Source organism: Paenibacillus sp. FSL L8-0644, assembly GCF_038008165.1.
Taxonomy (GTDB): Bacteria; Bacillota; Bacilli; order Paenibacillales; family Paenibacillaceae; genus Paenibacillus; species Paenibacillus polymyxa_D.
In genome coordinates this window covers 3126716-3242058 of the sequence record NZ_JBBOYN010000001.1, presented here as the reverse complement: position 1 = coordinate 3242058, position 115343 = coordinate 3126716, and the positions used below count along the sequence as shown (strand labels likewise).

125 protein-coding genes, 1 riboswitch and 1 other annotated feature (2 of these 127 running past the window's edge) are annotated in these 115343 nt (G+C 46.5%); of the genes, 114 read left to right on the top strand and 11 right to left on the bottom strand.

The annotated features are described in order from the left end of the window. A protein-coding gene (locus tag NSS94_RS14660) for a thymidine kinase (protein ID WP_029517279.1) crosses the window boundary here: on the bottom strand, positions 1–67 show its 5' end (the start). It extends 530 nt beyond the left edge of the window; the window shows 67 of its 597 coding nt (coding positions 1–67); it begins with the start codon at positions 65–67; the stop codon falls past the left edge of the window. Positions 68–275: 208 nt separating this feature from the next. On the opposite strand from NSS94_RS14660, the gene NSS94_RS14655 reads away from it, so the two are divergent. From NSS94_RS14655 to lipB, 6 genes are all read left to right on the top strand, one after another. Further along, positions 276–509 (top strand): hypothetical protein, encoded by a 234-nt coding sequence (locus NSS94_RS14655; RefSeq protein WP_013310799.1) that lies wholly within the window; start codon positions 276–278, stop codon positions 507–509. A 126-nt stretch (positions 510–635) separates the two neighbouring features. Then, entirely contained in the window at positions 636–2057 is a 1422-nt protein-coding gene (gene lpdA, locus NSS94_RS14650) for a dihydrolipoyl dehydrogenase (protein ID WP_069012719.1), read from the top strand. A 140-nt stretch (positions 2058–2197) separates the two neighbouring features. Then, a complete protein-coding gene (locus NSS94_RS14645; RefSeq protein WP_029517281.1) occupies positions 2198–3226 on the top strand; it encodes a thiamine pyrophosphate-dependent dehydrogenase E1 component subunit alpha in 1029 nt (342 codons plus the stop codon). A 2-nt stretch (positions 3227–3228) separates the two neighbouring features. Further along, positions 3229–4215, top strand: coding sequence for an alpha-ketoacid dehydrogenase subunit beta (locus tag NSS94_RS14640; protein WP_029517282.1), 987 nt, complete (start codon positions 3229–3231; stop codon positions 4213–4215). An 88-nt stretch (positions 4216–4303) separates the two neighbouring features. Next, a complete protein-coding gene (locus NSS94_RS14635) occupies positions 4304–5695 on the top strand; it encodes a dihydrolipoamide acetyltransferase family protein (RefSeq protein ID WP_341039551.1) in 1392 nt (463 codons plus the stop codon). A gap of 45 nt (positions 5696–5740) precedes the next feature. Then, positions 5741–6439 carry a lipoyl(octanoyl) transferase LipB gene (gene lipB, locus NSS94_RS14630; protein WP_029517284.1) on the top strand — a complete coding sequence of 233 codons (699 nt, stop codon included), beginning with the start codon at positions 5741–5743 and terminating at the stop codon, positions 6437–6439. A gap of 120 nt (positions 6440–6559) precedes the next feature. On the opposite strand, the gene prli42 is transcribed toward lipB, so the two are convergent. Next, positions 6560–6664, bottom strand: a complete 105-nt coding sequence (gene prli42 / locus NSS94_RS14625) for a stressosome-associated protein Prli42 (protein WP_023989226.1) — start codon at positions 6662–6664, stop codon at positions 6560–6562. An 85-nt stretch (positions 6665–6749) separates the two neighbouring features. Here prli42 and NSS94_RS14620 point away from each other — a divergent pair, with 85 nt between their 5' ends. After that, positions 6750–7883, top strand: coding sequence for a tripeptidase T (locus tag NSS94_RS14620; RefSeq protein ID WP_341039550.1), 1134 nt, complete (start codon positions 6750–6752; stop codon positions 7881–7883). A 71-nt stretch (positions 7884–7954) separates the two neighbouring features. On the opposite strand, the gene mciZ is transcribed toward NSS94_RS14620, so the two are convergent. Continuing rightward, positions 7955–8098 (bottom strand): Z-ring formation inhibitor MciZ, encoded by a 144-nt coding sequence (gene mciZ, locus NSS94_RS14615; protein ID WP_080658620.1) that lies wholly within the window; start codon positions 8096–8098, stop codon positions 7955–7957. A 125-nt stretch (positions 8099–8223) separates the two neighbouring features. On the opposite strand from mciZ, the gene NSS94_RS14610 reads away from it, so the two are divergent. From NSS94_RS14610 to NSS94_RS14580, 7 genes are all read left to right on the top strand, one after another. Next, positions 8224–8835 (top strand): NUDIX domain-containing protein, encoded by a 612-nt coding sequence (locus tag NSS94_RS14610; protein ID WP_029517286.1) that lies wholly within the window; start codon positions 8224–8226, stop codon positions 8833–8835. Between the two features lie 4 nt (positions 8836–8839). Continuing rightward, positions 8840–10036 carry an endonuclease Q family protein gene (locus NSS94_RS14605; protein WP_029517287.1) on the top strand — a complete coding sequence of 399 codons (1197 nt, stop codon included), beginning with the start codon at positions 8840–8842 and terminating at the stop codon, positions 10034–10036. A 188-nt stretch (positions 10037–10224) separates the two neighbouring features. Beyond that, complete coding sequence (gene spoIIM / locus NSS94_RS14600; protein WP_029517288.1) at positions 10225–10878, top strand: stage II sporulation protein M; 654 nt, start codon at positions 10225–10227, stop codon at positions 10876–10878. A 99-nt stretch (positions 10879–10977) separates the two neighbouring features. Continuing rightward, entirely contained in the window at positions 10978–11475 is a 498-nt protein-coding gene (gene fur / locus NSS94_RS14595) for a ferric iron uptake transcriptional regulator (protein WP_013310789.1), read from the top strand. Between the two features lie 166 nt (positions 11476–11641). Further along, the gene (locus NSS94_RS14590; protein WP_341039548.1) at positions 11642–11884 is read left to right on the top strand and encodes a YqzK family protein; all 243 of its coding nucleotides are present in this window, start codon (positions 11642–11644) and stop codon (positions 11882–11884) included. A gap of 108 nt (positions 11885–11992) precedes the next feature. Beyond that, positions 11993–12937 carry a site-specific tyrosine recombinase XerD gene (gene xerD / locus NSS94_RS14585; protein ID WP_029517290.1) on the top strand — a complete coding sequence of 315 codons (945 nt, stop codon included), beginning with the start codon at positions 11993–11995 and terminating at the stop codon, positions 12935–12937. A gap of 72 nt (positions 12938–13009) precedes the next feature. After that, on the top strand, positions 13010–13834 hold the full coding sequence (locus tag NSS94_RS14580; protein ID WP_013310786.1) for a purine-nucleoside phosphorylase: 825 nt from the start codon (positions 13010–13012) through the stop codon (positions 13832–13834). Positions 13835–13958: 124 nt separating this feature from the next. On the opposite strand, the gene NSS94_RS14575 is transcribed toward NSS94_RS14580, so the two are convergent. After that, positions 13959–15170, bottom strand: coding sequence for an O-antigen ligase family protein (locus NSS94_RS14575; protein ID WP_341039546.1), 1212 nt, complete (start codon positions 15168–15170; stop codon positions 13959–13961). A 203-nt stretch (positions 15171–15373) separates the two neighbouring features. Between NSS94_RS14575 and NSS94_RS14570 the strand changes: the two genes are divergently transcribed. The 20 genes from NSS94_RS14570 to ytfJ all read left to right on the top strand — a co-directional run bounded on the left by NSS94_RS14570 (position 15374) and on the right by ytfJ (position 34916). Then, entirely contained in the window at positions 15374–17020 is a 1647-nt protein-coding gene (locus NSS94_RS14570) for a glycosyl hydrolase family 28-related protein (RefSeq protein WP_029517292.1), read from the top strand. 214 nt (positions 17021–17234) lie between these two features. Beyond that, complete coding sequence (locus tag NSS94_RS14565) at positions 17235–18428, top strand: D-alanyl-D-alanine carboxypeptidase family protein (RefSeq protein WP_029517293.1); 1194 nt, start codon at positions 17235–17237, stop codon at positions 18426–18428. A 96-nt stretch (positions 18429–18524) separates the two neighbouring features. Continuing rightward, the gene (gene spoIIAA, locus NSS94_RS14560) at positions 18525–18878 is read left to right on the top strand and encodes an anti-sigma F factor antagonist (RefSeq protein WP_013310782.1); all 354 of its coding nucleotides are present in this window, start codon (positions 18525–18527) and stop codon (positions 18876–18878) included. Beyond that, the gene (spoIIAB, locus tag NSS94_RS14555) at positions 18875–19330 is read left to right on the top strand and encodes an anti-sigma F factor (protein WP_029517294.1); all 456 of its coding nucleotides are present in this window, start codon (positions 18875–18877) and stop codon (positions 19328–19330) included. The genes spoIIAA and spoIIAB overlap by 4 nt, the downstream gene beginning before the upstream one ends. A gap of 11 nt (positions 19331–19341) precedes the next feature. Continuing rightward, on the top strand, positions 19342–20097 hold the full coding sequence (sigF, locus tag NSS94_RS14550; RefSeq protein WP_023989213.1) for an RNA polymerase sporulation sigma factor SigF: 756 nt from the start codon (positions 19342–19344) through the stop codon (positions 20095–20097). Positions 20098–20273: 176 nt separating this feature from the next. Further along, entirely contained in the window at positions 20274–20927 is a 654-nt protein-coding gene (locus NSS94_RS14545; protein WP_341039544.1) for a stage V sporulation protein AA, read from the top strand. After that, positions 20924–21346, top strand: a complete 423-nt coding sequence (locus tag NSS94_RS14540) for a stage V sporulation protein AB (RefSeq protein WP_029517296.1) — start codon at positions 20924–20926, stop codon at positions 21344–21346. Before NSS94_RS14545 ends, NSS94_RS14540 begins: the two co-directional genes overlap by 4 nt. Before the next feature lie 26 nt (positions 21347–21372). After that, positions 21373–23067, top strand: coding sequence for a spore germination protein (locus NSS94_RS14535; RefSeq protein WP_029517297.1), 1695 nt, complete (start codon positions 21373–21375; stop codon positions 23065–23067). Between the two features lie 110 nt (positions 23068–23177). After that, positions 23178–24545, top strand: coding sequence for a diaminopimelate decarboxylase (gene lysA / locus NSS94_RS14530; protein ID WP_341039542.1), 1368 nt, complete (start codon positions 23178–23180; stop codon positions 24543–24545). Between the two features lie 162 nt (positions 24546–24707). Then, complete coding sequence (locus NSS94_RS14525) at positions 24708–25142, top strand: peptidylprolyl isomerase (RefSeq protein WP_013310775.1); 435 nt, start codon at positions 24708–24710, stop codon at positions 25140–25142. Positions 25143–25394: 252 nt separating this feature from the next. Then, positions 25395–26408, top strand: coding sequence for a 2-oxoacid:acceptor oxidoreductase family protein (locus tag NSS94_RS14520; RefSeq protein WP_029517299.1), 1014 nt, complete (start codon positions 25395–25397; stop codon positions 26406–26408). Next, positions 26408–28696: a thiamine pyrophosphate-dependent enzyme gene (locus tag NSS94_RS14515; protein ID WP_165147036.1), complete on the top strand. Its 2289-nt coding sequence runs from the start codon at positions 26408–26410 to the stop codon at positions 28694–28696. The genes NSS94_RS14520 and NSS94_RS14515 overlap by 1 nt, the downstream gene beginning before the upstream one ends. A gap of 219 nt (positions 28697–28915) precedes the next feature. Continuing rightward, entirely contained in the window at positions 28916–29380 is a 465-nt protein-coding gene (locus NSS94_RS14510; RefSeq protein ID WP_029517301.1) for an IDEAL domain-containing protein, read from the top strand. 71 nt (positions 29381–29451) lie between these two features. Then, positions 29452–29625: riboswitch (FMN riboswitch) on the top strand. A 331-nt stretch (positions 29626–29956) separates the two neighbouring features. Then, positions 29957–30622 carry a riboflavin synthase gene (gene ribE / locus NSS94_RS14505; RefSeq protein ID WP_341039540.1) on the top strand — a complete coding sequence of 222 codons (666 nt, stop codon included), beginning with the start codon at positions 29957–29959 and terminating at the stop codon, positions 30620–30622. A gap of 60 nt (positions 30623–30682) precedes the next feature. After that, positions 30683–31366, top strand: coding sequence for a 3,4-dihydroxy-2-butanone-4-phosphate synthase (gene ribB, locus NSS94_RS14500; protein ID WP_341039539.1), 684 nt, complete (start codon positions 30683–30685; stop codon positions 31364–31366). A gap of 30 nt (positions 31367–31396) precedes the next feature. Then, the gene (gene ribH, locus NSS94_RS14495) at positions 31397–31861 is read left to right on the top strand and encodes a 6,7-dimethyl-8-ribityllumazine synthase (protein ID WP_023989205.1); all 465 of its coding nucleotides are present in this window, start codon (positions 31397–31399) and stop codon (positions 31859–31861) included. 174 nt (positions 31862–32035) lie between these two features. Then, a complete protein-coding gene (locus NSS94_RS14490; protein WP_029517304.1) occupies positions 32036–32830 on the top strand; it encodes a segregation and condensation protein A in 795 nt (264 codons plus the stop codon). Then, complete coding sequence (scpB, locus tag NSS94_RS14485; RefSeq protein WP_029517305.1) at positions 32799–33410, top strand: SMC-Scp complex subunit ScpB; 612 nt, start codon at positions 32799–32801, stop codon at positions 33408–33410. Before NSS94_RS14490 ends, scpB begins: the two co-directional genes overlap by 32 nt. A gap of 168 nt (positions 33411–33578) precedes the next feature. Continuing rightward, positions 33579–34295, top strand: a complete 717-nt coding sequence (locus tag NSS94_RS14480) for a DUF2953 domain-containing protein (RefSeq protein ID WP_341039537.1) — start codon at positions 33579–33581, stop codon at positions 34293–34295. A 129-nt stretch (positions 34296–34424) separates the two neighbouring features. After that, positions 34425–34916 (top strand): GerW family sporulation protein, encoded by a 492-nt coding sequence (gene ytfJ / locus NSS94_RS14475; protein WP_029517307.1) that lies wholly within the window; start codon positions 34425–34427, stop codon positions 34914–34916. A gap of 91 nt (positions 34917–35007) precedes the next feature. Here the strand turns inward: ytfJ and NSS94_RS14470 are convergent, their stop codons facing one another. Beyond that, on the bottom strand, positions 35008–35730 hold the full coding sequence (locus NSS94_RS14470) for a protein-glutamine gamma-glutamyltransferase (protein ID WP_341039535.1): 723 nt from the start codon (positions 35728–35730) through the stop codon (positions 35008–35010). Positions 35731–35940: 210 nt separating this feature from the next. Here NSS94_RS14470 and NSS94_RS14465 point away from each other — a divergent pair, with 210 nt between their 5' ends. The 6 genes from NSS94_RS14465 (at position 35941) to NSS94_RS14440 (ending at position 41649) form a co-directional block, all read left to right on the top strand. Then, complete coding sequence (locus NSS94_RS14465) at positions 35941–37203, top strand: D-alanyl-D-alanine carboxypeptidase family protein (RefSeq protein WP_341039532.1); 1263 nt, start codon at positions 35941–35943, stop codon at positions 37201–37203. A 57-nt stretch (positions 37204–37260) separates the two neighbouring features. After that, on the top strand, positions 37261–38004 hold the full coding sequence (locus NSS94_RS14460) for a nucleoside recognition domain-containing protein (protein WP_069012707.1): 744 nt from the start codon (positions 37261–37263) through the stop codon (positions 38002–38004). Between the two features lie 7 nt (positions 38005–38011). Then, positions 38012–38542 carry a spore maturation protein gene (locus tag NSS94_RS14455; RefSeq protein ID WP_013310760.1) on the top strand — a complete coding sequence of 177 codons (531 nt, stop codon included), beginning with the start codon at positions 38012–38014 and terminating at the stop codon, positions 38540–38542. A gap of 78 nt (positions 38543–38620) precedes the next feature. Continuing rightward, a complete protein-coding gene (locus NSS94_RS14450) occupies positions 38621–39379 on the top strand; it encodes a pseudouridine synthase (RefSeq protein WP_023989197.1) in 759 nt (252 codons plus the stop codon). A gap of 109 nt (positions 39380–39488) precedes the next feature. Beyond that, positions 39489–40205 (top strand): response regulator transcription factor, encoded by a 717-nt coding sequence (locus NSS94_RS14445; RefSeq protein ID WP_029517311.1) that lies wholly within the window; start codon positions 39489–39491, stop codon positions 40203–40205. Position 40206: 1 nt separating this feature from the next. Further along, positions 40207–41649, top strand: coding sequence for an ATP-binding protein (locus NSS94_RS14440; RefSeq protein ID WP_069012706.1), 1443 nt, complete (start codon positions 40207–40209; stop codon positions 41647–41649). Positions 41650–41865: 216 nt separating this feature from the next. Here NSS94_RS14440 and serA read toward each other — a convergent pair whose 3' ends face one another. Next, the gene (gene serA, locus NSS94_RS14435; protein ID WP_039271025.1) at positions 41866–43458 is read right to left on the bottom strand and encodes a phosphoglycerate dehydrogenase; all 1593 of its coding nucleotides are present in this window, start codon (positions 43456–43458) and stop codon (positions 41866–41868) included. Positions 43459–43719: 261 nt separating this feature from the next. Further along, positions 43720–43969, bottom strand: a binding site (T-box leader). Between the two features lie 185 nt (positions 43970–44154). Here serA and NSS94_RS14430 point away from each other — a divergent pair. Both NSS94_RS14430 and NSS94_RS14425 read left to right on the top strand, forming a co-directional pair. Next, the gene (locus tag NSS94_RS14430) at positions 44155–44742 is read left to right on the top strand and encodes a type II CAAX endopeptidase family protein (protein WP_069012705.1); all 588 of its coding nucleotides are present in this window, start codon (positions 44155–44157) and stop codon (positions 44740–44742) included. Next, positions 44739–45080 (top strand): hypothetical protein, encoded by a 342-nt coding sequence (locus tag NSS94_RS14425; RefSeq protein ID WP_029517314.1) that lies wholly within the window; start codon positions 44739–44741, stop codon positions 45078–45080. Before NSS94_RS14430 ends, NSS94_RS14425 begins: the two co-directional genes overlap by 4 nt. Before the next feature lie 142 nt (positions 45081–45222). On the opposite strand, the gene NSS94_RS14420 is transcribed toward NSS94_RS14425, so the two are convergent. After that, positions 45223–46146: a polysaccharide deacetylase family protein gene (locus NSS94_RS14420; protein WP_069012704.1), complete on the bottom strand. Its 924-nt coding sequence runs from the start codon at positions 46144–46146 to the stop codon at positions 45223–45225. Between the two features lie 94 nt (positions 46147–46240). Here NSS94_RS14420 and NSS94_RS14415 point away from each other — a divergent pair, with 94 nt between their 5' ends. The 16 genes from NSS94_RS14415 (at position 46241) to spoIVA (ending at position 60143) form a co-directional block, all read left to right on the top strand. Further along, positions 46241–46618, top strand: coding sequence for a hypothetical protein (locus tag NSS94_RS14415; protein ID WP_029517316.1), 378 nt, complete (start codon positions 46241–46243; stop codon positions 46616–46618). A 198-nt stretch (positions 46619–46816) separates the two neighbouring features. Next, positions 46817–47431: a genetic competence negative regulator gene (locus tag NSS94_RS14410; RefSeq protein ID WP_013310751.1), complete on the top strand. Its 615-nt coding sequence runs from the start codon at positions 46817–46819 to the stop codon at positions 47429–47431. Between the two features lie 86 nt (positions 47432–47517). Then, a complete protein-coding gene (gene prsW / locus NSS94_RS14405; RefSeq protein ID WP_341039530.1) occupies positions 47518–48213 on the top strand; it encodes a glutamic-type intramembrane protease PrsW in 696 nt (231 codons plus the stop codon). Positions 48214–48476: 263 nt separating this feature from the next. Beyond that, positions 48477–49862, top strand: a complete 1386-nt coding sequence (ypeB, locus tag NSS94_RS14400; protein ID WP_340885743.1) for a germination protein YpeB — start codon at positions 48477–48479, stop codon at positions 49860–49862. 165 nt (positions 49863–50027) lie between these two features. Continuing rightward, positions 50028–50687 (top strand): flagellar brake protein, encoded by a 660-nt coding sequence (locus NSS94_RS14395; RefSeq protein ID WP_322251810.1) that lies wholly within the window; start codon positions 50028–50030, stop codon positions 50685–50687. A gap of 129 nt (positions 50688–50816) precedes the next feature. After that, entirely contained in the window at positions 50817–51524 is a 708-nt protein-coding gene (gene cmk / locus NSS94_RS14390; protein WP_322251811.1) for a (d)CMP kinase, read from the top strand. Further along, positions 51521–52114 carry a lysophospholipid acyltransferase family protein gene (locus NSS94_RS14385; protein ID WP_013310746.1) on the top strand — a complete coding sequence of 198 codons (594 nt, stop codon included), beginning with the start codon at positions 51521–51523 and terminating at the stop codon, positions 52112–52114. The genes cmk and NSS94_RS14385 overlap by 4 nt, the downstream gene beginning before the upstream one ends. A 120-nt stretch (positions 52115–52234) precedes the next feature. Beyond that, complete coding sequence (rpsA, locus tag NSS94_RS14380; RefSeq protein ID WP_029517322.1) at positions 52235–53461, top strand: 30S ribosomal protein S1; 1227 nt, start codon at positions 52235–52237, stop codon at positions 53459–53461. Positions 53462–53608: 147 nt separating this feature from the next. Further along, the gene (gene der / locus NSS94_RS14375) at positions 53609–54931 is read left to right on the top strand and encodes a ribosome biogenesis GTPase Der (RefSeq protein WP_013310744.1); all 1323 of its coding nucleotides are present in this window, start codon (positions 53609–53611) and stop codon (positions 54929–54931) included. Positions 54932–54942: 11 nt separating this feature from the next. Beyond that, a complete protein-coding gene (gene plsY / locus NSS94_RS14370; RefSeq protein WP_029517323.1) occupies positions 54943–55551 on the top strand; it encodes a glycerol-3-phosphate 1-O-acyltransferase PlsY in 609 nt (202 codons plus the stop codon). Continuing rightward, the gene (locus NSS94_RS14365) at positions 55544–56584 is read left to right on the top strand and encodes an NAD(P)H-dependent glycerol-3-phosphate dehydrogenase (RefSeq protein ID WP_029517324.1); all 1041 of its coding nucleotides are present in this window, start codon (positions 55544–55546) and stop codon (positions 56582–56584) included. Before plsY ends, NSS94_RS14365 begins: the two co-directional genes overlap by 8 nt. Before the next feature lie 166 nt (positions 56585–56750). Then, positions 56751–57026, top strand: a complete 276-nt coding sequence (locus NSS94_RS14360; protein WP_013310741.1) for a stage VI sporulation protein F — start codon at positions 56751–56753, stop codon at positions 57024–57026. Positions 57027–57203: 177 nt separating this feature from the next. After that, positions 57204–57854, top strand: a complete 651-nt coding sequence (locus tag NSS94_RS14355) for a hypothetical protein (protein ID WP_023989184.1) — start codon at positions 57204–57206, stop codon at positions 57852–57854. A 39-nt stretch (positions 57855–57893) separates the two neighbouring features. Next, complete coding sequence (locus NSS94_RS14350) at positions 57894–58244, top strand: 2Fe-2S iron-sulfur cluster-binding protein (RefSeq protein ID WP_069012701.1); 351 nt, start codon at positions 57894–57896, stop codon at positions 58242–58244. A 244-nt stretch (positions 58245–58488) separates the two neighbouring features. Further along, entirely contained in the window at positions 58489–58626 is a 138-nt protein-coding gene (locus NSS94_RS14345) for a hypothetical protein (protein WP_013371690.1), read from the top strand. Positions 58627–58664: 38 nt separating this feature from the next. Next, on the top strand, positions 58665–60143 hold the full coding sequence (gene spoIVA, locus NSS94_RS14340; RefSeq protein WP_023989182.1) for a stage IV sporulation protein A: 1479 nt from the start codon (positions 58665–58667) through the stop codon (positions 60141–60143). Positions 60144–60339: 196 nt separating this feature from the next. Here the strand turns inward: spoIVA and NSS94_RS14335 are convergent, their stop codons facing one another. Next, the gene (locus NSS94_RS14335; RefSeq protein ID WP_069012700.1) at positions 60340–61245 is read right to left on the bottom strand and encodes an MmyB family transcriptional regulator; all 906 of its coding nucleotides are present in this window, start codon (positions 61243–61245) and stop codon (positions 60340–60342) included. A gap of 131 nt (positions 61246–61376) precedes the next feature. On the opposite strand from NSS94_RS14335, the gene NSS94_RS14330 reads away from it, so the two are divergent. The 5 genes from NSS94_RS14330 to NSS94_RS14310 all read left to right on the top strand — a co-directional run bounded on the left by NSS94_RS14330 (position 61377) and on the right by NSS94_RS14310 (position 66752). Further along, positions 61377–62309: a zinc-binding dehydrogenase gene (locus tag NSS94_RS14330; protein ID WP_069012699.1), complete on the top strand. Its 933-nt coding sequence runs from the start codon at positions 61377–61379 to the stop codon at positions 62307–62309. Between the two features lie 240 nt (positions 62310–62549). Beyond that, positions 62550–63665, top strand: a complete 1116-nt coding sequence (locus NSS94_RS14325) for a sugar ABC transporter substrate-binding protein (RefSeq protein WP_340885733.1) — start codon at positions 62550–62552, stop codon at positions 63663–63665. A 66-nt stretch (positions 63666–63731) separates the two neighbouring features. Next, positions 63732–65249 carry a sugar ABC transporter ATP-binding protein gene (locus NSS94_RS14320; RefSeq protein WP_341039526.1) on the top strand — a complete coding sequence of 506 codons (1518 nt, stop codon included), beginning with the start codon at positions 63732–63734 and terminating at the stop codon, positions 65247–65249. Then, positions 65246–66232, top strand: coding sequence for an ABC transporter permease (locus tag NSS94_RS14315; RefSeq protein ID WP_069012697.1), 987 nt, complete (start codon positions 65246–65248; stop codon positions 66230–66232). The genes NSS94_RS14320 and NSS94_RS14315 overlap by 4 nt, the downstream gene beginning before the upstream one ends. A gap of 247 nt (positions 66233–66479) precedes the next feature. Further along, on the top strand, positions 66480–66752 hold the full coding sequence (locus NSS94_RS14310; protein ID WP_013310732.1) for an HU family DNA-binding protein: 273 nt from the start codon (positions 66480–66482) through the stop codon (positions 66750–66752). 71 nt (positions 66753–66823) lie between these two features. Here NSS94_RS14310 and NSS94_RS14305 read toward each other — a convergent pair whose 3' ends face one another. Continuing rightward, positions 66824–67099 carry a hypothetical protein gene (locus NSS94_RS14305; protein ID WP_069012696.1) on the bottom strand — a complete coding sequence of 92 codons (276 nt, stop codon included), beginning with the start codon at positions 67097–67099 and terminating at the stop codon, positions 66824–66826. A 54-nt stretch (positions 67100–67153) separates the two neighbouring features. Here NSS94_RS14305 and mtrB point away from each other — a divergent pair, with 54 nt between their 5' ends. The 22 genes from mtrB (at position 67154) to NSS94_RS14195 (ending at position 86375) form a co-directional block, all read left to right on the top strand. Continuing rightward, positions 67154–67384 (top strand): trp RNA-binding attenuation protein MtrB, encoded by a 231-nt coding sequence (mtrB, locus tag NSS94_RS14300; RefSeq protein ID WP_013310730.1) that lies wholly within the window; start codon positions 67154–67156, stop codon positions 67382–67384. Between the two features lie 98 nt (positions 67385–67482). Next, entirely contained in the window at positions 67483–68034 is a 552-nt protein-coding gene (locus tag NSS94_RS14295; RefSeq protein WP_029517330.1) for a hypothetical protein, read from the top strand. Positions 68035–68150: 116 nt separating this feature from the next. Further along, complete coding sequence (locus NSS94_RS14290) at positions 68151–69020, top strand: heptaprenyl diphosphate synthase component 1 (protein ID WP_029517331.1); 870 nt, start codon at positions 68151–68153, stop codon at positions 69018–69020. 9 nt (positions 69021–69029) lie between these two features. Then, positions 69030–69758, top strand: coding sequence for a demethylmenaquinone methyltransferase (locus NSS94_RS14285; RefSeq protein ID WP_029517332.1), 729 nt, complete (start codon positions 69030–69032; stop codon positions 69756–69758). Continuing rightward, on the top strand, positions 69751–70617 hold the full coding sequence (locus NSS94_RS14280) for a UbiA-like polyprenyltransferase (protein ID WP_341039524.1): 867 nt from the start codon (positions 69751–69753) through the stop codon (positions 70615–70617). Before NSS94_RS14285 ends, NSS94_RS14280 begins: the two co-directional genes overlap by 8 nt. Positions 70618–70622: 5 nt before the next feature. Then, positions 70623–71282 (top strand): UbiX family flavin prenyltransferase, encoded by a 660-nt coding sequence (locus NSS94_RS14275; protein ID WP_029517334.1) that lies wholly within the window; start codon positions 70623–70625, stop codon positions 71280–71282. Continuing rightward, entirely contained in the window at positions 71239–72105 is an 867-nt protein-coding gene (locus tag NSS94_RS14270; protein WP_029517335.1) for a menaquinone biosynthetic enzyme MqnA/MqnD family protein, read from the top strand. Before NSS94_RS14275 ends, NSS94_RS14270 begins: the two co-directional genes overlap by 44 nt. Beyond that, the gene (locus NSS94_RS14265; protein ID WP_029517336.1) at positions 72102–73076 is read left to right on the top strand and encodes a polyprenyl synthetase family protein; all 975 of its coding nucleotides are present in this window, start codon (positions 72102–72104) and stop codon (positions 73074–73076) included. The genes NSS94_RS14270 and NSS94_RS14265 overlap by 4 nt, the downstream gene beginning before the upstream one ends. A gap of 110 nt (positions 73077–73186) precedes the next feature. Next, positions 73187–73630, top strand: coding sequence for a nucleoside-diphosphate kinase (gene ndk, locus NSS94_RS14260; RefSeq protein WP_029517337.1), 444 nt, complete (start codon positions 73187–73189; stop codon positions 73628–73630). A 30-nt stretch (positions 73631–73660) separates the two neighbouring features. Then, positions 73661–74461, top strand: a complete 801-nt coding sequence (locus tag NSS94_RS14255) for a CheR family methyltransferase (protein ID WP_023989169.1) — start codon at positions 73661–73663, stop codon at positions 74459–74461. Positions 74462–74690: 229 nt separating this feature from the next. Further along, positions 74691–75860, top strand: a complete 1170-nt coding sequence (gene aroC, locus NSS94_RS14250; RefSeq protein ID WP_013310720.1) for a chorismate synthase — start codon at positions 74691–74693, stop codon at positions 75858–75860. A 1-nt stretch (position 75861) separates the two neighbouring features. Further along, complete coding sequence (gene aroB / locus NSS94_RS14245) at positions 75862–76956, top strand: 3-dehydroquinate synthase (RefSeq protein WP_318627154.1); 1095 nt, start codon at positions 75862–75864, stop codon at positions 76954–76956. Positions 76957–76958: 2 nt separating this feature from the next. After that, the gene (gene aroH / locus NSS94_RS14240) at positions 76959–77333 is read left to right on the top strand and encodes a chorismate mutase (protein WP_029517339.1); all 375 of its coding nucleotides are present in this window, start codon (positions 76959–76961) and stop codon (positions 77331–77333) included. 502 nt (positions 77334–77835) lie between these two features. Next, positions 77836–79386 (top strand): anthranilate synthase component I, encoded by a 1551-nt coding sequence (gene trpE / locus NSS94_RS14235; protein WP_029517340.1) that lies wholly within the window; start codon positions 77836–77838, stop codon positions 79384–79386. A gap of 34 nt (positions 79387–79420) precedes the next feature. Then, complete coding sequence (trpD, locus tag NSS94_RS14230) at positions 79421–80467, top strand: anthranilate phosphoribosyltransferase (protein WP_069012428.1); 1047 nt, start codon at positions 79421–79423, stop codon at positions 80465–80467. Continuing rightward, complete coding sequence (gene trpC / locus NSS94_RS14225) at positions 80457–81251, top strand: indole-3-glycerol phosphate synthase TrpC (protein ID WP_029517342.1); 795 nt, start codon at positions 80457–80459, stop codon at positions 81249–81251. The genes trpD and trpC overlap by 11 nt, the downstream gene beginning before the upstream one ends. Then, positions 81248–81919, top strand: a complete 672-nt coding sequence (locus NSS94_RS14220) for a phosphoribosylanthranilate isomerase (RefSeq protein ID WP_341039521.1) — start codon at positions 81248–81250, stop codon at positions 81917–81919. The genes trpC and NSS94_RS14220 overlap by 4 nt, the downstream gene beginning before the upstream one ends. Next, positions 81916–83112, top strand: coding sequence for a tryptophan synthase subunit beta (gene trpB / locus NSS94_RS14215; RefSeq protein WP_039271089.1), 1197 nt, complete (start codon positions 81916–81918; stop codon positions 83110–83112). Before NSS94_RS14220 ends, trpB begins: the two co-directional genes overlap by 4 nt. Next, positions 83109–83915 (top strand): tryptophan synthase subunit alpha, encoded by an 807-nt coding sequence (trpA, locus tag NSS94_RS14210; RefSeq protein ID WP_341039519.1) that lies wholly within the window; start codon positions 83109–83111, stop codon positions 83913–83915. The genes trpB and trpA overlap by 4 nt, the downstream gene beginning before the upstream one ends. 58 nt (positions 83916–83973) lie before the next feature. After that, entirely contained in the window at positions 83974–85077 is a 1104-nt protein-coding gene (hisC, locus tag NSS94_RS14205) for a histidinol-phosphate transaminase (protein WP_341039518.1), read from the top strand. Positions 85078–85103: 26 nt separating this feature from the next. Continuing rightward, positions 85104–86192, top strand: a complete 1089-nt coding sequence (locus NSS94_RS14200) for a prephenate dehydrogenase (protein WP_069012433.1) — start codon at positions 85104–85106, stop codon at positions 86190–86192. 18 nt (positions 86193–86210) lie between these two features. Beyond that, positions 86211–86375, top strand: a complete 165-nt coding sequence (locus NSS94_RS14195; protein ID WP_161626999.1) for a hypothetical protein — start codon at positions 86211–86213, stop codon at positions 86373–86375. Positions 86376–86480: 105 nt separating this feature from the next. Here the strand turns inward: NSS94_RS14195 and NSS94_RS14190 are convergent, their stop codons facing one another. Beyond that, positions 86481–87095, bottom strand: a complete 615-nt coding sequence (locus NSS94_RS14190; RefSeq protein ID WP_029517349.1) for a class I SAM-dependent methyltransferase — start codon at positions 87093–87095, stop codon at positions 86481–86483. A 682-nt stretch (positions 87096–87777) separates the two neighbouring features. Between NSS94_RS14190 and NSS94_RS14185 the strand changes: the two genes are divergently transcribed. The 8 genes from NSS94_RS14185 (at position 87778) to NSS94_RS14150 (ending at position 93540) form a co-directional block, all read left to right on the top strand. Beyond that, positions 87778–88374, top strand: a complete 597-nt coding sequence (locus NSS94_RS14185) for an RNA polymerase sigma factor (RefSeq protein WP_013310707.1) — start codon at positions 87778–87780, stop codon at positions 88372–88374. Then, positions 88371–88997 carry a hypothetical protein gene (locus NSS94_RS14180; protein ID WP_029517350.1) on the top strand — a complete coding sequence of 209 codons (627 nt, stop codon included), beginning with the start codon at positions 88371–88373 and terminating at the stop codon, positions 88995–88997. The genes NSS94_RS14185 and NSS94_RS14180 overlap by 4 nt, the downstream gene beginning before the upstream one ends. A gap of 70 nt (positions 88998–89067) precedes the next feature. Continuing rightward, on the top strand, positions 89068–89670 hold the full coding sequence (locus NSS94_RS14175) for a histidine phosphatase family protein (protein WP_029517351.1): 603 nt from the start codon (positions 89068–89070) through the stop codon (positions 89668–89670). 166 nt (positions 89671–89836) lie between these two features. Further along, entirely contained in the window at positions 89837–90946 is a 1110-nt protein-coding gene (locus tag NSS94_RS14170; RefSeq protein ID WP_069012435.1) for a hypothetical protein, read from the top strand. Between the two features lie 52 nt (positions 90947–90998). Then, positions 90999–91505, top strand: a complete 507-nt coding sequence (locus tag NSS94_RS14165; protein ID WP_069012436.1) for a gamma carbonic anhydrase family protein — start codon at positions 90999–91001, stop codon at positions 91503–91505. A gap of 22 nt (positions 91506–91527) precedes the next feature. Next, positions 91528–91707 carry an IDEAL domain-containing protein gene (locus NSS94_RS14160; RefSeq protein WP_013371655.1) on the top strand — a complete coding sequence of 60 codons (180 nt, stop codon included), beginning with the start codon at positions 91528–91530 and terminating at the stop codon, positions 91705–91707. A gap of 171 nt (positions 91708–91878) precedes the next feature. After that, entirely contained in the window at positions 91879–92523 is a 645-nt protein-coding gene (locus NSS94_RS14155) for a DUF1405 domain-containing protein (RefSeq protein ID WP_307346094.1), read from the top strand. Positions 92524–92694: 171 nt separating this feature from the next. Next, a complete protein-coding gene (locus NSS94_RS14150) occupies positions 92695–93540 on the top strand; it encodes a sporulation protein YpjB (protein WP_165146955.1) in 846 nt (281 codons plus the stop codon). A 76-nt stretch (positions 93541–93616) separates the two neighbouring features. Here NSS94_RS14150 and NSS94_RS14145 read toward each other — a convergent pair whose 3' ends face one another. Then, positions 93617–94486 carry a YitT family protein gene (locus NSS94_RS14145; RefSeq protein ID WP_029517356.1) on the bottom strand — a complete coding sequence of 290 codons (870 nt, stop codon included), beginning with the start codon at positions 94484–94486 and terminating at the stop codon, positions 93617–93619. Positions 94487–94699: 213 nt separating this feature from the next. On the opposite strand from NSS94_RS14145, the gene NSS94_RS14140 reads away from it, so the two are divergent. The 21 genes from NSS94_RS14140 to asnS all read left to right on the top strand — a co-directional run. Next, complete coding sequence (locus NSS94_RS14140) at positions 94700–95029, top strand: nucleotide pyrophosphohydrolase (protein ID WP_029517357.1); 330 nt, start codon at positions 94700–94702, stop codon at positions 95027–95029. Between the two features lie 50 nt (positions 95030–95079). Beyond that, the gene (locus NSS94_RS14135) at positions 95080–95598 is read left to right on the top strand and encodes a tetratricopeptide repeat protein (RefSeq protein ID WP_029517358.1); all 519 of its coding nucleotides are present in this window, start codon (positions 95080–95082) and stop codon (positions 95596–95598) included. Positions 95599–95629: 31 nt separating this feature from the next. Then, on the top strand, positions 95630–96433 hold the full coding sequence (gene dapB / locus NSS94_RS14130) for a 4-hydroxy-tetrahydrodipicolinate reductase (RefSeq protein ID WP_039271105.1): 804 nt from the start codon (positions 95630–95632) through the stop codon (positions 96431–96433). A gap of 56 nt (positions 96434–96489) precedes the next feature. After that, positions 96490–96924, top strand: a complete 435-nt coding sequence (gene mgsA / locus NSS94_RS14125) for a methylglyoxal synthase (protein ID WP_029517360.1) — start codon at positions 96490–96492, stop codon at positions 96922–96924. Then, complete coding sequence (gene bshB1 / locus NSS94_RS14120; RefSeq protein WP_341039512.1) at positions 96924–97616, top strand: bacillithiol biosynthesis deacetylase BshB1; 693 nt, start codon at positions 96924–96926, stop codon at positions 97614–97616. The genes mgsA and bshB1 overlap by 1 nt, the downstream gene beginning before the upstream one ends. An 84-nt stretch (positions 97617–97700) precedes the next feature. Beyond that, the gene (gene bshA, locus NSS94_RS14115; RefSeq protein ID WP_029517362.1) at positions 97701–98864 is read left to right on the top strand and encodes an N-acetyl-alpha-D-glucosaminyl L-malate synthase BshA; all 1164 of its coding nucleotides are present in this window, start codon (positions 97701–97703) and stop codon (positions 98862–98864) included. Between the two features lie 55 nt (positions 98865–98919). Continuing rightward, entirely contained in the window at positions 98920–100242 is a 1323-nt protein-coding gene (locus tag NSS94_RS14110) for a CCA tRNA nucleotidyltransferase (RefSeq protein ID WP_341039511.1), read from the top strand. Further along, entirely contained in the window at positions 100235–101209 is a 975-nt protein-coding gene (locus NSS94_RS14105) for a biotin--[acetyl-CoA-carboxylase] ligase (RefSeq protein WP_029517364.1), read from the top strand. Before NSS94_RS14110 ends, NSS94_RS14105 begins: the two co-directional genes overlap by 8 nt. A gap of 346 nt (positions 101210–101555) precedes the next feature. Further along, positions 101556–102464 (top strand): 3-methyl-2-oxobutanoate hydroxymethyltransferase, encoded by a 909-nt coding sequence (gene panB / locus NSS94_RS14100; protein WP_039271112.1) that lies wholly within the window; start codon positions 101556–101558, stop codon positions 102462–102464. Next, positions 102461–103399, top strand: coding sequence for a pantoate--beta-alanine ligase (panC, locus tag NSS94_RS14095; RefSeq protein WP_069011505.1), 939 nt, complete (start codon positions 102461–102463; stop codon positions 103397–103399). The genes panB and panC overlap by 4 nt, the downstream gene beginning before the upstream one ends. Continuing rightward, on the top strand, positions 103392–103775 hold the full coding sequence (gene panD / locus NSS94_RS14090) for an aspartate 1-decarboxylase (protein WP_013371641.1): 384 nt from the start codon (positions 103392–103394) through the stop codon (positions 103773–103775). The genes panC and panD overlap by 8 nt, the downstream gene beginning before the upstream one ends. An 82-nt stretch (positions 103776–103857) precedes the next feature. Next, positions 103858–104490 carry a tetratricopeptide repeat protein gene (locus NSS94_RS14085; RefSeq protein ID WP_209947376.1) on the top strand — a complete coding sequence of 211 codons (633 nt, stop codon included), beginning with the start codon at positions 103858–103860 and terminating at the stop codon, positions 104488–104490. Positions 104491–104647: 157 nt separating this feature from the next. After that, positions 104648–107515, top strand: coding sequence for an ATP-dependent DNA helicase DinG (gene dinG / locus NSS94_RS14080; RefSeq protein WP_318627170.1), 2868 nt, complete (start codon positions 104648–104650; stop codon positions 107513–107515). A 43-nt stretch (positions 107516–107558) separates the two neighbouring features. Next, positions 107559–108212 carry a redox-sensing transcriptional repressor Rex gene (locus NSS94_RS14075; protein WP_341039510.1) on the top strand — a complete coding sequence of 218 codons (654 nt, stop codon included), beginning with the start codon at positions 107559–107561 and terminating at the stop codon, positions 108210–108212. Beyond that, positions 108199–109500 carry an amidohydrolase gene (locus NSS94_RS14070; protein ID WP_341039508.1) on the top strand — a complete coding sequence of 434 codons (1302 nt, stop codon included), beginning with the start codon at positions 108199–108201 and terminating at the stop codon, positions 109498–109500. Before NSS94_RS14075 ends, NSS94_RS14070 begins: the two co-directional genes overlap by 14 nt. Before the next feature lie 37 nt (positions 109501–109537). Next, entirely contained in the window at positions 109538–110062 is a 525-nt protein-coding gene (locus tag NSS94_RS14065) for a cell wall elongation regulator TseB-like domain-containing protein (RefSeq protein WP_029517371.1), read from the top strand. 446 nt (positions 110063–110508) lie between these two features. Further along, positions 110509–111042: a hypothetical protein gene (locus NSS94_RS14060; RefSeq protein ID WP_341039505.1), complete on the top strand. Its 534-nt coding sequence runs from the start codon at positions 110509–110511 to the stop codon at positions 111040–111042. Beyond that, on the top strand, positions 111035–112537 hold the full coding sequence (locus tag NSS94_RS14055; protein ID WP_029517373.1) for an AAA family ATPase: 1503 nt from the start codon (positions 111035–111037) through the stop codon (positions 112535–112537). The genes NSS94_RS14060 and NSS94_RS14055 overlap by 8 nt, the downstream gene beginning before the upstream one ends. Before the next feature lie 136 nt (positions 112538–112673). Next, positions 112674–113546, top strand: a complete 873-nt coding sequence (locus NSS94_RS14050; protein WP_029517374.1) for a 3-hydroxyacyl-CoA dehydrogenase family protein — start codon at positions 112674–112676, stop codon at positions 113544–113546. Beyond that, entirely contained in the window at positions 113543–114739 is a 1197-nt protein-coding gene (locus NSS94_RS14045; protein WP_029517375.1) for an acetate/propionate family kinase, read from the top strand. Before NSS94_RS14050 ends, NSS94_RS14045 begins: the two co-directional genes overlap by 4 nt. A 132-nt stretch (positions 114740–114871) precedes the next feature. Next, positions 114872–115343 carry the 5' end (the start) of an asparagine--tRNA ligase gene (gene asnS, locus NSS94_RS14040; protein ID WP_029517376.1) on the top strand. 824 nt of this gene lie beyond the right edge of the window, so the window shows 472 of its 1296 coding nt (coding positions 1–472); it begins with the start codon at positions 114872–114874; the stop codon falls past the right edge of the window.

The following is a 115343-nucleotide window of genomic DNA, read 5'->3' as shown; positions in this document are numbered from 1 at the left end:
GAATCAATTCGCCGGATTTTTCACTGAACATGGGGCCTGTAATAATCGTAATTCGTCCTGTAGGCAAAGCGAATTCCCCTCTCTCTAACATGTACATAACACTGTTAATCTTCTTCTCCGAAAGAAAACGCCATTATAGATTACCATAACCAGCCGTATACAGACTAGAGAAAATATATTGATTTTCGACATGTTTTTGTATGTCCATTCCTAAAACGTAAATGTGGTCGTCATTGCTCTGCCGCCGCGGGCATGATATGGTGAAGCGTAGTGGAATGAAGGGAAGAGTGAAAGGCATGGACGAAAAAAATACGGATTATAGTGCCAAAAAAGGAGCATTACTGGAGCAAGGACTGATCAGCCCGCAAGCTCTAGAACTCATCACTGAGCTGGAGACAGAGCTGAACTTTCTGCGCAAGCAAAATGAATCATTTCGCAAGGCGCTGCGAGCCAAATCAGCACAAAGTCCAAGGATGTCTACCAAATTACGAGATGCGCTGTATGAATGATATGGAAAGAGATCTGGATTAAATGGTTAACTTTTTTGTAGCCTATGCCTAAACGCTATATTTTGTACAGTGAAATAAAGAGAGTACAATAAGCTATATATAATCAATTGTTAATGGAGGAGAAACATGACTATACATTGTGATGTCGCTATTTTGGGTGGAGGAACCGGGGGGTATGTAGCAGCTATTCGTGCCGCCCAGCTTGGCAAAGAAGTGGTTATCATCGAAAAGGACAAGCTTGGCGGAACCTGTCTGCACCGTGGTTGCATTCCGAGTAAGGCCTTGCTGCGCAGTGCGGAAGTATATGCGACAATTAAGGAAAGTGCACAATACGGTATTGAGACATCGGGAGCACAGCTTGTATTTCCCAAGGTTCAGGAGCGTAAGGAAGCCGTTGTGGAGCAGTTGCATCAGGGCGTTCAATTTTTGATGCGTAAAAATAAAATTACGGTGCTGAGCGGTAAGGGACGCGTGATTGGGCCGTCTATATTTTCTCCAAAAAGCGGGGCAGTTGCTGTGGAATTAGAAGATGGCGAGATGGAGACGATTGTTCCTGCACATCTCATTATTGCAACGGGATCACGCCCGCGTGTGCTGTCCGGGCTAGAGCCAGATGGCGAATTTATTCTGAGCAGTGACGAAGCGTTAACGATGGAGGAGCTACCCGCATCCCTGATTATCGTGGGCGGTGGTGTGATTGGCGTGGAGTGGGCTTCCATGCTAAATGATTTTGGCGTAGAGGTTACGGTGGTTGAAGCCGCGAATCGCCTCATCCCCACGGAAGACGAAGACGTTTCGCGTGAAATGCAGCGCTTGTTAACCAAGCGTGGTGTCAAGGTGCTGACGGGTTCACAAGTGCTGGCTAAAACATACGGCAAAGATGAGGAAGGCGTACAGATTGACGTGCAAAAAGGGGAAGAAACCGAAACCCTCAGCGCTTCCAAATTGCTCATTTCTGTAGGGCGTCAGGCCAATGTGGAAAATATCGGGCTGGAAAATACGGATATCCGCGTAGAGCATGGCTTTATCTCGGTTAATGAGCATTTGCAGACGAATGAGCCACATATTTACGCCATTGGAGATTGTATCGGCGGCTTACAACTGGCGCATGCGGCAAGCCATGAAGGTTTGCAGGCGGTTCATCATCTGGCGGGCGAAGAGTTTCACAGTGTACCTAACCATCTGATTCCGCGGTGTATTTATACACGGCCTGAAGCCGCGAGTGTCGGCTTAACGGAGCAAGAAGCCCGTGAGCGTGGACATCAGGTGAAGACAGGGAAATTTCCTTTTCAAGCTATCGGAAAATCGCTAGTATACGGCAGTCGGGACGGCTTCGTCAAAGTAGTGGCCGACGAGAAGACCCATGATATTCTCGGTGTACATATGATCGGTACGCATGTGACGGATCTGATCAGCGAGGCCGCTCTTGCGCAACTGCTGGATGCTACGCCGTGGGAAGTCGGACAGCTTATTCACCCGCATCCGACGTTGTCGGAGATTTTGGGAGAAGCGATGTTGGCCGTTGATGGACAGGCGATTGGCATATAGACCTTTCAAATAAATCGGTGCTTTTCTTTTTGGGCAGAAAAGGATTATAATGGGGTTAGCCAGAGTTTAGTACCAGGTTTTAAGACAAGATGGTACTAGGTACTGGAAGTAGGATGTTTGACACTTAAGGAGGTGCCTCAATGAGTTCTAAAGGCGCTGTAGACGCTGGCTTCAGACATGAGCAGCTGGGACTTACTCACGGACAAGTTATTGATATGTACAGATATATGTTGCTCGCAAGAAGATTTGACGAGCGCAACATGCTCCTGCAACGGGCAGGGAAAATTAATTTCCACGTTTCTGGCATTGGACAGGAGGCGGCACAAGTAGGTGCAGCTTTCGGCCTTGACCGGGAAAAGGACTATTTTCTTCCCTATTATCGGGATTATGGATTCGTGCTTGCGGTAGGAATGACGCCGCGCGAACTGATGCTGTCGGCATTTGCTAAGGCAGATGATCCCAATAGCGGTGGTCGCCAGATGCCAGGTCATTTTGGTAGTAAACGGCTACGTATTGTGACAGGCTCCAGCCCAGTAACGACACAGGTTCCGCATGCAGTGGGTGTAGCTTTGGCTGCCAAAATGCAGAAAAAGGATTTTGTATCATTTGTTACGTTTGGGGAAGGCTCCAGCAATCAGGGAGATTTTCACGAGGGCTGTAACTTTGCTGGTGTACAGAAGCTGCCAGTCATCATTATGTGCGAGAACAATCAATATGCGATATCGGTTCCGATTCATAAACAGTTGGCTGGCAAGGTAAGCGACCGTGCATTGGGATATGGATTCCCAGGGATTCGAGTCGATGGTAATGATGCGTTGGCCGTATATGCGGCGGTGAAAGAAGCACGGGAACGTGCTGTCCGTGGTGAAGGTCCTACGTTGATCGAAGCCATGATGTACCGTCTGTCTCCTCACTCCACCTCGGATAATGATCTGGCTTACCGAACCAAGGAGGAAGTGGATGAGAATTGGGCCAAGGATGGCGTAGCCCGTATGAAAAGCTACTTGATTGAATGCGGCATTTGGGATGAGGCCAAGGATGCGGATCTGTCGGCTGAGCTGCTGCTCGAAATCAAGGAAGCGATTGAATATGCAGATAATGCGCCTTTTCCAAAGCCCGAAGATACGCTGCTGCATGTGTATGCAGATAGCGATGGGGAGGGCCTGTAACGATGGCGATTATGGAATATATTGATGCGATTCGTCTTGCGATGAAAGAAGAGATGGAGCAGGATGAAACAGTTTTTGTATTAGGTGAGGATGTTGGGGTGAAGGGCGGTGTCTTTACAACGACAAAGGGACTGATGGACCAATTCGGTGAGCAACGTGTCATGGATACGCCATTGGCTGAGTCGGCTATTGCCGGGGTAGCGATTGGTGCAGCCATGTACGGAATGAAGCCGATTGCTGAAATGCAATATTCGGACTTCATGCTTCCGGCGACGAATCAGATTATTAGTGAAGCAGCTAAAATCCGCTACCGCTCTAACAACGATTGGAACTGTCCTGTTGTAATTCGCGCACCAATCGGTGGAGGGATCTTTGGCGGTTTGTATCACTCTCAGTGTCCAGAATCTATCTTTTTTGGTACGCCGGGTTTGAAAATTGTTGCTCCATTTACACCTTATGACGCAAAAGGATTGCTGAAAGCAGCCATTCGTGACCCTGATCCAGTGCTATTTTTTGAAAATAAAAAATCCTACAAGCTGATCAAGGGCGAAGTGCCTGAGGATGATTATATCGTTCCGATTGGCAAGGCTAATCTATTACGTGAGGGTGACGATATTACGGTCATCGGTTATAGCCAGCCTTTGCATTTTGTCATGCAGGCTGCTGAGGAATTGGAGAAGGAAGAGGGCATTACTGCACAGGTTGTGGATTTACGCACACTCCAACCGCTGGACCGCGAAGCCATTGTTGAGGCTGCACGACATACGGGTAAAGTATTAATCGTGCATGAGGACAACAAAACGGGCGGCATCGGTGCCGAGGTATCGGCTATTATTAATGAGGAATGTCTGTTCGAGCTGGATGCACCGATTGAGCGCCTATGTGCTCCTGATGTACCAGCTATGCCGATCAGTCCACCGATGGAGAAGTTTTATATGTTAAACAAGGATAAAGTGAAGGAAGCCATGCGCCGTCTTGCAATGTATTAATATAGGGCAGATTGGACGAAAGCATTCCAAAAGTGTAGCGGGGGTAGCGGTAAAACGCGCCCTCCTATGATGTTAAGGAGTTGAAAAAATGTCAGGCCAAACACAATGGAACGACGTGACCATGCCACAACTGGCAGAATCGCTCGTATCGGCGACAATTGCCAAATGGCTCAAACAACCTGGGGAAACGGTAGAGCAATTCGAGCCGATTTGCGAGGTTATTACAGATAAAGTGAATGCAGAAATCCCATCCACATTGGACGGCATTATGGGTGATCTGTTGGCAGAGGAAGGTCAGACAGTAGCGGTAGGCGAGTTAATTTGCCGTATTCAGACGAAGTCGGCTGCACCTGCAGTGGCATCAGGGGCGACACCTGTTGCACCAGCATCTCAAAGCACCGTACAAACACAAACTCAGCAGAGTGCTGGATCGGATCAGTCCATGAGAGGACGGTTTTCCCCAGCGGTGCAAACCCTGGCTGCTGAGCATAATGTGGACTTAAGCCAAGTACCAGGCACGGGCATGGGGGGACGAATTACCCGCAAAGACGTGCTGAATTATGTGCAGCAGGGCAGTTCCGCTGCCACTGGAGCATCTGGACAGCCGACTGTGACGGCAACAGGACAAGGCTCTCCTTTTGCAGGAAGACAGCAGTCTGCCCCTCAGTACAGTACACCGATTCAAAATATGGACCCTGCTATTCCGGTTCGTAACAGTGGGATTCATTTGACGGAGGCTCCAAAAGCTCCTGTGATCGAAGTTGAGGGTGGCAACAATAACAGATCCGAGTATTTTATTGATGTTACACCCATTCGCAGTGCAATTGCTCGCAATATGCGACAAAGCGTTTCGGAAATTCCACATGCATGGACGACGATTGAGGTGGATGTGACCAATCTGGTGATGCTCCGCAACAAGATTAAAAACGAATTTAAGCAAAAAGAAGGAATTAATATTACGTATCTGGCTTTCCTCATGAAAGCAGTCGTGAATGCAATCAAGGAATATCCGATTATGAATTCGGTCTGGGCAGTGGATAAAATTATCGTCAAAAGAGACATCAATATTTCGCTAGCCGTGGGTACAGAGGACTCCGTTCTTACCCCTGTTATTAAAAAAGCGGATCAGAAAAATATTGCTGGATTAGCTCGTGAAATTGACGATTTGGCACGTAAAACCCGGGAAGGCACGCTCAAATTGGACGACATGCAAGGCGGAACGTTCACTGTAAACAACACAGGCTCCTTTGGTTCCATTTTATCTTATCCGGTGATTAACTATCCGCAGGCTGCAATTCTTACCTTTGAATCCATTGTCAAAAGACCCGTGGTTATCGATGATATGATTGCAGTTCGCTCAATGGCTAATTTGTGCTTGTCGCTGGATCATCGTATTTTGGATGGAGTGATCTGTGGACGATTCTTGCAACGGGTTAAAGAAAATCTTGAAGGCTACACTTTGGATACGAAGCTGTACTAATCATCCGAACAGTTGAGGAAATGTACGGAGAGGAAGTGACAGGCCGTGAACAGACGACCGCTTGATGTAACCTATACGAATAGGATGGAATATGCCCATGCATGGGATGTCCAGAAGGAGATTGTGGGAAAGCTGGATGCGGGAGAGGCAAGAGAAACGCTTATGCTTCTCCAGCATCCACCGACCTACACGATTGGCTCTCAGCGGCATCCTGAGCATTTGCTCCTCACACCAGAGCAACTGAAGGAGCAGGGAATCAGCGTCTTTCAGATTGACCGTGGGGGAGACATTACATATCATGGGCCGGGGCAGCTTGTCGGATATCCTCTACTTATGCTCGGCAACCGGGAGGCGCTGAATCTGCATGGATACCTTCGAAGTCTGGAGGAAGTGATCATTCGGTTGTTGGCATCTTATGGGGTTGAGGGAAGTCGTAAGCCTGAATATACGGGGGTATGGATCGGGAATCTTAAAATTGCGGCCATTGGTGTCAAATTCAACAAGTGTAAGCACCGCCGGGGCTTCGTAACCAGCCATGGCTTTGCCTTTAACATCAAATCAGGGATACAGCATGAGGGCTTTGAGGGCATTGTCCCGTGCGGAATTCAGGAATACGGTGTGACATCATTGGAGGACTGCATACAGAAGCCTACGTCGGTGGAGCAGATTGCGAAGGAAATTGTACCGTACTTTGAACAGCAATTTTCATTTGCTGCGCAATGGCAAACGCATTCTTTCCAATAAAGGTAAGGCGGGCTATTGTGTATTTACACGGGAGCCCGCCTGTTTGCTTTACGTAACAGCTCGTCCACTCAAGGCTTCATAATGCCTTAGAGCAGCCGGATACCTTGAGCGGTATAGTTATTATAGTGGCATAATAAACGGCTCAATTACCATGAACAGTGTAGAACCAATCATAGCTGCGAGCATAATGTAGACGAAAAAACGAACCCATTTTTTGTTCGACATGTGTAACTCCTTTAGGATAGGTTTAAGTCATAGATAAGAACATCTATCCGTATTGTAGCGTAATCGGGAAAGAGAGGAAAGTTTAATGACAGTAAAAGTAGTAAAAGACCGAATCGTACAGGAATTTATGGAACTCGTACAGGTGGATAGCGAAACGAGAAATGAGCAGGAAATATCACGCGTCCTAAAAGAAAAGTTTAATGCTCTCGGGCTGGAAGTAATGGAAGACGATTCTCGTGAAAGAACTGGACATGGTTCAGGCAATCTGATCGTCACCTGGAAAGCGGAAGGTGTAGAGCAAGCACCCAAATTATTTTTTACCTGCCACATGGATACCGTTACTCCGGGTAAAGGCATTAAGCCGCAGTTGGGTGAGGATGGCTGGATTCGTAGTGACGGTTCAACGATTCTGGGGTCTGACGACAAGGCGGGAATTGCTGCTTTGTTCGAGGCGATTCGTGTCGTGCGTGAACAGAATATTCCCCATGGTCAAATCCAGTTCGTGATTACGGCTGGCGAGGAATCTGGTTTGATGGGGGCACGTGCGATGAAGCCAGACGTGCTAGATTCTGATTTCGGATATGCTTTGGATTCGAATGGTGAGGTCGGCTCTATTTGTATAGCTGCCCCCACGCAGGCACGTATTGAAATGAAGATTACTGGGAAGTCCGCTCATGCGGGGGTAAATCCCGAAGATGGCATTAGTGCCATTCAGGTCGCTTCTAAAGCAATTTCTAAAATGAAACTAGGACGGATTGATAAGGAAACGACCGCTAACATCGGCAGTTTTGAGGGCGGCGGCGCGACGAATGTGGTATGCGATTTTGTGTTGATCCGTGCAGAGGCACGTAGTATTGTGCAGGAAAAGGTTAATCATCAAATTCAGCATATGCGTGAATCGCTGGAAACCACCGCACGCGAATTTGGTGCACAGGGAGAGTTCCGCAGTGAAGTCATCTATCCGGCATTCAGCTTTACGGAGCATGATGAAGTTGTACAGGTTGCACAACGTGCAATTCAAGGACTGGGACTGGCAACGCCAACCTTTCATTCCGGTGGTGGCTCAGATGCAAATGTGTTCAACGGGCTTGGAATTCCGACGGTGAATTTGGCTGTGGGCTATCAGAACATCCATACAACAGAGGAAAAGATCAAGGCCGATGACCTGGTGAAGGTTGCTGAAGTTGTCGTAGCTCTGATTCAAGAAACCACAAAATAAACTTGTATCATACACTTGCAATATATTGAAAAAAGGTTCAGGTTAAAGACAGGAACAGTGTTCCTTCGTCTTTAGACCTGAACCTTTTTTGGAACAACTAGCGAAGCGATAGTGGCTGTAGGTCCGTGTTCCTTTTGCCATTGGCGCAAGAGTGCTTGAATCTGCCAAGCTTTACCAACGATATGGAGGGTGCTTTCAGTACGGTAGCTTTTCATTTCTGCATCTCCTCATGACAGGAAGTTTGTTATTCTACCACCAGCTTATGTACAAAGTGGACAAGTTAGACTAACTTTGGTGATAATTAATAAAGAAAGATAGATATGAAGGAGGAAACTTACTGATGAACGAGCAAACGAATGGACAATTGAACAATTCAACAAACGATGCACCTCGCAAGCCTTATTCGAATCCTGCGCTAGACGAAAAGACCGTGTCCACACAGCCTATCTTTGAGGGAAAGGTTATTACATTACAGGTGGACACGGTAGAGCTTCCCGACGGCTCCACTGGAAAGCGTGAGATCGTAAAGCATCCAGGTGCGGTGGCTGTTTTGGCTCTACATGAAGGGAAAATGCTGGTCGTGGACCAGTACAGACAGGCGATGGGGCGCTGTGAGGTGGAAATTCCTGCAGGTAAGCTGGAGCGGGGTGAAGACCCGATGGAAGCAGCGGGACGTGAGCTGAGAGAAGAGACAGGTTATACTGCCAAGTCGTTGAAGCTGCTGCATTCCTTTTATACCTCTCCTGGGTTTGCGGATGAAATCATTCATCTGTATGTGGCCGAAGAGCTGGAGTTAGGTGAGATGGAACCGGATGAGGATGAATTTCTGGAGCTGTTTGAGGTGACGCTGGAAGAAGCACAGACGCTCATTCGTGAAGGACGGATTAGTGATGCCAAAACGATTCTGGCCGTCTATGCATGGCAACTCCGCCAACTTACAGGGAGCTTCTAAGCGTATGGATGAAAATATAGTAGAACTTAACGACTACTTTGCAGACTTGCATATTCATATTGGCAGGACAGAGAAGGGAAATCCGGTCAAAATTAGTGGCAGTCGCGATCTGACCTTTGCCAACATAGCTAAGGAAGCCTCCGGTCGCAAAGGAATTGGGCTGATCGGTATCATTGACTGCCATGCACCTAATGTACAGGAGGATATTCGTACCTATTTACATACGGGTGAAATGAAGGAAATCAGCGGCGGCGGTATCGCATACCAGGATACGGTTATTCTCCTTGGCACGGAGCTGGAAATACGTGCTGAAGGTCGCCCTGAGGCGCACGTACTGGCCTACTTTCCAGATCTGGCGGCGATGGAGGATTTTACCCAATGGCTGGCCCGGCATATGAAAAATGTTAATCTCAGCTCACAACGAATCTATGCACCGCCACGCGAGTTGCAGCAGCAAATTTACGGACGTGGAGGCATTATGGTGCCAGCGCACGTGTTTACTCCTCATAAGGGCATATACGGCAGTTCAGCGGCCCGTATGGAGGAACTGCTGGATATGGAGCTCATTAGTGGGGTGGAGCTGGGACTGAGCGCAGATTCGTCTATGGCCGGTTTAATTTCGGAACTGGATCGCTTCAGCTTTCTCACGAATTCAGATGCCCATTCACTCGGGAAAATCGGACGAGAATACAATAAATTATCACTGGCGAAGCCGTGTTTTGATGAATTCAGAATGGCTTTGGAGCGGCGGGAAGGACGACGGGTGCGTGCCAACTACGGATTAAATCCAAAACTGGGCAAATACCATCGCTCTTACTGTCAAAGCTGCGGTACGATTATTGACGAGCAACAGATGGCGGATGAACGCTGTCCTGACTGTGGTCATACCAAGCTGGTGCGAGGAGTGCTGGATCGAATATGGAGCATTGCCGACCGTGAGCAACCCATGATTCCCTCCCATCGTCCGCCGTACATTTACCAGATTCCACTGGAATTTATTCCAGGTCTGGGCAAAGCCAAGCTGAACCAGCTATTGGCTGCATTTGGAACAGAAATGAATATTTTACATGAGGTTACACAGGAGGAGTTAGCAGCAGTCGTCGGAAAAGTGCTGGCAGAGCAAATTGTGCTTTCACGCGAGGGGCGACTGTCGCTTGTATCCGGTGGTGGTGGAACATACGGCAAAATAGCTAAGTCCTAGTAAAGTCTTGTCCCTCTAAAGGCATATCAGCGTCTGCTTGTTCATAACCATAAATTATCTATGCCGCTGGCTTGGCACATCATTCGTGATGTTTGATCCGCAGCGAAAGCTGCCCCATTTCTAGCCATCAGCCGTCGGATTACGGTTGTTTTTTGGACAAACAAGCAGATGAAAGGGGCAGGACGCCGATGCAATGGTTTCGTCATACGTTAAAGGATCAGACGCCATATTATGTGTTCTTGGCTGTGCTGTTTCTGGTGGGAGTCGTCTTTGGCGCACTTATGGTAAACGCACTCTCGCTGGAGCAGTTACAGGATTTGTCCCGTTACCTGAAGGATTTTTTTGTAACGGTCAATCAAAACGAACAGGGCTTCGCTGATTCGCAGGCGGCTTCGACCTTTTGGGATAGCGTATCTTTACATCTGAAATGGGTCGGCCTAATTTGGGTGTGTGGCCTTTCGGTTATTGGTCTACCGGGTATTCTTGTATTGAATTTCCTCAAGGGTGTGCTAATCGGATTTTCAGTAGGTTATCTGGTGGGGCAATATTCGTGGAAAGGACTGCTATTTTCTTTGGTTTCAGTTGCTCCCCATAACCTGCTCGTGATTCCGGTACTGCTCGTCTGCAGCGTGGCTGCGATGACTTTTTCCATCCATATGATCAAAACCAAAATACTCGCTACCCGGCCGTCAGACGGAATGCTGCGTCCGTTGCTGTCTTACGCAGGGTTGACTGCTGTGATGATCGTGCTTCTTATTGGTAGCGCGTCCTTTGAAACTTGGATCACCCCGGTTATGATGCAATGGGTCACTCCTATGCTGACAGCTTCCGTGTCATCTTGATCCGTTTCAAAATGTTTGACTTTATTTGTATAGACCCCCTATAATAATAGGAGTGAAAAAAGTGCAGTAGGCAGTAGCTTTGCAGGGGGAGGGAGACACATGGAAGCACGGATCGAAAAAATTAAGCAGCAGCTGCAATCCCAGGGCTACAAACTAACGCCTCAGCGGGAAGCCACCGTCAGAGTTTTACTTGAGAACGAAGATGATCATCTGAGTGCGGAAGATGTATTTATGCTCGTCAAAGAGAAAGCTCCCGAAATCGGTCTGGCAACCGTATACCGTACCCTAGAACTGCTAAGTGAACTGCATGTCGTGGAGAAAATTAATTTTGGTGATGGCGTTGCGCGTTATGATTTGCGCGGCGATACAACCAAACATCACCATCACCATTTGATATGTGTGCAGTGTGGCAGTGTAGATGAAATACTGGAAGATTGGCTTGGACCATTGGAGGAGCGCTTGGAACGGGAATATAACTTTACCGTAGTGGACCATCGTTTGGACTTCCACGGTATTTGTTATCGTTGTAAGGCGAAGAACGATACGACCGCTCAGAAATCTTTGGGCAAATCCAGAAAAAACAAATCTCAGGACTAAAAGCTGACTACCCAAGCTCTCACCGACGAAGATGCGTTCGGGAGAGCTTTTTTGGTTCGGAGCCTGTTGTTCGGGGTTAAGCGGTATAAAAAGGAATAGCTTGTCATACCCTTCCATAGAGAGTCCTAATTAGGACCATATTCTGGGGAAAAGGCGGCTGATCCACATGGTACTATCGTTGCGGAGCGGACTAAAATGGCTACGTTTGGTAATCTTGTTCGGGGCGCTGGCATGTATGTTCTTTTTTAGCCTCAGGCTGTTTACAGATTGGATAACACCTGTAGATCATTACCGAATACCGGAAGGACATGCAGTGAAGGTATTTGGCGGACAAAAAGTAAATGAAGGGTCCGAGCATCGAATAGCAGTGTTGGAACGTTTACGTTTCTTTTACTGGTATGGTGAATAGTCTAAGTAATCGGTCTTGATGAGCTTATGAAATGATGAAGGTAGCACACGAAGAAGCAGGCGCTGAGACTGAACCGCTGTATGCAGAACAAGGAGACTTTTGGAACTCATGAAAATGTACATTCAACCTTTCGTTCAATTTATGGAAGAGGAAAAGGGTTTGTCGCGCAGCACTTTGGAAGCGTATCAACGAGACGTACAGCAGTTTGTCGAGTTCGCAGAAAGCTGTGGTATTGAGCAGCCGGATAATGTCCAACGGTCACATCTGGTACTGTATTTGGGCCATTTGAAGGAACAGGGAAAGGCTGCGGCGACAATATCACGTAGCGTCGCCTCCATTCGCTCCTTTTTTCATTTTCTTATTCGGGAGGGAATTACGATCCATGATCCGTCTGTTCTGCTGGAGCTGCCCAAAGCGACTAAAAAGAAGCCCTCGGTGCTAACGCAGGATGAGATAGAGCGTTTGCTGGCCGCGCCAGATGTGACTGCCCCGCAAGGGGTGCGAGACAAGGCGATGCTGGAGTTGCTGTATGCGACGGGCATTCGCGTATCAGAGCTGATTGCCTTAAACGTGCGTGACGTGCGCACCGATTTGCGCTTTGTGCATTGTGGCGGCGAGGCAGGCAAGGAGCGTGTTGTACCGATCAGCCGTGAGGCATCACAGTGGGCACAAGCCTATATGGACGAGCAGCGTCTATTATTGCTGAGATCCGGGCAGGGTGAAGAAGCTCAGGTAGAGCAGGATGCCATGTTCCTGAACGTATCTGGACAGCGTCTCAGTAGACAGGGCTTCTGGAAAATGATTAAGAAGTACGGCCAGGAAGCAGGCATAAGCGAGGATATCACGCCCCACACGCTGCGGCATTCCTTTGCGGTACATATGCTGGAGGGCGGAGCGGACTTACGCTCTGTACAGGAAATGCTGGGTCATGCTGATCTGTCAACGACGCAGGTATATGCGCAGACGGCCAGACGGAATATGAAGGAAGTATATGAAAAGCATCACCCGCACGGCGGCAACCGCACTTCTCATGAAAGCAAAGATCGAACATAACGATACTTTGGTTTCATAGAAAATGTGATAATGACTATAACTTTACGATTGTACAAGTCAGGAGAGATATTAATGTCAACAGCCAACCAAGCTACAATTCAGGAAGCAGCAGATTATATCCGCGCCAAGAGCGGAATACGTCCAGAGATTGGCCTTATTCTGGGATCGGGTCTCGGTATTCTGGCCGATTTAATTCAGGATGGAATTAGTATTCCTTATCAGGATATTCCCCATTTTCCTGTATCGACGGTAGAAGGTCATGAGGGTGAACTACTGTTAGGCACGATTGAAGGTCGCGCTGTCGTCATGATGAAAGGGCGCTTCCATATGTATGAGGGCTATGGCCCGCAGCTGACGGCTTTCCCAGTTCGGGTGATGAAGCAATTGGGGATTCAAAGTCTGCTGGTGACGAATGCAGCAGGTGGTGTAAATACTTCCTACGAAGCAGGCGATCTGATGGTCATCTCGGATCATCTTAATCTGACAGGACAAAATCCGCTGATTGGACCAAACGATGCCGGTCTGGGCGTTCGTTTTCCAGATATGTCGGAGGCGTACAGCCGCCGTTTGCGTGAAATTGCCAAGCAAACGGCTAACCAACAGGGCTTCAGCCTGCAGGAAGGTGTATATGCTGGATTGCTGGGACCTAACTATGAAACGCCTGCTGAAATCGTCATGCTGCGTACACTGGGTGCAGATGCAGTGGGTATGTCGACCGTATCTGAGGTTATTGTAGCCCGTCATGCAGGAATTGAGGTACTGGGCTTCTCTTGTATCACAAATATGGCCGCAGGCATTCTGGATCAGCCTTTGTCCCATGGTGAAGTGATGGAGACGGCAGAGAAGGTACGTGAGCAATTTTTAAAACTTGTGCTAGCGATTATTCCACAAATGTAGATTGGGGATCATGTTCAACCGAAGTGGTGGACATATATCCCAAGAGCCCCATATCCAAACGCCTTTTGATGGCGTGGGTATGGGGTTCTTTTTTACATACAGCGGTTGATTTGAGTAACATCTCCTAATGGAGAGGCTGTGTGCTCAATGCAGTTGAATTCGCTTTTTCTGCTACAGCCAGTTTATGTCGTTCTTGCACCTTGATCACAATAACCATAAAAATAATCCAGTAAATGGATAGCGAGTTCAGGAAACGGCTGTCCGTTATATTGTTCAATATGATAAACAGGAAAAAAACAGCTGCCGTCAGCCATGTATACATATCTGCTTTGCCAATTCTAAATTTAAATAAAGTGGTTATGGCGAGTGTAATGGTTGCCAGTAGTCCTGTAAGGCCCACATCGATCCACAGATCTCGGAAACCGCTATGGCTGCTTGTCAGATCAAAACGAATTCCATTCGCATAGATACTGGGCCGGGCTGCCCAGTAGGAGCCATAACCATGTCCGAACCAGTAATGGCTCTGAATCGCACCAGCAATCCCCTGCCAGATTTCCGTTCTTCCAGTTAAGGTCGTTGTCTTTCCGAATTCCGACGCAATCGCATCTCCATAAGTAAAAGTGAACACCAAACCCAAAAGAACGAGCAAGCAGGAACAGCTAATGAAGAAACCACGCAACGCAATGCTTCGGATTCTCTTGAATAGCAATATAAACAATATAAATACGAAGAACGAAGATGTCAGCATCAAAGAGGTGGTAGATTGGCACTTGATGAGCAATAAGGCATTGAGTAAGATGAAGCCAATATGCAAAACTTTATGTTTACCCCTGAAAAAGTAAATGACATGTGAAACAAAACCTAACAGAGAGAGAGTTCCGAGTGTATTTTTATGACCAGAGATGCCCTTCCATAGCCCAGTATGTTCCACGCCACCATGAATAGCAAAGGAGGGAACGAGCAAAACGGCGAGTAAATTGAGTATGCTCAAAATACTTAACGTAACGACTAAGAGACGAATGCAGCCCTGTATTGTATAATGGGTGGCCAAATAGAGCCCAAAGGTAGAGAAGGCAAGAAATTTGAGAACCATCAGCAAGGAAGAGGTCTGCTCTTGTTCAGCCCACAAACAGGAGGCAGCGATGTACAGCATGAGTAAAGTCAGCAACGGATTGTCGGCTAAGGTTGCGATCAATGATCTGAGTGAAGGTAGTAGCATGATATAGCTGAACAACAAGATGAGCAGGGAAATCGTGATAACTCTGGGAGACAAACCCTGACAAGCATAGGGAATCGAAAAAGCCAGTAAACCAGCTACTGTAAGTATATGTTTCACGGTTCCACCGCCTAGATACGTTATGTATCTATAATATACAAAACGTATCTTCTTGTACAATAATAATAAAATATTTATTTTCATTTTTCCCACGCCTAGAGCAAGCCCTCTTGTGCATATACTCAGTCCATGCTAAGAAAATGAAGGATTCTTCGGCTGGTCAAAGAGGAACTTTTTACGTTTTTAAACATGGGGGTGTTCGGGTGGCGGATCATTTTTTTACAGACCGTTTGAAGTTGAATTTGAGTGGTACGGGCAAAGAGTTAACGCCGCAGCAATTAAATGAAAATTTTAAAACCATTGAAAAAGAATTCATTGAACGCAGTGTAAACGTAAGCTGGTTTGGAACTGCTGGTGATGGTATTCAGGATGATACGGCAGCTTTGCAGGAATTGATTAATAAGACCCCCGATTATTCTATTCTTCACATTCCCAGTGGACGATACAAAATAACCTCTACCCTACAGATTCGCAAGCAGGGTGTACGCATTTTTGGCATTCATAAGGGCAGATACCGACAAGGCAAAGGGGTTACGTCGATTGAATATTATGGTACGGGCCCTTGTTTTCAAATTGGAGATGAAAGTCTACCAACGTTTAGCGGATTTCAAAATGTGCAGTTTCATGACTTATCGATCCGGTACGAGGGGGCTGACAGAGCCACATTAAATAATCCGTTTTCGCAGTCGGTGAAGCGTGGATATTATGGTAAAGGTACTTTGGGTATTCAGGATTGGAAGGGCGGCGGAGTTGCCCTGGATAATGTCCTAATTGAGCATTTCGAAACGGCTTTTTGGGGCTACGAAAGTGATGTCAATTTATTTAAATGCACAGAGATTAATTACAATAAAACAGGGATTCACTTGCAGAACAGAAGTTCACAGTTTACTAGCATAGCGCTTTTTACATTGGGGAACGATACGGCATTGGATCTGAATAGCTCCAACGGGGCTAGATTTTTGGCTAGCCAGCACATTAAGGATGGAAGTTCCAATGATATTCCCATTCTCATTAATGATTTTATGAACGCTGAATTTATAGGCTGCTGGTTTGAGGGACTAAGCAGAGAGCATAAGATGACAGTACCTTCTTTTATTCAAATTGGTGCTACTAAAGAAACCAAAAATGTGGCATTGCGTGACTCCATTTTAGCGATAGCGGATAAATTCAATGATACCCAATCCGTATGTAACTATTTTGTAGATGTGGTCATTGGCAAAAAAGTTTTGGTGGACGAGGTGGGAGGGTATCCCCGTAATCTAAAAAAGCTTATTTCTTTCTCTGGTAGTTCTTCCACACAGCAGGTGACACTTCGCTCACATTTGGATTTTAACTATAACAATAATCGTTATGACGAGAATAATGGGACAGGGCAGGCTTTGCTGCTGGTCGAGAAATACTCGAACAACGGAATTGAGCATTTGGACGAAACCTTTGTTAAAGCCTACCTGGGAGCGAGACAAAATCTTCCGGCAGGTAGTTGGCAGAAGGTGAAGTTCAATCAAATCAACCAGGATGAGCTGATCGAATTCGATGCGGTGAATAGTCGATGGCGAGCCAAGCGAGCTGGGAAATACAGAATACAAGTCTACATTTCGACCGATCCCCAAGTTGATGGAAACCGTACACGGTTAGCACTTCACTTGAATGATGAGCAGCTTGCCGGGAGTTCCGCCTATGCTTATCTCGATGACAGGATAATTGGCGGACTGAACTATAGTGCATTGAGTGGAGCAATGGAACTTAGACTGGAAGCGAATTCTTTTATTGATATACGGGTGTTCAGTCAAAATGCAATGGATATTCTACCAGGTGGAGGTATCACATATCTCACCGTAAGCCGAATTTAAACAATTATTTCACAGACGATAGATGTTCTGTCATTTTAGATATTGGAAAATGCGCACCATGCTGACTCAGCTTGGTGCTATTTGATGTTTTTAGTCATATGGAATATTTTTCTTTCATTCTGACGACAATGGTTAGCAGCACAGCGAATAGGCCGGAGGAGTAAGTAAATAGGCTCCGGTGGTTTACGCCAATATGTTGAGGAGGGAACCGATTGTGAAGAAAAAAGTGGTGGCGTTCATCCTGGCTTGCCTGGTAGCCTTGACTGCCGTCCCTGTCGGCGGTTGGGCCGAAGAAAGCATACCTGATAGCAAAACCAAAGAGGGATCAGCGGCTGAGCTAGCTCCCCAGGCTCTCTCGGCGATCCTGATGGATGCAGATACGGGCACAGTCATCTATGAAAAAAACAGTCGTGAAAAGCTTCCTCCAGCGAGCATCACCAAGATTATGACGATGTTGCTAACAATGGAGGCCATTCAGGATGGCAAGCTTAAGCTGACCGATAAAGTTCGTGCCAGCGAATATGCATCTTCAATGGGGGGCTCGCAAATTTTCTTGGAGCCGGGAGAAGAAATGACGGTCGATGAGATGCTGAAGGGAATTGCGATGGCTTCAGGCAACGACGCCTCTGTGGCGATGGCTGAGAAACTTGCAGGGTCTGAGCAGGCATTTGTTGAGATGATGAACGCCAAGGTGCAGCAACTCGGGCTCAAGGATACGCATTTTGCCAATTGCAACGGTTTACCCGTAGAGAATCACTATTCTTCTGCGCATGATATTGCGGTTATGAGTCGGGAGTTGTTGAAATACCCGCAAATTACGAAATATACGGGAGCCTATCAGGACTATTTGCGTAAGTCCTCAGTCAAGCCCTTTTGGCTGGTGAATACGAATAAACTTGTCCGTTTCTATACTGGAGCAGACGGGCTGAAAACAGGCTATACGGCAGAAGCAAAGTTCTGTCTTTCCGCTACCGCGAAGCGTGATGGCTTGCGTGTCGTGGCTGTCGTGCTCGGGGAGCCAAATACGAAGATACGCAACAATGAAGTGTCTTCCATGTTCGACTATGCATTTTCTCAATATACAATGAAATCCATATACAAGCCGGGTGAATTGCTGGGCAGCGTAAAAGTTGAAAAAGGCGTGTTGCCAGAGCTGAAAATTCAGGCTGATCGTTCTTACAGTGTGCTGGTGAAAAAAGGTGGCAACAAACAAACGTTGCGTCATGAATTGCAACTGGCCCCAAGCCTCAAAGCTCCTGTCCGGGCTGGTGATCCAGTTGGTAAGCTGGTCGTCTATCAGGATGGACAACGGCTTAAGGAGTTTAATATCACTTCGCCTGTGGCTATCGAGAAGGCCGGATGGTGGAAATTGTTTAAACGTACCATGTCGAACCTATTTTCTTTGTAGATTTTACGGGGTTTTCTTCTAGTTTTGTCGGAGGGCAGGAATCGTCTGCGGCTACGTAGAAATCCTTGTCCAAGACCGGGAGGAGAGTGAGCAAGCATGAACCTGCAAATTGAAATGGAGCATCACCGGGGGGTACTGATTGTAAGGCTGTCTGGTGAGCTTGATCACCATACGTCGGACATGGTCCGTATGCAAATGGATGAGGCGATTCAGCGCCGGCAATGCGAGCATATTGTGCTCAGCCTGAAGAATCTTCAGTTTATGGATAGCTCCGGCCTTGGCGTTATCTTGGGACGGTACAAACTGATCAAGCAAAAGGGCGGAAAAATGGCAGTCTGTGATGTCAATCCGCCAGTACACCGACTGCTGGATATGTCAGGGCTGTTCAAAATCATGCCCATTTATGACAACGAGGGAAATGCGCTCACGGAACTGGAGGTAGTGTCATGAGAGAAGGCACGGGTAACAATTTCATGAGCTTGCAGTTTGCTGCAAAATCCGAGAATGAAGCATTTGCTCGTGTGGCTGTCGCGGCCTTTATTTCCAGGCTTGATCCCACAATGGATGAGCTAAGTGATTTGAAAACCGTGGTGTCTGAAGCGGTGACAAACAGTATCATTCACGGCTATGACAGCGACCCGTCAGGTGTCGTAACGATTAGAGTCGGGATTGAAGCGGACGTGATCACGTTGGTTGTTGAGGACGCAGGCCGAGGAATTGAGGATCTAGAACTCGCCAAGCAGCCTTTATATACGTCCAAACCTGAATTGGAACGCTCCGGCATGGGCTTTACAATTATGGAAAATTTCATGGATGAGTTTGAAGCAGTCAGTGAGCCGGGCGGAGGCACGTCGGTCCGGATGAAGAAAAGGATTGAATCCAAGAAAGCTTTATATAATTAGGAGTTGATCCTATGGAAGCAGGAGGAAAAAAAACTTCGCACAGCTATTTAGAGGATGCGGAAGTCAAGCGGCTTATTGCATTGAGTCAATCCGGTGATAATGAGGCTCGTGAGACACTGGTCAATAGTAATATCCGGCTCGTCTGGTCTGTCGTGCAGCGCTTTATGAACCGGGGGTATGAACCTGACGATCTTTTTCAAATTGGTTGCATTGGCTTGTTAAAATCGGTGGATAAATTCGATCTCAGCTACGAAGTCAAATTTTCAACATATGCAGTACCGATGATTATCGGTGAGATTCAACGGTTCTTGCGTGATGACGGTACACTCAAGGTTAGCCGTTCCTTGAAGGAAACGGCCAATAAGGTCCGCAAAATGAAGGACGAGCTATCCAAACGGCTCAACCGCCTGCCTACAGTCAAGGAAGTTGCTGATGAGCTGGGAGTGACGCCAGAGGACGTTGTTTTTGCGCAGGAGGCCAATAAGCCGCCTACTTCAATTCACGAAACGGTGTTCGAAAATGACGGTGATCCGATTACACTTATGGATCAGATTGCTGACGAATCCCAGGAAAGATGGTTTGACAAGCTGGCACTCAATGAGGCCATTGGCGGACTATCTGAGCGGGAGCGGTTGATTGTGTACCTGCGCTATTACCGGGATCAGACGCAATCAGAGGTTGCAAGTCGGCTTGGTATTTCTCAGGTGCAGGTATCACGGCTGGAAAAAAAGATTTTACAACTGATCCGCGATCAGATTGCCCAATAATAACAGTCAGGATCTTAGTGAAATCCTTATGCTTACGTATTTTTAAAGGGTATTCCAAAGCCATTTTAATGGTCAGGGGTACTCTTTTTTGCGTGGGATAAAAGACAATACACAGAATAGGTTTCCTTGCTTCGTTCCATACTAACTGATAATTACGAGGATAAGGAGGGGATCGGATGACTCATACTCCGGCTCCTACAGTAGCTCCTATTGTCTACTTGCGGCTCCGCAGCCGTGTCCGCATGATACAAGGACAGGATTTACATTTGGGTGATGTAGCCAATTTGCTGACTAATCCTGAATGGGAAAAGGAACTGCTTGGGCTTGTTCTCAAGCGGCCGCAGCACCAGGACGGTAATCTGATACTGATAGATATGCTGCAGATCATAGCAAAAATTAGAGATCATATTCCGGGGGTCGTAGTTGAATCTCTTGGGAAGCCGCATGTACTTGTCGAACTCGTGGAGAAACCCCGTAAGCCGTCCAAAATACTGTTTGTTTTGGTATGGGTGCTTCTGTTTTTTGGCTCTGCGCTGACAATTATGAATTTTCATGCCGACGTTAGCATGATGGAAGTACAGGTTCGGATTGTGGAGATGATTACGGGACATAAGGATGAGCATCCGTACCTGTTTCAAATTGCTTACTCAATCGGCATCGGCTTTGGCATGATCGTTTTTTTTAATCACTTGTTCAAGAAAAATTGGAACGAGGAGCCGACACCGCTGGAGGTGGAAATGTATCTGTACCAGGAAAATGTGGATCAGTATGTTGTGGCAGAGGAATATGAAAAGATGGCCCGTCTGCAGACAAAGGCTAAGAAACCATGATATTTGTACAGGCTGCACTTCAGATTATTTTAGGTATTGCTGGGGGCCTTGCGGTGGGTAGCGGTGTAATTGCTTTTTTTATTGTGCTGGATATCATGCCGCGATTAGCTCAACTCACCCGTACGTATAAAAAATCACGTGCATACGAAAAGGCAATGATTATAGGTTCAGTGCTGGGGACTGTGGTGGATTTTTGGAACATTTGCTTGCCACTACCGGGCATATTTACATGGATACCTGGGCTATTTTGCGGAGTGTTTATTGGTTTGCTCGCCGCGGCTTTAACGGAGGTATTAAATCTCCTGCCTATACTCGCCAAGCGACTCCACATGACCGTGTATATGCTCGGTCTGCTAATGGCAATGGTGCTTGGTAAGGTGACGGGTTCCTTATTTGACTGGTTTGTATACAACCGTTAACAACGAAAGCGAAGGGGACAAGGAATATGGATCACAGAGCGGATCAAGAGCATCGGGAGCAGCATCAAGAAGACGGGGTAATCGGAAGGGAATATCATACTGGCGAAGAAAAGTTGAGTCCATGGCAGGAAAAGCAGGCGCAGGAATCTGCACGTTTTAAACACAAAAAAGAGAGTGAGCGATCTGATAACGTAGAGGAGTCCGTTCGCTACTGGCAGGCCGAAGATAATATATCGCCGAGGATGAAGGATAACAAGAATACACTTGAAACAGTATTAGGTTTGGGGGAGACCTTTGATGTCGTATTCAGGGAAATGACACTGGGAGGGCGTCATACTGGATATCTGTTCCTGAATACCTTTGCGAAGGATCAAATTATGCTTGAAGTGCTAAAGCGGCTCACCTATCTGACGCCGGATAATCTCTCTTCCGATGGACTACAAGCGTATTTCGAAAACTTTATTCCACATATTCAGGTGGAGAAGACAGATAAGATGTCAGTCGTCATTAACAAGGTACTGACGGGGATGAGTGCCTTTTTCATGGAAGGTGAACGTTTTTCCCTTATTCTGGATACCCGTAATTATCCGGTGCGTAGTCCAGAGGAACCCTCTTTGGAGCGGGTTGTGCGCGGTGCCCGCGACGGGTTTACTGAAACAATGCTTACAAATGTAGGTCTGGTACGCCGGCGTTTGCGGGACCCAGGACTTAAATTTGAGGCTATGCAGGTCGGACGCCGAACTCGAACGGACGTATGCTTGGGCTATATTGACGATATTGTAGATAAGGTGATGGTGGATACTGTACGAGACAAAATTAAAAATGTTAATTTGGATGGTATTCCGCTGGCCGATAAGCAATTAGAGGAGACGATTATCAATAAAGGTTGGAATCCATATCCATTAGTACGATATTCGGAGCGACCAGATGTCGTGGCATCGCATATTATGGAAGGGAGACTCGTTATTTTCGTAGATACCTCACCCAGCGTGATGATCTTGCCTACCACTTTTTTTGACTTGTGTCAGCATGCAGAAGAAAATCGGCAAACCGCTTTTATGGGAAGTTATTTGCGGTGGGTACGTTTTTTAGGCATATTCGCCTCAATGTTTCTGCTTCCGATGTGGCTGCTAATGGTCATCAATCCCGAATTAAAACCAGCTTTTCTTGATTTTATTGGTCCTCAAAAGGAAGCACATCTTCCGCTGATTGCACAGTTTATCATCGTGGAACTAGGGGTCGATCTCATGCGAATGGCGGCTGTGCATACTCCGACACCACTGGCTTCCGCTATGGGCTTGATCGCAGCCATTCTGGTCGGTGATATAGCGGTTAAGACGGGACTTTTCGTGAATGAGGTCGTGCTGTATATGGCTGTCGCTGCCATAGGAATGTTCGCAACACCGAGCTACGAGCTGGGGCTGGCAAATAGACTGATTCGACTATTCCTGCTGGTTGCTGTTGCGATTTTTCACGTACCGGGCTTTGTCGTGGGTACGACACTGATCATTTTGATGCTGACGCTGCATCGGTCATATAATTCTTCGTATTTGTGGCCGTTCATTCCTTTTAATGCCAAAGCGTTAGCTTCCATCTTGTTCCGTATGCCTGTACTAGATGCGGCTAACCGCCCGTCATCTAACAAAACGAGGGACAATACGCGTATGCCCCATACGGATGCCGACACAGATTCGAACTCAGGCAATGGACAGGAGCATTAATATAAATGATCTGCATAAAAATCCATTGTTCTTGATGTTTTTTTTGCTATACTGGTGTAAACATTCGATGGAATATGACTAGCTTGTTCCAGAAAGAGAGGCGCCAGAACATGTATTTGCATGGAAGCAGTAAAATTAACAGCAATGGACATTTGGAGATCGGCGGTTGTGATACAACGCTTTTGAAAGAGCGTTTTGGCACGCCGCTATATATTGTTGACGAACAGTTAGTCCGCCGGCGTTGCCGGGAATTCATAGAAGCTTTTCGTGAAACTGGATTGAAGTTTCAAGTTGCTTATGCAAGCAAAGCGTTTTGTGTTATGGCGATGTGCGCTTTAGCTGCTGAAGAAGGGATGTCGCTTGACGTTGTTTCCAGTGGAGAATTATTTACTGCGCTACAAGCAGGGTTCCCGGCAGAACGAATCCATTTTCACGGCAATAACAAAACACCGGAAGAAATTGAAATGGCGTTAGATGCGCAAATTGGTTGCTTCGTCATCGATAGCGAAATGGAGTTGCATTTGTTGCAGGCCCTTGCCTCTGAGAAGGAACAGCAGGTGAATATCTTACTGCGGGTTACACCAGGGGTTGAGGCGCACACGCATGAATATATGGCCACAGGTCAAGAAGATTCGAAATTTGGCTTTGACATTGGGAACGGTACAGCACGCCAAGCAGTGGAACAGGCTATCAAGCTAGATCATCTTAACCTGCTGGGGGTACATTCTCATATCGGTTCGCAAATATTCGAAGTGAATGGCTTCCAAATGGCTGCTGAACGGGTTGCAGCTTTTTCCAGAGAAATTAAGGAACAGCTTCAGTTTTCTTTCAAAGTGATTAATCTGGGTGGGGGATTTGGCATTCGCTACACAGAAGAGGACACACCGCTGAAAGTTTCCACCTATGTGCAGGCTATCGGCGAAGCGGTGAAAACTTATTTTTCAGGACTTTACGATGAACTTCCAGAAATTTGGATTGAGCCGGGACGCAGTATTGTAGGCGATTCAGGCACGACCTTATATACGGTAGGAAGCATCAAGGATATTCCGCAAGTACGTAAATATGTTTCGGTAGATGGTGGGATGACAGATAATCCACGCCCTGCACTGTATCAGGCCAAGTATGAAGCGATGCTGGCTAATCGAGCGCAGGATACGAACGAAGAGACGGTGTCCATTGCGGGCAAATGCTGCGAAAGCGGCGATATGCTGATTTGGGATGTAGAGCTGCCTCGTATAAATAGCGGCGACTTGCTCGCTGTTGCCTCAACCGGAGCCTACAATTACTCGATGGCGAGTAATTATAACCGAATACGTCGACCTGCAGTTGTATTTGTCAACAACGGTGAAGCCGAGTTGGTGGTGCGTCGGGAAACCTACGAAGATATCGTACGCAACGATGTTGTGCCACAGCGCTTGGTTCGTGATCAAGCCAGTCCGGCGGTTCAGCCCAACGCCAAGATTACGGTTTCGTCCTGATTTTAACATTGTAAGATCAAGCAGGCCATTGAGTCGGTAATCATATACCGGGGTCAATGGCCCTTTTTTTTGGACAAGACTTTGCTAAGCGCGGCAATTCATAGTAAACTGGAACTTGATGTTATTTAGTTCTCAAAACAGGTTGAAAAGGAGATACAAACAATGAAAAAAGGTAGAATAGATCTTGAAAACGGCGGTATCGTCGAAATTGACTTTTTCCCAGAAGAAGCTCCAAACACCGTTGCTAACTTTGAAAAGCTGGCAAACAGCGGTTACTACAACGGTTTGAGCTTCCACCGTGTCATTCCTGGCTTTGTTGCTCAAGGTGGTTGTCCGATCGGTAACGGTACAGGCGGTCCTGGTTACACGATTGACTGTGAAACAGCTACGAATACAACAAAGCATGCCAAAGGCGTTCTGTCCATGGCTCATGCAGGTCGCAACACAGGTGGCAGCCAATTCTTTATCTGCTACGCTCCACAACCACATTTAGATGGAGTACATACTGTATTTGGTAAAGTAACCAAAGGTATGGAATTCATTGATGCTGTAAAGCAAGGCGACAAAATGAAAGAGGTTAAAGTATTTGACGTGTAATTTTACCGTTAATTACATGATCTTTTTTTAATAGCGTTGCACCTAAGCCGTTCTGTCTTTGGACAGGGCGGCTTTTGTTGTCTTTTGTTTGACGGTTTATTGATTTTCGCAATCACGTAGGCATTACAGTGCGTAAGATCACATTCGAAAAGTAAGTGTTGTGATAGCCTTTTCATAAGAATGCAATTTCCAATTTTTTTTATATGAGTATTCAAACTCGTTAAGGATTGGAAAAGAAGGGGGCTTATCACATTGTCTATTTTAACGAGCACAAATCGACTCGGATTTTTTGAAATCCGACTGGAATCCATTGGTGGACTCGGCGCTAATCTGGCTGGCAAAATGTTGGCCGAAACCGGGGTGCTTGGTTTGGGGCTGAATGCTTCAAATTTTTCGTCCTACGGTTCGGAAAAAAAGGGAACTCCGGTTAAAAGTTTCGTCCGTTTCTGTGAGCCAGAAGTCGATATTCGGGATCACAGTCCGATTGAGCAACCGCATGTGGTAGGCATTTTCCATGAAACGTTATACAAAACGGTAAATGTAATCAGCGGACTGCCAGCGGATGGGATTGTAGTGGTTAATTCCACGCGTCCAGCAGAAGAAATACGGGCTGATTTGGGACTGGTATCCGGAACATTAGCGGTGGTGGATGCGATGGGCATCGCACTGGAAGAGCGAACCAAACTAAATACGTCCATGCTCGGTGCCTTGTTCCGTGTCTGTGACTTCCTGGACCCGGAAGCGATGAGATCGGTTATACGCAGTACCTTTGAAAAGAAAAATCCACTGTTAGTGGAACCTAATCTGCGTACGTTTAACCGTGGTTATGATGAAATGGAACTGCACGTATATCCGGTTACTGATGACGCGCAGGATCGGGTTTTTGAACGTCCGCAGCCATTGCTGGGATACGAAACGCAATTACTGGGGGGCGTTATTGCAACTCAGGGAAACAGCATAACGAGAGATGTTAGTGGTTCACGTCAGGGGTATGTGCCTGAATATGAAGTTGATAAATGTACCCATTGTGCCAAGTGTGATTCGATTTGCCCGGATTATTGTTTTGTATGGGAAGAGCAAGCAGACAAACGCGGAAGAATGATGCCATTTTTGCAAGGGATTGATTACCAGTATTGCAAAGGATGTCTGAAATGTGTAGATATTTGCCCATCGGGGGCACTAAGCTCGCGTCGCGAGCAATGGGGATGGGCTGAACAGAATCGAGTTGCCCACCAATTTCCGGTATATGAAGGAGGGCGTGCGTAATGGCAAAACTGGAGGAAGAACTCAAACAGACAGGCGCCGCGCAAGTGACAACGTTCGAATCCGGTAATGAAATGGCAGCAACGGCGGCTGCGCAGATTAATTATCATATGATGGGATATTTCCCGATTACTCCATCTACCGAGGTAGCGCAGTATCTAGATCAGATGAGAACGAGAGGTCAGCATAATATTAAGCTGGTTGCAGCAGACGGAGAACACGGATCGGCAGGGATTTGTTATGGAGCTGCCGCAGCGGGAGCGAGGGTGGTGAACGCCACTAGTTCGCAAGGTTTCCTGTACATGCTGGAGCAGTTACCTGTTCAGTCAGGTACCCGTTTTCCTATGGTTATGAATCTGGTGACACGAGCTGTCAGTGGTCCCCTAGATATTCGCGGAGATCATTCGGATCTGTACTATGGTTTGAATACAGGCTGGGTCATTTTGACGGCAAGTACACCACAGGCTGTGTATGATATGAACATTATGGCACTAAAAATTGCAGAGCACAGCGATGTTCGGCTGCCTGTAATGGTCGCATATGACGGTTTTTATACGTCCCATCAAAAACGTAAAGTGCAATATTTTGCCGATGCTGAGACCGTGCGTGGTTTTGTAGGTCCTAACCCGAACTTAAATTATCCGAATATTACGGATTTTGATCATCCTGTTACTGTGGGCGCGCATATGAACGGCGATGACTTGACGAATAATCATGTTCAGCTGTCCGAAGCACTGAAGCTGTCAGAAGGAGTATATGAGCAGGTAGCAGCAGAATATGCCGCTTTATCCGGTCGGGAATACCCGATTTTAGATCTGTATCAAATGGAGGATGCTGAGGTTGCGGTATTTCTGTTGAATTCGGCGGCTGAATCGGCCAAGGATGTGGCGGATCAACTCCGCGCGCGCGGAATTAAAGCTGGTGTGATACGTCCGAACATCATCCGACCGTTCCCAGCCGCACAACTGCGGGAAGCATTACGCAATGTCAAGGCGTTGCTGGTAGGTGAACGTGCAGACTCGTATGGGGCGGACGGCGGTAATTTAACGCATGAAATTAAAGCGGCCTTGCAGGAGGACCCGCTGAATCGGACACTCGTGTTGAGCCGTATCTTTGGCTTGGGCGGCAAAGATTTTTATGCAGAAGATGCAGAGGCGTTCTTCCAGCTTGCAATCGAGGCGGCAGAGGCCGGACGAGTAGAGAAGCCCTTTGATTACTACGGAATTAATTCGGGTTCACCGGACAAGGTGATGCCGCAAGTTATGCAGCCGCCACGTGGTAATGATTACCGGACGGGTCTGATTCAGGTTACGCCGGACGAGGAGACCGGGAAGCTCAAGGTCAAGGTACCACCTTTGCGGTCGTTGACAACCAAACCACGGCGTCTTTCACCAGGCCACGGAGCTTGTCCAGGATGTGGGGCATTGTCTGCGCTGGAACTGTTTTTCAAAGGTATTGAAGGGGATATTGTCGTGCTGTTCCAGACAGGCTGCGTATATGTGACGACGACAGGGTATCCATATACATCACACAAACAACCGATGATCCACAATCTTTTTCAAAACGGGGCCGCTACCCTTTCAGGAGCGCTGGAAGCTTACATGGAAATGAAACGGCGTAATGAAATTGAGATGTCGGACGATCCGACCTTTATCATGATTAGTGGTGACGGTGGGATGGATATTGGTATGGGTTCTGCGATTGGTGCGGCTCTGCGTAATCATAAGCTAATCATGCTGGAATATGATAACGAGGGGTACATGAATACAGGTTCACAGCAATCTTACTCCACTCCGCTCGGTCACATGACCAGTACGTCGGGTGTAGGTAAAATGCAAAAAGGAAAGCAAGGGCATCACAAGGATACCGTGCAAATCATGGCTGCTTGTAACATTCCGTATGCTTTTACCGCTGCTGAAAGTCATCCGCAGGATATGCTGCGTAAAGCAGCCAAGGCTCAATGGTATGCAAACAACGTGGGTACGGCCTATGGTAAAATCCTGTGCGCCTGTCCGCTGAATTGGAAATCCGAAGACAGACTGGGTACCAGCATTGTGGGCGCCGCAGTCGAGTCCTGTTTCTTTCCTTTGTACGAAATAGAGCAAGGCAGTACGACGATTACGTACAATCCGGAGGACAAAGGAAAACGAATTCCAGCTGCTGAATGGCTGAAATTAATGGGTAAAACGAAGCATCTTATTAAGGAGGAGGCTACGCTGGCGACCTTTGAACAGGAGATTGAGCGTCGCTGGACTATCCTGAAAAAGAAACATGAAATTTCAGAGCTATAATCCTGTTTTTTGCATAATCATCGATTAACATTGTTAGCCGCTGTTACTGTAGTGGCTCGATCAAGATTCTTTGCGCTTTTTGCGCAAAGAATCTTTTTTGTCGTTTATGGGTTGAAGCATAAAAAAACAGGTAATGATTTCCGATATAGGAGTGGAGGCCTATAAGAGGCACGTTAAAAAGTTTTCTTCTGAATTTTAAGATGCAATGAGGTGCAGGTAATGATTAAGCTGAATACAGTTGAAATAATCGAAATTATAAAGAAGCAAATCCCTAAGGTTATGAACATCAAGCCAGTGGAACTCAAGTTTACGGATGATTTTGGACGGACCTCGCTGGCAGCGACAGAACACAAATTTACGCTGACGAACCAGCATTATTCTGCCAAGGTGATGGATTGCGTGTTAGAAACACAAGTACGCCCCATTTTAATGTGCGAAATTATTTATTTTCTAAAATGCGAGTTTATTGACGGACATGTTGATGTACGACTGGATTATGAAGCATGTTCTGAGGAAGGGCGAGGACCGGTTGCTTCAGCCGTAATTACCTTTGATCATGCAACAGAGCTGGGAGTCGAGGAACTGGCCGATCTGATTGACTTGGCGCTTCATATGAACGATAAAACCTGGTTTGAAGAACTCTCCAGCCAATATGTCAAAACCAAAGCAGGAGCTTCTATTTGATAACTTGCTTTTTTTAGAAGTCGGTGCTAATATACGTAACAAGTTTAATGTTAATTCAATTAAATAAGAGCAAGATCCTTCGGGGCGGGGCGAAATTCCCCACCGGCGGTGATGACATGTTTGTGGATCGTTTTTGTGAGAAACAGCATGGCTTAGTCCGTGACCCGGATGCTGAATGATCAGCAGAAGGTGGACCTGGTGCAAATCCGGGACCGACAGTATAGTCTGGATGGGAGAAGGATACGAAGCGCATGTGCATGACGTGACATGTGCCGATTTTTAGCATACCCAATTGTGCGTACGGCTTATTTCGTTGTAGGACAGCATCGGGCGATAGCTTGCTTAAGCTTTCTTTTTGATGGGTGTTCTGAGCGTATTTGGTTGTATACTCAGTCATGCTTTCTATTGGCAAACCTATGATTTCATGTCGTCTTAAGATGCAAATGAACTGCGCTTGTATACTACAAATGTGACTCTCATCACCCCCATGACGGATTGAATCCGAACTGGGGGTTTTTTGCGCTTATAGCTGATGAATTAGGGATAAACTGAGATGTAGTGGAAAGGAGTGAAGGCATGTTTACCGGATTGGTCGAGGAAGTGGGTCGTATTCAAACCATTTCCAAAAGCGGTGAAGCGATGGTGCTGGGGATTTCGGGTTCCGTGGTGTTGGGCGATTTAAAAATAGGAGACAGTGTCTCAGTGAATGGCGTTTGCCTGACGGCGATACAGATCGGTACGAAAGACTTTAAGGTTGATGTGATGCCGGAAACCTTTCGTAGCACTAATCTGAAAGAGTTGAGATCCGGCAGCCGAGTCAATCTGGAGCGAGCGATGGCGGCGAGTGGAAGGTTCGGAGGACATATCGTGCAAGGACATGTGGACGGGACGGGAACGATTCGCGGGGTGACATCAGACCAGAATGCAGTGGTGTTCGAAATTGAGCCTAAAAATCAAACATTATTTAAATATATTCTTCTCAAAGGGTCAATCACAATTGATGGTATAAGCCTCACAGTCGCACAGCGTACGGGAGATACCTTTGCCGTATCCATTATTCCCCACACCTTATCCGAAACGGCCTTACAAGCCAAACGTGAGGGGGATACCGTCAATATCGAATGCGATATTTTGGGCAAATATGTAGAACAGCTTTTAAATTACAGAGGTGCAACGGAGGCGGAGAGAGTAGAAAAAGCTCCTCTCAGTTTGGACTATTTGGCGAAATACGGCTTTGCCTGATATTGAATGGTAAACCTGTTTAGGAGCATTCGTGGCACAAGACATAAGGAGGAAAGTGTTATGGATAGAGGTAGCCAAACAAGTGCAATGGCAAACGTCATAGAGCATGGCGAGTTGGAACATGACGAAGAGATTCGTTTGGATTCCATCGAAGAAGCGTTGGAGGACTTGAAAAACGGTAAGGTTGTCATTGTAGTGGATGATGAACAGCGCGAAAATGAAGGCGATTTTATCGCTTTGGCTGAAAAAGCGTCGCCTGAGGTCATTAATTTCATGATTACAGAAGGTCGCGGGTTGGTCTGTGTGCCGATCACACGACAAAGAGCCGAGGCCTTGGAATTGCATCCTATGGTAAAGCAAAATACAGATTTCCACGGTACTGCCTTTACGGTATCGGTAGATCATATGGAGACAACAACGGGGATTTCAGCGGCCGAGCGTTCCTTGACTGTACGCGCCTTGGCAGACGAAGCAGTCACAGGAAGTGATTTCCGCAAGCCTGGTCACATGTTCCCGCTGATTGCTCGCGATGGGGGTGTCTTGCAGCGTGCTGGTCACACGGAGGCGGCTGTTGATCTGGCTCGACTCAGTGGCTTCAAGCCTGCTGGAGTCATTTGTGAAATTATAAAGGAAGATGGCTCAATGGCCCGCCTGCCTGATCTGGCATTGGTCGCTAAGCGACATCAATTGAAGCTGATCAGTATTCAGGATTTGGTGGACTACCGTCGTCGTTTGTCATTGTAAATAATTTAAATTAAGAGAGGTTGATTAATTATGGCACGTTTTCTAGAAGGTAATCTTGTATCGAACGGTTTAAAATATGGTATTGTGGTGGGCAGATTTAATGAGTTTATTACGAGCAAGCTGTTAAGCGGTGCAATTGACGCACTTCAACGACATGGTGCACAGGAAGATGAAATTGATGTAGCCTGGGTTCCGGGTGCATTTGAAATTTCACTAATTGCGCAAAAAATGGCTGCAAGCGGCAAATATGATGCCGTAATTACGCTGGGTACGGTCATCCGTGGTTCTACTTCACATTATGATATCGTCTGCAATGAAGTGGCCAAGGGTGTGGCAGCGAGCAGCCTAAAAACGGGAGTACCTGTTATTTTTGGGGTAGTGACTACAGAAAACATTGAACAGGCTATTGAACGAGCAGGTACGAAGGCTGGTAATAAAGGTTGGGATTCAGCACTGGCTGCGATTGAAATGGCCAATCTCGGCAAGCAATTTTAATGATAGGAATAGCTGAATAGAACGGTATAAACTGCGAGGGGAAAAAAGGGATTGGATTGTTAAGCAAGGCGATGACGTATATACTACAGAAAGAGGGATTGATAACGCAGAGCATAAGTGCTATAGGGAAAGGTATTGTTGAATGATGATTGGAGTAAGGCAGGGGGAAGCACATTGACAGTCGTAAACTACAAGCTGGAAACATTCGAGGGTCCGCTGGATCTACTGTTGCATCTGATTGATAAAGCCGAAATCGACATTCAGGATATCCCGATTAGCGATATTACTGATCAGTATATGGCTTTTTTGCACAGTATGCAGGAGCTGGAACTGGACATTACGAGCGAGTTTCTGGTGATGGCGGCGACGCTCTTATCCATTAAGAGTAAATTGTTGCTTCCCAAGCCACCTGTGATGGAATATGACGATTTGGATTTTTATGAGGAAGAGGATTATGATCCACGTGAGGAACTGGTCCGCAAGCTGGTGGAGTATCGTAAATATAAAGGGATTGCTCGCCATCTAAGTGAACGTGAGTGGGAGCGGAGTCTAATTTATGGCAAAGAGCCAGAAGATCTGAGTGCATTCCTGCCCACTGAACCCGTAAATCCGGTGCATGGGCTGCATGCAAGCGATTTGGTCGCAGCCTTTCAGCGTGCTTTGCGCAAAGCAGAACGACGTACGACGGTAACCCGTGTTCATCGGGACGAAATTTCAGTCAAGGACCGTATCCGGCAAGTTATCGGGGCTTTAGAGATGGTGGGGAATGGAGGACGGCTACTGTTCTCCAAGCTGATGCATGAGGATATGTATCGGCATGAAGTGGTTGTGACCTTTTTGGCTATCCTTGAACTGATGAAAATGAAGCAAATTTTCTGTTATCAGGAGAAGCTTTTCGATGATATTGTAATGGAGTGGAGAGGGGATTTACGGGTTAATGGATTATCTGAAGCTGAAATCAATTATTGAGGGACTGCTGTTTCTAGCAGGAGAGGAAGGGTTGTCCACCAAGCAGATCGCCGACATTGTAGAGCAGCAGCAAGAGCTGGTTGAACAGTGCCTGGAAGATATGAAGCAGGACATGGAGCAGGGGGGAAGAGGCCTGCAACTTGTCCGTATTGCCGGTCATTATCAGCTTGCAACTTTATCCGAACATGCACCTTACTTTGAAAAGCTCGCATACTCTCCGGCACGTGCGTCACTGTCTCAAGCTGCTTTGGAGACGCTGGCCATTGTGGCCTACCGCCAGCCCATTACAAGAGTTGAAATCGAAGAGATTCGGGGGGTTAAATCCGAGCGGGCCATACATACACTGGTCAACAAGGAGCTCATTGAAGAGAAAGGTCGAGCTGAAGCCATCGGACGGCCGATATTGTACGGAACGACGAAATCATTTTTGGATTATTTCGGTCTGGGCTCTCTGGCAGATCTACCGCAACCGGAGCTGTTCGAGAATTCGGACAATTTGGAGGAAGAGACTCAATTATTGTTCGAGCGTCTGGAGAGTAGCCAGCCTGCGGCCAACGATCTAGATCTTGAATCCCAATAAAGTTGCTCCGGATCTTGCGGTTCACTTATGTAAAAGTTCAAACAGACAGCCAGTCCTCATATCGTTGGGGGCTGGCTGTTGGTATTTTAAGATGCATGATTTTCCGGCGAACGGTCATACTATTTTTGCCATGATATTCTATAGCAAAAAGGTAGGGAGGACACGCCAGTGTGGAAATGGATCAGTATCGCCATCATCGTCGTTATATTACTTGTACTGGCAGTTCTGCTCTCTCGTATTCGTTTGAAGCTGAATATTGCCAAACATGACAATGATGATCGGGCGCATCTAGAGATCAGATTTCTATACGGGATGATAAAAATGAATTACGATGTGCCGGCCATTCTCATAACAGGGTTGAAAAAGGGGCTTCTCTATCGGCTAGATCGCAACAAAAACATACATAAAACGGATGCTTCCGTGGATAGCGGTAATATTGATACAGTAAAAATCAAGCAATTTATACATGATATACGGGTTTTGCTCAAGGGAACGAAATCCTTTAATAAATGGTTGCGACATACATTGGCACATGTGACGATGTCCAAAATGGAATGGTCTACCAACATTAGTCTTGCTGACGCGGCATATACAGCTACCTCAACTGGTATTTTGTGGGGATTAAAAACAACCTTGATCGGTTATGCTTCAAGCTTTGTACGCATGGATTGTACCCCTAAGCTGTATGTTGTGCCCTATTGGGTGGATCGCTTGCGTTTTACCACCACTTTGAACTGTGAAGCAAACGTATCGCTCGGCTATTTAATGTTCTCCTTGCTCATCTTATCTTACCGCATATGGCGCGTTCCGGGTGGACCGGAGGCATGGAAACGGGTTTTTTTCAAAAAAAATGCGGCGGATCATCAAGCTAACAATGAATGGTAAACAGTGGAGAGAGGTGAGACTCAATCCTTTCTGAACTATCGAATGACATACATATTTCCTTGAACCCCTGCGCACAATAGCGAAAGAAAAGGCAGTCTACGCTTGAGATAAGCAGAGGAGGAATAAATCATGTCAGATCACCCGATTCAAGGGCTCATGCAAACCGCAATGGAAAACATCAAAGCCATGGTAGACGTGAATACGATTGTAGGAGACGCAGTGGAAACACCCGATGGTTCTGTTATTTTGCCAATCAGTAAGGTGGGATTTGGTTTCGCTGCCGGGGGAAGTGATTTTAACGTAGACGAAGAGGCACTTCATACTTCCTCGGCGTCGGGTAATCATAGCGGGAAGGAAGGGCATCCTTTTGGAGGCGGTAGCGGTGGTGGTGTATCTATTCATCCCATTGCTTTTCTGGTTGTTGGCAAACAGGGGGCACAGATCGTTCCATTGGACAATCAAACGCATCTGATTGAGAAGCTCATTGACTCCACGCCATACCTGATTGATAAGGTTCAGTCTATCTTCCGGAATTCAGGCGGCGACTTGCAGACTCCCCCCCCACAGGTACCTGTAGATGTTGCTACGGATCACAGTAATTCTGGCCCGGCTTACTTGTAAAAGTTATTGAAATTAAAAGCGTTCTCTCAGGAAGGTATCCCAAAGCCGAGTATAGGCTAAGGAATACCTTCTTTTCTGCTTGTACTTGGCCCTATCCCCGAATATACTGCCTTCCCCCAATGAAAGCATGTATATGGTGACTGTATTCCTGTTGATACAAAGTATGCAGCGAGATTTCATTTTTTCGATTTCCTTCGGCAGCAAACTGCGATAGGTAGATGAAGTCCGGATAGATCACTTCATCCGTCAAATAAGCAGATACCGTGGCTTCCGGTCGACGATGTTGATTCAGGGAATCGATAATACCCTTCGCCGGCAAGATGCCAATCCCATGTCCATAAAACAAGTCTTCCTTCAGCTTAACGACATTTTCTCCTTTCCATTCTAATGTTTCAGACGACACATCCGGATTGTTGAAATACAGAATATCGCCAGGAGCCGCTTTATGACTTCCTTCCTGCTGTATGAGCCTGAGGTCGCTGTCATAGTGCCAGTCATACAGCAGCATATCTGCAAAAATCCGATTAAACTCACTTTCCAGAATGGAATCCAGCACTCCATTGTACAGCACAATAACCATAGCTGTTGCACATTCAAAAGCGTATTGATGACCGTTTAAAAAGATATCTCTGATGCCTTGGGCCGGTGTGACACCTGCTTTGATCTGAAAGCCACCTTTTTCCGTTAAATTCCAAAATTTCGGGTTGCAACGTGCGGTAGCAAAAGTGGCAAAGGATACACCGCTTCGATGCAATGCTTCTGCGGACTCTACAATCCGCGATCTTAAAATCATTTCAAACTGTAGTCGCTGCATGTTATAACCCCTCGATCCATATTTAACGTTTAGTAACTAATATATATGTGCTCAGGAGGGCATGTTGCTTGGTTTGTGTAGAAAGAAAGCGAAAAAGGAGCAGCTAATGGCTAGTCCTGTAAAAGGAATTTTCTGTTATAAAGGTGGACATACTTTGAACAGCTTGGACATAGAATGGTACAAGACTTGCTCAAAACCGGAGGAATCCAAATGTTTAAAAAAAAGCAACACATTCACGCGGACCACAGCCATTTCTTGAATAAGGCACGCGCATTTGTTTTGCCGCTGGTACTACTGCTTATTTTGTCATTGCCGCTTACGTTGCTAAGTCCGCAGTCCGTTCGGGGAGCGATAAAAACAGAAGTAGCGCCGCCCGCATTAGGAACCCATGCACAGGCTGCTTCTTTAATTGATGTTACATCAGGAAGAATCATTTATTCTTCCGAAGGTGACCGGGAGCTACGTATTGCCAGCCTGACCAAAATTATGACAGCGATCGTGGCTATTGAACATGGACGCTTGCAGGACCGGGTAAAGGTGAGCCCAACCGCGTATGCCAAAGAAGGGTCCTCGCTTTTTCTGCAAATGGGTGAACAAATGTCATTGGAAAATATGCTGTACGGCTTAATGCTCCGTTCTGGTAATGATGCCGCTTCTGCCATTGCTGAGCATGTGGGGGGGACAGAAGAGGGATTTGTTCATTTGATGAACGACAAGGCGGTTCAGCTTGGGCTAAGCCATACACATTTTGCTAATCCGCACGGGCTGGATGCCGAGGGACATTATTCCTCAGCCAATGATATGGCCCGGCTTACTGCTTATGCGCTGCATAATCCAACTTTTGCCCGTATCGTAAAAACAGAATTGAAAAAAGCACCGAATCCCAACGACTCTTGGGACTACTCATGGCACAATAAAAACAAAATGCTGCGGCTGTATGACGGAGCTGACGGGGTGAAAACAGGCTTTACCAAAAAAGCGTTTCGCTGTCTGGTCAGTTCGGCTACACGGGACGGTCGTCAGCTCGCTGCTGTTACCTTGAATGACGGGGACGATTGGAACGATCATGCCCGTATGCTTGATTACGGATTCCGATATTATCCGCTCATTCCGATTACGGACAAGCAGCAACCTATCGATGGTTACCCACTATTAACAGGTACAAGCTTTGCCTATCCTTTACATGATGGCGAGAAAACCCAGTTGCACAAAAGACTGGTGTTGTATAAAAATTCCGCTTCTGCCGATAGAGCGGACGTATCTTTTGGCTTACGAGGACGGGTTGAATTCCTTTTGGAAGGTAAACTTATCGGTTCTGTTCCTGTGTATGCAAAAGGTAGTAAGCTGCCTGCTCAAAATACCGTACAGCCACAGAAGGAGACTCCAACTGCACAAGAACCTGCGAACAATACTCAGCAACGAGGTTGGACGAGCAGATGGAACGAAATCCTTAAAAATTTGTTTGGAGCATAGGGCAACCAGGAAATAGAGCTGTACGTGTCACATCATTGGGAAAAGGAGGAATCAGCCATGATTCATCTCATATGGGTGGCTTTGATTTGTATTGGATTTGTATTTGCTGCCGCGCAGGGAAATATTGAGGTGGTGACGAAAGCGGCTTTTGACGGGGCAACTACGGGGGTTACAGTGTGCTTTGGACTGATAAGTGTGCTGGTGTTCTGGATGGGCATGATGCGGCTGGCTGAAGATGGCGGGCTCTTACAGAAAATATCCAAGCTTCTTTCTCCTTTAGTTGCCTTTCTCTTCCCTGATGTTCCGCGTAATCATCCCGCTATGGGTTACATTCTGTCCAATATGAGCGCCAATCTGCTGGGTCTGGGGAATGCAGCCACACCGATGGGAATCAAGGCGATGCAAGAGCTGCAGACGCTCAATCCAGATAAGCAAACCGCCACACCAGCCATGTGTACGCTACTCGCCCTGAATACAGCCAGTATTACGCTTATTCCTACGACGTTGATCGCGATACGGCTAAATTTTCATTCCGCACATCCGGCAGAAATCGTCGGTACGACACTGGTAGCGACCGCAATAGCCACCTTTGCTGCAATTGCGGCGGATCGTTGGTACCGTAGTCGAGAATTGCGCCGCCGTCCTCCGGCGATTCCGCCGTCCCAGTCATCCTTGGCGCCACTCGCCCCACCAGCACCAACATCTGCTGCCTCTTCAACTACGTTGCCCGTATCTTCACCTGCCGTTCCGCGAACGGGAATCACGGCTGCCAAGGGCAGGGACACCACTTGGAAAGGATGAGGGAGGCATGCTTAATTTTATAAACCTCGTATCGACTTGGGCCATTCCGGTTATTCTCGCTTTTATTCCTTTATATGCATATGCTAAAAAGGTCCCTGTCTACGATTCTTTTGTGGATGGAGCCAAAGACGGATTTTCTACCGCCATCAGCATTATTCCTCATCTCGTAGGCATGATGGTGGCGATTAGCATTTTTCGAGCATCCGGCGCCTTGGACTATTTGATCTCTTGGGTTACCCCTTGGATTAAACACTGGGGTGTACCGGGCGAGGTATTGCCTTTAGGCTTGCTTCGTCCATTGACGGGCACTGGTTCACTTGCGTTTACGACGGATCTAATTCGCACCTATGGCCCGGATTCCATGATCGGTCGGATCGCTTCAACGATTCAGGGCAGCACAGACACGACGCTATATGTGCTAACTGTATATTTTGGTGCGGTAGGTATCCGCAATGGACGGTATGCTTTGAAGGTAGGACTATTTTCAGATGTGGTTGGTTTTGTGGCAGCCATTGCGATTTGCCTGCTTGTATTTTAATTTCTGCATCGTTTTTTGAACGGGGGTTGTGATTTTGCTCATGGATGGGTATCATTAGCATGAGGTGAATTAGCGAACATGGAAAGATTGCAGAAAATATTGGCCCAAGCGGGTGTAGCTTCCAGACGTAAATGTGAGGAGCTTATTCAGGCGGGTAGCGTGGAAGTGAACGGGGTTGTCGTAACTGAACTGGGAACGAAGGCAGACCCTGATCAAGATATGATTACGGTAAAGGGACGCCCGATCAAAACCGAGAAAAAAATCTATTTGATGATGAACAAACCTAAAGGGGTCATTACGAGCGCTTCCGATCCGGAAGGCCGTAAAATCGTGTCAGACTATCTGAAAGGCGTTAAGGAACGCGTATATCCGGTGGGACGTCTCGATTACGACACCGAAGGACTGCTGTTGCTCACCAATGATGGCGAGTTCGCCAATCTGCTGACCCATCCCAAGCATCATGTGCCCAAGACATATGTGGCAACAGTCAAAGGCGTTCCACATGGTACTGAGCTGGACAAGCTGAAAAAGGGAATCGTGCTGGAAGATGGCATTACTGCACCAGCCGAGGTAGAATATAAAGATGTAGATCCGAATGGTAAGGAGTCTGTGATCCAGATTACCATTTATGAAGGCAGAAATCGCCAAGTAAGACGGATGTTTGAGGCCATTTCACACCCAGTCATCAGACTCAAGCGGATAGCCTTCGGAGATCTTTTGCTACAAAACTTGAAGCGCGGTCTGACCAGACCCCTAACCAAGGACGAAATCAACCGTCTCATTCAACTTGCCAAATCAGACAACACGAAAAAGAAACGGACAGGACGGGGGTCATAACCCCGGCCTTTTTGGTGTAAAGAGACTGTTGGATGAGAGTAAAGTTTGACCAAGCACGGGAAAATAGTAAAATAGAGAGAATGCTTTTTTTAGCGAAGGGGCTGGGAATATGTCAGAACAAAGCAACCGCATATTAATTGTAGATGATGAAGAACGCATTCGACGCCTTCTGCGGATGTATCTGGAAAAAGAAGGATATGCAATTGACGAAGCTGAGGATGGCGAGATTGCCCTCCAAAAAGCGACTGCAAGCGATTACAGCATTATTTTGCTCGATGTGATGCTTCCGGGGATGGATGGGATTGAGGTGTGTACACGGCTACGTCAGACCAAAGCTACACCTGTGATTATGCTGACTGCCAAAGGCGAGGAAGTGAACCGTGTACAAGGCTTTGAAGTCGGAGCTGATGATTATGTGGTTAAGCCCTTTAGCCCGCGAGAAGTCATTTACCGGGTAAAGGCGATTTTACGCCGTTCGTCGGAAACTGCCTTTTTAACGAAAGAGGCGGTACCAAGCAATAGTATTGTTTTTCCGAATCTTATCATTGAGCATGATGCGCACCGGGTAACTGCGGGTGGGATTGAAATCAGTCTCACGCCTAAAGAGTACGAGCTGTTGCATTATTTGGCGGTGTCACCAGATAAAGTCTTCTCACGCGAAGAACTGCTGAAAGACGTTTGGAATTACGAATTTTTTGGTGATCTGCGCACTGTGGATACGCATGTGAAACGGCTTCGTGAAAAGCTGAATAAGGTATCGCCAGAGGCAGCGGCTATGATTACGACCGTGTGGGGCGTAGGTTATAAGCTGGAGGTTCCAAAATAACGTGAACTTCTGGAGATCGCTGGTAGGCAAGCTGTGGATCACCATCATTTGCCTTGTAGGCTCTGTGCTTATTTTTTTAGGGCTTTTTTTATTGCCGTACATCAACAGAAATTTTGCGGCGTATGAATCGACGGAAATCAAGCATTTGTTCACCTATACATGTATAGTCGGATTTTTATTGACGACCTTTTTTGCCCTATTTCTTTTTACTAAAATCACACAGCCTATGCAGCTGTTGATTCAGGCGGCGAATGCCATTCGTGAGGGAAGGTATGATACTCGGCTTTCGCTGGTGACCAGTGATGAAATTGGAGAACTGGCGAAAACTTTTAATCATATGTCTACGGAACTGGAAGCAACGATCCGCAGTCTGAATGAGGAGAAAAACCATTTATCCAGCGTACTGCGAAGCATGTCTGATGCAGTAATCACCTTCGACAGAAGCGGACAAATCATCTTGACGAATCCGCCGGCACAAAGTTTGCTGAATATCTGGGAAAAGCTGGAGTGGCAGGAACGTGATCTGGAGGAGTTTGGAGCTTCTGTACCTGAGCCTTTGCAGTCTCTGTTCCATACCGTTATGGACAGGGGAGAGGATGTCGGAGACTATATCCATGTCAAGAAGGGCTCCTGGTCGGTGCAGATGGCGCCTCTGTATACGGATAATGCAATCCGCGGTGCAGTAGCTGTGCTTAGAGATATTACGGAAGAAGTGAAGCTAGAGAAGATGCGGAGCGATTTTGTGGCCAACGTATCTCATGAAATCCGTACACCTTTATCTATGATGCAGGGCTACAGTGAGGCGTTGCTGGATGGTATGGCGGGTTCACCAGAAGAATCCGAGGAACTGGTGCAGGTCATCCATGATGAGTCATTACGCATGGGAAGGTTAGTCAAGGATCTGCTTGATCTGGCCCGAATGGAGGCTGGTCATACAGACATGCACCGACAGGAATTGGATGTGAACGAGTTGATCGAGCGTGTTCACCGTAAATTTACGGTACGATCAAAGGAACAGGGACTGACACTCGATTACCATGAGCATGGCCAGCGTTTGTTGCTGCCTGAGGCAGATGAAGACCGGTTGGAACAGGTATTGACCAATTTGCTAGATAATGCATTTAGACACACACCCGGCGGGAAAAAGGTTACTATTGCGGCGGATCGAATTTTGGGAGAACGGCATGAGTTAATCCGTATTCGGATTAAGGATGAAGGTGTAGGCATTGCCAGCGAGGATCTACCTTATATTTTCGACCGCTTTTACAAGGCAGATAAAGCCAGAGTACGTGGTGAGGATAAAGGGACTGGCTTGGGGCTTGCTATTGTCAAGAATATTGTAGAGGCTCACGGAGGCTCTGTCTCTGCTGCCAGCGTATTGGGGGAAGGGACGGAATTTACTATTTTGCTGCCCATTTCCAGCAAAACTAAGCTGGGTCTGTAACAGGCTTATAAGCCCAGGCTGATATACCCCGGTTTGCAGCATCCTCGGAAGAGGGTGCTTTTTGTTGAAAAATCAACATTTATCTTGTTCAACGTGGAACATCCTGTTTCAAAATGATTACTCACATGATAGATAACTCGGTATAAGAAAAAGACGCCTGGGTAGCCAGGCGCCTCTCTTTATTATAAAACCATGGACTTCTCAATATGTCTGGAACTAATTTAGCACTACTTCTTGGGCAGTATTTAGTTCTGGCAAACCAACGAGTTGAATTAGCACGTCTTTTGGCACGGCTTTATCGACGGTCAGAATCATGATGGCTTCACCGCCGACAATTTTACGCCCTACTTGCATGGAAGCGATATTGACGCCGTTTTCTCCAAGCAAGGTGCCGACACGACCGATAATGCCTGGTTTATCATTGTGGGAGATGAGCAGGAAATGAGCTTCCGGTGCCACGTCTACCGGGAACTGGTTCAACCGAACAATACGTTCGCCATAGCCTGCCAGCAGGGTGCCAGATACACGTTGCTCTTCGCCGCTCTGCGTTTTGAGTGTAACGGTAATCAGGTTGGTAAAACCCTTGGTGGCGGGCGCCTGAGATACGACAAGATGGATGTCACGTGTTTTGGCCAGATGTACAGAGTTTACAATGTTCACATCGCTGCCCAGATGACGGCTAAGTACGCCTTTCAAAATATACCGTGTCAGCGGCTGTGTATCCACAGAGGACAAATCGCCAGCGTAATCTACCTGAATTTCACGTACAGCCTGATTCGTGATCTGAGCGGCAAAGCTGCCCAGCTTCTCTCCAAGCGAGAAATATGGCTGCAATTGCGTCATGACGTTGGATGGTACTGGAGGCATGTTGACCGCATTTTTAAAAGGCTCATCACGCAAAATATGCAGCACTTGCTCGGACACGTCGATAGCTACATTCTCCTGAGCTTCGACAGTAGAGGCACCCAGATGTGGTGTAACGATAATTTTCGGGTGGCTCAGGAATGGGTGGTCCTGTGCTGGCGGCTCTGACTCAAATACGTCAAAAGCTGCACCGGCAACGATACCTTCATCAATGGCTTCAACAAGAGCCATTTCATCGATAACTCCGCCCCGGGCACAGTTGATAATGCGCATTCCTTTTTTCATCACTTCAAACTGTGGACGAGCAATCATATGTTTCGTTTCCGGTGTTAATGGTGTGTGTACGGTCATAAAATCTGCGTTGCGGATAATTTCATCCACGCTCGCAAGCTTAATGCCCAGCTTCTCAGCGCGTTCTTCCGTTAGAAATGGATCATAGCCGAGGATACTCATGCCAAATGCTTTGGCACGTTTAGCCACCTCACTGCCGATACGTCCCATGCCGAGGACTCCAAGTGTTTTGTTACGCAGTTCGACACCGAGGAATGTTTTACGATCCCATGTACCGCCAATGGTTTTGGCATATGCCTGTGGAATATGACGTGCTAGAGCCATCATCATCGCAAAAGTGTGCTCACATGTCGTAATCGTGTTGCCGTCAGGAGCGTTAATAACGATAATCCCGCGTTGTGTTGCTGCTTCGAGGTCGATGTTATCCACTCCGACCCCAGCTCGCCCTACAACCTTGAGGTTCTTACCTGCCGTCATGATGCGTTCGGTTACCCGAGTTTGGCTTCGAACGAGTAATGCGTCATAGTCACCAATAATTTGAACCAATTCATCCTCGCTGAGACCTGTGTTCTTGTCCACCGTGACATCGTCTGCATCCATCAGTTGCTGGATGCCCAGGTCACTGATTGGATCGGATACTAACACTTTAAACATTTGGTTTCCTCCTCAAAGTTAACTTCTTTTATGGACAGGATGCACTTCAAACTGAAATACATTCCATAAAGAACATGAAAAAACTTGAAATGCTTCTAAAAGTACAGGAGAGCGGTGTGAAATACTAGTGTGATAACGCATTGACGCAGAAAAGGGATGGAATAGCATTATGCACCAAACTAACGACCAAAAGTCTTATGCGGAGACGCTTTGCGGTTTTCGGGCATCAAAAAAACCCCCGAATCACATACTATCTCCATAGTAAGGGACGAGAGTTATCGTGGTACCACCCTAATTCGCAGCCATTTCGCAATGGACTGCCTTCAGCGGTCATAAAATGACCGAAAGGATAACGGTTTTCTGCCGATTGCATCTAATGCCGGGAAATATTCCCCAGACCTCGGTGCAATAACTCAGGAGCGCTGAAAGTAGTTACTTCGTCACCGGCTTCCACCCAAGCACCGGTTCTCTGAGGACGAAATCAATACCTTTTCTCCATCATTGTTGTTGTCGCTAATAATTTTTTCATAATGTATCATGGCTTACATGGGCATGTCAATAGGACATGCGACATGTGAGGATAGCAGGCTAGATATATAGCTACAGAATGCGGAAAATTAAGATTTAAGTCTTCTTGAATCCGCCCGACTTTTTGGCTATGATGCTAAAGAAGACTATGCAGAGGACTAACTAACTATGAAAAAGCTTAAAGTGAAATGGAAAAGAGCGCAAATTCATGAATTGAACGACCGCTTGCTGCTTTACAATTTGTATCTAACTCAGGGGCTGACCCTGCTGATTGGCGCAATCTGGATATTTTTTCAGAAAAGAAATTTGTTAGAACTATTTGCATTGCCGAACACTCTGCACGTCTTATGGTGGGGATTGGGATTGGCCGCCGCTATGTTACTTGTGGATCTGTTGCTATCCCGGATTATGCCTGAGGATGCTATGGATGACGGTGGTATTAACCAAATGCTATTTCAAAATCGTCCGGTTTGGCATATTATTTGTATAGCAGCTATCGTTTCTATCTGTGAGGAACTCTTGTTCAGAGGTGCGATTCAGTACAGCTTTGGTCCTTATTGGACAAGCATTTTATTTGCGGTGATTCATATCCGATATTTACGGCATTGGATTCCCACTGGCTGGGTTTTTCTTAGCAGTTATGGATTGGGCTACATATATGTGCAGACCGGTAGTCTGTGGGCACCGATCATTTGTCATTTTGTGATTGACCTTATATCTGGTTTAGCGTTACGTTTTCGGAGGTATGAAGAATGAATCAGGAACTTAGCAGAGTGCAGACCTATGGTAGCCGTCGAAATGGTCGCAAAGGCAAGGAAGAGGACAGGTCAAAATCTAAACCAGTTCGCTCCCGTGCTTCACGGCCCGTGCCAGAATTGGCTCACGTTGCCGCTGCACCAGAAGTTGCTGTGACGATGGAGGGTGACACTCCTGCCAGTGAGTACCGAACGCGGGCAGAAATGTTTCCGTCCCGCCGTATTCGGGTAAGCAAGTGGTTTTTAAATTTTTTGAGCACTCTTTTTGTGCTGATTACTGCAGCATTACTGTGGTGGGGCGTCAAGGGTGCACCACCCATCAGTGAAATGCTTTGGTAATATAAAGTTATTATGGACGTCTGTGCTTAGGTCAAGGCGCGTAATGATACGGCGAAAAGGCCTCCATCTCCACATGAATAACGGAGAATGGAGGCCTTTATTGCATCATCTATAGTTAATCCGGAGTATACGCAAGTGTCTACTAGCTAGCAGGAACCTCAATCCCTTGCGGATCGACAAATTGGTAACCCTTTTGCTCAAGGCGCGTCAATAGACTGTCCAGCGCCTCAGCTGTCCATGGCAGTTCGTGCATCAAGATATTGCTGCCTGGATGAAGTTGTTCTGTTACATTTTTGAGAAGTGCCTCCGTTTTATTAGGCTGATTCTTTTTCATTGTCCAGTCCAGAGAACCGACGGACCATGTCATGTATAGGAGACCGTTTTCCTTAGCGACCTTGCGACCTACGTCCCCGCCTGCACCATGAGGGGGGCGGAAGAAGACGGGGGCTTGGCCTGTAATGTCCTTAACAGCTTTTTGTACCGTTTCAATCTGTTTTTTGACCTCGGGCTCAGATTTGTTTTTCAGCACGATGTGATCCCAGCTATGGTTGCCGATGGGCTGTCCACGGTCATGGATAAGCTTAAGCAACTCAGGATGCTTTTTTACACGGTAACCGTTTACGAAGAAAATTGCTTTCGCTTTGTGTTTGTCCAGTACATCTATGATTTTGTTAATCATGGCTGCTTCCTTAGGACCATCATCAAAGGTCAATAACACGACTTTTTTTTCGGTACCTTGTTGGTCAGGGATTACATTGTAAGCTTTGTCCAAGTGATACATTTTGTTATTGGTAGTTGCAGATGTCGCAGCTCCTGTTTCGTTGCTTTCGCTGGTTTTATCATTTTGTGCATTGGTTTTATCCGCTGAGTTGTGATCATCACTGCCTGCTTGCTTACTGCTGCTTTTTGGGGAAGAGACGTTGCTCTGATCTTTGGCGCTGTTACTTGAGTCAGAGGCTACCGAATCCTGCTGGTTGCTTGTTGCCGCAGATTCAGGCTTGGTTGCAGTGCAAGCACTAAGCAGCAGACATGCGGTGAACAAAATGGCTGCTGTTTTTGTACCCATTATTTCATCTCACCTTCCTGTATTTTATACCGTATGAGTTTGTCACTACTGACGAACACTATGCTTGATTCTACCACAAAGGGAGGTTCTAATTGTGAAAACATCTTCATTTTTCCTGGGAATCGTTTTGGGCGCTGTCGCAAGCTCTATGATCTCCCGTAACCGCAACATGTTGGGCTTATCTATGGACATAGGTGGAAAAAAAGGCGGCAATTTAGTGCAGCAAGCCCGTACTAAAATGATGGACGCGGCATTCCCCGGGATGGGCGAGATTACGCTCAATAAAGAAGACACCCATAAGGATCAAGACCATCATTCACAAACAGATAAAACCGCTTATAACGCCCATACTGCCAAGAACAAAGAAGAGAATATGAAGTTGATTAAAGACTTCATCAGCACAAGTCCCGATGTTAAACGTGAGGTCGAGCAAATTTTGAAAGAAACTCATACAGCCGTACCGGGATTGTAACCCAGAAACCTTTATTCCGAATCATTTTGCGGCTTTTTTGTAAAAGCCGTTCAAATGATTCTTTTTTTTATCTTTTTATTGCGTGCATTTACGATTATAAAATGATAACATGATTACATAGAACCATTTTCATCACAGGCATCATAATTGCATCATAAATCTGTTAATAACACTCGGCTGCCAGGAGGAGGGTCCAGTATGAAAATAGAAAGATTAAGTCAGGACAAGATACGGATTTTCCTTACCTTTGACGATTTGAGCGAACGCGGTATTCAAAAAGACGATATGTGGCAAGAAATTCCTAGAGTTCATGAGCTGTTTACCGAAATGATGGATCAGGCATACAGTGAGCTGGGCTTCGACGCCACGGGACCGTTAGCTGTCGAAGTCTTTGCGCTTCCTGCTCAAGGAATGGTTGTTATCGTCACTCGGGGTAAATACGACCATCAACAGTATGGTTCGGGTCCCGATGAGGAGCTTCCAGAGGAAGTCTACGAAATGGAAGTCACGTTGGAGCATAGTGATTCCATCGTTTATGCGTTTAGCGATTTCGAAGTACTCATAGAAGCGGCTCATATGCTTCGTAGCAACACTACGGAAGCAGGTAAGCTGTATCATTATAGAGGAAAATGGATTCTGCATTTGGAACCAGAAGAAGTAGAGGAGTCCAAGCTTGCCGCTTTAATCGCGGTTCTTGCTGAATTTGGAGAAGGCTCATCCGTTACACCAGCTATGTTGGAAGAGTACGGCAAACTGGTCATTCCTGAACAGGCAGTTGCTGTCATCTGCACTCATTTTGACAGCCGTTCTTGATTTATTTTATCAAAAGTGATATCGAAGTAAATTTGTCGGCTCTGCGCTGAAAGCAGAGCCGACTCATTTTTATGGAGGGATGATCGGTGCTTCTGTTTTCAGTTTTAGCGGCAGCCACAGCGCCGGGTCTCGCCTTATTGATGTATTTTTACTTGAAGGACAGGTATGATTCGGAGCCACTGCACATGGTTATTAAAGTGTTTTTGCTCGGCTTTTTGGTGGTTCTTCCTGTCATGATTTTTCAACGCGGGCTGCTGCTTTGGCTAGGGGATCACACGTTAATCCAGGCGTTCGGCATTTCAGCCGGAGTGGAAGAGTTTTTTAAATGGTTTCTGTTGTATCACATCATCTATAATCATACCGAGTTCGACGAGCCTTATGATGGTATTTTGTATGCGACCGCAGTCTCACTCGGATTTGCAACGGTTGAAAATCTGTTATATGCCTGGGCGGGCCATGCTTCGGTTAGCATGATGCTGATGAGATCATTGCTACCGGTATCCGGTCATGCGATGTTTGGCGTAATGATGGGCTACTACATGGGGAAGGCCAAGTTTTCAGAAGGCTTGAGGAGCAAATACATGTTGCTGCTGTCATTGGTGCTTCCATGGTTCTGGCACGGAGTATACGATTTGATTTTAACGAAATTTTCGCATGACTGGATCTGGTTTATCATTCCACTTATGGCCTTTCTATGGTATGGAGGAATGGCGAAGATCAGTCGGGCTAATAACCGTTCTCCTTTTCGTTTGTTAAAACGGGAAGAAAAGGTTAACATGTAACAAAATGGGACACACTGATCTGACAAACCTGTTAGAGAAAGAGGTGTCTTTTTTGCGTATAAAAGTTAGAATTCATTGTAAAAGATGCGGAGAACGCTTTGTGCTGAGAGGACGCATAGAGCAAGGACAGATTCAGACCGGCTTTAAACGCTGTATTTGCGATAACTGTGAGTTTATTGTTGAAGTCATGGAAAACCATGCATAAGAGAGCTTTCTTCTTGTCACACTATCGGTAGTGTACTTGAAGAAAGGAGACTCCCAATATGTATAAGCGACTTAGTTCCGTATTGTTCCCGGTGGTTACCCTGATGATGATAGGAGCATTTGTGTGGGGTTATCAGCAAAGCCAGATGAGAAAAGAGGTGTCTCTTCAGGCAAATAGCATGTCGATAAAAGCGGAAAATCAATACCAGCGTGCGTTTCACGATTTGTCGTTTCATATGGATCAGCTGCATTCTCAACTCGGTAACGCGGTTGCTGTCCATAATACTTCACACGCGATGCACCGCAAATGTTTGATGAACGTGTGGAGGATTACAAGTGAGGCTCAAAATGAGGTTAATCAGTTGCCCCTCAATGTAATGCCTTTTAATCATGCTAAAGATTTGCTGTCACATCTATCTGCATTTTCGTATCAGACCGCTGTCCGTGATCTGGATCACGAGCCTTTAAACGAGAAAGAAATTTCGAACCTGAAAACGTTGTATAACAATTCCAAAGAAATTTCGAAAAACATGCAGGAAGTGCAGCAGAAAGTCATTAGCAAAAATTTGCGCTGGACGGATGTGGATATGGCGGCAGGTTCTCAAACTGGGCCGAAGGACAACACCATTATTGATGGCTTTAAAACCGTGGACAAAAAGGTGGAAAACTATAAAGAGCTGGATTGGGGACCGTCTGTAGCCAGCATCTATGATAAACGCTCTGTGAAAAAATTGAGTCTCCCGCCAGTAAATGCAGAACAAATTAAACAAAATGCTGCTGAATTTACAGGAAAACCGGAAAGTCAGATCAGGGTGAACGAAAACGGTAAAGGAACGGAATGGGCATCTTATACAGCTACCCTGCTAAATAAGAAGCAGCCTGTGGCCAGTATGGATTTTACGAAAAAAGGCGGCAAGCTTATTTCTTATCATGACATGAGGGCAGTAGGTCCTAAAAAAGCAACACGTAATGAAGCGATTCGCTATGCTAGTGAATACCTTGAACAAAAAGGTTACAAAGACATGAAGCCCGTTGCGTATGATGAAAGCGGGAATTTAGCTAACATTACATTTGTGAGCCAACAAGGGGATGTGATTATCTATCCAGAAAAAATCGCAGTCAGATCAGGCCTTGATAACGGACAAGTGATCGGTTTTCAAGCCAGTGATTATGTGTATGAGCATAGTCATCTCCGCCGCATACCGCAAGCGAAATTGAATTTGAATGCAGCACGAGCAAAATTGAATCCTGAGTTTCGTGAAACTTACCACCGTAAAGCCTTAATTGAAAATGAACTTTCGAATGAAGTTCTCTGTTATGAATTTGGTGGTAAAATCAATGGTTCCGTTTACCGGATATACATTAACGCCAATACGGGGATGGAAGAAACGATTGAAGAGGTTAAAGATTCAGATGAACCTCAGGTTACTGCAAGTAATGCCTAGTTGATTACATGAAAATGAATCAATAGTCACTTTAAACCTCCTTCATGAAGGAGGTTTTTTGTGCTTTAGTCATAGATCAAACAAATATTATGCTTAATATAGGCACAAAGTCGTGGTATTATATACCTTAATTAGAGCTTTTAATGGACAAGGATGGTGGATCATTTGTTTCCCAAAATTAATGATGTGTTATACATACAAGTGGCAGGTACTGACCATAAGGACGAGATTTTTGAATTTAAGTCTCGTATTGCAGAAGAGGAGTCACAGAACTTTTTAATTGAAATTCCTATGTCACAAACAAGTGGGCATTTGAAAAAATTGTTTCTAGGGGAAGAACTGTCTATATTTTTTATGAGCGAGGGTGGGATTAAAAATTATTTTAATACCCACGTTACGGGTTTTAAAGAGGATATCCTCCGGATGATTCGTATCCACAAACCTGCTCCAGACAGCATCAGCAAAATTCAGCGTCGAAACTTTCTTCGGGTTAAGGCCAACTTGGAAATCGCTGTAAAGCATGGTGCGAACGAGTCCAGATTTGTAGCAGAGACACATGATGTAGGAGGCGGGGGTGTTTCTTTTCACACCCAGGGAACTCATCATCTTGAAGAAGGAGAATCATTGTCTTGCTGGATTTTAGTTCCATATAAAAACGGTACTCAGGAGCATGTTCCGTTCCAATCTGAAATTGTGCGCATTCAGCAGATGGAAAACGGTCGCAAACTCATTATGCTGAAATATGAGGAAATCGCTGATCAGGAGCGCCAAAAACTGATTAAATATTGCTTTGAAAGACAGCTGGAATTCCGGGGGAAATCTTAATCATCCGAAATTTTTCTTTTTTAGTAAACCTGTCGCTTATTTTGCATCGCCTATAAATGTGTGGTATAATTTTCACGTCGCAGGCAATGCCTGCTTTTTTCTTGAGGTTAGGTTAGGAGGAATTCCCTGTTGGCAAGGCAACATGTATCTTCAATTAACAAAATAAATGTAGCCATTGATGGACCTGCTGGTGCAGGGAAAAGTACAGTGGCCCGCTTGGTGGCGAAAGCACTTTCTTATGTATATGTAGATACTGGAGCCATGTACCGAGCAGCAACGTGGTACATGATGCGTAAGGAAATTCCTGCAGAAAATGTACAAAAAGTGCTTCAACATGTACCTGAGCTGGTGATTGAATTAGTACCGGACCCCACAGGCCAAAAGGTTTATTGTAACGGGGAAGATGTAACCACTGTGATCCGTTCGATGGAAGTGACTAGCAACGTGTCACAGTATTCAAGTATTGCCGGTTTACGCACTCGTTTGACTGAAAACCAGCGTGAGATGGCTGCACGCAAGGGTGTCGTTATGGATGGTCGCGATATTGGAACAACTGTACTTCCCGATGCGGAAGTCAAGGTGTTCATGACCGCAAGTGTTCAGGAACGTGCCTCCCGCCGTTTTAAAGAGCTGAGCGAAACTGATGATATCACTCTGGAGCAACTGGAACGTGACATTGCTGCACGTGACAAGCTTGACGAGGAGAGGGAGGTATCTCCGCTTCGTTGCAGTGAGGACGCCATCGTGCTCGATACGACCCAAATGGGCATTCAGGATGTCGTTGATACGATCGTATCTTATTGCTTAACGGAGAAGGATGGAGAGATCAGCCAATGATATATACTGTATGCGCCAGTATTTTGCGTCTCATTTACCGCGTTCTGTTTAGACTTGAGGCGGTAGGCAGGGAAAATGTTCCTGCTGAGGGTGGAGTGCTGTTGTGTTCTAATCATATTAGTAATCTTGACCCTCCTACAGTTGGTATTTTGCTGAAGCGAAAGGTTCACTTTATGGCAAAAGCCGAGCTGTTTAATGTTCCTGTACTGGGTCCACTAATTGGGAAACTGGGAGCTTTTCCAGTCAAACGTGGCGGTGTAAGTAAGGAATCCATTAAGTTGGCATTGAACATTTTGCGTGATGGTAAGGTTATGGGAATCTTTCCCGAAGGTTCTAGAGGAGCTGGAGGAATCGGTAAAAAGGGTGCTGCAAGCTTTGCGCTACGCAGTGGAGCGGCTGCCGTTCCGGTCGCCATTATTGGTGATTACAAGCTTTTCCGTAAAACGAAAGTGTTATACGGTAAACCTGTCAATTTGGACGCTTACCAAAAGGGTGCCGATATCGAAGGAGATCCACTTGAACTGGCAACAGAAGCAATTATGTCTCGTATTCGCACGATGAAGGAAACGGGTAAGCCTACGAATAACTGAAAGGCTTGTATGAATTGTGTCTAAGCTCGGAAAACTAGAACAAAAGTTTATTTATGTTTTGAACTCTGCCATGCGCAGGTTTAAATAAATGGTTTTTTTTGAATTGAGGAGGGTATTGACATGTCGGAAGAAATTAAAAATCAAGAAGCTGCTGAAGCGGCAAATCAAGACGAGCTCGATCAAATCGTCTCCCTGAAAAAAGGTGACACCGTTAAGGGTACAATCGTGAAATTGGAAGATAACCAAGCGGTAGTAAGCATTGGATATAAATACGATGGAATTATTCCAATTCGCGAGTTGTCTTCTGGTCTGGATAACGCAGAAGAAGCAGTACAAGTAGGCCAAGAGGTTGAAGCTAGAATTATCAGCATTGACGATGGCAAAGAAAAACTTGTTCTGTCCAAACGTGCAATCGACAGTGAAAATGCTTGGGAAAAGTTGGAGCAACTGTTCGAAAGCAAAGAAGTATTTGAAGTCGTTGTAAATGATGTCGTTAAAGGCGGCATCGTGGTAGACGTGGGTCTGCGCGGATTTATCCCTGCATCCATGGTAGAACGTCACTTCGTAGAAGATTTCAGTGATTACAAAGGCCGCACATTGCGTGTTGTTGTAAAAGAACTGGATCGTGAAAATAACAAAGTGATCCTTTCTCAAAAAGACGTTCTGGAAGCAGAATTCGAAGCCAACAAGCTTAAAGTAATGGCTGAGCTGAAAGAAGGCCAAGAAATCGTAGGTACGGTTCAACGTCTTACTCAGTTCGGTGCTTTCGTAGATGTTGGCGGCGTGGATGGTCTTGTTCACGTATCTGAAATTGCTTGGACTCATGTCGATAAGCCTTCTGATGCAGTTTCTGAAGGAGACCAAGTGAAAGTAAAAGTCTTGAAAGTAGATCCTGAAAAAGGAAAAATCAGTCTGAGCATGAAAGCTGCACAGCCTGGTCCTTGGGAATCGGCTGCTGGACAATTCAACAACAATGACATCGTAACAGGTGTTGTAAAACGTCTGGTTAATTTCGGGGCATTCGTTGAAATCGCTCCTGGCGTGGAAGGTTTGGTTCATATTTCCCAAATTTCCCACAAACACATTGGAACTCCACAAGAAGTTCTGGAAGAAGGGCAAGAAGTGAAAGTTAAAATTCTTGAAATGAATCCTTCCGAAAAACGTGTTAGCCTGAGCATTAAAGAAACTGAGGAAGCTCCTGAAGCTGCTCCTAAAGCAGAAAGAGCACCACGTGCATCTCGTGCACCTCGTGAGGAACTGAATAATCCTAACGTTTCCCTCAATAATTCCGGTCTGAGCATCACGCTCGGCGAGCGTTTTGGCGATAAGCTGAACAAATTTAAATGAGTTTAAATCAATACATTTTATAATATGCATAACGTACACCATCGGCGGACCCAGAGGGTTCGCCGATTGTTGTTACGTGACCATATCGCCAATAGGTATGTTTTTTGCTATGATGATAGCGGAAGAATTGACAGGAGGAGTGAATTTATGGCAAGACCCGTTGTGGCTATCGTTGGTCGTCCGAATGTGGGCAAGTCCACTATTTTTAATCGGATAATCGGGGATCGTTTGTCCATCGTGGAAGATAAACCCGGAATCACTCGTGACCGTATATACGGTATATCGGAGTGGAATGGTAAATCCTTCAGTATTATTGACACCGGCGGCATTGAGATTGATGGTGAGGATGTCATTTTAAAATCCATCCGTATGCAGGCCGAACTTGCAATAGAAGAAGCAGATGTAATTGTATTTATGAGTGATGCGAAAGCAGGAATTACACAGTCAGATGAAGAGGTTGCTCAAATGCTATATCGTTCGGGTAAACCGATCATCGTAGCTGTCAACAAGGTGGACAACCTCAGTCGCGCCGATCTGATTTATGAGTTTTATTCTTATGGATTTGGTGATCCAATCGCTGTTTCTGGTAGCCATGGTACAGGGATAGGCGATCTGCTAGATGCCATTACATCCAATTTGCCTGAGCTGGAAGAAGATCACTATGATGAAGACGTTATTCGTGTTGCCTTGATCGGCCGCCCGAATGTAGGTAAGTCTTCACTGGTTAACGCCATTCTGGGAGAAGAGCGGGTTATCGTTAGTGACATTGCAGGTACGACACGTGATGCAATTGATACACCTTTTGAAAAAGACGGTCAAAAGTATGTACTGATTGATACGGCAGGTATGCGTAAACGTGGCAAGGTATATGAAACGACCGAAAAATATAGTGTAATGCGTGCCATGCGTGCTATTGAGCGTGCAGATGTTGTATTGGTCGTTATTAACGGCGAGGAAGGCATCATTGAACAGGATAAGCACATTGCTGGCTATGCTTATGAAGCGGGTAAAGCATCGCTGTTTGTCGTTAACAAATGGGATGTCGTGGACAAGGACGACAAAACGATGCATCAGTTTGAAACGAAAATTCGCGATCACTTTTTGTTTATGACATATGCTCCGATTGTGTTCTTGTCTGCAAAAACGAAGCAACGCCTGCAAAAGCTGCTTCCTGTTGTACAGCATGTGGCACAGCAGCATGTGTTGCGTATTCAGACACATTTACTGAATGATGTAATTTCCGATGCGGTTGCCATCAATCCTCCACCAACAGACAAGGGACGTCGTCTGCGCATTAACTATGTGACCCAGGTTGCTGTTAAGCCGCCTACGATGGTTGTATTCGTAAACGATCCAGAAATAATGCACTTCTCGTATGAGCGTTATCTGGAGAACAAAATCCGCGCCGCCTTCAATTTTGAAGGAACTCCAATTCGAATCTTTACACGGCGCAAGTCTGACGAAAGTTAGGAGCGAATAGGTTGATTTTACAAATCGTTGCCATCGTACTCAGTTACTTGCTTGGCTCTGTCAGCTTTAGTTTGCTGTATGGAAAATTAAAAGGAATCGACATTCGCCAACATGGGAGCGGCAATGCCGGTGCGACGAATACGCTGCGTGTGCTTGGAAAAGGCCCAGCTATTCTGGTACTGCTGCTGGACGTACTTAAAGGGGTTATTGCGGTACTAATAGGGCACTGGTTAGGTGGGGAATCATCCTGGGTACCGGGTTTGTGCGGCATTGCGGCGATTGCGGGCCATAACTGGCCGGTATATTTTCACTTTCGTGGAGGAAAAGGTATTGCGACTGCTATTGGTGTATTGGCATCGCTTGCCTTACTGCCCGCACTATATGCCGGAATCATTGCGATACTTGCAATTGTAATGACTCGTTACGTATCCCTTGGATCACTCATATTTGTCATTTTGACCCCTTGGATATTACTCGTGCTTGGTTTTGCATGGCCGTTATTCTGGACGGCTCTAATCATTTGTCTGTTCGCTGTGTGGAGACACCGTACCAACATAGTCAAGTTGGTACGGGGGAATGAGAATAAGCTTGGCTCCAAAGGAGGAGATCGTCTTGTCTGAGAAAATAGCTGTGCTGGTCGCGGGGAGTTGGGGAACAGCCCTGGCTTCCGTTCTTGCGGCCAATAACAACGATGTCTCTGTCTGGACGAGAAACGAGCAGCAAGCAGCTGAAATCAATGAGAAGCATACAAATGAGCATTATTTACCGGGCTCTATTTTGTCTGATCGCATTTCAGCTACAACTGATATGCAGACTGCGGTATCTGGTGCTAAAGCAGTGATAATCGTATCTCCTTCTGCTGCTGCTCGTCAGGTAGCACGTAGTCTGAAAGCTCATTTTAGCAAGGATATGCTGGTAGTGCATGCCATTAAAGGTTTTGAAACAGAAACGCTTAAACGTATGTCCACGGTGATCTCGGAAGAACTGGAAGTCGCGGAGGGCGATATTGCCGTGCTGTCTGGTCCGAGTCATGCGGAAGAAGTGGTGAGGAAATGTCCTACAACGGTCGTTGTAGCTTCCTCCAATGAGCAGGCTGCACAGGCTGCTCAGGGGCTGTTCATGAACTCCTATTTCCGTGTCTATACAAACCGCGATTTGCTCGGTGTGGAACTGTCCGGGGCGCTAAAAAACATTATCGCATTGGGTGCGGGAATGTCAGATGGGCTTGGTTTCGGTGATAATGCCAAAGCAGCTTTATTGACCCGTGGGTTGGCTGAAATTACCCGTGCCGGAGTTGAGATGGGGGCTAATCCATTAACCTTTGCCGGCCTAGCTGGTATTGGCGATCTAGTGGTCACGGCAACGAGCCGTCACAGTCGCAACTGGCGTGCAGGGTCACTATTAGGACAGGGCCAACAGCTTGATGATGTGCTGGAATCTATGGGCATGGTCGTAGAGGGGATTCGAACGACAAAAGCGGCATACGCCATCTCTCAAAAATTAGGTGTTCAGATGCCTATTACAGAGGTACTGTATGGAGTACTGTTTGAAGGACGTGACGTCCGTAAGGCCGTTGAGGCGCTGATGGGTCGCGACCCTAAGACCGAGATGGAAGTCATGCCACTTCAGACTTGGGAGCAATGGCATTCTTAAAGGCTCAGATGAGCTTTAATAATATAAAGGCTGTCTCATGGTAGATTTTTTCTATAATGAGATAGCCTTTTTTAGTTAGGCGTTTGGCATGTCTTATGTACGCTTAATCACCTTTTGTCTCCGCCACTCATAGACTGAGTTGAGCAATGGCGGAGGAGGGGAGATTATGAATAAAAACTTTCCGAAAGATGCATTGAAGGCCATTAACAAAAAAGGCGGCAAAAACATATCCGAAAATGCAGTGAAAAAGCTGGCAGGCACGGTAAAGGCGGACACGCTTCAAAGCGAAGCGCAACTGCGTCAGCTTATCAAGCAAGTGTCTGCGATGGCCAACATTCCGGTGTCGGAAGATACAGTAAGGGATATTGTTGGTGCCGTCAAAAAGAGCGGAATGAATCCTTCCAATATGGAAGCGTTGATGAAAATGATGATGAAAAAATAGACCGCTGGCCGCACGCCAGTTAGTATTATTCACCGTGGACCGGGAAGGTTCGCGGTTTTTTTATATTTTGGAGTGGGTAACCGCTTTTACAGTACACAAAATATCGAACTGCCCTGTCGAACATGTTATAATGATGCCCATCAGGAAACGGAAGGAAAGACAGCAAAGGAGGAAACAATGTTGAAGGAGGCAATATCATCGGTGTTAGTAGACAGGCTTCCTCACAATCTGGCAGTTGCGCTGAGTAGCTTGGCTGAGAACTGGTCAACAGTGTCGGTTCCGTGGATGCTAGGCGGGAGTTGTTCACTACTTGTACATGAAGTTGAACTGGATCGCCTGCCTCGGGACATTGATATTTATGCGGATATTCATGCAGCAAAGCAACTTCATGCGCACCCCCTAGGTATAAGTATAGATCGACAGCAGGTTGATCGTAGCGGCTCTTACGTTTCATTGCTGAGCCACTATGATCTGGAGGGATTTCCAGTCGAGTTGGTGGGGGGATTTGAAGTATTATGTGACGGAGCGTTATACCGCTTAGAGATCGAGCGACTACTTTGGTCGGCTGGTGTTCAGCTTGAGCTGGGGAGTGCTTCACTGCGTCTGATGCCGCTCAGTCATGAACTTTTATTCAATATATTGCGAAATCGACCCGACCGATATAAAGCGATTGCAGAAGTCATGAAGCGCGACCCGCGACGTCATATCATTGTACTGAAGCAGCTACTAGTCAGTAATATTTGGAATGAGGAGCAATTGGACAAGCTTGTAGAACTTCTGCCTTGGCCAGAGTTGCACTCCGTCATCCAGATGGGCAATGAAGTATAAGTTGTGTGTGTTAGGAGAAAGACAACTGGAGGACCATTCATGAATGTGCAGATTACGTTTAGGCCGTCAGGTAGGCGCGTACAGGTCGGTCAGGGTACGTCATTGCTTCAGGCTGCTCGTAAAGCGGGTGTATATATCCCCACTCGTTGTGACGGAAAAGCAGCCTGTCTGATGTGTAAGGTACAAATATCACCGGAATGGGCTGAATTCGCAGACCAACCCAGCGATGCAGAGCAGCGTAAGCTGGGGCCTTTACTGGATGAAGGAATGCGCTTATCCTGCCAGGCACGTGTCCAAGGCGATATGGAGGTAACCATACCGGAGGATAGGCTCAAGGCGGCTATCAGACGGCAACTGGAGCGTCAGGCGCTGGATGATGAACTGTGGTAATGCCGATTATATCAGGAGAATAGAAAAAGGATGTTTCCGACGACTCTAAACGGTCAGGAGAAACATCCTTTTTTTATTTAATCTAGCGACGAAGTCATGGGAGAGTCTTGCCCCGCATATATTAGGTGAGTGGAACCAAACGTAAAATATCGTTTCTGCAATGATCGCTCTGTCGTAATCTATTTTTCAAAAAACTAAACATATTTTACGGAGGGGATACATATGATGGTATCAGTCCAAATGCATGTACGAGTTTACGCCGTTTCGCCGATTCCATCAGTCTCCTGAATCTCGGCGGCGGACGACTTCCGGGCATTTTAAAGGCTGTTCTGCCGCATCTGGGATCAAGCAGTTGGTTGAACACGAAGCGGATGCTCTTTAAGCATTTTTCCTTCGGAGACTTTTGAGGAGGGGATTTCATTGGAGAAAGTGGACATTTTTAAAGACATTGCCGAACGTACCGGAGGAGACATTTATCTTGGGGTCGTCGGCGCAGTCCGAACAGGAAAATCAACGTTTATCAAGCGGTTTATGGAGACGATTGTTCTGCCAAACATTACAAGTGAGGCGGACCGTGCCCGCGCCGTAGACGAGTTGCCGCAAAGTGCGGCAGGCAAGACGATCATGACGACGGAGCCTAAATTCGTACCGAATAATGCCGTCCAGATCAAAGTAACGGAAGGACTGGATGTGAATGTACGTCTGGTTGACTGTGTAGGATATGCAGTAGAAGGAGCAAAAGGGTACGAGGATGAAAATGGTCCGAGGATGATCTCCACACCATGGTTCGAAGAACCCATTCCTTTTCAGGAAGCGGCAGAAATTGGTACACGCAAGGTTATTCAAGAGCATTCGACGCTTGGTGTAGTAGTCACTACAGACGGCACGATTGCGGAAATCCCGCGCAGCTCTTATGTAGAGTCGGAGGAACGCGTCATTGAGGAGTTGAAGGAAGTTGGCAAGCCATTTGTTTTGGTTATCAACTCCACACATCCGCGCAGTGATGAAACACTCCAGCTTCGTAGTGAGCTGGCTGCCAAGTACGATATACCAGTCATGACACTCAGCGCGGCGACGATGACGGAAGATGATGTTACAGGCGTACTTCGTGAAGTATTGTATGAATTTCCGGTGCATGAGGTGAATGTAAACCTGCCGAGCTGGGTCATGGTACTGAACGAAGAGCACTGGCTGCGTAGCAATTATGAAAATTCCGTTCGCGATACGGTTAAAGATATTCGACGCCTGCGTGATGTAGATCGAGTGGTTGGCCAGTTTATGGAATATGAATTCATCGACAGGGCCGGATTGAGCGGGATGAATATGGGGCAGGGCGTAGCTGAAATTGATCTGTATGCTCCCGATGAGCTTTATGACCAGATTTTGGTCGAAGTCGTCGGGGTAGAGATTCGTGGCAAGGATCATTTGCTGCAAATGATGCAGGATTTTGCCCATGCCAAACGAGAGTACGACCGCTTCGCCGAGGCGCTGGAAATGGTCAAGACAACGGGATATGGCATTGCCGCGCCGTCGTTATCTGAGATGGCACTAGACGATCCGCAGTTGATTCGTCAGGGTACAAGGTTTGGTGTGCGGCTCAAGGCGACAGCACCTTCTATACACATGATTCGTGTCGATGTGGAATCGGAATTTGCTCCGATTATCGGAACAGAGAAGCAAAGTGAAGAGCTTATGCGCTATCTGATGCAAGATTTTGAGAATGACCCAATCAAAATTTGGGAGTCAGACATTTTCGGACGTTCGCTGCATTCCATTGTACGGGAAGGCATTCAGGGTAAAATCGCCATGATGCCGGACAATGCACGCTATAAGCTGCAGGAAACGCTGGGTCGTATCATTAATGAAGGCTCCGGCGGTCTCATTGCTATTATTCTTTAAGGGTAAGCCACACCTAAAAAATGTATAAGAGAAATACCGTGGAGAGCAATTTGCTCTCTACGGTTCGCAAAAACAAAATATTAGACTGACCTCCAAAACCAGACAGGGGTAGCCATGGACGAGAAAATAAAGTCCTGGATTACCTCTTTTTTTATTGAGCTTTTGTTACTCGTAAAGTGCTGTAGGCGAATTTTTCCTATTCATTAAAAGCGTAGTTCTGATATTCGGCTGGACAACCCCAATATTGAAATACTATGCGTGCAGGATCGTCAATCGGTAAGTATACTTCAATTCCAGGATACATGTGGCTACTTACAGAAAGATGAATTTGCTTGTAGCGAATAGGGACTAAATCGTCCGCGGTTCCCATTCTGGCCAAAATAATTTTGGGTTGCTCAATTTCACTTGCTGAGTCCTTTGGCTGCATATTCCAATATTTATTAAGATCATCGTATTTTTGAAATCTGTCTATTAACTTCGTATACCAATGGTCGTATCGGGACAACATGTTATATCTTTTGAAAGCTTGTATCCCAAAAATAGCATGAGACTCCCACTGTTCGAACGACTCAGCATCGAAGGTAGAACGGGGACGAATGGAAAAATCGGAGTTAAAATGAAAATCTACTTTATTCAGTTTGCCATTCATAAAAGAATCGGAAGGAATATCAAATAAATGGCGAAACGGTTCATTTAACCCTTTGATATCTAAGGTATGAGTAACAATCATCGCCGGAAATGGCAAATTACTCATGATTTGCTGTGTTTGCTCCAGCGCCAGCTCTAGAGAACGTCCTTCGAGTTCGTAATGGATCGGAAGATATTCAGCGGCGAGGAGAAGGTCATTGCGCTCATGTGAAGTACACTCCAGATACTCAGCAATATGGATTATCGTTTGCCGGTCCGGTATTCGACGAGACCGTCCAACCAATAGATTTTTATACGTAGGACATGCCTCATCATTAAGCTCCTGCTGAGTAAATCGTTTTAATAACGGGTGTGATAGCTCAGTATATTCCCGTTGACGCTTCATGCGAACAGCTTCAATCTCTCCCAAAACGTTTTTTAATGTTTTATATCGGAAGTCCTTGTGCATGGTCATCCTTTTTCAATCCTTTTCATAATGAGGTGTAGTTCTACACTTGGTGCAGATAGTTCCCTACAGTATACTACATTGTGAAAAAGGGGAGCTATTTACAAGGGTTTCTCAATGAGAATGATGGGGGAGATCATATGGTTCGTGCAATTGTAACAGATCCGTTTGCTTCAGGATATTTCGCAATAAAGGAAGTTTCCGTCCCGCAGGCCCAGCCTTGGGAAGCGATCGTTCAAGTACAGGCCTTCTCTCTGAATCGGGGTGAAGTTGTAGATGCAAGAAATCATGGAAGACAGAGCAGACCAGGATGGGATTTTGCCGGGATTGTCATCGAGCAAGCCAAAGATGGCACGGGCCCGAAACAAGGAAGCCGTGTCGTAGGACTTCTCCCGATGGGAGCATGGGCCGAACAAATTGCCGCTCCTACTTCATTAGTGGCTGAATTTCCTGATGATATTACCTTCGCCCAGGCTGCTACTTTACCAGTAGCCGGTCTGTCAGCGCTCTATACACTTCGAAAAGGAGGAATGCTGCTCGGTAAGCGAATATTGATATCTGGATCGACTGGCGGAGTTGGGACTTTTGCACATCAGCTAGCGGCGCAATCAGGAGCTTTTACAGTAGGTGTAGCCAGAACAGAGGAAAAAGCTCTACTTGTTCAAGAGGCTGGTGCTAATGAGGTTATCGTTGGCGATCCGGCGATTTCCTCGCTGGATACATTCGGACCTTATCATCTCATTGTGGATTCAGTAGGTGGGGATACGCTAGCTGCATTACTACCTCAGCTTATGCCAGAGGGGATATGTGTGTCCATGGGACATTCGTCCTCACCTTACGCAACGATTAATATTAGGGGCTTAGGTGGTAGAACTTTGTATTGCTTCTTTCTAGGTGAGGAAATAAATCGTTATTCCCCAGCGGGAGATCTAAAATTACTAGGTGAGCTTGTATCAAAAGGCCAGTTAGTACCAAAAATCGAAGTGGAGGCATCGTGGAAGGAAATTGGAGCTGTAGCCCAACAACTGATAGATCGGAAATTTTCCGGTAAAGCAGTGCTCCAAATAAGTTAGATGTGAGCGTTCTCCTATTTAAAATAAACAGACAGATTGTATCTTCGACCCAGGCTCCGCCTTGATTTCAAATTTAAGCAGCAACCGTTTTCCGGTATTCAATCGGGGACGGTTGATTTTTGTATTCTGGCCTATAAAACAGAAATTTTTCTATATTTCATAAAACATACTTGGTTTAAAGCGATATATTAAGTATCAAATTTGAATCATTTTGTGGTTGAACGAGGGGGAAATGAAATTATGGATATCCAAAAAGAGTTCCAAAGACACAAAAAGCTAGGACTGGGAGGTATCATGCTACTGGTGCTGGTTTTGCTGGTCACTGCATGTGGCGTGCCGAAAACAGAGAGCGGCACTCAAGGGACAAGCACTGCGGAATCGAATACAACAAACGAAAAAACGGACAACTTAAATCTAAAGGGTAAACGGGTTGCGTTGATCATGGAGTTTAACACGGGCACATTTTCGCAACAGTATGTTCAAGGTGTGGAAGAGGAAGTTAAAAAATTTGGCGGTACGCTGACTAAGTTTGTGGCAGATAACGATAAGGCTAAAATGGCTTCTCTGCTTGATAGTGCGATTAACCAGCAGTTTGATGTCATTTTGACTGATCACGGTGATGCATTACTGGAAACAGGGCTAAAAAAAGCAGTTTCCCGCAATATTCCAGTTATCGTGTTCGATGCTGCCGTCAATGTTCCGGGTGCGGTAGTGCTCTCACAGGATGACCAAAGCATGGCTGAGCTAACGCTGGAGCAAATGAAGAAGGATATCGGTGGCAAAGGCAACATTGTGAAAGTATGGGTTGCCGGATTTGCGCCGATGGAACGTCGTCAGGTTGCTTATGGTGCATTTTTGAAATCCAATCCGGATATTAAAGAAATTGCGACTTTTGGTTCGGCTCAGAATCCTGCGTTGGATACGCAAGCCAAAATGGAAGCTGTATTAAAGCAATATCCTAAGGGCGAAATTACAGCCGTCTGGGCGGCATGGGATGAATTTGCCAAAGGCGCAGCCCGTGCCATCCAACAAGCGGGACGTACGGAAATTAAAGTCTACGGCATTGACATGAGCGACGAGGACTTGCAAATGATCCAAGACCCGAAAAACCCTTGGGTGGCCTCGGCAGCCGTAGATCCAACAGATATCGGGCGCGTACAAGTGCGCTATGCATATCAGAAGCTGCATGGGGATAATCCGGAGGAGAAAGTCGTACTGAAGGCTGTATATGTGCAACGCGAAGCGTTGCCGGATAAGCAAATTTCCACATCCGAGCTGTCCCAATATGTGAAGGGCTGGGGCCAAAGCGAACAGGGCTATAAGGATTGGATGAAGGAATATGAAACGTCCAAATAAAATGTTTGCATAACTCAAAGGCGCGCTTCGGCGCGCTTTTATCATAAGCAGGCGTGAGGGGGCACCATGAGTTCACAAGTATATACATTGGAAATGAAAAAAATTAGCAAACAGTTTGCTGGTGTAGATGCGCTGAGAGCCGTGGATTTTACGGTGCAGGGTGGCGAGATTCACGCTCTGCTGGGCGCCAACGGGGCAGGGAAAAGTACATTGATGAAGATTCTGTCCGGTGCGTATCATTCCGATCAGGGAGCTATCGTAGTTGGTGGCAAGGAACTGAACATTAGTTCACCGTGGGAGGCCAAAAGAGCGGGAATTCACTGTGTGTATCAGGAGGTCGATTCAGCGCTTGTACCACAGTTAACTGTTGCTGAAAATATTGTAATGGACGATTTGTCAGCCCCTGATGGTCGATGGTGGACTGCACCGGTTTCTATGCGCAGACGAGCGCGTGAGGCATTAGCACGTCTGGAGGTAGATATTGACGTGCGACGATATGTGTCTGAATTGACGTTGGCAGAAAAACAGCTTGTACTTATATCACGCATTCTGACACAGCAAGCCAATGCCATCATTTTTGACGAGCCTACGGCGCCGCTCAGCGAAGAAGAAACGCGACGTTTGTTCCGCACAATCCATACACTCAAGGATGAGGGAGTTGCATGTATCCTCATCACACACCGATTGCCGGAGGTTATCGAACACAGTGACCGTGTTACGGTGATGCGTGATGGTGAGCGCGTGTTCACGGGACCTGCGTCTGATTTAAGTGTAGGTGACATCGTTACGCATATGCTTGGGAAAACATTTGAGGAGGAATTCCCAAAAACAGAGGTACCGATTGGTGAAACGGTATTGGAAGCGAAAGGGCTTCACAAAGGATTACGAGTGCACGGCATTGATGTACAGGTCCGATGTGGTGAGATTCTCTCTATTGTGGGTTTGGTTGGTGCAGGCAAGACAGAGCTGTCACGACTTCTTACAGGAGCAGACAAGCCGGATAAGGGAGAGCTGACCTTTAAAGGTCGCTCCATTCGATTGAGGGAACCAGCGGATGCGGTAGCTCAAGGAATTGTGTCCATACCCGAGGAGCGACGTAAGCAGGGGGTGCTAATTGAGGAGAGTGTGGAAAGAAACCTTAGTCTTCCGCTTTTGGGCAAACTGAGTGTCCTTGGTTTCATCAGTCGACGTAAAGAACGAAATAACGGTAATGGGATTGTCGCCTCTCTCGGTATTAAGACACCATCGCTCCGTCAGAATGTTAAATATTTAAGTGGCGGGAATCAGCAAAAAGTTGCTATTGGGAAATGGCTGCATTCCGGAGCGGATGTATTTGTTTTTGACGAGCCAACCAAGGGTGTAGATATAGGGGCAAAAAGTGATATTTTCCGTATCATTGGTGAGTTGGCGGAGCAAGGAAAAGCGATCATTTATCTAACCTGTGAATTTGCTGAAGGGATTGGCATTGGTGATCGGATTGCAGTGATGTATGATGGCAAAATTATAAAGGAATTTGCTCGGGGCGAAGTGGAACAGGAACAGCTTCTGTTGTATGCCAGCGGGGGTGAAGAGGTGCATTCATGAAGGAAAAATGGTTAAACGTCTCATTTCGTTACGGTGCCGTAGTTGTCATTATAGGTGTGTTGGCGTTTTTTTCATCTACATTACCTTATTTCTGGACTTATGATAATTTAATGGACATTCTTGGCTCGATTGCCATTGTGACTTTCGTTGCCATTGGTGTGACATTGTCACTTATCGTGGACGGTTTTGACCTGTCGGTGGGAGCTACAGTATCTTTGACAACGGTCGTTTCCGCTTCTTTAATGGTCTGGTATGAGCAGCCTGTTGCGGTGGTCATTATTGTGTCTCTGATTGTCGGCGCTTTGGTAGGACTGTTGAATTCATTATTGATCATTAAACTGCGTATTCCTGATTTGCTCGCAACCCTTGCAATCATGTATATTGTAAGCGGGATTCACAAAACGTACGCACAGGGCTATACCATATATAATCATATGCAGTTTCCCGATGGTAGCAAGGCGCCGGGGGAGATATCTCCTGCATTTCTTTTGCTGGGGCAAGGTAAATGGTTGGGTATCCCGATTTCGGTTATTTTACTGTTGCTGGCTGTGGCGGCAGTGCATGTTTTCTTGACCTATACAAAGCATGGGCGTCAAATGTATGTAACGGGTGGAAATAAGGAAGCTGCTCGTCTGTCGGGTATACGGGTAAAAAAAGTCCGTACTCTGGCCTATGTTGCTTCAGGTGTATTTGCGTCGATTGCCGGTATTTTGTATGCCTCGCGCGTAGGCTCAGGCCAAATTGACGCGGGTTCCCCCTTGCTCATGGAAGCGGTAGCTGCAGTATTCGTCGGTTTTTCGGTCTTTGGTGCTGGTAAACCCAATGTCATTGGTACATTTATTGGTGCAGTTTTGATCGGTGTGTTGGTTAATGGACTAACGATGATGAATGTGCAATATTTCGCCCATGATATTGTCAAAGGAGTAGTGCTGGTACTTGCGCTGGCCGTTACTTTTTATGTGTTAAACCGTCGTCGTACTTGAAATTGTCTGTGGACTGTATTACTATAAACCTTGTTCCACGCAAGCAGGGTGCCATAAAACGCCAGTTTCGGCCTATATTGCGGAGGTTAGGTATATTCTATGTATATTTAACGACGAAACGGAAACAGATGATAACATTATGGAAGGCAGTACGCCGCCCGGGTTATTTTATACAGGCGACCTCATATCGGTCATTAACACCGATAACCTAAATGCTGGACTACACTTGAATTGGGAGGTGAATATGTTGAATAAAACGGATTTGATCAATCAGGTTTCTGAAAGCACTGAATTGTCCAAGAAGGACGTAACCAAAGCAATCGATGCAGTATTTGAGGCGATCTCTGGAGCGTTGCAAAGCGGAGATAAAGTGCAACTGGTAGGTTTCGGGAACTTTGAGGTTCGTGAACGTTCCGCACGTAAAGGACGTAACCCGCAAACAGGAGAAGAAATCGAAATCCCTGCGAGCAAAATTCCGGCATTTAAACCGGGTAAAGCGCTTAAAGACGGAATTAAATAAGATTTCTTACATATTCCCAATGCGCTGAAAAGACCGTGAATTTGATTCACGGCCTTTTCTTTTTGTCCTGTTTACTTCGTGGTAGGGGTGCTATGGACTGGAGAAGAGGAAGCTGCCCTGCCGTTTCGCGAGGCATAAGCGATCAGCACTAGGGGTTCACCTGTTAGCTCGGCAAATTCATGCTCCAGCTGTTGAAGCCGTTCGATTTGGGCAGGACTGAGATTGGCGGGAAGGTAGTTTTTCATCAGATCCGTTCCTTTCTTTAATAGATGGGACTGCACGGATAGTATGGCTCGGGACATGCTAATTGTTGCAGGAGCACGGGAAGCATGTAGTTGACAAAACAAGCTTGAATCTCCATCATAAAAAGTATAGCTTCGGCTCTCAGGGAGGAAAAGGATATGGAAGATAACGTGACGGGTAGCAGTGAGTACGTCGTAATTAAAGCGAAAAGCAACGGATGTCAGGTATTTGGTTTGACCAGAGGCCAGGATACACGCTTGCATCATTCAGAAAAATTGGACAAGGGCGAGGTACTGATTGTCCAATTTACGGATCATACTTCTGCTATTAAAATTCGCGGCAAAGCCGTTGTGATGACCAAGCACGGGGTAGTAGATACGGAGGATTAAAATGCAGGCATAGCCTGCTTTTTTTTGTTGTAGAATGAGAGTGAGGACCTTTACCGTAGCAAACCCACATTATGAGGTAGAGGTCAGGGGAGGCTCTGATGAAACCTTGGATTGTATTCGGTGGCTCCATTCTCATAACCATCGCAGCAGCTGTGTTGCTGCCGTCTTTACAAGTGCTGGACTCAGGAACCGCAGCAGTTCGTGAGACACAGGCGACGATTTCGCCTCAGCAACGGGTGCTGCTGTCAGATGACAATCTGGTGGATACGCTGAATGAGCTACCGTTGACTACACCGATTGCAAGCGCAAGCTGGGAACATTCAGTCCTGACCCTGGATGTCAAACTGTCCAAGGAAGAAACTGCCCCGCTAGAGATTTATCAAAACATGGCGGAGATTGCCGCTTTTAGCTTTTACGGAACGACGAATGTGCGGCAATTGCTGCTTCGGGTGGTGACGCAGGACGAATGGTCAGGAGAACGTCATTTGCTGCTTGCATCCGATATACGCCGGAACGAGTGGACGAACGAGGCATTGGAACAGCTGAGAAGCCGGGAAGGCGCGGAATTGCCAGAGGATTTGAAATCCCGTTTCCGCATTACAGTAACGCCCATGTGGCAAAACAGGTTTAACGGTGTATATACAGATTAGATGTTTCTGCCGGTGGACCTACAGTACTTTAGTCGCGAATCATTTTAAATTGTGATATAATATAAGGCATTGCAATTATTTGAGTATAGCAGAAAGTCATGTCTCGGAGGCTTAGGATGAAACCGTATCGCGTACCCCAATTAGCAAGGAAATATGTGGAATACGACATGATTCAACAACATACGGAAATGCCGGCTTTTCCTGACAGCCGTACCCGTTTGATGTTTGTGTTTTTGAACCGGAATGCGCAGGAGCTGCATGCCAGTGAGGACGAACTGTACGCATTGGTAACCTCACTTGTGCAGATGGGGCTGGATACGCATGATATGATTGATACTTTATCCGGTATACGGAGCCCGGAGGAGATGCGTTCCAGACAGCTGAAAGTGTTAGCTGGGGACTATTTTAGCAGTCGTTTTTATCAGCTGCTTGCACTGGCAGGCCGCATTACGGCCATTTCGAAGCTGAGTGATGCTGTATGTGAAGTGAACGCAGGGAAAATGAGTCTGTACTGGGGAATGAAGCAATTCCGCCTGGATGCAACTCAGTATTTAACTCAGATGGTTCGTTTCAAAAAGGAGCTTTTTTTATCATTCACTTCACTTGTAGCAGAACAGGATCAGGAAATTTGGAAGCAGCTTCTCAACAAATTTGCCCTCTGTGATACCTTGATGGAGGAATGGGGTAAGCGGACAGAACCGGACAAGTCCCGTTTCGGATATATGTTCTGGCATATTTATGGTAACGGGGACCGGAACGAGCAAGCGTTGCTTTCAGAGAGTGGTACTGACACTGAAGCATGGCGTAAGCTTGTTCTGAAATACAAAGCCGAGGATGCGATACTGGACAAGCTTCGCACGGCAGTTACACACATCCGGCAGATCCTGTCAGATGATCAAAATACAGGGATCGAGGAATTTGAACGCATGCTTGAGCCTTTCCTAAAGCTGCTAAATAGTCCGCACCCAGTTGTGAGGGAAGGTTAGGTGAACGTGATGGGATCAAGCGACACCAAGCCGAAAGAGCAATTCGTTCATGGCGTGTTTGAAAGCATAGCAGGTAAATACGATTTGATGAACGATATACTGAGCTTTCGCAGACATAAGGCTTGGCGGAAATTTACAATGAAAAAAATGAACATGCGTCGCGGCGATACGGCAATTGATCTTTGCTGTGGTACATGTGACTGGACGCTTGCGATGGCGCGAGCAAGTGAAAGTGGTCACATCGTAGGACTCGATTTTAGTCAGAACATGCTCAATGTTGGCGAGCGTAAAATTATATCAGAATCCCGGGAAAAGCAAATTAAGCTTGTTCAGGGCAACGCGATGGAACTGCCTTATGAAGATAATTCATTTGATTATGCAACGATTGGTTTCGGTCTGCGTAACGTACCTGATCTGCGCCACGTGTTACAGGAGATGCAACGAGTCGTCAAACCTGGCGGGCAGGTCGTATGTCTAGAATTGTCCAAACCTACTTGGCAGCCGTTCAAGGGAATTTACTACACATATTTTCAACACATCTTGCCCATGCTCGGCAAATTGTTCGCCAAACGTTATGAGCAGTATAAATGGCTCCCTGATTCGTTGGCGCTTTTTCCAGGAAGGGATGAGTTGGCTGGCATCTTCCGTGAAGTCGGATTGAAGGATGTTCAGGCTCATTCTCTCACCGGAGGCATTGCGGCATTGCACATTGGAATCAAGGAGAGTCAGCATGTTTAAGAAAATTGCTATTTTTTTGGAAATGATTAAAATTGAACATACGTTATTTGCGCTCCCATTTGCATTCATGGGAGCTGTATTGGGGTCAGTTGTCATGACAGGCAACCTTCCCTCGTGGCCGCAGATCGGCTGGATCCTGCTAGCTATGGTTGGCGCACGCAGCGCTGCTTTTGGCTTCAATCGTATGATCGACCGGGTGATTGATGGGAAAAATCCGCGCACAGCAGGACGCGCTATCCCGGCAGGGTTGCTTAAATCAAGCGAAGTGGTAATTTTCATTATCGTCAGTCTGGTGTTGTTATTCTGGGCATCATTCAAGTTAAGTCCGCTGGCGTTCAAGCTGTTCCCGCTGGCCTTTTTTATGCTCGTTTTTTACTCTTACACCAAGCGTTTCACTTGGCTTTGCCATATTGTACTTGGTCTGACCATTGGTTTGGCGCCACTAGGCGCGTGGGTTGCAGTAACGGGACAAATAGATTTGACCGCTATCGTTCTGTATCTAACGATCGCATTTTGGACGGCTGGATTTGATGTTATTTATGCTTGTCAGGATATAGATTTTGACCAAAACGAAGGAGTTTATTCTATTCCTGCCCGTTTTGGTGTAGCAGGTGCATTGAACATCGCTCGGGCATTTCACGTCATTACGGCGATCGGATTTATTGTACTGTTCTTTATTGCAGATTTAAGCTGGTGGTATCTGGCGGGCATGATTATTTCGTACATTATTTTATTTTATGAGCACTATATCGTATCTCCAAAAGATTTGAGTCGTTTGCAGACGGCATTCTTTACTATGAACGGTGTACTTAGCACTGTCGTATTTGCCTTTACACTGATTGATTTGGTGGTGCGTTAATACTAATGAATAATCAGGTGAGCGAACATCAAGGCAAACGAATCGTTATTGGCATTACAGGCGCGAGCGGAAGCATTTATGGTGTGCGACTGGTAGAGACTCTGCTGGACTTGCAATACACAGTTCACCTGATCGTGTCTAATGCTGGCTGGCGGGTGTTGAAAGAGGAGTTGGGCTGGAATGTAACTGACCGGGAAGGGGCTTTGAATGAACAATTCGGAGGCCGTCCCGGTTCTCTTGTATACCATCCGTTCACAGATATTGGAGCTTCGATTGCGAGCGGCTCTTATTTGGTGGATGCGATGATTATCATGCCATGCTCGATGGGGACGTTGTCAGCAGTAGCACACGGTTCGTCCGACAATCTCATGGCGAGGGCAGCGGACGTGATGATGAAGGAAGGTCGTCCGCTGATCCTTGTACCTCGTGAGACGCCTCTACATGCCATTCATTTGGAAAACATGCTTAAGCTTGCGAGACTTGGCGTCAAAATGATTCCGGCCATGCCGGCTTTTTACTTTCATCCGAAGACGCTGGATGATATTGTGCTGTTCCTCGTAGGCAAAGTATTGGACAGCTTGCGTATAGAACATCAACTGTTTACGAGATGGGGGGATTCCGATGCCGACACCGGACACCAAGACAATCACAATCGGAAAAATTAAATATACAAATGCTTGGCCTATTTTTCATTATTTTAATCCTTCTGAGCTTCTCCATTCGGCGGAGATGGTTTCTAAAGTTCCGGCTGAATTGAATCAAGGTATGTTGAATGGGAGTTTGGATATCAGTGCGATGTCCTCCTTTGCGTATGCATCCGGTGCTGAGGAAATGCTACTGTTGCCGGATTTATCCGTCAGTGCAGATGGTCCTGTGCAATCCATTTTACTATTTTCACGCAAGCCGCTGGACGAAATCAAAAACGGAACCATTGCACTAACAAATACCTCTGCTACATCCGTGAATTTGTTGAAAATTTTGATGCAAAAGGCATGGGAAGGTCAGCCTTCCTATTTTGACTGTGAACCGGATCTTGACTTGATGCTGGAACAGGCAGATGCGGGGCTACTGATTGGAGATCACGCGATTAAGGCATCTTGGCGAAACGAAGGTCTGTATGTTACGGACCTCGGAGAAGAGTGGAAGCGCTGGACGGGCTACAGTATGACTTTTGCTGTATGGGCAGTACGACGTGCTGTTGCTGCTCAAAATCCCGCAGCGGTGGCTGAAACTGCGAGTGCGTTCCGCGCAAGCAAGCAGCGTAGTCTGTCGGACTTGACGTCTGTTATTTCTGAAGCATGCGAGGAAATTGGAGGTCTGCGAGATTATTGGGAGCGCTACTTTACTAATCTGTGTTATGATTTTGGAGAGAAGCAACAACAAGGTTTAGAGCTTTACTTTCAGTATGCGCATGAACTGGGGCTGCTTGACCGACGAGTAAAGCCGCTTCTCTGGAGTGACAATACGCTGACACGGGTGAAAGAATGAAACGATTGGATTTGTTCGGTTTATTAAAGAAGGATATGAACTTTATAGAAGAAGAGTTGTACCGCAGTATCGATAGTACGGAGCCGTTGATTAATGATACGTCGCTTCATCTGCTTAAAGCAGGGGGCAAGCGTTTGCGTCCCGTATTTGTATTGCTGGGAGGCAAGTTTGGAGAATATGATCTGGACAAGCTCAAGCGTATAGCGGTACCTCTGGAACTGATTCATTCTGCCTCTCTCGTTCACGACGATGTGATTGACGATGCGGAAATGAGACGCGGTCAACCCACCGTGAAGTCCAAATGGGACAATCGGGTGGCTATGTACACCGGAGACTACATATATGCACGTGCGCTGTCTATTGCTGCTGGATTGCCGAATCCCGACATTCACCGGGTACTGTCTAAAGCGCTGGTGCAGATGTCCATTGGTGAAATGGAACAAATTCGTGATTTTTTTAATGTGGATCAGAGTGTGCGTAATTATTTGCTTCGCATACGGCGCAAAACGGCTTTATTAATTGCGGTTAGTTGCCAGCTGGGAGCTATGGCTGCAGAGGCACAGGAAAGTGTCAATTCCCTGCTGTACAGCTACGGCTATAACGTAGGTATGGCTTTTCAAATTCAGGATGATCTGCTTGATCTGTGCGGAACAGAAAAAAAGATCGGAAAGCCGCCGGGCAGCGATATGAGACAGGGGAATATTACGCTTCCGGTGATTTATGCGCTCGAACAGCCTGAGTTGCGTGCAGATCTACTGGCTGAAATCCGCCGCATTCAGGATGGAGATGGGCTAGGAGACGCACGCAAAGCGGTGGATATAATCAAAAAAAGTGAAGGAATCGCTAAAGCTGAAATTCTCGCCGACCGATATATTAATAAAGCGCTAAACGCGCTGGACTTACTACCAGATGTCAAAACAAAAAAGACGCTACGCGATATTGCTCATTTTGTAACACGCCGCTCCTACTAAAGTTGTGTTTTGGGTTTGCTGTGACAAAATGCTTTAACCAGTTCCAAGCTTTCTGTTACAATACAGTTTAGTACTGTATAAATACATTAGATTGGATTGGGAGTGAGCCGATGGATCGTACTTTTTTGATGGTTAAACCGGATGGTGTACAACGTGGATTGATTGGACGTATCATTAGTCGTCTGGAAGACAAAGGCTTTAAAATGGCGGCTGGCAAGCTTGTACAAGTATCAAGAGAACAGGCAGAACGGCATTATGCGGAGCATGTGGGCAAGCCTTTTTTTGAAGAGCTTGTAGGTTTTATCACATCAGGCCCTGTGTTTGCTATGGTATGGGAAGGGGATAACATCGTTACGCTTTCCCGCTTGTTGATTGGTAAAACACAAGTAACCGAAGCTCTTCCGGGCACAATTCGTGGAGACTTTGCAGCACATACACCGTTTAACCTCATTCATGGTTCAGATTCACCGGAGAGCGCAGAGCGCGAGATTGCAAATTTTTTCATGCCGGAAGAATCCGTTCGGTATGAAAAAAGTGTGGCGACCTGGGTGTAAGTTTAATTACGTATGAAGAAGGATGGTAGCATGACGGATATGGAACTGGGTCAGACGGACCCCGATTACACAGCGTTTATCCGCAAAATCAAGGACAGCACAGGTATTGATCTTGCACAATACAAAGAAGCACAGATGAAAAGGCGGTTAACTACGCTTCGCAACAAAAACGGGTTTCCCAGTTTTGTTTCTTTTTATGATGCCATGATGAAGGAAAAACCTCTATTCTATGAATTTCTGGATCGGATGACGATCAATGTTTCGGAATTTTGGCGTAATCCCAATCGGTGGGAAGTGCTGCGAGATACAATCTTGCCACAACTGCTTGTGGGGAAGCAGAAGCTTAAGCTGTGGAGTGCGGCCTGCTCGACTGGTGAAGAGCCTTATAGCTTGGCTATGGTTCTCGACGGTAAAGGGATTTTGGGGAATTGCTCCATTACGGCTTCCGACATTGATGATGGTGCATTGGCAAAAGCCAAGGAAGGCAAATATTTGGAGCGTTCGCTCAAGGATGTGCCTGAGCAGGTAGCTAGCAAATATTTTAAGCCGGATGGTGCGATGTATCGAATTGATGACCGTTTGAAACAAGCCGTGAAATTTCAAAAGCAAAACTTGCTGCTGGATCGGTTTGAGGATGGCTATGATCTCATTATCTGTCGAAATGTAATGATTTATTTTACAGAAGAGGCCAAACATACGTTGTATCAAAAGTTTGCAGCCAGTCTTCGTCCCGGCGGAGTATTGTTTGTCGGTAGCACAGAGCAAATCTTTTCTCCTAACCAATATGGTCTGGAATCGACGGAAACCTTTTTTTATCGCAAAAAAGCATAAGCCTGCATACATCATCCAAAGTTTTATAGGGACTTATTTATATCTTTGAGTAATTGATGGTTGGCTTATTAGCAAAGCACGTCCTTTAGCCCCTTTGGCTAAGAGGCGTGTTTTTGTTTATCTGCATACACGTGGCTTTTCTTGTCAAAGAAAGGTGCGTATACTATAATGAAGCACAGTTAAAGATTTTAGCGATGCACAGTTTAACAGTTTAAAGGGGGAACGCGTCATGAGTTTACGTTATTTAACCGCGGGGGAAACGCATGGTCCCCAGCTAACTGCCATTGTAGAGGGTATGCCGAGCAATTTAAAATTGGATTTTGAGGAATTGAATTTTCAGCTGCACCGTCGTCAGAAAGGATATGGACGGGGTCGGCGTATGCAGATTGAAAAAGATACGGCGAAGATTGCTGGAGGCGTACGTCACGGATACACCACGGGTGCACCGATTGCGCTGGTTGTGGAAAATAACGATTGGAAGCACTGGCAGAACATTATGAATATTGAGCCTATTGAAGGCAGTGATGAAGAAAAGCGTCGGGTTCACCGGCCACGTCCGGGTCATGCGGATTTGAATGGCGGAATGAAATACAACCTGAAGGATCTTCGTAACGTGCTGGAGCGCTCCAGCGCACGTGAAACAGCAATTCGTGTGGCATGCGGCGGTTTGGCTCGTCAATTGCTGGCTGAGTTCGGAATCAAGGTGGCAGGTCAGGTCATCCGTATTGGGGAAATCGAAGCTCCTTACCGCGATTTGCCGATTGATGAGCTGATTGCGGTGACAGAAGCTTCCTCGGTGAGAGTAACCGATCCAGAAACCGAAAAGAAAATGGAAGCATATATTGATTTGATCAAGCAAGAAGGTGATTCAGTCGGTGGGGTAGTGGAATGTATTGTAGAAGGTGTTCCGATTGGTCTGGGCAGTCATGTACAGTATGATCGGAAGCTGGATGCACGTATCGCACAAGGCGTCATGTCGATTAATGCATTTAAAGGCGTGGAAATCGGCATCGGTTTTGAAGCAGGAGAGTTGCGCGGTTCACAGGTGCATGACGAGATTCTATATGATGAGGAACGTGGATATCACCGTCGTACCAATCGTTTGGGTGGTTTTGAGGGGGGCATGACGAATGGAATGCCAGTTGTGGTTCGTGGCGTAATGAAGCCGATCCCCACACTCTACAAGCCTCTGCAAAGTGTCGACATTGATACGAAGGAGGCGTTCACTGCACAGGTTGAGCGTTCGGATGCATGTGCAGTACCTGCGGCTAGCGTAGTTATGGAGCATGTGGTAGCTTGGGAGATTGCAAAAGCTTTGCTAGAAAAATTCGGCGGGGATTCGATTGAAGAGATTCGTGCGAATATTGCATCCTACGAAGAACAATTGGGGCGGTACTAAAATGAGTACGCTGACGGTACAGCTTGGCGAACGTTCTTATCCTATTCATATTGGACGAGGACTGCTATATCGAGCGGGAGAGTTGTTGAAGGAACGAGGAATTGCGCAAAAAAGCCCGTTGTTGATTGTTTCTGACGAAAATGTAGCGGGATTCTACTTGGCAACATTGGAGAGCAATCTTCAGGCATCTGGCTACAAGACAGTGTCCTTTGTCGTTAAGCCAGGTGAAACCTCCAAGTCGCTTGCTGTATTTGAGCAGGTCATAACAGCAGCCATTGAGGGCGGCTTGGATCGCAATTCAGCCGTTATTGCACTTGGGGGTGGTGTCGTGGGTGATTTGGCTGGATTTGTGGCAGCTTCTTATATGAGAGGTGTCAAGTTTGTACAGATCCCCACTACGATTCTGGCCCATGACAGTAGCGTGGGCGGTAAGGTCGGCATCAACCATCTTTTGGCGAAGAATATGATAGGAGCTTTCCATCAACCGGAACTTGTATTGTATGACGTAGATACGTTGTCTACACTGCCTCCTCGTGAGGTATCTGCGGGGCTTGCTGAAATGATCAAGCACGGCTTGATCTGGGATGCTAATTTCGCCCAGTGGTGCCGTGACCATGCGACTGATTTGCTTGCACTGGATGCGACAGCTCTGGAGTACGGTCTGGAAAAGGGATGTTCCATTAAAGCCGAAGTGGTGTCACGCGATGAACGAGAACATGATTTGCGCGCTATTTTAAACCTAGGTCATACGATTGGTCATGCGATTGAAGCTATTGCGGGATATGGTGAGTTTTTACACGGGGAAGCCATTTCGATTGGAATGGTCGGCTCCGCACTTTTGGGCGTGAAGCTGGGGGCAGATCCTTCTTTGGTAGATGCAACGAAGGATATGTTGTCTTCACTACGGCTACCGACCTCCCTTCCGTCACATCTCGATACAGATCGGCTACTGGACGCGATGATGCATGACAAAAAGTTCAAAGAAGGCAGCATTACTTTTGTCGTCCCACGTAGCATCGGGCACGTGGAGGTTGTGAAGGATATTTCCGTCTCTTACATCCGAAGAGTTATTGAACAGTTAAAAGAGGGGGTGTAACGATGTACAATCGTGGAATTCGTGGCGCGACGACCGTAGCGAATAATGAAGAAAATGAAATTTTGGAAGCAACAAGCCAACTACTGGAGGAAATTGTATCCTACAATGAAATTCAGCCAGAGGATATTAGTAACGTATGGATTACGGTGACTCATGATCTGGATACTGCCTTTCCAGCCAAGGCCATTCGTCAGCTTGATGGCTGGGATATGGTTCCGCTCATGTGTGCATTAGAAGTTCCTGTGGCAGGTAGTTTGCCCAAGTGCATCCGTCTGATGGTACAGGTGAACACTGATAAATCCCAGCGGGAAATTAAACATGTATATTTGAACGGAGCGCAGGCCTTAAGACCGGATCTAGCTTCCCAAGGGAAATAAGTGCCTGTTTTTTAAGTTGATGGTTGCCAAAGTAACATCCCATGAGATATAGTGTGTGTAGCAGAGTTAAGTAGAGTAGAGTTAGCCAGAGACAGAGTTGAGATGAGAAGAGTGCAGCCTTAGCCAATTCCATATGAGATTACAGAGATCGGCGGTAGCGGGTAAGCTTTTGTCTATGAAGAGATATTCTTCTACAGAGAAGCTTATTTGAGGCAACCTGCGCGGTTAAACCAAAGGGATGAGTGTATACTTATCAATTTGCTGTAGTCATTTTACATATGGAGCATTCTTATAATTTCAATAACTGACAGCCTCTACCTTACCGGTAGAGGCTTTTTTACGATTATAGAATTTATAAAATTTTCAGCGGAGCTGAACAATTCTATAATCGCAAGAAAAACTTCCGCTACACGCGGTCTGGCCTCCGTGAAGGTACGTCGATAGACGTTTTTCTTATATTCTCTCCTTTGGTTCTGCGCCAATTTGGAAAGGAAGTGATCTCATGTTAACGCCGCATGTGGAGCAAGTGATAACGATGGCGAGTGAATTTAACCTGATTCCTGTATACAAAAAAGTGCTGGCTGATATGGAGACGCCGATTCGGATTTTCCGTCGGTATGCCGAGCGGGACCGTGCCTTTCTGCTAGAGAGTGTAGAGGGAGGCGAGCAGTGGGCGCGACATTCGTTCATCGGTACAGACCCGTTTCTAATGGTCTCGGGTAAAAAGGGACGTTTGATATTGGAACAACACGGTAAACGGCAAATATTAAACGACAAGCCGATTGAAGCGCTCAAAGCATTGCTACGTAAATACCGCAGTCCGAAACTGAAAGAAATGCCTCCATTTACAGGCGGGGCTATCGGATTTTTTGGATATGACCTGCTTCAATACTATGAAAAGCTGCCAGAGCACTCGGTAGATGATTTGAATATGGATGATATTCGTTTTATGTTCTGCGATCAAGTCATTGTCTTTGATCATGTGAAACAGCAAATTTTGCTGGTTGGCAATGTTCATGTAGGCGAAGGGTTCCGCGATGAGGACATTCGAGCTGCTTATGCTGATGTGGAACGCAAGTTGGAGGAAACGGCACAGTATCTGCGCAAGCAGCCTCAGCCTGAGCGATTAGGATCGGCCTCCATTCCAGATGATGTGGAACTGGGTGAGATTCAATCCAATGTGACGAAGGAACAGTTTATATCAAACGTAGAGCAGGCGAAGGAGTATATCCGCTCCGGTGATATTTTTCAGGTTGTACTATCCCAGCGTTTTCACATTGATACAGAGGCCTCTCCTTTACAGGTATACCGCGTGCTGCGCACGATGAACCCGTCGCCATATATGTATTATTTGAAAATGGATGACGAGATCATCGTAGGCACTTCGCCTGAGGCACTCGTCAAGGTGGAAAACGGCCGGGTAGAAACCCGTCCTATTGCAGGAACGAGACCGCGTGGGGTAACGGAGACAGAAGATGTGGCACTTGCTGAAGAACTGTTAAACGATGAAAAAGAGCGTGCAGAACATCTGATGCTGGTCGATTTGGGAAGGAATGATTTGGGCCGTGTATCACAGTTTGGCACAGTCAAATGCGATACGTTTATGGAGATTGAACGCTATTCCCATGTCATGCACATTGTTTCCAATGTGTCGGGTGAGCTACGTGAGGACAAAGATTTCTTCGATGCCTTCCTGTCTTGTCTGCCAGCCGGTACCGTATCAGGGGCACCAAAGCTGCGGGCCATGGAGATTATTGCTGAGTTGGAGCGGGAAGCACGTGGACCCTATGCAGGGGCGATTGGATATTTGGGCTTCTCGGGCAATATGGACGCTTGCATTACGATTCGCACAATTGTGTTTAAAAAGAACCGGGCTTATGTCCAGGCAGGCGCTGGAATTGTGTGGGACTCAGTTCCGGAAAGCGAGTATCAGGAGACGGTGAACAAAGCAAAGGCATTGCTGAAGGCAATCCGCACGGCAGAAGTGATGTTCCCGGCAACGACACAGCCCTATAACAGCGTCATCAACCAGGATTATTTGTACACTCCGTAACACGCAAAAATCTGATTTTGAGGAGGAGACGACAATGGAACGACATGACATGATGCAAGTGGGGTTAAGCCGGATCATGGAGGGACAGCATCTTTCGCGTACGGAGGCCCGGAGCGTAATGGAACAGATTATGAGTGGAAGTGCTACACAGGCGCAAATTGGCGGGCTGCTGACGGCTCTTCGCCTCAAAGGGGAAACGGTAGATGAAATCACTGGTTTTGCCGAGGCTATGCGTAGCTACGCTAGTCCAGTGCAAGCTGAAGAAGGCAGCGGTCGTCTGCTGGACACATGTGGAACCGGAGGTTCGGGTATTCACAAGTTTAATATTTCCACGGTATCTGCGATCATCGCAGCTTCGATGTCTGTACGGGTAGCAAAGCATGGCAATCGTTCTGCAAGTGGCCGTGCCGGGAGCGCTGATGTCCTGGAGGCATTGGGAGTCAATATTCATTTGACGAGTGATCAGGCTAGGTCATGTCTGGACCGAATCGGCATCTGCTTTTTATTCGCACAGCTGTATCATCCGTCTATGAAGCATGCCGCCGCGCCGCGCCGCGAACTGGGTGTGCGGACGGTATTCAATATGCTGGGTCCATTGACGAATCCGGCTGGTGCGGATCGGCAGTTGTTGGGCATTTATGACGCCAGCAAAACGGAAGTCATTGCCGAGGTATTGAACCAGCTCGGCTCCAAACGGGCCATGGTTGTCAGTAGTCTGGATGGACTAGATGAAATTAGCATTTCAGCTGCGACACGAGTATCCGAGCTAAGGGACGGCAAGGTTCACACGTTCGAGCTTCATCCGTCGGATTTGGGCTTGCAGACGCATTCTCTTGATCAGGTACTGGGCGGTGACGCACAGGTTAACGCAGATATCATACGACGAATTTTAAACGGAGAGCATGGAGCTTATCGGGATGTTGTGTTAGCGAATGCAGGAGCGTGCATTTATGTATCAGGCACAGCAGCTACCTTGACGGACGGAGTAGCACGAGCGGCCGAAGCCATTGACTCTGGACGGGCACTTTCCAAGCTGGACCAATTAATACAGGCAACGGGGGAATATCAATATGTATCTTGATAAAATTGTGGTGACGAAGCGACAAGAAGTGGAGCAGCTTAAGGAGCATTTTCAAATAAGTAAAGCTGAACGATTAATTGCTGATTTACCTGCGACGAGAGGATTCGAAAATGCGATCGCGAGCGGACGCAACCGTCCGCTCGGACTGATTGCTGAGGTGAAGAAGGCTTCCCCATCCAAAGGGCTGATTCGACCGGATTTCCATCCGGTGGACATTGCACGTGCATATGAGGGAGCAGGAGCGGATTGCATTTCTGTACTGACAGATGTGACGTATTTTCAGGGAAGTCCTGAATATTTACAGCAGATTCGCGATCAGGTGAAGATTCCGCTGTTGCGAAAGGATTTTATCATTGATGAACGGCAAATATATGAAGCTCGTTTGCTGGGAGCGGATGCGGTGCTGTTGATTGCCGCTATACTGGAACCGCGTGTATTAGGGTCCTTTTTACAAATCGCCAAGAACCTTGGGCTGGACGCATTGGTAGAGGTGCATGACAGTGAGGAGCTTAAAGCGGTGCTGGAGCTGGGGACAGCAACCTTGATTGGCGTAAATAACCGAAATCTGCGAACATTCGAGACTCGTCTCCAGACGACGGAGGAGCTGATCTCACTAATTCCTAAAGGGATTACGTTCATCAGTGAGAGCGGAATTGCTGGACCGGAAGATGTAAAGTATCTGCATTCGGTGGGTGCACACGGCATCCTGGTAGGGGAGCATCTGATGCGCAAGGAAGATGTGGGACAGGCTGTAACCGAATTGATGGACGGGATTAAAGTATGAACAAAACGGGCGTAAAAATTTGTGGACTTCAAAGCGTTGAAGTGCTAAAATCTATGGTAAACTTACCGGTCGATTATATAGGTTTTGTGTTTGCCGACAGCAAGCGCCGGATTGACGGCGTACAGGCTGGAGAGCTGCTTCGCGTATTGGATGAATGGACCTCAGGCAGCAGACCGCGCAGCGTGGGCGTATTTGTGAACCCAGGTGATGCACTGTTAAATGATGTGATGGAGAAAGCACCCTTGGATGTCATACAGCTGCATGGACAGGAGAGTCCAGAGCGCTGTCGGGAAATCAGGGAGTATTTTGGTATACAGGTATTCAAGGCATGGTCTGTGGACAGTCAAGGACAGAGAGAACGCTCGGCGGACGAATTGGCTGCCTATGTCGGAACAATTGATGCTTTACTGCTCGATACATACGATCCCCTGTATGGTGGCGGTTCTGGAAAAACGTTTGCGTGGGATCGAATTCCTGCCTATCAGGCTTGGACCCATCAACATGGAATTCCTTTGTTTGTAGCCGGCGGGCTGACTGCCGATAATGCGGAAAAGCTGGTTCATGAGTATCATCCCGAAGGGCTGGATGTATCCAGCGGTGTAGAGACGAACGGAGTCAAGGACATTGCAAAAATCACAGCATTCGTAGAAAGGGTGAAGCAGGCATGACACAATTACCTGATAACAACGGACGTTTTGGAACATTTGGAGGACGTTTTGTACCGGAAACGTTGATGAACGCACTGATTGAATTGGAGGAATCCTACCGTAAGTACGCGGATGATCCCGAGTTTAAAGCAGAGTTGAACGGGCTCCTAAAGGACTATTCTGGTCGGGAAACCCCGCTTTATCATGCGGAGCGTCTGAGCCAGCATTTGGGCGGGGCTAAAATTTACCTGAAGCGCGAAGATTTAAATCATACCGGTGCTCACAAAATCAATAATGCATTAGCTCAGGGATTGCTGGCGAAGCGTATGGGTAAACAGAAGGTTATTGCTGAAACAGGCGCAGGACAGCATGGTGTCGCGACAGCAACTGTGGCTGCGTTGCTCGGATTGGAATGCAAGGTGTTTATGGGCGAAGAGGATACTGTGCGCCAGCAGTTGAACGTCTTTCGGATGCAGCTTTTGGGTGCAGAGGTCATTCCAGTGACATCGGGTACACGTACACTTAAGGATGCTGGTAATGAAGCCTTGCGTTACTGGGTCAGCCATGTCCATGATACGTTTTATATTTTGGGTTCGGCTGTCGGCCCGCATCCATATCCAATGATGGTGCGGGACTTCCAACGCGTGATTGGTGATGAAACGCGTCGCCAGATCCTAGAGAAGGAAGGCAGATTGCCGGATGTCATCGTGGCAGCGATCGGTGGCGGAAGCAATGCCATCGGCATGTTTTATCCTTTTATTGAGGATCAGGGTGTCGCTTTGATTGGCGTGGAGGCCGCTGGAAAAGGTGTCGAAACAGAATTCCATGCAGCTACGATGACCAAGGGAACACAAGGGGTCTTCCAAGGCTCTATGAGTTATCTGCTTCAGGATGAGTACGGACAAGTGCAACCTGCGCATTCCATCTCGGCTGGACTGGATTATCCAGGTGTTGGACCGGAGCATTCATACCTGAAAGATATTGAGCGGGCCCAATATGTTCCGATCACGGATCAGGAAGCGCTGGATGCGCTTCAGCTCCTCTGCCGTACCGAAGGAATACTTCCTGCATTAGAGTCGGCACATGCAGTTGCGCAGGTCGTCAAGCTGGCACCTACGTTGACGCCAGATGATATTATCGTTATTTGTTTGTCTGGACGAGGGGATAAAGATGTGGACTCCATTATCAAGTATTTGGGAGGAAATCCGTCATGAATCTAATTGATCAGGCGTTTGATCGCCTTAAAAATGAAGGCAAAACGGCATTAATTCCTTTTCTGACGGTAGGCGACCCGGATGTGGATACGACGATAGAGATCATTCGGCAGTTAGAGTCGGCCGGAGCTGACATATTGGAACTGGGTGTACCCTATTCCGACCCGCTGGCTGATGGTCCTGTAATTCAGCGCGCGTCTGAGCGTGCACTGAAACGGCAAATTTCCATCCGCACGTGCATGGAGACAGCTTCTCTGGCTAGGGCGGCAGGTTCAAACCTGCCTTTTATTCTGTTCACGTATTATAACCCTGTATTACAGATGGGGATGGATGCTTTCTTTGCAGGCTTGCAGGAGCACGGTATCAGCGGTCTTATTATTCCGGACCTTCCGCTTGAGGAAGCGGAGGAGCTGGGAGGACGGGCAGCAGAGGTGGGTGTGCATCTGATTCCTCTGGTGGCTCCAACGTCTGAACAGCGGATCGAGCGAATTGTCCGTCAGGCCCGTGGATTTGTATACTGTGTATCCTCGCTGGGTGTAACTGGGGAAAGAGCTTCCTTTTTTGAAGGTATAGAGAGCTTTATCGCGCAGGTCAAACGGCATACGGATATTCCGGTAGCGGTCGGCTTCGGGATTTCTACTCAAGAACAGGTAGCCCGGTTTTCAAACATTTGTGATGGAGTTGTAGTCGGCAGTGCTATTGTACGTCAGGTAGAGGAGGCCATTCCGCTACTGAATGATTCTGCACGCAGGCAAGAAGGTCTTTTGCAAATTCATAATTTTGTGGCACAATTAAAGCAATAATGGGTGTCAAAATATAAAGTAGTAAATATAGTTCTGATTGGATAGAGGAGGTAGGGGCATGCAACCTAAACCGCATATTGTACATTTGCCAGTATATCAGCCCGGTAAACCGATTGAAGACGTAAAACGTGAGCTGGGACTCGATGAAGTCATCAAGCTCGCCTCGAATGAGAATCCGTATGGTAGCTCTCCTAAAGTATTGCAGGCTATTCAGCAGGAGTTTGCTAACATTAGTGTGTATCCTGATGGAAGTGCGGTAGCTTTGACACAGGCACTAGCTAAACGGACGGGTTTAAAAGAGGAACAGTTTATCTATGGCTGTGGCTCTGACGAAATTATTGCGTTGATTACGCGTGCTTTCCTCCTTCCTGGAGAAGAAAGCATCATGGCCGATCAGACATTTTCCGTGTATAAAAGTAACGTGGAAATTGAGGGAGCGGTTGCAGTTGAGGTGCCTTTGCGTGATGGTGTACATGATTTGGATGCTATGCTGTCCCACATCAATGACCGTACAAAAATTATTTGGATATGTAATCCAAATAACCCGACGGGCACGATTGTACCCGAAGCGGAGCTGATTGCGTTTTTGAACCAAGTACCAAAGCATATCATGGTTGTGCTGGATGAAGCTTACGCCGAGTTTGTGACGGATCGTTCTTATCCCGACGGCATTCGTTTGTTGCCAGTGTATGAAAATCTGGTTGTACTTCGCACCTTCTCCAAAATCTATGGCCTTGCTTCGCTACGCATTGGTTATGGTATGGGAGCTGAGTCAATTATTCGCTTGATAAATCAGGTTCGTGAACCGTTTAATACTTCACGGGTAGCACAGGCTGCGGCTATTGCTGCTTTGGAAGATCAGGAATTTGTTCAAGAATGCCGGGATCGTAATGCAGAGGGCAGAGCTTATTTGCAAAATGAGCTGAAGCGTCTGGGATTGGAGTATTTCCCAGCACATGGTAATTTTATTATGCTGGATGTGCGTCGTCCATCCGGTGAGGTATTCCAGGAGTTGCTTCGTAAAGGTGTGATTATTCGCGCAGGTCATCACAAATATCCGACATATATTAGAGTGTCCGTTGGATCACAACCGCAAAATGAGTTGTTTATTCGTGCGCTGGAACAGGTCCTGGGGGCGGAAGCGGCGAAAGTACGCCTATAATTTCCGCAGATGGGATTTGATAATTGATGAAGATTGCCATTTTCGGCGTGGGACTGATAGGTGGGTCCCTCGCACTTTGTTTTAAAGGGAAGCCGGATATTTCGGTTGTCGGCCATGCCCATCTCCCTGAACTGATGGAACCGATGTTAAGCCGTGGTGTCGTGGACACCGCGACTCTTTCGGTTGAAGAAGCGGCAGAGGATGCCGATTTTATTTTTTTATGCGTACCTGTGGGCTTATTGGAGTATTATCTCGAACTGTTAAGCAGGCTACCGCTTAAAGCGGGTTGTATTATCACTGATGTAGGCAGCACGAAATCGGCAATTGCCAAAAAAGCATCAGAAATTTCTTTGCGCAATGCTTACTTTATCGGTGGTCATCCGATGGCCGGTTCGGAGCGTTCCGGTGTAAAGGCTGCTTCCGCGTTGCTGTTTGAAAATGCATATTATGTGCTTTCCCCGGCAGAGGGTGTGCCTGAGGAAGCATACTGCTCGCTGGAACGTTTATTAAAATATACTAATGCTCATGTTGTGCGTGTCGAACCAGCTATGCACGATGACATTGTCGGTGCGATTAGCCATCTTCCGCACATTATTGCAGCAGCGCTGGTGAATCAGGTGCGAAAGCACAATGATGAAAATCCGTTGTACCGTACATTGGCTGCCGGTGGGTTCCGTGATATTACACGGATAGCCTCTAGTGATCCGGTTGTGTGGCGGGACATCTTACTGAGCAATCGTGAAGTTTTACTAGGTCTGTTGGAAGAATGGAACGGACAGATTGAGCGTTTTACCCATTTACTGAGAATACAAGACGGTGAGGGAATCGCTGACGAGTTTTTAACAGCTGGGCACTTCCGCAGTGAACTGCCAGAGCGTCGTAAAGGAGTCATCGTCTCTACGTTTGATCTGTATATTGATGTACCGGATACCCCAGGGATTATCGGGCGAATTGCTATGGAACTGGGGAATCACAGCATTAATCTGAGCAATATGCAAATCATTGAAAGCCGGGAGGATGTCCCAGGCATCATGCGGCTTTCCTTCCGTCAAGAGCAGGATTGGGAGCGTGCCAAGACACTGCTGGATTCGATGGGCTATAAAGTGGTGGTATAAAGGGTGAAGAAAGTATGAGTGTTCGTTAAAGGAGGGACTGCGCTCCGCGATTCATTTGATCTTACGATCGCTGTTGTCTGCGGATTTTCTGAATATATGTACAAAGGGGAAAATCCCGCAGGCAAAGGCGAGCGCTCCGCTTCTCCAGATTCAAATGAACCTCTACGCTATGGACCGCCTTAAAAGCACCACACTTTCTGGGAGTGAAGTAGTAAGAAAAGATCTAAAGCGGGTGAAGGTTCTCTTCGCTCGCTTTTTTGTTACTTGAAGAGGTAGTGGAGCTACGCGTTATTTTGTAATTACTATCTTTCTATACATACCGTTGAACATTATAGGTGCATCCTCTTTGATCCGCAGTTTTGTTTTTTGGGTTTCAAACAGTTCTTCAAAATTCAACCCTATATCGGTTCCTAACACCTTAATAACGGGCCTTATCGTTTTTTTGAATAATGAGGGCTTTTTTCCTTTAGGAGAAAACTTATCGAAAATAATAATTTCCCCGTCTTTTTTCAAAACTCGCACCATCTCATCGAAGCATTTATTTGCGTTAGGTACTACTGAGAGAATTAAACTTCCTACTACTATATCAAATTGCTCATCCATAAAATTCATTTGTTGAGCATCCATTTCCAAGAATTTTATGGATGTTTTGGCAAATTTATCTTTTGCTTTGTTAAGCATTTCAGGTGAATAATCTATGGCAGTAATATCCAGCCCGTAGTGATTTATTAATTCTAAATCTGCTCCAGTTCCTACACCTACAAAAAGTATTTTTTGCTCGCTATTAAATGACTTTTCTTGAAATATGATCTTTCTAGAATTGAGGAAGCTACCTGAATTGAAAAAGTTATCATAAATTGGAGACCAAATCTTATATACAGCCTTGTTCCACTTATTATTCATTTCCTGCCCCCTATCTATTGAAAAAATTAATTATATAATAATGTGTTTTAATAGGACAACCAAATAATTGGTGAAATATTGATGTATTTTATCAACCCACATATGGGGTAGGTGAGTAAGGTAAAGAGGAGTATTGGAAAACAAAAAAAAGACCACCCGGGTAAAGCCCCGGGTGGTAGCTACTTTTAGTGAAGTAGCTGAGTAGGATAGGAGTGGAGAGAAACCATACTGTACTTTTATTATATGTATACGTTTTCATTTTGTCAATATTTTTTTAAAGCGTTTTCTTTTTTTGTGTAATTATCCTTATTGGTTTATTTGATGGCACGCTTTCAGTAGGTTTGTCATTTAATCTTGAAAAAATTTAAAATCCATTGAAAAGCTGTATAAATGAATTAGTTGCCAGCGTTAGGGAGGCATTGATGGAAATCGTGGGGATTTTGGACTTTTTTACTGGCGGTCATTTTGTGGTACAATGGGTAAGTCCATTTTGGACGTTGAATATTGTTGGGGATAGCACCGTTAATGTTGGCACTACATAGGGTAAGAAAATAACAAATGTTCCATGATGCTGTTTCATCCATTTGCGCAGAGGGCGCAACTTTTTTTGACCTGTTCGGTATATATAAACAGAATCGAACGGGAAAACAGCACATGTATGGGCGAGGAGGGTCTCACTCGGATGATGACAGATTCCCAGATGATTCAGGAAATCAAACAAGGTAATGTTGAGGTTTATTCAGAATTAATGAGGCGTCACCAACGTAAAATTTTAGCTTTTGTTTATCATATGCTGAAAAGTTCGAACCTGGAAATGATTGCTGAGGACTTATGCTCGGAGACGTTTTACAAAGCGTATCGGAGCCTGCACTCTTTTCGCGAGGTAGACGCATCGTTCTCCACTTGGTTATATACAATTGCACGCAATACGGTGCTAAGTGAGCTTCGCAAGCACCGTAGCGGTCAGGTTCCATTGGAGGAGAGCGGTTATGTACCGGTAGCTCCATCGGATGTAATTCCGGAGCAGGCTGTCCTTCGCGGTGAGAAGGTAGAGATGGTTCGTGAAGCGATCAATAGATTGCCTGAGAAGCAGCGATCTGCGCTGATTTTGCGTGAATATGAGCAATTAGATTATCAGGAGATTGCGACTATTTTAGGACAGACCGTCAGTGCGGTGAAGTCGTTGCTTTTCCGGGCAAGAACCAGTGTGAAGACGCAGTTGGAGCCTTATTTTTTTGAGCCTCTCTATGAGGAAAACGAAGGGATGAGCAGCCAATGAAATCCAGGGACACTGAGGATTTGTTCGCTACAGGCAAAAATGTATCGAAACAAGACTCGGAGCGCAGACGGGCCAAAAGCTCGTCTGCTGGGTGGGAACATGGTTCGGAAGAAAAAGAGTGGGATTTGTCAAAAGAAAATCGATCCGCTATTCGTGATATTTCCTTTGAAATAACAGATGATAAGCTAGAGGCCATGAATCGCAGAGTCATGGATCGAATTTATGAAGAATCACCGTGGCTTGTTCCGGGTGAGCATCGACGTGCGCGTGTGAACCCAGCAGCCCGTAAGTATATGTCTGTATGGATCGCTGGCTTCTTGGCCGTATTTTTATGCAGCTTTTTGTTTTTGAACTGGAATGGAAGCTCCTCTAAGGAAAATCCCCCTCAAGCAGCTCCTGTCATGGATACGGGTATTTTACCGACAGGCCTGTTGGAAACTACAAGTACATCTCCACAATATCAATACCACATTAAAGATGTGAATAGTGGCATTATGGACCCGCTGGTTGCTAGCATTGTTCCTACTTATCCGCAATACTGGATGCTGTTGTCTGTATTGGCACTTGCGCTTGCTTTATTTTCTCTGGGCTGGATCCATCGGACGAGAAGGGTCAGAAGTTAGCAGGACAGCTGGACTCCAATATGAATTCATAACAATGCCTGAATAACAAAACAGCGGAGGAAAAGACACGATGCTTATTGGCTTAATCAGACATGGATTGACGGATTGGAATGCGGTAGGGAAAATCCAGGGCCACAGTGATATTCCGTTAAATGAGGAAGGACGCCAGCAGGCACGCTTGCTTGCAGAACGATTAAAGAGAGAGTCTTATCATTGGGACGGGCTTATTACAAGTAGTCTCTCCAGAGCGAAAGAGACCGGGGAGATTATTGCTTCTGCTCTGCATCTTCCGTTGCTAGAATCTGATGATCGACTAAGAGAACGTGCTTATGGTCAGGTCGAGGGCATGACACAGGCCGAGCGTGAAGAGAAGTGGGGAGTCGACTGGCATCTGCTGGATCTAGGGCAGGAAAGCGATGCGGATCTTCAGCTTCGCGGGCTAGGTTTTATGGAGGCCATTTGGACGGAAAATCGGGACAAGAATCTGCTGGTCGTTTCCCACGGCGGTTTTTTGGCTAATTTGTATAAGGCTCTGTATCAGGAAAAATTCACGGAACGAATCGGCAATTTGTCACTTAGTATACTTCAGCGTGAGGATATGGATTGGGCACCACTTTTGTATAATTGCACGAAGCATTTGCAAGAGAAAAGTGACTGTAACTCAAAAAGTTAGTAAAAGACCACGGCTTCTACTCATCGTAGAAGTCGTGGTCTTTTTTGTTTTTTAATTATACCTTTGCAAAAAAAGAGGTTTAGAGTTTGAACAATCCGTCAAAGCTGTGGGTACAACAGGTAAGAATCAATTCCGGATGACAGTCCAGTGACGAGGCGATGGAACAATGAATCTGGCGGATATGCTGACATTTGCGGATATTGTGCATTTGAACAGAATCGCGGTGTATTACGATTGTGACTGTAAACCTAATTCCAAGCATGAGTTGATCCAGGGGATTTTGACGAAGCTCGGCAGCAGTAGTTTTTTTGAGGCGCAGGTCAAGGAGCTGAGGTTGTCAGAGGTAAGGTTTTTGAACGCACTGCTGTTCGATGACCGACCGTATTTCAGCATGGAGGAATTGATTGCAATAGCCAAACAGTCTGTTGAGGAGGACGAAAATCCTGGTGAGCGGCCAAGAGATATTGTGACCCGTCTGCGTTCTAGTGGCTGGTTGTTCAACGGTTCGACGCACAACACGAGGTATTTGTTCCAAATTCCGTTGGATATGAAGGAGCGCTTTCGACGTGTTATGGTACATGACTTCCAAAGCGGAATGACACGGGTAAGCGAACCGTCATCGTACCGGGATGAAGGGCATCTACTGGCAGAGGATTTACGGCTTTTCCTTCAATACATGGGGCAGCATGAGGTCCCGCTAAATCCCGAGGGGGCTTGGTATCGTCGCAATCAGCAGCAGCTGATGGAGCATTTGCACATTGCGGAGCCGCTTTTGGGTAAGGGAGGATGGCGTTTCGGGTATGGTTCCTCTTTTAAGTTTTATCCAGACCGAATGGCCCTACTGTATGATTATGCCCGTCACTCCAAGTACATCGAGGAGAAAGGGGACCAGGTTGTGCTGACAGCAAAGGGAGAAGCGCATCAGGAGCATACAATTGAGGAAGAAATGATACAGCTATTCAGGTTTTGGTTAAGACTGTATAAAGGAGCCGTTCCTAATTTGCTTTCTCTAGTCTACTGGATTGGAGAATGTGCCAGGCCGTGGACGTCCTCAGAGTCGCTTTTTGTACATATCGGCCCACTGATTCGACCGTTTTACTATGATACGCCCCGTTCGGTCTTTGATCAGAGAATTATACGAATGATGCTTCACTTGGGTATGCTTCGTCAGGGTGAACATCCGACGGGACCCTCTGTACAGATGACAGCCTGGGGGCTGAAGTTGGCGGGAGAGTGCCGCATTGGGCGGAACGACTCGGGTATACGGCTCCATTGACAAGCAACACACATGTTGATAGAATTTCACCCAAAATGAGAGGGTGAAGTTGATGCTGATTCACTATAACGGAAACATGCCACAGCTCCATTCATCTGTCTATGTGGCAGAAGGAGCAAAAATTGTCGGAAAAGTAACGATCGGCCAAGATTCCTCTGTATGGTTTAATGCCGTACTGCGCGGAGATATGGCGCCTATCTTCATCGGTGAACGCTGCAATATTCAGGACGGTGTCGTGGGACATGTGAACACGGATCAGCCCCTGTTGCTGGCGGATGACATTTCGATAGGTCATGCTGCAATAATCCACGGTTGTATGGTAGGCAAAGGCACTTTAATCGGTATGGGGGCCATTGTACTCAACGGAGCGGAGCTTGGTGAATATGCTTTAATAGGAGCAGGGTCGGTCGTTACGGAAAATACCAAAATACCACCCTATACTCTTTCTCTCGGTACACCTGCCAAAGTGGTGCGCGAATTGACAGATGCAGATTTGCAGCGGATGTCACGAACGGCACTCAGCTATGTGGCGAAAGGAAAAGAATATAGGATCTCTTAAACTCATGTTGGAGGTGCATCCTATGGATAAAATGAAGGTTACTTATGAAGTAATGTTGGGCCTGTCTGCTGAAATGGTTTTGGACGAGGCATTACGTAAACACCGGAGTGAAAAACTCTACAAGGATATTGATGAGGCGCTGGCCTCCGGAGATGAAGTAGCTTTTCGTCATCTTACGGATGAGCTGAAAGCAATGAGTTAGAATAATCTTAGGAACCCTAAGTTGGATTTCAGACCAATTGTTAGTTCGAGATCATAATCATCAAACCTGACTATAGCGCGGTCAGGTTTTTTTGATACGCTTGGATATGATATAGTCTTTGTAGGATGGGCCTGTACAAGGCAACCGTCGTATGAACGGAGGATGAAGGGCGTGTCGTTATCTTATTTGTGGAGCCGGTCGTTCTTGACGAGCCGGCCTTTTTTGTGGCTGCTGTTCTGGTGTAATCTGGTTGGAACAGTGTATGGGTACATATGGTATGGGGGGCAGTTGGAATATACTCTAAATTATCATCCGATGTGGCAGATTGTATTTGTGCCTGATAGTCCGACGGCGAGTCTGTTTTTTACGATCTCTATAGCATTTTTGCTCTATTCTCCGCGTCTCAAGAGCTTGAAGGTCATTCGACAGATCATGGAGGCGTTGGCTGTTGTCACGAGTGTAAAATATGGCATATGGGCTTCAGCTATTATTTTTTGGGGAGTTGCGCAGGGGGGACATATGATATGGCAGGATTGGATGCTGGTGGCATCTCACACGGCAATGGCGGTCGAAGCGTTACTGTTCGTGCGTTTTTTCACCTGCAAATGGACTGCTTTATGCCTAGCCGCACTCTGGACATTGTTAAATGATACGATGGATTATACATTTGGTATATATCCGTATCTTCCAAAGACGCTAACGGATAATGTACCGCAAGTGCGTGCGTTTACCTATATGCTAACCCTTGTCAGTATCGTAGCAGCATGGCTTGCCATGTTTGCGCGCAATCGAATGGAAGTAAAAGTGGAGAAATAGAGATGAACATCGTTATAAATCAAAAGGAATATATTTAAAAAAGGAATCCGTGATGATCATAAAATAAGAAAGAGCTTTAATCTTTTTGCTACACAAAGTTTTGGTTTTGATTTTGAAGTAAGTTCTAGTCCCGGTAACCTTGCCATACAGTAAGGTGAGGAGGGATGTCCCATGATTAGGGGTCAGACGTTTCAAATTACGATACGTATTGTTTCGAGTGTTGTATTATCTATGGTCCTGCTGCTGTCCGTCTGCGTCCCTCCAGGTGTGGCAGAAGCACGTGATCAATCAAAACCCATAGGAAATACAAAAGAAATTGAGGAACTGGACCATGCAGCTGCGATACTGTATCGGGATGTGATGGACGGGAACATTGAAAAAGCGCACGCGGATGTAGCCGAGGTGAGTCGATGGTTTGGCACCGGCCAGGTGCAGGCAGCGTTATCTGTAGAGGCCATTCATGCTTTGTCCGGCAGCATCCTTGAGGTCCAGCAAGCTACACAGTCCGTCCAAGCATCACCAGATGAGTGGGTGAAGGCTGCGGCCAATTTACGACTTGCGACAGATGCGCTTGCACATCCGCGTCAGCCCTTATGGCAGCAGTATTATAAGATTTTAAAAGAAGATGTTAGCGGCTTGAACAGCCAGTTTGCTAAAGGTAACATGAAGGGTTTCAAAGCTGGAGCCGCGGTGCTGGAGGACCATTATGAGACGATCCGTACAGCAGCATTGATTCATGGCAGAACAAGTGAGGTTGTCCGGGCTGATTCATGGATTTCCTACGTCAAAGGATTGGGGGATCAGCAACATGCAGATGCCTCAGCCATTAGAGGGGCGTTGGATCAGGGAAATCCGACGTTTAATGCCTTGTTTGGACGTGAAAAAGACGCCACTGCACTGGCGCCATTTATCCCACGTGAAAGTGAGCGCCGGGCAGAATTGGCAATCGGCATGATTGTTCTGCTGGCGCTGGTCTATGCAGGTTATCGTAAATATCGAGCTGGTTTCTCTGGATAACGATGCAAATTCGAACATTCGCGTCGTTGGCTGCTGAGCCATCCATATAGATTAGCCCATCGCCCGGATTTCCGGGCTATTCCTCTTTGAACCCCTCTCCATGTACATCATGCACATCCTGTATGATAATAAACGCCCGTGGATCAACCGATTTAACAATTTGGTGCAAACGTCGTATTTCCTGACGAGGCACGACACAATAGGCAACATGCTTGGCCTGCTTGGAAAATGCACCTACAGCCGGAATAATAGTAACTCCGCGATCCATGTCTCTAATAATAATATCCGCAATGTCCATCGTGTGGTCGCTGATAATCATAAAGGCTCTGGCGGAATAGGCGCCTTCTTGTATAAAATCAATAATCTTGGACGCGATGAACACGGCGACTAATGTATATAGAATTTTTTCTTTTGGTATGTAAAGTAGTGAAGCACCGATAATGACGATATCAATGACCAGCATAATCCTTCCCATACTCCAGCCAAACTTCCGGTTTAGAATACGAGCGATTATATCCGAGCCGCCCGTGGTGCCGCCAAAGCGGAACACAATACCTAATCCGGCTCCAAGCGTAACCCCCGCATATAATGAAGAAAGTATAAAATCGTGTTCAGTTTGAAATGTTCCCATCCATCCGAGATGAATCATTTTTTCATACAACCACAGAAAAAAAGTGAGCGACCCAATACCTACCCCTGTATATAGAATTTGCTTGCCCCCAAGCATTTTCCATCCAATTAAAAATAAAGGAATGTTCAGAAGCAATGTGGAGAGAGAGGGTGAAATCGAAAAAGCATAATTGAGCAGCAGGGTGATCCCAGTAATACCACCTTCCATCAGTTTACTGGGTATAATAAAATAAAGCAGACCGAATGCATAGATGGCGGTCCCGAGCACAATGGGTAAAATCATTTTAAGCTGTTCCATGGACTTGGATATCTTCATATAATCCCTCGCAGTAGCAGTTTAAGGAAGAACGACTTCATGCTGATTTTGCTAATCGCAGCTCCTTATATGTAGTATACCTTTTTACGGTAGCTTTAAAAGACTGATGACAGTAAGTTGGGGTCATAAGTTCACAATTAAAAAAAATTTGTTTTAAAATGTGCTTTACGATAACATATGAATAAACCTGCACATGGGGGGATTGCGTGTTTCATGGAAAAATCATTAGATGAAATTCAACGTGAGGTAGACCAGTATATATCTCAATTTAAGGAAGGGTATTTTAGCCCTTTAGCGATGTTGGCCCGGATGTCTGAGGAAGTCGGGGAACTGGCGAGGGAAGTCAATCACTCCTTTGGCGAGAAACCGAAAAAAACGGATGAGGCGGACAATTCCATTGAGCTGGAGCTGGGGGACATTTTGTTCATCACCATCTGCTTTGCGAACTCGCTAGGTATAAATTTGACCGAGGCACATGATAAGGTTATGCATAAATTTAACACGCGTGATGCGAATCGTTGGACCAAAAAGGACACCGATTAGGCGCTTTGTACATATGCTGTACCAAACCGGTTACCCGGAGGTGCAGTGTCATGAAGGCGGAGGAATACGTTCAGAAAGCTTATCAGTGCATTTTGCAGAACGATTTTGAGCAGGCCGTGGAATGGTTTGAAAAAGCAATTTCAGCTCAGCCTGATCATGCGGAGCATTATTTCCGGTGCTCGGTTACCTATGCTCGTAGTGGTCGTTTGGAGCAGGCTCTCGCATATGCAGAGCATGCGGTTCGTCTCGCTCCACAGCAGGATGAATATGTTCTCCATCTACATGCGCAGGAAGCCAGGCAGCATACGGAGAAGGCCAGAAAAATGCTGGATGTCGACAGAGCTACGCCGCAGGTGCGTCAGGATGCGATCTTGTTACTGGAACGAGCAATAGCCCTCGATCCGTTATGTGGGGATGCTTTTTTGCTGCTCGCATTGATTTATGACGAAATGAATGAGTATAAGCTGGCTGTGCAGGCTGCTCGTGAGGCGGCTGCACTGTTTCCTCACAATGTGCAGCTTGCCAACCTCATGAAGAAGTTATGCCAGCAGATGAATGAACAGATCTAGCACAAATGGATGCATAAGGAGTTGTAGGGAAATGTCAGAACCAATAAAAGTGGCTGTTGTAGGAGCAGCAGGGCGTATGGGCCGTGAAGTTGTCAAATTGGTTCTTCAAGATGAGGAACTACAGCTTGTGGCCGCAGTGAACAGAACACATGCCGGCAGTGATGCCGGCCTTCTCGTCGGACTACCGGAAGCGGGTATCGCTATTGTGGAGGATGTGGAGCAGGCATTACTGGATAGCCGAGCGGATGTCATGGTCGATTTTACGGGGCCGCGTTTTGCATATGCACATACAGCGCTTGCTATCAAGCATGGAGTTCGTCCGGTTATCGGAACAACAGGGTTTACTCCCGAACAGATTGATGAACTGGACAAGCAGTGTCGTGAGCAGCAAATTGGTGGTCTAATCGCGCCAAACTTTTCAATTGGCGTCATTTTGATGATGCGGTTTGCGGCTCAGGCAGCGAAATATTTCCCACATCTGGAAATTATAGAATATCATGGTGACCAAAAATTGGACGCGCCATCGGGCACAGCCATTAAGACCGCAGAGCTGATCGCCGAACAGCGTGAAGAGCTGCGACAGGGTAACCCGGAAGAGGAAGAAACGTTAGAAGGATCACGGGGAGGTTATTATCAAGGGTTTCGTGTCCACAGTGTCCGTCTTCCCGGTGTGTTCGCACAGCAAGAAGTGATATTCGGAGGGTTTGGACAATCTCTGAAGATTCGTCAGGATTCTTATGAACGGGCGGGCTATATGCCGGGTGTTAAAATCGGTATTCAGAAGGTCATGGAGCAGCCAGGGCTTGTATATGGATTTGAGCATTACATCGATTAAGAATACGCGAATGATTGGACGAATGAAATTATAGAATGAGGCAGGAGGAACTTCGAATGTTAAAGATTGCATTTATAGCGCATGACCGAAAAAAGGATGAAATGGTAAATTTCATAACGGCCTATGAGCATGTTTTTACAGATCACAAGTTATTTTCAACAGGTACAACAGGTCTGCGTATTATGGAGCAAACCAAGCTTGAAATTCACCGTTTCATGTCCGGGCCGCTTGGAGGAGATCAGCAAATCGGGGCTATGGTTGCGCAAAATGACATGGACTTGATTATATTCTTGCGTGATCCGCTCATGGCACAACCGCATGAGCCGGACATTAGTGCCTTGTTACGTTTGTGTGACGTGCAGGGGATTCCTTTGGCGACAAACGTTGCAACTGCTGAAATACTGGTGAAAGCGCTAGACCGAGGCGATTTTGCTTGGCGTGAGCTGGTACATAAATATAAACCGGGCATTGACCAGCAGGGTGATATATAATGACGCTGGACATCCTGATTTTCGGAGCTCATGCCGACGATGCAGAAATAGGAATGGGAGGCACGATTGCCAAGCATACAGCCGTTGGTTTAAAGGTGGGCGTGTGCGATTTGACGCGGGCTGAAATGTCATCCAATGGTGATGTGGATACTCGTATGTCAGAAGCTGAACATGCTTCGAAAGTGCTCGGGCTTGCTGTGCGGACGAATTTGGGTCTGCCTGATCGTGGATTATATGTAACTCCTGAACATGTAGCTGCAGTTACAGCAGAAATCAGGCGCCATGCACCGAAAGTCGTATTCGCTCCTTATTGGGAGGATCGGCATCCAGACCATGTCATGTGTAGCAAGTTGGTGGAGGAAGCGGTATTTAACGCGAAGTTGCGACGTTTTATGCCAGAAAATCCTGCGGTACAGGTAGAGCAATTATATTTTTATTTTATCAATGATATTGGCAGAACGGATTTGATTGTGGATATCACCGAGCATTATGAAGTTAAGGAACAGTCGTTATTGAGTTATGCTTCGCAATTTCAGGCAGCGCCTGGAAAGGATACAGTGTCCACACCATTAAATCAGGGATATGTGGAACGCGTAAAAGCTCGCGACTCGTTGTTGGGTCAGCGCAAACTGATTACGTATGCAGAAGGGTTTGCGTCCAAAACGCCATATCTGGTTAAGCTATTCACATAAGAATTCTATACTTGAGCATTTTGCAGAGTGTTAAAATAAATCGGCAGAAAAGTTATCACTGGTGAGCGGAAGGAGGCAGCTAGCTTGAATGACAAACTGAAAATTGGGATTACCTGTTATCCGTCGCTGGGTGGTTCCGGCGTAGTGGCTACTGAGCTGGGCAAGTTGCTGGCAGAAAAAGGGCACGAGGTTCATTTTATTGCCAATAGCATTCCGTTCAGATTAGGCGGGACGTTTCAGAAAAATATTTTTTATCATGAGGTTGAAATTAACGATTATTACGTGTTTAGATATCCGCCCTATGATTTGTCACTGGCGACCAAAATGGCCCAAGTCGCACAAATGAAGAATTTGGATGTACTCCATGTTCATTATGCGGTACCACATGCAGTATGCGCTTACTTGGCGAAGGAAATGGTGGGTGATCATCTGAAGGTGGTAACCACCCTACACGGTACGGACATTACAGTCTTGGCACAGGATGAGTCGTTGAAGGACCTGATTCGGCTGGCTATTAACAAAAGTGACGCTGTGACGGCGGTTTCCAAAGATTTGATTCGGGAGACGATAGATGCGCTGGAAATTACACGGCCTATTGATTTAACCTATAATTTTGTAGATAAACGGGTGTATTATCCACGAGATGCCGCTGCGCTTAGAAGAGACTTTGCCCAACCGCATGAAAAAATAATGATGCATATTTCCAATTTCCGTCCTGTCAAAAGGGTGGGCGATGTGTTGGATATATTTGAAAGAGTGCAACGAAAAGTGCCTGCGAAGCTGCTGCTGGTGGGGGAAGGACCGGATCTACCAAAAATCCGTTGCAAAATTGAGGATTTAGGACTTCAAGACAAGGTCTTCTTTTTAGGTAAGCAGGATCAGATCGCAGAAGTGATTTCTATGGCGGATGTGCTGCTGCTTCCCTCGGAAAAAGAAAGTTTTGGTTTGGTTGCGCTGGAAGCAATGGCCTGTGGAGTGCCGACAATCGGTTCTCAGGCCGGAGGAGTTCCTGAACTCGTTGTGCATGGAAGTACGGGGTATCTTGCTGAAATTGGTAATACTGAGGCGATGGCTGATTATGCAGTTGAGCTGTTGTCCGATGAAGCGATGGCGGAACGTTTCCGTGAAGCGTGTCTGACCCGCGCCCGTACCGTTTTTTGTGATGAGCTGATTACCCGTCAATATGAAGAAATCTATTACCGTGTGTTGGGACGCGAGGTGCCGGATCTTAAACCGATCAGCGTTTAAGGGGGCGGACTCGCGTCCGTTTTTTATATTGAATACTTGCAAAGGGGGAAACCCTATGAATACAAATACTTGGCAATGCGCTGACCAAGAGATGGCACTTCATGGCAGAGAGGTCATACATACACTAACAGCAGCAGGCCACGAAGCTTACTGGGTTGGCGGCTGTGTGCGGGATGAGATATTAGGACGAGCTATTCATGATATGGATCTGACCACTTCGGCTGAGCCTGAACAGGTCTTAGCGCTATTCCCTCATGTTATTCCGACAGGAATCCAGCATGGGACGGTAACGGTTATGCAGGGTGGCCATGCGTTCGAGGTGACCACTTTTCGTACAGAAAGCGGTTATACCGATCACCGCCGTCCAACGGAAGTTGCCTTCGTGAAGGATATCCGTGAGGATCTGATGCGACGGGATTTTACTATGAATGCGATTGCGATGGCAGAACACGGAGAGCGGGTGGACCCGTTTGGGGGAGAAGCCGATTTGCGAGCTGCTCTCGTTCGTTGTGTGGGACGAGCTGAGGAACGCTTTGAGGAGGACGGGCTGCGAATGCTGCGTTGCATCCGTTTTGCCTCTGTATTTCGGTTCCGGGTGGCCTACAATACCTGGAAAGGTATGATCCGTCGCAGAGAGGGACTTCGATATATAGCCATGGAACGGGTACGAGTCGAGTTAGAAAAGATGCTAGCGGGGCCTGACCCATTACGTGGATTGGAGATGCTGGGACGTAGCGGATTGCTTGGCTGTACGAAGGTTCCGGTTCCCTGGGAACAATGTGACGCACAGGCGCTCAAGGAGATCGTGCAGCTGCCAGCAGAGCTACGGTGGGGTTTGCTCCTTATGTCTTGTAGACTTAGCTCCGAGGCAGCGGACGAGCTATTAAGAGCTTGGACCTTCTCCAACGCCGTACGTTTGCGTTTGGTTCATTTATTGGAATGGGAGACCGAGCTCATCAGCCATGCTGTTGCCATAGCTGACAACTCTGTTTCGAGAGATTCTGACCCTATCAACGACGAGGTACTGCGTCGTAACTGGATTCGATTGTTAATTAAGCTGGGAAAGGATACAGCTTCAGACTGGCTGGAGCTTCACAAGACACTGCCTTCTTCGTTCCGTGGATTACCGCCGTGGGTAGAAAAGCATGTGAAGAAGATTGCCGAACTGGCAAACTCGTGGACACAGCAGGCTGTCGTCGTTCGTATCAAAGATTTAAATATTACTGGAAATGAACTGGTTCAGGCAATGAATCGACCAGGTGGACCTTGGCTGGGGCAGATGATGGAACGGCTTTTACAAGCGGTCGCTTGCGGAGATATCCCGAATGAAACAGAAACATTGCTTCAGGAAGTGAAACGGGTGATGAGTAGTGAATAATCATGATAGACTGTTAGGCATACTGGAGGAAGGTTCATCCGATTACGTATCTGGTGAGGAGATTAGCCGACGCCTCTCCGTTAGTCGCACAGCAATATGGAAGCAAATCAACAAACTGCGTGAGCTGGGTTATAATATCGATGCCTCTTCGCGCCGGGGCTATCGGTTGATATCTCGGCCTGACCGATTGGAAGTATCCAAACTGGCAGATCTATTAACTACACAATCGTTTGGCCAGCGTATCATAGTGCTGGATTCGACGGTATCCACTCAGCAGGATGCTATGCGTTTAGCAGAAGAGGATGCGCCGGAGGGAACGGTAGTGCTGGCAGAAGAACAGACGGCGGGTCGGGGACGTCAGGGACGTAAATGGTATTCCCCTCGCGGCAAAGGGATATGGATGAGCATTGTATTGCGCCCCACCCAGCCCTTAGCTTTTACCCCCCAGCTAACGCTACTTACAGGTGTAGCAGTGTGTAGAGCCATTCGTCGGCTGACGGGTGTGGAGGCAGGAATCAAATGGCCAAACGATCTGTTGATTCATGGTCGCAAAGTATCCGGTATTCTGTTGGAATCTGCAACAGAGGATCAACGGGTCCGCTACTGTATTGCAGGGGTCGGCATTGACGTAAATTTAAATAAAGAAGATTACCCGGAAGAGCTATCCCATGTAGGGACATCCTTGAAAATAGAAGCAGGGCTTGAAATTGACCGTACTGCACTGATTGCTGCAGTTCTGGAAGAAATGGAGCTGCTAAGTAAGTTGTATGCCGAGCAGGGGTTCCAGCCCATAGCCATGCTGTGGGAGGCGTTATCCGTGACGATGAACCGCAGCGTTCGGGCACATACGGGACAAGGGATAGCGGTAGAAGGTACAGCGGTGGGCTTGGACCCTTCAGGGGCACTAGTGATAGAAACGAACCAGGGTGAGCGGATTCAGGTTATTTCAGGGGATATACAATTGTAGAAGCGACCCTAGCTGAGTATACGACCACAATCTTTCTGTTTCCTGTGTGAAACTTCACGTGAAAAAGCTGATGTTTTTTGTTATACTGTGCAGGAGGCGGCATCGGACGGTCCGAGCTGCACTCCAAGGGCACATTGCTCTACTTTAGCAAGTTTGTAAGACCATCATAACTTCATTTGAAGGTTACGTTGGATTCTGCTCTGAGCCGAACAGGACCGAGACAGAAGGGACGATCTCAAAATGAGTGTCTTTTTTGGCTGTTCGGACCTTTTGATGACGCAGATGTACAGGCGTTCATAAAAGGTTATTTTTTGTGCCAAAAAAAGATGGAAGGGAGCCATTCGCGATGGCAGGAAAACAAGCGCTGAATATTGTAAAAATGAAAAAAATGAAGCAGGAGGGCATTCCGCTCAGTATGCTGACCGCCTATGATTATCCATCGGCTAAGATAGCCGAGGAGGCGGGAATTGACATCATTCTCGTGGGGGACTCGCTGGGTAACGTAGTTCTTGGTTACGATTCGACCATCCCTGTGACCTTGGATGATATGGTGTACCATTCCCGGACAGTTGCAAGAGGCGCTGAGAATACATTTATCGTAGCGGACATGCCTTTTATGACATATCACGGCAGCATATCCGAAAGTCTTCAAGGCATCCGCCGTCTGATGCAAGAAGGACATGCGCATGCTGTTAAATTGGAGGGCGGAGCTGAAATTACCGATGTCGTAAAAGCGACTGTTCAGGCAGGTGTACCTGTGCTGGGACATATCGGGCTTACTCCGCAATCAGTTAATCAAATTGGTGGCTATCGCATTCAAGGTAAGGACGAAGCAGACGCACGCCGGTTGATGGCAGATGCCAAGGCATTAGAGCAGGCGGGTGCCTTTGGTATTGTCTTGGAATTGGTGACTGAGGAAGTGGCAACGGCGATTTCTAAAGAACTTTCCATTCCAACCATTGGAATCGGTGCAGGACGTGGATGTGACGGTCAAGTACTTGTTTATCACGATCTGATTCAGTACGCATCTCCTTATTTCAGCAAACGCTTTGTTAAAACCTATGCCGATGTAGGCGGCTTGATCCGTAGCAGCATTGAGCAGTATGTGAGTGATGTGAAAGGGCGGGCATTCCCGGCCGCAGAGCATGTATTCAGCGCGGATGACCGTGTTGTGGAGTCCCTGGAGTCCTTGTACGGACAGGCAAAAGGACAAGCGCAGAAACAAGCTAAGGAAAAGGTGGAATCTCAGTCATGATCATCGTAAGAGAAGTGGCTCAACTACGCAAGGTTATTGCCGAACGTCGGCAACTTGGAGCCAATGGAGCAAAAACGGTACACGATTCTGCCTCTTTACTGCAACATAAAGTCGGCTTTGTACCAACGATGGGATACCTGCATGAAGGACATGCGAGCTTGATGCACAAGGCGCGTGAAATGGCAGATACGGTGGTGCTTAGCATTTTCGTAAATCCGATCCAATTTGGACCGAATGAAGATCTGGAAAGCTATCCCCGCGATGAAGCTCGTGATTTGGAGGTAGCACGGCGCGAGGGCGTGGATATTGTATTTTTGCCAACTGTAGCAGAAATGTATCCACAACCAACCCAAACCAAAATTCGTGTATCCGCTTTGACAGATCGCTTGTGCGGTGCTTCCCGTCCCGGCCATTTTGATGGTGTGACTACGGTGGTAGCCAAGCTTTTTAACATGATAGGTCCTGATTTGGCCTTTTTTGGGATGAAGGACGCACAGCAGGTTGCTGTGCTCCAGCAGATGGTGACTGATCTCAATATGAACGTGACTATCGTACCTTGTCCCATCGTCAGAGAGGCGGATGGTTTGGCCCTCAGCTCCCGTAACGTGTATTTAAGTGCAGAACAGCGCGAGCAGGCATTGGTGCTGTCCCAGTCACTGCGTAAGGTGCAAGAAGTGAGCGAAGATATTGTAACAAACACAATTACGATTCGTCAGTTACATCAAATGGTGGAGTCCACCATTACTTCCTCTCCTTTAGCAGACATTGATTACATTGAAATTTTAACTTTTCCCGGTCTGGAGCCCCTTCTTCCCGAGCAGCGGCTATGTGATGTTCAGGAAGACATCATCGTAGCGCTAGCTGTGAAATTTGGCAGTACCCGACTGATTGACAATATAAGAATACAGAAGGCGGAGGTGCTTTCCCATGTTTAGAACTATGATGAAATCCAAAATTCACCGCGCTACGGTTACGGAAGCTAACCTGAACTATGTGGGGAGTATCACTATAGATGAAGATCTCATGGAGACATCGGATCTGTTGGAGAATGAAAAGGTTCAAATTGTAAACAATAACAATGGAGCTCGACTGGAAACCTATGTTATCCCCGGACCGCGTGGGAGCGGTGTGATCTGTCTCAACGGTGCGGCAGCTCGTTTGGTGCAGCCTGGTGATACAGTCATTATTATTTCCTATGCTTCCATGTCAAATGAAGAGGCCAAAACATACAAACCAACAGTGGTATTTGTTGATGAACATAATAAACCAGCCCAAACGATGAACAAAGAAGTACATGCGACGATCATGTAATGAATGGGAGTGCGGATGAAACCCGTCTTTTAAGCGAAAAATGTGAGTGTATTAATCCATCTTTCATAAGGGCGGGATGCACATGTTCCAGCATGTATTCGCAGAAATGAACAGCATGTTAGATGATATCGTGAAGCATTACCCATCAGCCCAGGGCTCCCGCAGGCAGGAGCTGCTACAGCACTGGAGTCTGCTGCGGAGAATGAGTGACGGAATTATGGATGAGTGGCTGGCCTTTGAGGAAAAAATGGTGTGCCTGCGTGCGGCCGGCTTTTCCGCGGAGACCGATATGTCTGACACGGAGCTGCCTGAAAAAGAGCTGCCGGCTTTTAGTCGGGGGCAAGGGTATTATCGATTACTTATGTACCCTGAGGCGATCCAACAATTTGAGCAGGTACTACAGCATTTTCCGAACAGTTGGCAGAGTCGCATGTATATGGGAATGGCCTATTTTCAACTAGATGATCCAGCAGAAGCTGTATACCATTTTCAGAAGGTGCTGGACCTGACTGAGCAGGCAGGACTAAAAGCGGTCATCTATAATGCGCTAGGCTGTCTGTTGGCAAAGCAGGCTGACGTAGAGGAGGCGCAAAAATGTTTTGCTCTCGCACATCAGTTCGATCCTGCGTTACCCGAGCCGCTGCACAATATGGAAGCCTGTTTGTCCGGTACCGAAAAGCTTCGATACGACAGCTCCATAATGACCTGGATGTAGTTGTCAGACACCGAGTAAGACGATGCATGCCCACCTCCTGAGGCGGCGTATGCATCGTCTTTTTTGGCTGTCTTAATTTCCAAACACGCGATCTTCTGCTATGCTAATATACGGAGTTATTATTTTTGTAAGTGTCATAAGAAAGGATTAAGCCCGAATGAAATTTGCGGTATTGGATTTTGAAACGACAGGCACCCAGTCCGCGGATGACATCATTCAAGTCGGACTTGCAATTATAGATCATGATAACAGCATTTCCCGTGTTTACGGCTCTTATGTGAACCCTGGCAGATCTATTCCACCTTTTATCACTGGATTGACCGGAATTACAGACGATGACGTGAAGGATGCACCTGCACTTGAAGAAATGATGATGGAGCTTGTGCCTATGCTGGACGATGTTGTACTGGTCGGTCATAATGTGGCGTTTGATTTTAATTTTTTGCAAAACGCTCTGGATCGGTGCGGATACTTGCCATTTAGCGGAAGAATCTTGGATACAATGGATTTTCTGAAAATTATGTTTCCATCACTATCTTCGTATCAGTTGGGTTTTGTGTCTTCTGAGTTCGGGCTGGCACATGATCGCCCTCACCAAGCAGACAGCGACGCATTGGCTACGGCTGAGGTGTTTTTAAAGTGTCTGGGTGAGCTTCAAGCATTACCTCTGATAACGATACAGCGGCTTAGTGATTTGTTTGCAGAGGAAGACAGTGACCTTGGATGGTTTCTTGATGGGGTGCGTGAAGAGAAAGAGCTTGATCCTATTCAGGATTTGGAGGGATATCAGTTTTTTCGTCAGCTTGCGCTAAAAGTGGAAGATTGGACGGAGCTAGCTGCTCCGCGTAGAGAAGATGACCCGAATCCACTGTCAGGTGTTACCTTTGAGGAGTACATGGATGATGTGCGGGACAATTTGCGTTCATCCTTGAGTCAATATGAGGAGCGCGAGGCGCAGATACAGATGATTGAGGGTGTGAATCAGGCACTGAGTGAAGACAAGCATCTGCTGATTGAAGCAGGTACAGGAACAGGGAAGTCTCTGGGTTATTTGCTCCCATCGCTGTATCACAGTGTGAAAAAGGGACAGCGCGTTATGGTGAGTACACATACGATCAACCTGCAGGAGCAATTACGCGAGCGCGACATTCCGATGCTAACCAAGGTGATTCCGTTTCCGTTCCGGGCTGCTATTTTCAAGGGTCGGGGACATTATTTGTGTCTGCGTAAGTTTGAACATAAAATAAACAGAAGAGACTTCGCTACACCGAAGGAAGATTTAATTACAGCGGCTCAGATGATCGTCTGGTTGACGCTAACAGAAACCGGTGATGATGAAGAACTGAATCTGAGCAACCGTGGAGGGGATTTCTGGGAAACGGTGGCGAGTGATTCAGAGTCCTGTCTTGGTCGTTCCTGCCCATGGTTCCGCAAATGTTATTATCATCGTGCACGCCATGAAGCAGGAATAGCGGATGTTGTTATTACGAATCACTCTAAGTTGTTCACAGACGTCAAAGCCAGTCATCAGTTGTTGCCGAGCTATGAACATCTGGTGATAGATGAAGCCCATCACCTGGAGGAAGTAGCTGGTAAACACCTAGGTATGCATATGAAATATTTCACACTCGTGCATACACTGACGCGACTGTTCAAAGACAGCAAGAATGGACAACTGCCTTCACTTCGTCAACAGTTGGCGAAATCGGGGCACGAGAAGTCGGCAGATTGGGCCTCAACTATCGACCAGCTGTATCCGCTCGTGTTAGAGGTGAAGGAAACTTGGGACCTGCTAAGCGACAAGCTGTTTGGCATGTTGCCGGAGCGAAGTGATGCGACACCGGGTGAAACAGGACAGTTTTCTTCCCGTCTCAAACCTTCGGCCAAGCCTGCAAAGTGGGATCAGGCGGGAGCTTTGGAAAATCAGCTATATGTAACGATGAGCGAAATTTTGCGCAAGGGCGACAAGCTGATGCTGGACGTCAAGGAAGAACATGACGATTATGCGGCGGATAGCCTTATTACAGATATCACGGGTCTGCTCAAGGATTTGGCGGGGATTCGAGAAAATTTGCGCTTTTTTATCCGACTCGATGATGAAACAACCGTATACTGGCTCGAGGCGAGCGGGCAATTCCGTAGTAAATCATTGCAATTTTATGCGGTACCCGTCGATGTGAGCCGCCAGTTGAAAGAAATGTTTTTTGACAAAAAAAGAAGCATTATTCTGACTTCTGCTACCTTGTCGGTAGATAAGTCGTTTCAGTACATGATCGATCAGCTCGGCTTACAGGAGGCCGCAGATCAAGAGCGGCTGATGACTTCGCAGCTCCCGTCACCCTTTAATTACAGGGATCAGGTGTTGCTGGTTATTCCACGGGATTTCCCAAGTGTGAAGGGCAGTGTAGGAGATGCGCATTTTGTAGATATGCTCGTTAGCTCTCTAGGAGCGACTGCTCAGGCGACACGTGGGAGAATGCTCGTTCTGTTTACGTCCTATCGGATGCTCCGGCAAGTGTATGAGCCGCTCAAAGAGGCCTTAGCATCCAGCGAAATTACTGTGCTGGGACAAGGTGTGGACAGTGGAAGTCGCAGCAAGCTAACCCGCCGGTTTCAGGAAGCGAAAGCTTCTGTATTGCTGGGGACCAGCAGTTTCTGGGAAGGCGTCGATATTCCGGGGAAGGCTCTGACTTGTCTAGCCATTGTTCGCTTGCCGTTTCAACCGCCGAATCACCCGCTGCTGGAGGCAAAAAGCGAACTGCTCCAGCAGCAGAAGAAGAATCCATTTATGAAGCTGTCTGTACCTCAAGCGGTCATTCGCTTCAAACAGGGATTTGGTCGGTTGGTACGTACAGCGAACGACCACGGGGTCGTTATCGTTTATGATACGCGTGTGATTGAATCCTATTACGGAAAGCACTTTTTGTACTCGTTACCGGGACCAAAAATGGAGCATATGCCATCGGAGCAAATGGTGCCCCGCATCGCCGAATGGCTCCAATCCGCCCCGGAGACAGAGGCATAACGGACGGACATAAGTATGTTCGTTACAATTAGGGGGAGCAAGTATGAAATCAGATAAAATTTCAGAGGCTGTCGTACGGAGGTTACCCGTATATTTACGTTATCTGAATGCACTTCACAAACGGGAGGTGGCTACGGTCTCTTCTCAAGAGTTGGGACAGAGGCTAGATTTGAACCCGGCCCAAATCCGTAAAGATCTTGCTTATTTTGGAGATTTTGGTCGGAAGGGTATTGGTTATGATGTTTCTTATCTCATTGAGAAAATACGCCATATCCTGAAAATCGACCAACAAATTAATGTAGTCTTGGTCGGAGCGGGTAATCTGGGGCAAGCCCTTTCGAATTATAACGCTTATTTAAAAGACAATATGAAGATTGTGGCGGTATTTGATGCGTTTCCGGATAAGGTAGGAACCAAGATCAATACATTGGTCGTGCAACCGATGGATGAACTGGAAGCGACTGTGAAAGAAAAACACATTCGAATCGGGATTATTACCGTACCTGATTTTGAAGCACAGCACGTGGCTGATAGGCTTATTGATAGCGGAATTGGAGCGATCCTGAACTTTGCACCGACTACTCTCAAGGCACCAGCCAACATTCGGATTCATGCCACAGACTTTACAACTGATTTGCTTAGCCTCGCTTATTATTTGGAGGACGGAAAGGAAGAAGCACAATATGACAGTGAATAAATGGATGATTAAAAACGGATCTTTTGCAGTAAATGGACCAGAAGCAGGGGTAGTCCATGGTTTTATGATTGTGGAGGATAGTCGTATTACTTATATTGGCGAAACCTTGCCTGCGGGTGAGGAAGAGACGGAAGCGATCGATGGTAAAGGGCTATTGTTTTTACCTGGTCTGATCAATACTCATGGTCATGCGGCGATGTCTCTACTGCGTGGGCATGGAGATGATTTGGCACTTCAAGTATGGCTTCAGGAAAAAATGTGGCCTATGGAAGCCAAGTTTACATCTACAGACGTGTACTGGGGTACGTCCTTGTCTGTGCTGGAAATGCTGAAAGGTGGAACAACAACCTTCCTCGATATGTACGATCATATGGATGAAGTGGCTCGTGTGGCTGAAGAGTCAGGTATTCGTGCAAGTCTGATGCGTGGAGCAATTGGACTATGTTCGCAGGAAGAACAGCGAATCAAGCTGGCAGAGGCCGTGACTTTTGCACGTAACTGGCACGGTAAAGCAGACGGGCGTATTACTACGATGATGTCTCCGCACGCGCCATATACATGTCCACCTGCGTTTATTGAAAAATTCGTACAAGCTGCGCATGATCTGGACTTGCCACTGCATACGCACATGTCTGAGACGATCGCCGAAGTAGAGCAAAACGTACGCGACTACGGTTTGCGTCCGGTTGCACACTTGGATAAGCTTGGCTTTTTCTCCCGTCCTTCGCTTGTTGCCCATGGCGTTCATTTGAACGACGAAGAAATAGCTTTACTGGCAGAACGTGGTGTAGCGGTTTCCCACAATCCTGGCAGCAACTTGAAGCTGGCAAGTGGTGTGGCAAGAGTGCCTGAATTGCTGCGTGCAGGGGTTACGGTTTCTCTCGGAACGGATGGTCCTGCCAGCAATAATAACCTGGATATGTTCGAGGAAATGCGTCTGGCAGCACTTATTCACAAGGGTGTATCCGGTGACCCTACGGCAGTTCCTGCAAGTGAAGCGCTGCGTCTGGCAACAGAATACGGTGCAAAGTCGATTGGTTTAAAAGAAGTAGGAGCGTTGGCAGCAGGCAACAAGGCTGACTTTATCGCGCTGGATCTGAATCAGGCACATTTCTTGCCGCGTACAGATCTTATTTCCCATGCGGTATACTCTGCAAGCGCCAAGGACGTGGCTCATGTGTGGGTAGACGGTCGTCAGGTTGTGAAAAAGGGCGAATGCCTGACTATGGACGAGGAACGTATCAAACATGAGGCACAAGCCGCCTTTGAAGGGCTTCTGTCGCGCTAATTCAGGTGTCACATCCCCTTAGAGAGGAAGCACGGGTTTGAAAAATAAGAAAAAATGGATAGCGGTCGCCATTTTGGCCGTGATACTGATCCTGGTCAGCATTTTCTGGTATTATTCCTATGTTACTCAAGACCAGGTGGCTGAGAAAAATGCCGCTATCATTAAGGCCAAGCAATCAGGTGGTCTGGTTAGCACGACTCAAACATGGAAGTCTGTGTGGGATCAGGTATATTGGGTGGTTCAGGGGAAAAATGCACAGAATGAAAATATAATGGTATGGGTTCCTTTTCAAAAAGTGGGGGGACAACCTAACGTACCTGCCGCAGATAATAGCGGTGTTCATACCGAGCTGCTGAAGAACGGAGTCGACGAGCAAAAAATGACGTCGCTAATTCAGCAGCAGCTTCCAGGTGTAAAAATTGTAAGCCTCCAGCCGAGTGTGTTCAATGGCGAATATGTGTGGCAGCTGTTTTACGATGATGGAAGCCATCATTACTATGCCTTTTACCGTTTTTCAGATGGGGGAGCGACGGGGGTAAAGTATACTTTGCCCAATAACTGAGCTGGTTGAGGATCAGCAGATGTGGAATGAATGACTAGTAAATGATTAAAAGCTCAAGAAAAAGACGTAAATGCGATGAAATTCGTATTTACGTCTTTTAGTCTTGCTATGCCGTAAAGATGAGCTGAATGCCAGCGAAGCATCTTTACCTACCCAACTTCTCTCCTAAGGCAAATTCATCTTTATGGCGGGCAACAGCGATCGTAAGATCAAATCCTACACGCAGCGTCCCACCTCCACCATAACCAAAGATTTTGCCTCATCACAACTCCTCCACACATTGCCTTCGATTTTAGATATACGTTATGATATACTATATTTTATAAGTGATAGACAAAAATGATAGAAAAAAGAATTGCTGATCACTGTAAGATCATGCAATTTGGTTGTTTGTTGACATTCGTCCCGTTTCTTCTGAGTTTTACATTTTGAGAGGAGGATGTTGTTTGAAAGTGCGTGCAGTTCCTATCGTTGTGGCGGCAGTTTTGGCAGCTTTGCTGCTATTTGGGGGATGGTTCATTTACCGTCAGGTTACAATGCAAAGTCCTCTGGAAAAACTGGTTTCTCAATATCCAGGCGTGACAAGCGCTCAAATAGATATTAAACAGGATCAGGTTGTATTGAAACTAGATCTCAAACCGCAGGCGGATGTGGCCGGATTGGTCGATGTAGTTAAGCAAAAAGGACAATCCATCATTGGCAGCCGCACCATTAAGCTCGATATTGCAGACCGTTCCAATTCAGCACTGAATCAATGGTGGTCTGAGGCTATGTTTCCTGTAGCCGAAGCGATGGAAAATAGAAAGTATACTCAAATTTCATCTACAGTTGAGCATATGAAAAAGAAAAAGACGGGTATCAAAGCTGATACCGACATGGATTCGAACAATGTCTATATCCGACTCAGCGAAGGGAAAGCGACCAAGTTTATCGTTTTGCCACGTCAATCTCAGCAGATGGGGGTATGGCCTAATGCCTAGATGGATCAAGGAAATATTAATCGGCATTGTGCCGGTAACCATTATATTTCTCGTTTTTATTGGGGTAAATATTATCCCTCTTCTAGTTGCTGGTGTGATGTTCAGCGGCTTGTTAATGCTCATGCATGCTCGTGGAGGCTTGGCCGTAGGTGCTGGGCAAGAACGTAAACGTAAAAAAAATGGCCCGGACAAGCTGACTTTTGAGGAAATCGGTGGGCAAGAAAGCGCTAAGCAGGAGCTGCGTGAGGCCTTGGATTTTTTGAATCGACATGATGAAATCTCCAAGTTTGGTATCCGTCCATTAAAAGGCGTTTTGCTCACAGGTCCTCCGGGAACAGGAAAAACACTGATGGCTAAGGCAGCGGCACACTATACTAATTCTGTTTTTGTTGCAGCCTCAGGTAGTGAATTTGTTGAAATGTACGTTGGTGTTGGAGCAGGTCGTGTGCGTGAGTTGTTCCGGGAGGCACGTACTCGTGCAGCCAAGGAAAAGAAGGAAAATGCAATTATTTTTATTGACGAAATCGACGTAATTGGTGGTAAACGTGAGGGTGGACAGCAACGAGAATATGATCAGACTTTGAATCAGTTGCTGACAGAAATGGATGGTATTTACTCGGTAGATACACCGCGGATTTTGATCATTGCGGCAACAAACCGTAAAGAAATGCTGGACAGCGCCTTAACGCGTCCAGGGCGTTTTGACCGTCATATTCAAGTGGATTTGCCTGATAAGAAGGGCCGTCTTCATATTCTTAAAATTCATGCCAAAAACAAACCGATTCAGGAAGATGCGAATCTGGATAAAATTGCTGAGGAATCTTATGGGTTTTCTGGCGCACAGCTGGAGAGCGTAATGAATGAAGCGGCAATCTATGCGATGAGACAGGATCAGAAAATGATTGCACAGAAACATCTGTCGATGGCAATTGACAAAGTGATGATGGGTGAAAAGACAGATCGAGAATCGACCTTGGAAGAGAAAAAACGTGTAGCGATCCATGAACTGGGACATGCTATTATGGCCGAAATTGTTCGTCCTGGTAGCGTAAGCCAGGTTGCACTTAGCCCACGTGGGAAAGCGCTTGGGTATGTGCGCCACAATCCACAGCAAGAGCATTATTTATACACCAAGCAGTATCTGGAGGAGCAGATTATGATCTCGCTCGCAGGGGCTACGGCAGAAGAAATGTACTATGGCGGTCGAAGTACCGGCTCTAGTAATGATTTTGAGCAGGCGCTGAACATCGTCCATACGATGATGACTTCCGGTTTGACTTCACTTGGCATTATTAACATGGAAATGGTAACGAAAGAAGAACTCATGCGGGAAAATGGCGAGATTATGGCTGACCTGCATACCCGAACTTTGGAACTGCTGGAAAAGCATCGTCCTGTGTTCGACAACTCACTTGACATCCTAATGAAGGAGGAAACTTTGTCTGGAGACCAATTTAGATGTCAATTTAGTGAAAATGCTTTATTACCAGCATAATTTTTTATGCTGGTTATTTTTTTTTACTTTTAGTCCGTGCTAAGATATTATTATCTATTGGGACATAAACATGTATTTTTCGACAAAGAAGGATACAATATATGAGAGTGACCAGGAAAGGGTGGAGTTAAGAATCATGCAATTTAAAAAAATCGGCGTCATCGGCGGCGGCACCATGGGACAGGGGATTTCTGAAATGCTCGCGTCCAAAGGAATCGATGTGCTGCTGGTAGAGCAGACACCAGAGAAACTAGACTACGCCTACAATATGATTGAAACGAGTCTGGACAAACAACTGGAAAAATGGGCAATTACTCAAGCTGAGAAAAAATTGATCTTATCCCGCATTCAGAAAGTATCCCATTTAGCGGAGCTCGGCAGCTGTGATATGGTCATTGAGACTATTACAGAGAATCTGGACGAGAAGAAAGCAGTGTTCCAAGAGCTGGACCATGTGTGTCCAAACAATATTATTCTTGCAAGTAATACATCCACGCTGAGCCTGACCGAGCTTGCCAGCTCGACCAAGTATCCAGAGCGTGTTATTGGTATGCACTTTATTTATCCAGTATCCCGTATTGATCTCGTAGAAATTATTCGTGGTTTAAAAACTTCGGATGATACCTTTGAAAACACTAAGATGTTCGTGGAAGAAATAGTGGAGAAAAAAGGAGTCATGATTTATGAATCTCCTGGATTCGTAACAAGCCGGATTATCTGTCTGCTGATTAACGAAGCGGCCCATGTACTTCAAGAAGGCGTGGCTTCCGCTGATGATATCGATGACGCTATGCGAATCGGCTATAACTTCCAAAACGGTCCTTTGGAAATGGCTGACCGCTTTGGTCTGGATTCCGTTTTGGCTGCTCTGGAGCGTATGTTCCGTGAATTTGGTGAATTGAAATATCGTCCGTCCATCGTACTGAAGAAAATGGTGCGTGCAGGTAATCTGGGCGTGAAATCGGGCGAAGGCTTCTTTAAGTACGACAAGGATGGTGACCGGATATGAAAATTCTCGTAATCAATGCAGGGAGTTCTTCTCTGAAATACCAATTGTATGATATGACGGACGAGTCCGTTTTGGCAAAGGGACTGGTAGAGCGTATCGGTATGGATTCCTCCATTCTGACGCATAAGCCAACCAATAAAGAAGAATACACCGAAGTTAGCGAAATTTTGGAACATACTACAGCCATCCGTAAAGTGCTAAACGCACTCACAGATGCTGAACATGGTGTAATCTCCAGTACTAGCGAAATTCAGGCTGTGGGCCACCGTGTGGTTCATGGAGGCGAAATCTTTAAACAGTCAGCAGTTGTAACGCCTGAAGCGAAGAGTGAAATCCGCCGCTTGTTTGACCTGGCGCCACTGCATAACCCTGCTTCCATGATGGGGATTAAAGCGGCTGAATTGAATATGCCAGATGTACCGCAGGTTGTAGTATTCGATACCTCGTTCCATCAAACCATGCCTGAAAAAGCTTATATGTACGCCATTCCAAGAGTGTTGTACAATAAGTACAAGGTTCGTCGTTACGGTGCCCACGGTACTTCCCATGACTTTGTGAGTAAGGAAGCAGCCAAATTCCTTGGTCGTCCTTTGGAAGACCTGAAGATTATCACTTGTCATATCGGTAATGGTGGTAGTATAACAGCAGTTCAAGGCGGTTTGTCTGTTGATACTTCCATGGGGATGACTCCACTGGAAGGCCTTATGATGGGTACTCGTAGTGGTGATTTGGACCCAGCAATCGTACCTTATGTCATGAACAAAGAAGAATTGACTGTCAATGAAGTCAATTCCATGCTGAACAAGCATAGTGGACTTTTAGCTATCTCCGGTATCAGCAGTGACATGCGTGAAATCACAGAAGGTATGGAAAAAGGCGAAGCTAATTCTACATTGGCATTTGAAATGTATGAATACCGTCTGCGCAAATACATTGGATCGTATGCTGCCGCAATGAACGGGGTAGACGTAATTGCATTTACAGCAGGTGTAGGCGAGAACTCCATCGTTCTGCGTAAGAGAGTGTTGGAGCAATTGACATTCCTCGGTGTCGAGCTGGATGAATCGTTGAATGCTATTCGTTCTGGCGAGCCTCGCCGGATTACAACTGCAAATTCAAAGGTAGAAGTACTGATCATTCCAACGAACGAAGAACTGGTTATTGCCCGCGACACGTTCCGTCTGGTTCAGTAGTTCGGTTCGAAAGTGTAAACTTTATGCATGTGGACTATTGTTTGAGTTCCGCATGCACCAAACAGCGAGAGCAAACAGCCTGACCCAGGGGGAAGGGCTGTTTGATTTTCGGTTAAGAGGAGAGAGACGGTCATGACGAATAAAAGTACGATTGCCCAAGTGGGCCGCCATGTAGGGGAAACGGTTACAATCGGCGCTTGGGTAAACAATAAACGATCTAGTGGTAAAATTCAGTTTCTGCAACTGCGGGATGGCAGCGGGTATATTCAAGGGGTTATCGTGAAAAGCGAAGTGTCCGAGGATATTTGGAATGACGCCAAATCCTTGACTCAAGAGAGCTCCCTTTACGTTACTGGAGTGGTGCGTGAAGAACCGCGTAGCCAATCAGGCTTTGAATTAACGGTTACAGGCATTGACATTATTCATTTGACCGAAAACTACCCGATTACACCCAAAGAGCACGGTGTAGATTTCCTGATGGATCATCGTCACTTGTGGTTGCGTTCCGCCAAGCAACGTGCTGTTTTGATCGTACGGGCGGAAATTATCCGTGCTGTACAGGAATTCTTTAACGGCAACGGCTTTACGAAGGTGGACCCACCTA

What these genes read in the sequence shown, in the direction of transcription:
- NSS94_RS14160 (WP_013371655.1), top strand. Translation starts at nt 91,528, where the DNA reads ATGGATAAAATGAAGGTTACTTATGAAGTAATGTTGGGCCTGTCTGCT.
- ribH (WP_023989205.1), top strand. Translation starts at nt 31,397, where the DNA reads ATGGCACGTTTTCTAGAAGGTAATCTTGTATCGAACGGTTTAAAATAT.
- spoIIM (WP_029517288.1), top strand. Translation starts at nt 10,225, where the DNA reads ATGCAATGGTTTCGTCATACGTTAAAGGATCAGACGCCATATTATGTG.
- NSS94_RS14285 (WP_029517332.1), top strand. Translation starts at nt 69,030, where the DNA reads ATGGGATCAAGCGACACCAAGCCGAAAGAGCAATTCGTTCATGGCGTG.
- NSS94_RS14455 (WP_013310760.1), top strand. Translation starts at nt 38,012, where the DNA reads ATGCTTAATTTTATAAACCTCGTATCGACTTGGGCCATTCCGGTTATT.
- NSS94_RS14330 (WP_069012699.1), top strand. Translation starts at nt 61,377, where the DNA reads ATGGTTCGTGCAATTGTAACAGATCCGTTTGCTTCAGGATATTTCGCA.
- bshB1 (WP_341039512.1), top strand. Translation starts at nt 96,924, where the DNA reads ATGACGCTGGACATCCTGATTTTCGGAGCTCATGCCGACGATGCAGAA.
- serA (WP_039271025.1), bottom strand. Translation starts at nt 43,458, where the DNA reads ATGTTTAAAGTGTTAGTATCCGATCCAATCAGTGACCTGGGCATCCAG.
- spoIIAB (WP_029517294.1), top strand. Translation starts at nt 18,875, where the DNA reads ATGAGAGAAGGCACGGGTAACAATTTCATGAGCTTGCAGTTTGCTGCA.
- NSS94_RS14135 (WP_029517358.1), top strand. Translation starts at nt 95,080, where the DNA reads ATGAAGGCGGAGGAATACGTTCAGAAAGCTTATCAGTGCATTTTGCAG.
- NSS94_RS14465 (WP_341039532.1), top strand. Translation starts at nt 35,941, where the DNA reads ATGTTTAAAAAAAAGCAACACATTCACGCGGACCACAGCCATTTCTTG.
- NSS94_RS14165 (WP_069012436.1), top strand. Translation starts at nt 90,999, where the DNA reads ATGCTGATTCACTATAACGGAAACATGCCACAGCTCCATTCATCTGTC.
- ypeB (WP_340885743.1), top strand. Translation starts at nt 48,477, where the DNA reads ATGTATAAGCGACTTAGTTCCGTATTGTTCCCGGTGGTTACCCTGATG.
- aroH (WP_029517339.1), top strand. Translation starts at nt 76,959, where the DNA reads ATGTACAATCGTGGAATTCGTGGCGCGACGACCGTAGCGAATAATGAA.
- NSS94_RS14220 (WP_341039521.1), top strand. Translation starts at nt 81,248, where the DNA reads ATGAACAAAACGGGCGTAAAAATTTGTGGACTTCAAAGCGTTGAAGTG.
- NSS94_RS14430 (WP_069012705.1), top strand. Translation starts at nt 44,155, where the DNA reads ATGAAAAAGCTTAAAGTGAAATGGAAAAGAGCGCAAATTCATGAATTG.
- fur (WP_013310789.1), top strand. Translation starts at nt 10,978, where the DNA reads ATGGAAGCACGGATCGAAAAAATTAAGCAGCAGCTGCAATCCCAGGGC.
- NSS94_RS14410 (WP_013310751.1), top strand. Translation starts at nt 46,817, where the DNA reads ATGAAAATAGAAAGATTAAGTCAGGACAAGATACGGATTTTCCTTACC.
- NSS94_RS14145 (WP_029517356.1), bottom strand. Translation starts at nt 94,486, where the DNA reads ATGAAGATATCCAAGTCCATGGAACAGCTTAAAATGATTTTACCCATT.
- panB (WP_039271112.1), top strand. Translation starts at nt 101,556, where the DNA reads ATGGCAGGAAAACAAGCGCTGAATATTGTAAAAATGAAAAAAATGAAG.
- NSS94_RS14265 (WP_029517336.1), top strand. Translation starts at nt 72,102, where the DNA reads ATGAAACGATTGGATTTGTTCGGTTTATTAAAGAAGGATATGAACTTT.
- NSS94_RS14050 (WP_029517374.1), top strand. Translation starts at nt 112,674, where the DNA reads ATGCAATTTAAAAAAATCGGCGTCATCGGCGGCGGCACCATGGGACAG.
- trpA (WP_341039519.1), top strand. Translation starts at nt 83,109, where the DNA reads ATGAATCTAATTGATCAGGCGTTTGATCGCCTTAAAAATGAAGGCAAA.
- NSS94_RS14470 (WP_341039535.1), bottom strand. Translation starts at nt 35,730, where the DNA reads ATGCAGCGACTACAGTTTGAAATGATTTTAAGATCGCGGATTGTAGAG.
- NSS94_RS14315 (WP_069012697.1), top strand. Translation starts at nt 65,246, where the DNA reads ATGAAGGAAAAATGGTTAAACGTCTCATTTCGTTACGGTGCCGTAGTT.
- NSS94_RS14525 (WP_013310775.1), top strand. Translation starts at nt 24,708, where the DNA reads ATGAAAAAAGGTAGAATAGATCTTGAAAACGGCGGTATCGTCGAAATT.
- aroB (WP_318627154.1), top strand. Translation starts at nt 75,862, where the DNA reads ATGAGTACGCTGACGGTACAGCTTGGCGAACGTTCTTATCCTATTCAT.
- rpsA (WP_029517322.1), top strand. Translation starts at nt 52,235, where the DNA reads ATGTCGGAAGAAATTAAAAATCAAGAAGCTGCTGAAGCGGCAAATCAA.
- NSS94_RS14345 (WP_013371690.1), top strand. Translation starts at nt 58,489, where the DNA reads ATGTACGAGTTTACGCCGTTTCGCCGATTCCATCAGTCTCCTGAATCT.
- dinG (WP_318627170.1), top strand. Translation starts at nt 104,648, where the DNA reads ATGAAATTTGCGGTATTGGATTTTGAAACGACAGGCACCCAGTCCGCG.
- NSS94_RS14385 (WP_013310746.1), top strand. Translation starts at nt 51,521, where the DNA reads ATGATATATACTGTATGCGCCAGTATTTTGCGTCTCATTTACCGCGTT.
- mgsA (WP_029517360.1), top strand. Translation starts at nt 96,490, where the DNA reads ATGTTAAAGATTGCATTTATAGCGCATGACCGAAAAAAGGATGAAATG.
- mtrB (WP_013310730.1), top strand. Translation starts at nt 67,154, where the DNA reads ATGGAAGATAACGTGACGGGTAGCAGTGAGTACGTCGTAATTAAAGCG.
- ytfJ (WP_029517307.1), top strand. Translation starts at nt 34,425, where the DNA reads ATGTCAGATCACCCGATTCAAGGGCTCATGCAAACCGCAATGGAAAAC.
- trpB (WP_039271089.1), top strand. Translation starts at nt 81,916, where the DNA reads ATGACACAATTACCTGATAACAACGGACGTTTTGGAACATTTGGAGGA.
- mciZ (WP_080658620.1), bottom strand. Translation starts at nt 8,098, where the DNA reads ATGAAAAGCTACCGTACTGAAAGCACCCTCCATATCGTTGGTAAAGCT.
- NSS94_RS14610 (WP_029517286.1), top strand. Translation starts at nt 8,224, where the DNA reads ATGAACGAGCAAACGAATGGACAATTGAACAATTCAACAAACGATGCA.
- NSS94_RS14075 (WP_341039510.1), top strand. Translation starts at nt 107,559, where the DNA reads ATGAAATCAGATAAAATTTCAGAGGCTGTCGTACGGAGGTTACCCGTA.
- NSS94_RS14655 (WP_013310799.1), top strand. Translation starts at nt 276, where the DNA reads ATGAAGGGAAGAGTGAAAGGCATGGACGAAAAAAATACGGATTATAGT.
- NSS94_RS14275 (WP_029517334.1), top strand. Translation starts at nt 70,623, where the DNA reads ATGAATAATCAGGTGAGCGAACATCAAGGCAAACGAATCGTTATTGGC.
- NSS94_RS14515 (WP_165147036.1), top strand. Translation starts at nt 26,408, where the DNA reads ATGGCAAAACTGGAGGAAGAACTCAAACAGACAGGCGCCGCGCAAGTG.
- NSS94_RS14185 (WP_013310707.1), top strand. Translation starts at nt 87,778, where the DNA reads ATGATGACAGATTCCCAGATGATTCAGGAAATCAAACAAGGTAATGTT.
- NSS94_RS14170 (WP_069012435.1), top strand. Translation starts at nt 89,837, where the DNA reads ATGAATCTGGCGGATATGCTGACATTTGCGGATATTGTGCATTTGAAC.
- NSS94_RS14150 (WP_165146955.1), top strand. Translation starts at nt 92,695, where the DNA reads ATGATTAGGGGTCAGACGTTTCAAATTACGATACGTATTGTTTCGAGT.
- sigF (WP_023989213.1), top strand. Translation starts at nt 19,342, where the DNA reads ATGGAAGCAGGAGGAAAAAAAACTTCGCACAGCTATTTAGAGGATGCG.
- trpD (WP_069012428.1), top strand. Translation starts at nt 79,421, where the DNA reads ATGGAACGACATGACATGATGCAAGTGGGGTTAAGCCGGATCATGGAG.
- NSS94_RS14350 (WP_069012701.1), top strand. Translation starts at nt 57,894, where the DNA reads ATGAATGTGCAGATTACGTTTAGGCCGTCAGGTAGGCGCGTACAGGTC.
- lysA (WP_341039542.1), top strand. Translation starts at nt 23,178, where the DNA reads ATGTATTTGCATGGAAGCAGTAAAATTAACAGCAATGGACATTTGGAG.
- NSS94_RS14180 (WP_029517350.1), top strand. Translation starts at nt 88,371, where the DNA reads ATGAAATCCAGGGACACTGAGGATTTGTTCGCTACAGGCAAAAATGTA.
- prli42 (WP_023989226.1), bottom strand. Translation starts at nt 6,664, where the DNA reads ATGTCGAACAAAAAATGGGTTCGTTTTTTCGTCTACATTATGCTCGCA.
- NSS94_RS14510 (WP_029517301.1), top strand. Translation starts at nt 28,916, where the DNA reads ATGATTAAGCTGAATACAGTTGAAATAATCGAAATTATAAAGAAGCAA.
- der (WP_013310744.1), top strand. Translation starts at nt 53,609, where the DNA reads ATGGCAAGACCCGTTGTGGCTATCGTTGGTCGTCCGAATGTGGGCAAG.
- NSS94_RS14425 (WP_029517314.1), top strand. Translation starts at nt 44,739, where the DNA reads ATGAATCAGGAACTTAGCAGAGTGCAGACCTATGGTAGCCGTCGAAAT.
- NSS94_RS14070 (WP_341039508.1), top strand. Translation starts at nt 108,199, where the DNA reads ATGACAGTGAATAAATGGATGATTAAAAACGGATCTTTTGCAGTAAAT.
- NSS94_RS14335 (WP_069012700.1), bottom strand. Translation starts at nt 61,245, where the DNA reads ATGACCATGCACAAGGACTTCCGATATAAAACATTAAAAAACGTTTTG.
- NSS94_RS14635 (WP_341039551.1), top strand. Translation starts at nt 4,304, where the DNA reads ATGTCAGGCCAAACACAATGGAACGACGTGACCATGCCACAACTGGCA.
- hisC (WP_341039518.1), top strand. Translation starts at nt 83,974, where the DNA reads ATGCAACCTAAACCGCATATTGTACATTTGCCAGTATATCAGCCCGGT.
- NSS94_RS14420 (WP_069012704.1), bottom strand. Translation starts at nt 46,146, where the DNA reads ATGGGTACAAAAACAGCAGCCATTTTGTTCACCGCATGTCTGCTGCTT.
- scpB (WP_029517305.1), top strand. Translation starts at nt 32,799, where the DNA reads ATGGATTATCTGAAGCTGAAATCAATTATTGAGGGACTGCTGTTTCTA.
- NSS94_RS14645 (WP_029517281.1), top strand. Translation starts at nt 2,198, where the DNA reads ATGAGTTCTAAAGGCGCTGTAGACGCTGGCTTCAGACATGAGCAGCTG.
- NSS94_RS14175 (WP_029517351.1), top strand. Translation starts at nt 89,068, where the DNA reads ATGCTTATTGGCTTAATCAGACATGGATTGACGGATTGGAATGCGGTA.
- dapB (WP_039271105.1), top strand. Translation starts at nt 95,630, where the DNA reads ATGTCAGAACCAATAAAAGTGGCTGTTGTAGGAGCAGCAGGGCGTATG.
- NSS94_RS14460 (WP_069012707.1), top strand. Translation starts at nt 37,261, where the DNA reads ATGATTCATCTCATATGGGTGGCTTTGATTTGTATTGGATTTGTATTT.
- NSS94_RS14360 (WP_013310741.1), top strand. Translation starts at nt 56,751, where the DNA reads ATGAATAAAAACTTTCCGAAAGATGCATTGAAGGCCATTAACAAAAAA.
- NSS94_RS14270 (WP_029517335.1), top strand. Translation starts at nt 71,239, where the DNA reads ATGCCGACACCGGACACCAAGACAATCACAATCGGAAAAATTAAATAT.
- NSS94_RS14545 (WP_341039544.1), top strand. Translation starts at nt 20,274, where the DNA reads ATGACTCATACTCCGGCTCCTACAGTAGCTCCTATTGTCTACTTGCGG.
- NSS94_RS14255 (WP_023989169.1), top strand. Translation starts at nt 73,661, where the DNA reads ATGACGGATATGGAACTGGGTCAGACGGACCCCGATTACACAGCGTTT.
- NSS94_RS14355 (WP_023989184.1), top strand. Translation starts at nt 57,204, where the DNA reads ATGTTGAAGGAGGCAATATCATCGGTGTTAGTAGACAGGCTTCCTCAC.
- NSS94_RS14140 (WP_029517357.1), top strand. Translation starts at nt 94,700, where the DNA reads ATGGAAAAATCATTAGATGAAATTCAACGTGAGGTAGACCAGTATATA.
- NSS94_RS14045 (WP_029517375.1), top strand. Translation starts at nt 113,543, where the DNA reads ATGAAAATTCTCGTAATCAATGCAGGGAGTTCTTCTCTGAAATACCAA.
- NSS94_RS14590 (WP_341039548.1), top strand. Translation starts at nt 11,642, where the DNA reads ATGGTACTATCGTTGCGGAGCGGACTAAAATGGCTACGTTTGGTAATC.
- panD (WP_013371641.1), top strand. Translation starts at nt 103,392, where the DNA reads ATGTTTAGAACTATGATGAAATCCAAAATTCACCGCGCTACGGTTACG.
- lpdA (WP_069012719.1), top strand. Translation starts at nt 636, where the DNA reads ATGACTATACATTGTGATGTCGCTATTTTGGGTGGAGGAACCGGGGGG.
- aroC (WP_013310720.1), top strand. Translation starts at nt 74,691, where the DNA reads ATGAGTTTACGTTATTTAACCGCGGGGGAAACGCATGGTCCCCAGCTA.
- NSS94_RS14580 (WP_013310786.1), top strand. Translation starts at nt 13,010, where the DNA reads ATGTCAACAGCCAACCAAGCTACAATTCAGGAAGCAGCAGATTATATC.
- NSS94_RS14280 (WP_341039524.1), top strand. Translation starts at nt 69,751, where the DNA reads ATGTTTAAGAAAATTGCTATTTTTTTGGAAATGATTAAAATTGAACAT.
- panC (WP_069011505.1), top strand. Translation starts at nt 102,461, where the DNA reads ATGATCATCGTAAGAGAAGTGGCTCAACTACGCAAGGTTATTGCCGAA.
- NSS94_RS14540 (WP_029517296.1), top strand. Translation starts at nt 20,924, where the DNA reads ATGATATTTGTACAGGCTGCACTTCAGATTATTTTAGGTATTGCTGGG.
- NSS94_RS14620 (WP_341039550.1), top strand. Translation starts at nt 6,750, where the DNA reads ATGACAGTAAAAGTAGTAAAAGACCGAATCGTACAGGAATTTATGGAA.
- NSS94_RS14110 (WP_341039511.1), top strand. Translation starts at nt 98,920, where the DNA reads ATGAATACAAATACTTGGCAATGCGCTGACCAAGAGATGGCACTTCAT.
- NSS94_RS14640 (WP_029517282.1), top strand. Translation starts at nt 3,229, where the DNA reads ATGGCGATTATGGAATATATTGATGCGATTCGTCTTGCGATGAAAGAA.
- NSS94_RS14325 (WP_340885733.1), top strand. Translation starts at nt 62,550, where the DNA reads ATGGATATCCAAAAAGAGTTCCAAAGACACAAAAAGCTAGGACTGGGA.
- NSS94_RS14085 (WP_209947376.1), top strand. Translation starts at nt 103,858, where the DNA reads ATGTTCCAGCATGTATTCGCAGAAATGAACAGCATGTTAGATGATATC.
- trpC (WP_029517342.1), top strand. Translation starts at nt 80,457, where the DNA reads ATGTATCTTGATAAAATTGTGGTGACGAAGCGACAAGAAGTGGAGCAG.
- NSS94_RS14320 (WP_341039526.1), top strand. Translation starts at nt 63,732, where the DNA reads ATGAGTTCACAAGTATATACATTGGAAATGAAAAAAATTAGCAAACAG.
- NSS94_RS14535 (WP_029517297.1), top strand. Translation starts at nt 21,373, where the DNA reads ATGGATCACAGAGCGGATCAAGAGCATCGGGAGCAGCATCAAGAAGAC.
- ribE (WP_341039540.1), top strand. Translation starts at nt 29,957, where the DNA reads ATGTTTACCGGATTGGTCGAGGAAGTGGGTCGTATTCAAACCATTTCC.
- NSS94_RS14055 (WP_029517373.1), top strand. Translation starts at nt 111,035, where the DNA reads ATGCCTAGATGGATCAAGGAAATATTAATCGGCATTGTGCCGGTAACC.
- NSS94_RS14290 (WP_029517331.1), top strand. Translation starts at nt 68,151, where the DNA reads ATGAAACCGTATCGCGTACCCCAATTAGCAAGGAAATATGTGGAATAC.
- NSS94_RS14190 (WP_029517349.1), bottom strand. Translation starts at nt 87,095, where the DNA reads ATGAATAATAAGTGGAACAAGGCTGTATATAAGATTTGGTCTCCAATT.
- NSS94_RS14445 (WP_029517311.1), top strand. Translation starts at nt 39,489, where the DNA reads ATGTCAGAACAAAGCAACCGCATATTAATTGTAGATGATGAAGAACGC.
- xerD (WP_029517290.1), top strand. Translation starts at nt 11,993, where the DNA reads ATGAAAATGTACATTCAACCTTTCGTTCAATTTATGGAAGAGGAAAAG.
- NSS94_RS14450 (WP_023989197.1), top strand. Translation starts at nt 38,621, where the DNA reads ATGGAAAGATTGCAGAAAATATTGGCCCAAGCGGGTGTAGCTTCCAGA.
- NSS94_RS14295 (WP_029517330.1), top strand. Translation starts at nt 67,483, where the DNA reads ATGAAACCTTGGATTGTATTCGGTGGCTCCATTCTCATAACCATCGCA.
- NSS94_RS14605 (WP_029517287.1), top strand. Translation starts at nt 8,840, where the DNA reads ATGGATGAAAATATAGTAGAACTTAACGACTACTTTGCAGACTTGCAT.
- trpE (WP_029517340.1), top strand. Translation starts at nt 77,836, where the DNA reads ATGTTAACGCCGCATGTGGAGCAAGTGATAACGATGGCGAGTGAATTT.
- spoIIAA (WP_013310782.1), top strand. Translation starts at nt 18,525, where the DNA reads ATGAACCTGCAAATTGAAATGGAGCATCACCGGGGGGTACTGATTGTA.
- ndk (WP_029517337.1), top strand. Translation starts at nt 73,187, where the DNA reads ATGGATCGTACTTTTTTGATGGTTAAACCGGATGGTGTACAACGTGGA.
- NSS94_RS14200 (WP_069012433.1), top strand. Translation starts at nt 85,104, where the DNA reads ATGAAGATTGCCATTTTCGGCGTGGGACTGATAGGTGGGTCCCTCGCA.
- ribB (WP_341039539.1), top strand. Translation starts at nt 30,683, where the DNA reads ATGGATAGAGGTAGCCAAACAAGTGCAATGGCAAACGTCATAGAGCAT.